Annotated in this window: 162 protein-coding genes, 1 tRNA gene, 1 rRNA gene, 1 pseudogene and 1 riboswitch (2 of these 166 running past the window's edge); of the genes and pseudogenes, 47 read left to right on the top strand and 118 right to left on the bottom strand. The window is 33.8% G+C overall.

Annotated features, from left to right (window positions below; genetic code table 11):
- The 16 genes and pseudogenes from O1A01_RS07375 to O1A01_RS07300 form a co-directional block, all read right to left on the bottom strand.
- Positions 1-423: the 5' portion of an NUMOD4 domain-containing protein gene (locus tag O1A01_RS07375; RefSeq protein ID WP_270065929.1), read on the bottom strand. It extends 159 nt beyond the left edge of the window; only the first 423 of its 582 coding nucleotides appear in the window; it begins with the start codon at positions 421-423; its stop codon lies off the left edge, out of view.
- A 136-nt stretch (positions 424-559) separates the two neighbouring features.
- A pseudogene (locus O1A01_RS07370) lies at positions 560-910 on the bottom strand (capsid protein); the annotation flags it as partial.
- 23 nt (positions 911-933) lie between these two features.
- A complete protein-coding gene (locus O1A01_RS07365; RefSeq protein ID WP_270065928.1) occupies positions 934-1644 on the bottom strand; it encodes a hypothetical protein in 711 nt (236 codons plus the stop codon).
- Between the two features lie 78 nt (positions 1645-1722).
- Positions 1723-2103 (bottom strand): hypothetical protein, encoded by a 381-nt coding sequence (locus O1A01_RS07360; RefSeq protein ID WP_270065927.1) that lies wholly within the window; start codon positions 2101-2103, stop codon positions 1723-1725.
- Positions 2104-2201: 98 nt separating this feature from the next.
- Positions 2202-3353 (bottom strand): phage minor capsid protein, encoded by a 1152-nt coding sequence (locus O1A01_RS07355; RefSeq protein ID WP_270065926.1) that lies wholly within the window; start codon positions 3351-3353, stop codon positions 2202-2204.
- Positions 3350-4840 carry a phage portal protein gene (locus O1A01_RS07350; RefSeq protein WP_270065925.1) on the bottom strand — a complete coding sequence of 497 codons (1491 nt, stop codon included), beginning with the start codon at positions 4838-4840 and terminating at the stop codon, positions 3350-3352. The genes O1A01_RS07355 and O1A01_RS07350 overlap by 4 nt, the downstream gene beginning before the upstream one ends.
- 26 nt (positions 4841-4866) lie before the next feature.
- A complete protein-coding gene (locus tag O1A01_RS07345) occupies positions 4867-6162 on the bottom strand; it encodes a PBSX family phage terminase large subunit (RefSeq protein ID WP_270066384.1) in 1296 nt (431 codons plus the stop codon).
- Positions 6155-7087, bottom strand: a complete 933-nt coding sequence (locus O1A01_RS07340) for a terminase small subunit (RefSeq protein WP_270065924.1) — start codon at positions 7085-7087, stop codon at positions 6155-6157. The genes O1A01_RS07345 and O1A01_RS07340 overlap by 8 nt, the downstream gene beginning before the upstream one ends.
- A 104-nt stretch (positions 7088-7191) precedes the next feature.
- On the bottom strand, positions 7192-7752 hold the full coding sequence (locus O1A01_RS07335; RefSeq protein WP_270065923.1) for a YfbU family protein: 561 nt from the start codon (positions 7750-7752) through the stop codon (positions 7192-7194).
- 56 nt (positions 7753-7808) lie between these two features.
- Positions 7809-8015 (bottom strand): hypothetical protein, encoded by a 207-nt coding sequence (locus O1A01_RS07330; protein ID WP_270065922.1) that lies wholly within the window; start codon positions 8013-8015, stop codon positions 7809-7811.
- A 184-nt stretch (positions 8016-8199) separates the two neighbouring features.
- Positions 8200-8907 (bottom strand): DUF4145 domain-containing protein, encoded by a 708-nt coding sequence (locus O1A01_RS07325; protein ID WP_270065921.1) that lies wholly within the window; start codon positions 8905-8907, stop codon positions 8200-8202.
- 108 nt (positions 8908-9015) lie between these two features.
- On the bottom strand, positions 9016-9459 hold the full coding sequence (locus tag O1A01_RS07320) for a helix-turn-helix transcriptional regulator (protein WP_270065920.1): 444 nt from the start codon (positions 9457-9459) through the stop codon (positions 9016-9018).
- A gap of 15 nt (positions 9460-9474) precedes the next feature.
- Entirely contained in the window at positions 9475-9675 is a 201-nt protein-coding gene (locus O1A01_RS07315) for a hypothetical protein (RefSeq protein WP_270065919.1), read from the bottom strand.
- An 89-nt stretch (positions 9676-9764) separates the two neighbouring features.
- Positions 9765-10556, bottom strand: coding sequence for a DUF5677 domain-containing protein (locus O1A01_RS07310; protein ID WP_270065918.1), 792 nt, complete (start codon positions 10554-10556; stop codon positions 9765-9767).
- Positions 10557-10601: 45 nt separating this feature from the next.
- Positions 10602-11306 carry a hypothetical protein gene (locus tag O1A01_RS07305; protein ID WP_270065917.1) on the bottom strand — a complete coding sequence of 235 codons (705 nt, stop codon included), beginning with the start codon at positions 11304-11306 and terminating at the stop codon, positions 10602-10604.
- Positions 11303-11503 (bottom strand): XtrA/YqaO family protein, encoded by a 201-nt coding sequence (locus O1A01_RS07300; protein ID WP_270065916.1) that lies wholly within the window; start codon positions 11501-11503, stop codon positions 11303-11305. The genes O1A01_RS07305 and O1A01_RS07300 overlap by 4 nt, the downstream gene beginning before the upstream one ends.
- 223 nt (positions 11504-11726) lie before the next feature.
- Here O1A01_RS07300 and O1A01_RS25340 point away from each other — a divergent pair, with 223 nt between their 5' ends.
- Entirely contained in the window at positions 11727-11894 is a 168-nt protein-coding gene (locus O1A01_RS25340) for an aspartyl-phosphate phosphatase Spo0E family protein (protein WP_333482927.1), read from the top strand.
- Between the two features lie 7 nt (positions 11895-11901).
- On the opposite strand, the gene O1A01_RS07290 is transcribed toward O1A01_RS25340, so the two are convergent.
- The 3 genes from O1A01_RS07290 to O1A01_RS07280 are packed head-to-tail and all read right to left on the bottom strand — an operon-like array spanning position 11902 to position 12516.
- A complete protein-coding gene (locus O1A01_RS07290) occupies positions 11902-12072 on the bottom strand; it encodes a DUF3954 domain-containing protein (RefSeq protein WP_270065915.1) in 171 nt (56 codons plus the stop codon).
- Positions 12073-12130: 58 nt separating this feature from the next.
- A complete protein-coding gene (locus tag O1A01_RS07285; RefSeq protein ID WP_270065914.1) occupies positions 12131-12298 on the bottom strand; it encodes a hypothetical protein in 168 nt (55 codons plus the stop codon).
- A gap of 41 nt (positions 12299-12339) precedes the next feature.
- A complete protein-coding gene (locus tag O1A01_RS07280; RefSeq protein ID WP_157076590.1) occupies positions 12340-12516 on the bottom strand; it encodes a hypothetical protein in 177 nt (58 codons plus the stop codon).
- A gap of 783 nt (positions 12517-13299) precedes the next feature.
- Positions 13300-13386: riboswitch (cyclic di-GMP riboswitch) on the top strand.
- Between the two features lie 62 nt (positions 13387-13448).
- Between O1A01_RS07280 and O1A01_RS07275 the strand changes: the two genes are divergently transcribed.
- Positions 13449-13805 carry a response regulator gene (locus O1A01_RS07275; RefSeq protein WP_270065913.1) on the top strand — a complete coding sequence of 119 codons (357 nt, stop codon included), beginning with the start codon at positions 13449-13451 and terminating at the stop codon, positions 13803-13805.
- 27 nt (positions 13806-13832) lie between these two features.
- Here O1A01_RS07275 and O1A01_RS07270 read toward each other — a convergent pair whose 3' ends face one another.
- The 22 genes from O1A01_RS07270 to O1A01_RS07165 all read right to left on the bottom strand — a co-directional run bounded on the left by O1A01_RS07270 (position 13833) and on the right by O1A01_RS07165 (position 25001).
- Positions 13833-14063: a hypothetical protein gene (locus O1A01_RS07270; RefSeq protein WP_270065912.1), complete on the bottom strand. Its 231-nt coding sequence runs from the start codon at positions 14061-14063 to the stop codon at positions 13833-13835.
- Positions 14060-14407, bottom strand: a complete 348-nt coding sequence (locus tag O1A01_RS07265) for an IDEAL domain-containing protein (protein ID WP_270065911.1) — start codon at positions 14405-14407, stop codon at positions 14060-14062. Before O1A01_RS07265 ends, O1A01_RS07270 begins: the two co-directional genes overlap by 4 nt.
- A gap of 27 nt (positions 14408-14434) precedes the next feature.
- On the bottom strand, positions 14435-14611 hold the full coding sequence (locus tag O1A01_RS07260) for a hypothetical protein (RefSeq protein ID WP_270065910.1): 177 nt from the start codon (positions 14609-14611) through the stop codon (positions 14435-14437).
- Between the two features lie 14 nt (positions 14612-14625).
- Entirely contained in the window at positions 14626-15090 is a 465-nt protein-coding gene (locus tag O1A01_RS07255) for a hypothetical protein (protein WP_270065909.1), read from the bottom strand.
- A gap of 171 nt (positions 15091-15261) precedes the next feature.
- A complete protein-coding gene (locus tag O1A01_RS07250; RefSeq protein WP_270065908.1) occupies positions 15262-15672 on the bottom strand; it encodes a RusA family crossover junction endodeoxyribonuclease in 411 nt (136 codons plus the stop codon).
- Positions 15662-16333 carry a dUTP diphosphatase gene (locus tag O1A01_RS07245; protein ID WP_270065907.1) on the bottom strand — a complete coding sequence of 224 codons (672 nt, stop codon included), beginning with the start codon at positions 16331-16333 and terminating at the stop codon, positions 15662-15664. The genes O1A01_RS07250 and O1A01_RS07245 overlap by 11 nt, the downstream gene beginning before the upstream one ends.
- Before the next feature lie 20 nt (positions 16334-16353).
- Positions 16354-16509, bottom strand: coding sequence for a DUF6011 domain-containing protein (locus O1A01_RS07240; protein WP_270065906.1), 156 nt, complete (start codon positions 16507-16509; stop codon positions 16354-16356).
- Positions 16510-16698, bottom strand: coding sequence for a Fur-regulated basic protein FbpA (gene fbpA, locus O1A01_RS07235; protein WP_270065905.1), 189 nt, complete (start codon positions 16696-16698; stop codon positions 16510-16512). It abuts the gene before it with no gap.
- Positions 16699-16708: 10 nt separating this feature from the next.
- A complete protein-coding gene (locus O1A01_RS07230) occupies positions 16709-17512 on the bottom strand; it encodes an ATP-binding protein (RefSeq protein ID WP_270065904.1) in 804 nt (267 codons plus the stop codon).
- Complete coding sequence (locus O1A01_RS07225; protein WP_270065903.1) at positions 17412-18350, bottom strand: hypothetical protein; 939 nt, start codon at positions 18348-18350, stop codon at positions 17412-17414. Before O1A01_RS07225 ends, O1A01_RS07230 begins: the two co-directional genes overlap by 101 nt.
- A gap of 15 nt (positions 18351-18365) precedes the next feature.
- Complete coding sequence (locus O1A01_RS07220) at positions 18366-18551, bottom strand: hypothetical protein (RefSeq protein WP_270065902.1); 186 nt, start codon at positions 18549-18551, stop codon at positions 18366-18368.
- Positions 18541-19242 carry an MBL fold metallo-hydrolase gene (locus tag O1A01_RS07215; RefSeq protein ID WP_270065901.1) on the bottom strand — a complete coding sequence of 234 codons (702 nt, stop codon included), beginning with the start codon at positions 19240-19242 and terminating at the stop codon, positions 18541-18543. Before O1A01_RS07215 ends, O1A01_RS07220 begins: the two co-directional genes overlap by 11 nt.
- Positions 19242-20168 (bottom strand): recombinase RecT, encoded by a 927-nt coding sequence (locus tag O1A01_RS07210; protein WP_270065900.1) that lies wholly within the window; start codon positions 20166-20168, stop codon positions 19242-19244. Before O1A01_RS07210 ends, O1A01_RS07215 begins: the two co-directional genes overlap by 1 nt.
- A gap of 5 nt (positions 20169-20173) precedes the next feature.
- Complete coding sequence (locus O1A01_RS07205; protein WP_270065899.1) at positions 20174-20377, bottom strand: hypothetical protein; 204 nt, start codon at positions 20375-20377, stop codon at positions 20174-20176.
- Entirely contained in the window at positions 20368-22353 is a 1986-nt protein-coding gene (locus O1A01_RS07200; protein WP_270065898.1) for an AAA family ATPase, read from the bottom strand. The genes O1A01_RS07205 and O1A01_RS07200 overlap by 10 nt, the downstream gene beginning before the upstream one ends.
- Positions 22353-22520, bottom strand: a complete 168-nt coding sequence (locus tag O1A01_RS07195) for a hypothetical protein (RefSeq protein WP_270065897.1) — start codon at positions 22518-22520, stop codon at positions 22353-22355. The genes O1A01_RS07200 and O1A01_RS07195 overlap by 1 nt, the downstream gene beginning before the upstream one ends.
- A gap of 418 nt (positions 22521-22938) precedes the next feature.
- On the bottom strand, positions 22939-23214 hold the full coding sequence (locus tag O1A01_RS07190) for a YqaH family protein (RefSeq protein ID WP_270065896.1): 276 nt from the start codon (positions 23212-23214) through the stop codon (positions 22939-22941).
- Positions 23205-23468 carry a helix-turn-helix domain-containing protein gene (locus O1A01_RS07185; RefSeq protein WP_270065895.1) on the bottom strand — a complete coding sequence of 88 codons (264 nt, stop codon included), beginning with the start codon at positions 23466-23468 and terminating at the stop codon, positions 23205-23207. Before O1A01_RS07185 ends, O1A01_RS07190 begins: the two co-directional genes overlap by 10 nt.
- A gap of 131 nt (positions 23469-23599) precedes the next feature.
- Positions 23600-24301, bottom strand: coding sequence for an ORF6N domain-containing protein (locus O1A01_RS07180; RefSeq protein WP_270065894.1), 702 nt, complete (start codon positions 24299-24301; stop codon positions 23600-23602).
- Between the two features lie 47 nt (positions 24302-24348).
- Complete coding sequence (locus tag O1A01_RS07175; protein ID WP_270065893.1) at positions 24349-24654, bottom strand: hypothetical protein; 306 nt, start codon at positions 24652-24654, stop codon at positions 24349-24351.
- A complete protein-coding gene (locus tag O1A01_RS07170; protein ID WP_066412363.1) occupies positions 24654-24845 on the bottom strand; it encodes a helix-turn-helix domain-containing protein in 192 nt (63 codons plus the stop codon). The genes O1A01_RS07175 and O1A01_RS07170 overlap by 1 nt, the downstream gene beginning before the upstream one ends.
- Positions 24846-24857: 12 nt before the next feature.
- Positions 24858-25001, bottom strand: coding sequence for a hypothetical protein (locus tag O1A01_RS07165; protein WP_270065892.1), 144 nt, complete (start codon positions 24999-25001; stop codon positions 24858-24860).
- Between the two features lie 67 nt (positions 25002-25068).
- On the opposite strand from O1A01_RS07165, the gene O1A01_RS07160 reads away from it, so the two are divergent.
- Positions 25069-25338, top strand: a complete 270-nt coding sequence (locus O1A01_RS07160) for a hypothetical protein (protein ID WP_270065891.1) — start codon at positions 25069-25071, stop codon at positions 25336-25338.
- Here the strand turns inward: O1A01_RS07160 and O1A01_RS07155 are convergent.
- Entirely contained in the window at positions 25335-25556 is a 222-nt protein-coding gene (locus O1A01_RS07155) for a hypothetical protein (RefSeq protein WP_270065890.1), read from the bottom strand. The genes O1A01_RS07160 and O1A01_RS07155 overlap by 4 nt on opposite strands.
- Positions 25557-25606: 50 nt before the next feature.
- Between O1A01_RS07155 and O1A01_RS07150 the strand changes: the two genes are divergently transcribed.
- Positions 25607-25885, top strand: coding sequence for a hypothetical protein (locus O1A01_RS07150; protein ID WP_270065889.1), 279 nt, complete (start codon positions 25607-25609; stop codon positions 25883-25885).
- Here the strand turns inward: O1A01_RS07150 and O1A01_RS07145 are convergent.
- Positions 25878-26138, bottom strand: coding sequence for a helix-turn-helix transcriptional regulator (locus O1A01_RS07145; protein ID WP_270065888.1), 261 nt, complete (start codon positions 26136-26138; stop codon positions 25878-25880). The genes O1A01_RS07150 and O1A01_RS07145 overlap by 8 nt on opposite strands.
- Before the next feature lie 170 nt (positions 26139-26308).
- On the opposite strand from O1A01_RS07145, the gene O1A01_RS25415 reads away from it, so the two are divergent.
- From O1A01_RS25415 to O1A01_RS07120, 5 genes are all read left to right on the top strand, one after another.
- On the top strand, positions 26309-26761 hold the full coding sequence (locus tag O1A01_RS25415) for a helix-turn-helix domain-containing protein (protein ID WP_443081799.1): 453 nt from the start codon (positions 26309-26311) through the stop codon (positions 26759-26761).
- Between the two features lie 52 nt (positions 26762-26813).
- A complete protein-coding gene (locus O1A01_RS07135; protein WP_270065887.1) occupies positions 26814-27395 on the top strand; it encodes an ImmA/IrrE family metallo-endopeptidase in 582 nt (193 codons plus the stop codon).
- Positions 27396-27527: 132 nt separating this feature from the next.
- The gene (locus tag O1A01_RS07130) at positions 27528-29174 is read left to right on the top strand and encodes an AAA family ATPase (RefSeq protein WP_270065886.1); all 1647 of its coding nucleotides are present in this window, start codon (positions 27528-27530) and stop codon (positions 29172-29174) included.
- Between the two features lie 79 nt (positions 29175-29253).
- A complete protein-coding gene (locus O1A01_RS07125; RefSeq protein WP_270065885.1) occupies positions 29254-30105 on the top strand; it encodes a DNA adenine methylase in 852 nt (283 codons plus the stop codon).
- Positions 30106-30256: 151 nt separating this feature from the next.
- Positions 30257-31453, top strand: a complete 1197-nt coding sequence (locus tag O1A01_RS07120; RefSeq protein WP_270065884.1) for a tyrosine-type recombinase/integrase — start codon at positions 30257-30259, stop codon at positions 31451-31453.
- Between the two features lie 276 nt (positions 31454-31729).
- On the opposite strand, the gene O1A01_RS07115 is transcribed toward O1A01_RS07120, so the two are convergent.
- The 3 genes from O1A01_RS07115 to O1A01_RS07105 are packed head-to-tail and all read right to left on the bottom strand — an operon-like array spanning position 31730 to position 32501.
- Positions 31730-31972: a hypothetical protein gene (locus tag O1A01_RS07115; protein ID WP_270065883.1), complete on the bottom strand. Its 243-nt coding sequence runs from the start codon at positions 31970-31972 to the stop codon at positions 31730-31732.
- 23 nt (positions 31973-31995) lie between these two features.
- Entirely contained in the window at positions 31996-32331 is a 336-nt protein-coding gene (locus O1A01_RS07110; protein WP_270065882.1) for a hypothetical protein, read from the bottom strand.
- Complete coding sequence (locus tag O1A01_RS07105; RefSeq protein WP_270065881.1) at positions 32328-32501, bottom strand: hypothetical protein; 174 nt, start codon at positions 32499-32501, stop codon at positions 32328-32330. The genes O1A01_RS07110 and O1A01_RS07105 overlap by 4 nt, the downstream gene beginning before the upstream one ends.
- A gap of 158 nt (positions 32502-32659) precedes the next feature.
- Here O1A01_RS07105 and O1A01_RS07100 point away from each other — a divergent pair, with 158 nt between their 5' ends.
- On the top strand, positions 32660-32875 hold the full coding sequence (locus O1A01_RS07100) for a helix-turn-helix domain-containing protein (protein WP_270065880.1): 216 nt from the start codon (positions 32660-32662) through the stop codon (positions 32873-32875).
- Between the two features lie 15 nt (positions 32876-32890).
- On the opposite strand, the gene O1A01_RS07095 is transcribed toward O1A01_RS07100, so the two are convergent.
- The 6 genes from O1A01_RS07095 to O1A01_RS07070 form a co-directional block, all read right to left on the bottom strand.
- Positions 32891-33127, bottom strand: coding sequence for a hypothetical protein (locus tag O1A01_RS07095; protein WP_270065879.1), 237 nt, complete (start codon positions 33125-33127; stop codon positions 32891-32893).
- Entirely contained in the window at positions 33114-33281 is a 168-nt protein-coding gene (locus tag O1A01_RS07090; protein ID WP_270065878.1) for a hypothetical protein, read from the bottom strand. Before O1A01_RS07090 ends, O1A01_RS07095 begins: the two co-directional genes overlap by 14 nt.
- Positions 33282-33302: 21 nt before the next feature.
- On the bottom strand, positions 33303-36017 hold the full coding sequence (locus O1A01_RS07085) for a type IV secretory system conjugative DNA transfer family protein (protein WP_270065877.1): 2715 nt from the start codon (positions 36015-36017) through the stop codon (positions 33303-33305).
- Between the two features lie 11 nt (positions 36018-36028).
- Complete coding sequence (locus O1A01_RS07080; RefSeq protein WP_270065876.1) at positions 36029-36739, bottom strand: M23 family metallopeptidase; 711 nt, start codon at positions 36737-36739, stop codon at positions 36029-36031.
- A gap of 12 nt (positions 36740-36751) precedes the next feature.
- Positions 36752-37120 carry a glycosyltransferase gene (locus O1A01_RS07075; protein WP_270065875.1) on the bottom strand — a complete coding sequence of 123 codons (369 nt, stop codon included), beginning with the start codon at positions 37118-37120 and terminating at the stop codon, positions 36752-36754.
- Between the two features lie 141 nt (positions 37121-37261).
- Positions 37262-37582, bottom strand: coding sequence for a hypothetical protein (locus O1A01_RS07070; RefSeq protein ID WP_270065874.1), 321 nt, complete (start codon positions 37580-37582; stop codon positions 37262-37264).
- A 177-nt stretch (positions 37583-37759) separates the two neighbouring features.
- Between O1A01_RS07070 and O1A01_RS07065 the strand changes: the two genes are divergently transcribed.
- Entirely contained in the window at positions 37760-37984 is a 225-nt protein-coding gene (locus O1A01_RS07065; RefSeq protein WP_270065873.1) for a helix-turn-helix transcriptional regulator, read from the top strand.
- A 140-nt stretch (positions 37985-38124) separates the two neighbouring features.
- Here the strand turns inward: O1A01_RS07065 and O1A01_RS07060 are convergent, their stop codons facing one another.
- Entirely contained in the window at positions 38125-38316 is a 192-nt protein-coding gene (locus O1A01_RS07060; protein WP_270065872.1) for a hypothetical protein, read from the bottom strand.
- A gap of 158 nt (positions 38317-38474) precedes the next feature.
- Here O1A01_RS07060 and O1A01_RS07055 point away from each other — a divergent pair, with 158 nt between their 5' ends.
- The 3 genes from O1A01_RS07055 (at position 38475) to O1A01_RS07045 (ending at position 39729) form a co-directional block, all read left to right on the top strand.
- Positions 38475-38810 (top strand): hypothetical protein, encoded by a 336-nt coding sequence (locus O1A01_RS07055; RefSeq protein ID WP_270065871.1) that lies wholly within the window; start codon positions 38475-38477, stop codon positions 38808-38810.
- Positions 38811-38975: 165 nt separating this feature from the next.
- Positions 38976-39128, top strand: coding sequence for a hypothetical protein (locus O1A01_RS07050; protein ID WP_270065870.1), 153 nt, complete (start codon positions 38976-38978; stop codon positions 39126-39128).
- A gap of 34 nt (positions 39129-39162) precedes the next feature.
- Positions 39163-39729: a hypothetical protein gene (locus tag O1A01_RS07045; RefSeq protein ID WP_270065869.1), complete on the top strand. Its 567-nt coding sequence runs from the start codon at positions 39163-39165 to the stop codon at positions 39727-39729.
- Between the two features lie 77 nt (positions 39730-39806).
- Here the strand turns inward: O1A01_RS07045 and O1A01_RS07040 are convergent, their stop codons facing one another.
- The 15 genes from O1A01_RS07040 to O1A01_RS06970 all read right to left on the bottom strand — a co-directional run bounded on the left by O1A01_RS07040 (position 39807) and on the right by O1A01_RS06970 (position 50212).
- Complete coding sequence (locus O1A01_RS07040) at positions 39807-40016, bottom strand: hypothetical protein (RefSeq protein ID WP_270065868.1); 210 nt, start codon at positions 40014-40016, stop codon at positions 39807-39809.
- A 47-nt stretch (positions 40017-40063) separates the two neighbouring features.
- Positions 40064-42145 carry a phage tail tape measure protein gene (locus O1A01_RS07035; RefSeq protein WP_270065867.1) on the bottom strand — a complete coding sequence of 694 codons (2082 nt, stop codon included), beginning with the start codon at positions 42143-42145 and terminating at the stop codon, positions 40064-40066.
- Between the two features lie 3 nt (positions 42146-42148).
- On the bottom strand, positions 42149-42460 hold the full coding sequence (locus O1A01_RS07030) for a hypothetical protein (protein WP_270065866.1): 312 nt from the start codon (positions 42458-42460) through the stop codon (positions 42149-42151).
- A gap of 2 nt (positions 42461-42462) precedes the next feature.
- Positions 42463-42789: a hypothetical protein gene (locus O1A01_RS07025; protein ID WP_270065865.1), complete on the bottom strand. Its 327-nt coding sequence runs from the start codon at positions 42787-42789 to the stop codon at positions 42463-42465.
- Positions 42790-42912: 123 nt separating this feature from the next.
- On the bottom strand, positions 42913-43467 hold the full coding sequence (locus O1A01_RS07020; protein ID WP_270065864.1) for a hypothetical protein: 555 nt from the start codon (positions 43465-43467) through the stop codon (positions 42913-42915).
- 7 nt (positions 43468-43474) lie between these two features.
- On the bottom strand, positions 43475-43924 hold the full coding sequence (locus O1A01_RS07015; protein ID WP_270065863.1) for a hypothetical protein: 450 nt from the start codon (positions 43922-43924) through the stop codon (positions 43475-43477).
- Positions 43921-44253: an HK97 gp10 family phage protein gene (locus O1A01_RS07010; protein WP_270065862.1), complete on the bottom strand. Its 333-nt coding sequence runs from the start codon at positions 44251-44253 to the stop codon at positions 43921-43923. Before O1A01_RS07010 ends, O1A01_RS07015 begins: the two co-directional genes overlap by 4 nt.
- Positions 44253-44576, bottom strand: a complete 324-nt coding sequence (locus tag O1A01_RS07005; RefSeq protein ID WP_270065861.1) for a hypothetical protein — start codon at positions 44574-44576, stop codon at positions 44253-44255. Before O1A01_RS07005 ends, O1A01_RS07010 begins: the two co-directional genes overlap by 1 nt.
- The gene (locus tag O1A01_RS07000; protein ID WP_270065860.1) at positions 44573-44863 is read right to left on the bottom strand and encodes a phage head-tail connector protein; all 291 of its coding nucleotides are present in this window, start codon (positions 44861-44863) and stop codon (positions 44573-44575) included. Before O1A01_RS07000 ends, O1A01_RS07005 begins: the two co-directional genes overlap by 4 nt.
- Complete coding sequence (locus O1A01_RS06995) at positions 44863-45066, bottom strand: hypothetical protein (protein WP_270065859.1); 204 nt, start codon at positions 45064-45066, stop codon at positions 44863-44865. The genes O1A01_RS07000 and O1A01_RS06995 overlap by 1 nt, the downstream gene beginning before the upstream one ends.
- A gap of 62 nt (positions 45067-45128) precedes the next feature.
- On the bottom strand, positions 45129-45941 hold the full coding sequence (locus O1A01_RS06990) for a phage major capsid protein (protein ID WP_270065858.1): 813 nt from the start codon (positions 45939-45941) through the stop codon (positions 45129-45131).
- A 92-nt stretch (positions 45942-46033) separates the two neighbouring features.
- Entirely contained in the window at positions 46034-46681 is a 648-nt protein-coding gene (locus O1A01_RS06985) for a DUF4355 domain-containing protein (RefSeq protein ID WP_270065857.1), read from the bottom strand.
- Positions 46682-46800: 119 nt separating this feature from the next.
- A complete protein-coding gene (locus O1A01_RS06980; RefSeq protein ID WP_270065856.1) occupies positions 46801-47667 on the bottom strand; it encodes a minor capsid protein in 867 nt (288 codons plus the stop codon).
- The gene (locus O1A01_RS06975; RefSeq protein ID WP_270065855.1) at positions 47660-48931 is read right to left on the bottom strand and encodes a phage portal protein; all 1272 of its coding nucleotides are present in this window, start codon (positions 48929-48931) and stop codon (positions 47660-47662) included. Before O1A01_RS06975 ends, O1A01_RS06980 begins: the two co-directional genes overlap by 8 nt.
- 66 nt (positions 48932-48997) lie before the next feature.
- Complete coding sequence (locus O1A01_RS06970) at positions 48998-50212, bottom strand: hypothetical protein (RefSeq protein WP_270065854.1); 1215 nt, start codon at positions 50210-50212, stop codon at positions 48998-49000.
- 111 nt (positions 50213-50323) lie between these two features.
- Between O1A01_RS06970 and O1A01_RS06965 the strand changes: the two genes are divergently transcribed.
- The 4 genes from O1A01_RS06965 (at position 50324) to O1A01_RS06950 (ending at position 53291) form a co-directional block, all read left to right on the top strand.
- Positions 50324-50854, top strand: coding sequence for a transposase (locus O1A01_RS06965; protein ID WP_270064414.1), 531 nt, complete (start codon positions 50324-50326; stop codon positions 50852-50854).
- 133 nt (positions 50855-50987) lie between these two features.
- On the top strand, positions 50988-52241 hold the full coding sequence (locus O1A01_RS06960; RefSeq protein WP_270064413.1) for a DDE-type integrase/transposase/recombinase: 1254 nt from the start codon (positions 50988-50990) through the stop codon (positions 52239-52241).
- Complete coding sequence (locus O1A01_RS06955; protein ID WP_270064412.1) at positions 52234-53034, top strand: ExeA family protein; 801 nt, start codon at positions 52234-52236, stop codon at positions 53032-53034. The genes O1A01_RS06960 and O1A01_RS06955 overlap by 8 nt, the downstream gene beginning before the upstream one ends.
- The gene (locus O1A01_RS06950; RefSeq protein WP_270064411.1) at positions 53031-53291 is read left to right on the top strand and encodes a DUF5348 domain-containing protein; all 261 of its coding nucleotides are present in this window, start codon (positions 53031-53033) and stop codon (positions 53289-53291) included. The genes O1A01_RS06955 and O1A01_RS06950 overlap by 4 nt, the downstream gene beginning before the upstream one ends.
- A gap of 81 nt (positions 53292-53372) precedes the next feature.
- Here the strand turns inward: O1A01_RS06950 and O1A01_RS06945 are convergent, their stop codons facing one another.
- The 8 genes from O1A01_RS06945 to O1A01_RS06910 all read right to left on the bottom strand — a co-directional run bounded on the left by O1A01_RS06945 (position 53373) and on the right by O1A01_RS06910 (position 57095).
- Complete coding sequence (locus O1A01_RS06945; protein WP_270065853.1) at positions 53373-53975, bottom strand: DEAD/DEAH box helicase family protein; 603 nt, start codon at positions 53973-53975, stop codon at positions 53373-53375.
- A 58-nt stretch (positions 53976-54033) separates the two neighbouring features.
- Entirely contained in the window at positions 54034-54351 is a 318-nt protein-coding gene (locus O1A01_RS06940) for a hypothetical protein (RefSeq protein ID WP_270065852.1), read from the bottom strand.
- A gap of 61 nt (positions 54352-54412) precedes the next feature.
- The gene (locus O1A01_RS06935) at positions 54413-54601 is read right to left on the bottom strand and encodes a hypothetical protein (RefSeq protein WP_270065851.1); all 189 of its coding nucleotides are present in this window, start codon (positions 54599-54601) and stop codon (positions 54413-54415) included.
- A gap of 411 nt (positions 54602-55012) precedes the next feature.
- Positions 55013-55423, bottom strand: coding sequence for a phBC6A51 family helix-turn-helix protein (locus O1A01_RS06930; RefSeq protein WP_270065850.1), 411 nt, complete (start codon positions 55421-55423; stop codon positions 55013-55015).
- A 37-nt stretch (positions 55424-55460) separates the two neighbouring features.
- Positions 55461-55751, bottom strand: coding sequence for a hypothetical protein (locus O1A01_RS06925; protein WP_270065849.1), 291 nt, complete (start codon positions 55749-55751; stop codon positions 55461-55463).
- The gene (locus tag O1A01_RS06920; protein WP_270065848.1) at positions 55748-56026 is read right to left on the bottom strand and encodes a hypothetical protein; all 279 of its coding nucleotides are present in this window, start codon (positions 56024-56026) and stop codon (positions 55748-55750) included. The genes O1A01_RS06925 and O1A01_RS06920 overlap by 4 nt, the downstream gene beginning before the upstream one ends.
- A 92-nt stretch (positions 56027-56118) precedes the next feature.
- On the bottom strand, positions 56119-56709 hold the full coding sequence (locus tag O1A01_RS06915; protein ID WP_270065847.1) for a hypothetical protein: 591 nt from the start codon (positions 56707-56709) through the stop codon (positions 56119-56121).
- A gap of 59 nt (positions 56710-56768) precedes the next feature.
- Complete coding sequence (locus O1A01_RS06910; RefSeq protein ID WP_270065846.1) at positions 56769-57095, bottom strand: hypothetical protein; 327 nt, start codon at positions 57093-57095, stop codon at positions 56769-56771.
- 428 nt (positions 57096-57523) lie between these two features.
- Here O1A01_RS06910 and rrf point away from each other — a divergent pair.
- A 5S ribosomal RNA gene (gene rrf / locus O1A01_RS06905) occupies positions 57524-57640 on the top strand.
- A 234-nt stretch (positions 57641-57874) separates the two neighbouring features.
- Here rrf and O1A01_RS06900 read toward each other — a convergent pair.
- The 10 genes from O1A01_RS06900 to O1A01_RS06855 form a co-directional block, all read right to left on the bottom strand.
- Positions 57875-58042 (bottom strand): hypothetical protein, encoded by a 168-nt coding sequence (locus O1A01_RS06900; protein WP_270065845.1) that lies wholly within the window; start codon positions 58040-58042, stop codon positions 57875-57877.
- Positions 58043-58098: 56 nt separating this feature from the next.
- A complete protein-coding gene (locus tag O1A01_RS06895; RefSeq protein ID WP_270065844.1) occupies positions 58099-58290 on the bottom strand; it encodes a hypothetical protein in 192 nt (63 codons plus the stop codon).
- Between the two features lie 4 nt (positions 58291-58294).
- A complete protein-coding gene (locus O1A01_RS06890) occupies positions 58295-58579 on the bottom strand; it encodes a hypothetical protein (protein WP_270065843.1) in 285 nt (94 codons plus the stop codon).
- 108 nt (positions 58580-58687) lie between these two features.
- The gene (locus O1A01_RS06885) at positions 58688-59329 is read right to left on the bottom strand and encodes a hypothetical protein (protein WP_270065842.1); all 642 of its coding nucleotides are present in this window, start codon (positions 59327-59329) and stop codon (positions 58688-58690) included.
- 118 nt (positions 59330-59447) lie between these two features.
- Positions 59448-59771, bottom strand: a complete 324-nt coding sequence (locus O1A01_RS06880) for a hypothetical protein (protein WP_270065841.1) — start codon at positions 59769-59771, stop codon at positions 59448-59450.
- A gap of 14 nt (positions 59772-59785) precedes the next feature.
- On the bottom strand, positions 59786-60181 hold the full coding sequence (locus O1A01_RS06875; RefSeq protein WP_270065840.1) for a hypothetical protein: 396 nt from the start codon (positions 60179-60181) through the stop codon (positions 59786-59788).
- 221 nt (positions 60182-60402) lie between these two features.
- The gene (locus O1A01_RS06870; RefSeq protein WP_270065839.1) at positions 60403-60615 is read right to left on the bottom strand and encodes a helix-turn-helix domain-containing protein; all 213 of its coding nucleotides are present in this window, start codon (positions 60613-60615) and stop codon (positions 60403-60405) included.
- Between the two features lie 281 nt (positions 60616-60896).
- Positions 60897-62297 (bottom strand): hypothetical protein, encoded by a 1401-nt coding sequence (locus tag O1A01_RS06865; protein ID WP_270065838.1) that lies wholly within the window; start codon positions 62295-62297, stop codon positions 60897-60899.
- Between the two features lie 35 nt (positions 62298-62332).
- On the bottom strand, positions 62333-64273 hold the full coding sequence (locus tag O1A01_RS06860) for a hypothetical protein (protein WP_270065837.1): 1941 nt from the start codon (positions 64271-64273) through the stop codon (positions 62333-62335).
- Positions 64274-64286: 13 nt separating this feature from the next.
- Positions 64287-64634 carry a hypothetical protein gene (locus O1A01_RS06855; protein WP_270065836.1) on the bottom strand — a complete coding sequence of 116 codons (348 nt, stop codon included), beginning with the start codon at positions 64632-64634 and terminating at the stop codon, positions 64287-64289.
- Between the two features lie 232 nt (positions 64635-64866).
- Here O1A01_RS06855 and O1A01_RS06850 point away from each other — a divergent pair, with 232 nt between their 5' ends.
- Entirely contained in the window at positions 64867-65043 is a 177-nt protein-coding gene (locus tag O1A01_RS06850) for a hypothetical protein (RefSeq protein ID WP_270065835.1), read from the top strand.
- An 18-nt stretch (positions 65044-65061) separates the two neighbouring features.
- Here the strand turns inward: O1A01_RS06850 and O1A01_RS06845 are convergent, their stop codons facing one another.
- From O1A01_RS06845 to O1A01_RS06835, 3 genes are all read right to left on the bottom strand, one after another.
- Positions 65062-65367, bottom strand: coding sequence for a hypothetical protein (locus tag O1A01_RS06845; RefSeq protein ID WP_270065834.1), 306 nt, complete (start codon positions 65365-65367; stop codon positions 65062-65064).
- Positions 65368-65380: 13 nt separating this feature from the next.
- Positions 65381-65611 carry a hypothetical protein gene (locus O1A01_RS06840; protein ID WP_270065833.1) on the bottom strand — a complete coding sequence of 77 codons (231 nt, stop codon included), beginning with the start codon at positions 65609-65611 and terminating at the stop codon, positions 65381-65383.
- Between the two features lie 61 nt (positions 65612-65672).
- Positions 65673-65855 (bottom strand): helix-turn-helix domain-containing protein, encoded by a 183-nt coding sequence (locus O1A01_RS06835; RefSeq protein WP_270065832.1) that lies wholly within the window; start codon positions 65853-65855, stop codon positions 65673-65675.
- A gap of 294 nt (positions 65856-66149) precedes the next feature.
- Between O1A01_RS06835 and O1A01_RS06830 the strand changes: the two genes are divergently transcribed.
- Positions 66150-66893 carry a helix-turn-helix domain-containing protein gene (locus O1A01_RS06830; RefSeq protein ID WP_270065831.1) on the top strand — a complete coding sequence of 248 codons (744 nt, stop codon included), beginning with the start codon at positions 66150-66152 and terminating at the stop codon, positions 66891-66893.
- A gap of 19 nt (positions 66894-66912) precedes the next feature.
- A complete protein-coding gene (locus O1A01_RS06825) occupies positions 66913-68040 on the top strand; it encodes a site-specific integrase (protein ID WP_270065830.1) in 1128 nt (375 codons plus the stop codon).
- A gap of 129 nt (positions 68041-68169) precedes the next feature.
- Here the strand turns inward: O1A01_RS06825 and O1A01_RS06820 are convergent.
- Positions 68170-68241, bottom strand: a tRNA-Val gene (locus tag O1A01_RS06820).
- 118 nt (positions 68242-68359) lie between these two features.
- A complete protein-coding gene (locus O1A01_RS06815; RefSeq protein WP_270065829.1) occupies positions 68360-68872 on the bottom strand; it encodes a hypothetical protein in 513 nt (170 codons plus the stop codon).
- Between the two features lie 122 nt (positions 68873-68994).
- Between O1A01_RS06815 and O1A01_RS06810 the strand changes: the two genes are divergently transcribed.
- Both O1A01_RS06810 and O1A01_RS06805 read left to right on the top strand, forming a co-directional pair.
- Complete coding sequence (locus O1A01_RS06810) at positions 68995-69213, top strand: WYL domain-containing protein (protein WP_270065828.1); 219 nt, start codon at positions 68995-68997, stop codon at positions 69211-69213.
- An 84-nt stretch (positions 69214-69297) separates the two neighbouring features.
- Positions 69298-69837, top strand: a complete 540-nt coding sequence (locus tag O1A01_RS06805) for an HD domain-containing protein (protein ID WP_270065827.1) — start codon at positions 69298-69300, stop codon at positions 69835-69837.
- Between the two features lie 20 nt (positions 69838-69857).
- On the opposite strand, the gene O1A01_RS06800 is transcribed toward O1A01_RS06805, so the two are convergent.
- The 5 genes from O1A01_RS06800 to O1A01_RS06780 form a co-directional block, all read right to left on the bottom strand.
- Positions 69858-70733 carry a GNAT family N-acetyltransferase gene (locus tag O1A01_RS06800; RefSeq protein ID WP_270065826.1) on the bottom strand — a complete coding sequence of 292 codons (876 nt, stop codon included), beginning with the start codon at positions 70731-70733 and terminating at the stop codon, positions 69858-69860.
- Positions 70734-70817: 84 nt separating this feature from the next.
- Positions 70818-71408, bottom strand: a complete 591-nt coding sequence (locus O1A01_RS06795) for an SCO family protein (RefSeq protein WP_270065825.1) — start codon at positions 71406-71408, stop codon at positions 70818-70820.
- A 60-nt stretch (positions 71409-71468) separates the two neighbouring features.
- Complete coding sequence (locus O1A01_RS06790; RefSeq protein WP_270065824.1) at positions 71469-72458, bottom strand: aliphatic sulfonate ABC transporter substrate-binding protein; 990 nt, start codon at positions 72456-72458, stop codon at positions 71469-71471.
- A gap of 12 nt (positions 72459-72470) precedes the next feature.
- The gene (locus O1A01_RS06785) at positions 72471-73232 is read right to left on the bottom strand and encodes an ABC transporter permease (protein ID WP_066414645.1); all 762 of its coding nucleotides are present in this window, start codon (positions 73230-73232) and stop codon (positions 72471-72473) included.
- Positions 73229-74002, bottom strand: coding sequence for an ABC transporter ATP-binding protein (locus O1A01_RS06780; protein ID WP_270065823.1), 774 nt, complete (start codon positions 74000-74002; stop codon positions 73229-73231). Before O1A01_RS06780 ends, O1A01_RS06785 begins: the two co-directional genes overlap by 4 nt.
- A gap of 208 nt (positions 74003-74210) precedes the next feature.
- Here O1A01_RS06780 and O1A01_RS06775 point away from each other — a divergent pair, with 208 nt between their 5' ends.
- The 7 genes from O1A01_RS06775 (at position 74211) to O1A01_RS06745 (ending at position 78490) form a co-directional block, all read left to right on the top strand.
- Positions 74211-74933: an alpha/beta hydrolase gene (locus O1A01_RS06775; protein ID WP_270065822.1), complete on the top strand. Its 723-nt coding sequence runs from the start codon at positions 74211-74213 to the stop codon at positions 74931-74933.
- 240 nt (positions 74934-75173) lie between these two features.
- Complete coding sequence (locus tag O1A01_RS06770; RefSeq protein WP_270065821.1) at positions 75174-75695, top strand: YjcG family protein; 522 nt, start codon at positions 75174-75176, stop codon at positions 75693-75695.
- Positions 75696-75700: 5 nt separating this feature from the next.
- The gene (locus O1A01_RS06765; protein WP_066414655.1) at positions 75701-76129 is read left to right on the top strand and encodes a GNAT family N-acetyltransferase; all 429 of its coding nucleotides are present in this window, start codon (positions 75701-75703) and stop codon (positions 76127-76129) included.
- Between the two features lie 275 nt (positions 76130-76404).
- Positions 76405-76620, top strand: coding sequence for a DUF4372 domain-containing protein (locus tag O1A01_RS06760; RefSeq protein WP_066414658.1), 216 nt, complete (start codon positions 76405-76407; stop codon positions 76618-76620).
- 116 nt (positions 76621-76736) lie between these two features.
- Entirely contained in the window at positions 76737-77183 is a 447-nt protein-coding gene (locus tag O1A01_RS06755) for a transposase (RefSeq protein WP_270065820.1), read from the top strand.
- 46 nt (positions 77184-77229) lie between these two features.
- Positions 77230-77568, top strand: a complete 339-nt coding sequence (locus O1A01_RS06750) for a hypothetical protein (protein ID WP_268874264.1) — start codon at positions 77230-77232, stop codon at positions 77566-77568.
- A 232-nt stretch (positions 77569-77800) separates the two neighbouring features.
- Complete coding sequence (locus tag O1A01_RS06745; protein WP_066414662.1) at positions 77801-78490, top strand: DUF421 domain-containing protein; 690 nt, start codon at positions 77801-77803, stop codon at positions 78488-78490.
- A gap of 116 nt (positions 78491-78606) precedes the next feature.
- On the opposite strand, the gene O1A01_RS06740 is transcribed toward O1A01_RS06745, so the two are convergent.
- A complete protein-coding gene (locus O1A01_RS06740) occupies positions 78607-78888 on the bottom strand; it encodes a hypothetical protein (RefSeq protein WP_066414664.1) in 282 nt (93 codons plus the stop codon).
- Between the two features lie 117 nt (positions 78889-79005).
- On the opposite strand from O1A01_RS06740, the gene O1A01_RS06735 reads away from it, so the two are divergent.
- Together O1A01_RS06735 and sda are read left to right on the top strand one after the other, a co-directional pair.
- Positions 79006-81306 carry an ATP-dependent helicase gene (locus tag O1A01_RS06735; RefSeq protein WP_066414666.1) on the top strand — a complete coding sequence of 767 codons (2301 nt, stop codon included), beginning with the start codon at positions 79006-79008 and terminating at the stop codon, positions 81304-81306.
- Positions 81307-81395: 89 nt separating this feature from the next.
- A complete protein-coding gene (gene sda, locus O1A01_RS06730) occupies positions 81396-81578 on the top strand; it encodes a sporulation histidine kinase inhibitor Sda (protein ID WP_066414669.1) in 183 nt (60 codons plus the stop codon).
- Between the two features lie 31 nt (positions 81579-81609).
- On the opposite strand, the gene O1A01_RS06725 is transcribed toward sda, so the two are convergent.
- Together O1A01_RS06725 and O1A01_RS06720 are read right to left on the bottom strand one after the other, a co-directional pair.
- Positions 81610-81870 carry a sporulation-specific transcription regulator SpoVIF gene (locus O1A01_RS06725; RefSeq protein WP_066414672.1) on the bottom strand — a complete coding sequence of 87 codons (261 nt, stop codon included), beginning with the start codon at positions 81868-81870 and terminating at the stop codon, positions 81610-81612.
- A 218-nt stretch (positions 81871-82088) separates the two neighbouring features.
- Positions 82089-82193 carry a YjcZ family sporulation protein gene (locus O1A01_RS06720; protein ID WP_084380328.1) on the bottom strand — a complete coding sequence of 35 codons (105 nt, stop codon included), beginning with the start codon at positions 82191-82193 and terminating at the stop codon, positions 82089-82091.
- 268 nt (positions 82194-82461) lie between these two features.
- Between O1A01_RS06720 and O1A01_RS06715 the strand changes: the two genes are divergently transcribed.
- Complete coding sequence (locus tag O1A01_RS06715) at positions 82462-82974, top strand: hypothetical protein (RefSeq protein ID WP_270065819.1); 513 nt, start codon at positions 82462-82464, stop codon at positions 82972-82974.
- An 83-nt stretch (positions 82975-83057) separates the two neighbouring features.
- Here O1A01_RS06715 and O1A01_RS06710 read toward each other — a convergent pair whose 3' ends face one another.
- Positions 83058-83195 (bottom strand): YjcZ family sporulation protein, encoded by a 138-nt coding sequence (locus tag O1A01_RS06710; RefSeq protein WP_084380330.1) that lies wholly within the window; start codon positions 83193-83195, stop codon positions 83058-83060.
- Positions 83196-83520: 325 nt separating this feature from the next.
- Here O1A01_RS06710 and O1A01_RS06705 point away from each other — a divergent pair, with 325 nt between their 5' ends.
- On the top strand, positions 83521-84672 hold the full coding sequence (locus tag O1A01_RS06705) for a PstS family phosphate ABC transporter substrate-binding protein (protein ID WP_066414683.1): 1152 nt from the start codon (positions 83521-83523) through the stop codon (positions 84670-84672).
- Positions 84673-84701: 29 nt separating this feature from the next.
- Here O1A01_RS06705 and O1A01_RS06700 read toward each other — a convergent pair whose 3' ends face one another.
- The 10 genes from O1A01_RS06700 to O1A01_RS06655 form a co-directional block, all read right to left on the bottom strand.
- Positions 84702-84938, bottom strand: coding sequence for a hypothetical protein (locus O1A01_RS06700; protein WP_066414685.1), 237 nt, complete (start codon positions 84936-84938; stop codon positions 84702-84704).
- A 54-nt stretch (positions 84939-84992) separates the two neighbouring features.
- Entirely contained in the window at positions 84993-85856 is an 864-nt protein-coding gene (locus O1A01_RS06695; RefSeq protein WP_066414687.1) for a DUF421 domain-containing protein, read from the bottom strand.
- Positions 85857-85871: 15 nt separating this feature from the next.
- Positions 85872-86054, bottom strand: coding sequence for a hypothetical protein (locus tag O1A01_RS06690; RefSeq protein ID WP_066414689.1), 183 nt, complete (start codon positions 86052-86054; stop codon positions 85872-85874).
- 5 nt (positions 86055-86059) lie between these two features.
- Complete coding sequence (spoVAE, locus tag O1A01_RS06685; RefSeq protein WP_066414691.1) at positions 86060-86416, bottom strand: stage V sporulation protein AE; 357 nt, start codon at positions 86414-86416, stop codon at positions 86060-86062.
- Positions 86413-87429 (bottom strand): stage V sporulation protein AD, encoded by a 1017-nt coding sequence (gene spoVAD, locus O1A01_RS06680; protein ID WP_066414693.1) that lies wholly within the window; start codon positions 87427-87429, stop codon positions 86413-86415. Before spoVAD ends, spoVAE begins: the two co-directional genes overlap by 4 nt.
- The gene (gene spoVAC, locus O1A01_RS06675; RefSeq protein WP_270065818.1) at positions 87429-87905 is read right to left on the bottom strand and encodes a stage V sporulation protein AC; all 477 of its coding nucleotides are present in this window, start codon (positions 87903-87905) and stop codon (positions 87429-87431) included. The genes spoVAD and spoVAC overlap by 1 nt, the downstream gene beginning before the upstream one ends.
- Positions 87906-87919: 14 nt before the next feature.
- Positions 87920-88405, bottom strand: coding sequence for a YhcN/YlaJ family sporulation lipoprotein (locus O1A01_RS06670; protein WP_066414698.1), 486 nt, complete (start codon positions 88403-88405; stop codon positions 87920-87922).
- Positions 88406-88564: 159 nt separating this feature from the next.
- The gene (locus O1A01_RS06665; RefSeq protein WP_066414700.1) at positions 88565-88921 is read right to left on the bottom strand and encodes a DUF1360 domain-containing protein; all 357 of its coding nucleotides are present in this window, start codon (positions 88919-88921) and stop codon (positions 88565-88567) included.
- An 86-nt stretch (positions 88922-89007) separates the two neighbouring features.
- Complete coding sequence (locus O1A01_RS06660) at positions 89008-89139, bottom strand: hypothetical protein (protein ID WP_268874265.1); 132 nt, start codon at positions 89137-89139, stop codon at positions 89008-89010.
- An 80-nt stretch (positions 89140-89219) separates the two neighbouring features.
- Positions 89220-89792 carry a hypothetical protein gene (locus tag O1A01_RS06655; protein WP_066414703.1) on the bottom strand — a complete coding sequence of 191 codons (573 nt, stop codon included), beginning with the start codon at positions 89790-89792 and terminating at the stop codon, positions 89220-89222.
- Between the two features lie 145 nt (positions 89793-89937).
- On the opposite strand from O1A01_RS06655, the gene O1A01_RS06650 reads away from it, so the two are divergent.
- The 3 genes from O1A01_RS06650 (at position 89938) to O1A01_RS06640 (ending at position 92042) form a co-directional block, all read left to right on the top strand.
- Positions 89938-90648: a BMQ_0737 family morphogenetic spore coat protein gene (locus O1A01_RS06650; RefSeq protein ID WP_066414704.1), complete on the top strand. Its 711-nt coding sequence runs from the start codon at positions 89938-89940 to the stop codon at positions 90646-90648.
- 131 nt (positions 90649-90779) lie between these two features.
- Positions 90780-91586: a hypothetical protein gene (locus O1A01_RS06645; protein ID WP_066414707.1), complete on the top strand. Its 807-nt coding sequence runs from the start codon at positions 90780-90782 to the stop codon at positions 91584-91586.
- A gap of 141 nt (positions 91587-91727) precedes the next feature.
- A complete protein-coding gene (locus tag O1A01_RS06640) occupies positions 91728-92042 on the top strand; it encodes a hypothetical protein (protein WP_066414708.1) in 315 nt (104 codons plus the stop codon).
- 40 nt (positions 92043-92082) lie between these two features.
- Here the strand turns inward: O1A01_RS06640 and O1A01_RS06635 are convergent, their stop codons facing one another.
- The gene (locus O1A01_RS06635; RefSeq protein WP_270065817.1) at positions 92083-92793 is read right to left on the bottom strand and encodes a glycosyltransferase family 2 protein; all 711 of its coding nucleotides are present in this window, start codon (positions 92791-92793) and stop codon (positions 92083-92085) included.
- 126 nt (positions 92794-92919) lie between these two features.
- Between O1A01_RS06635 and O1A01_RS06630 the strand changes: the two genes are divergently transcribed.
- Positions 92920-94098 (top strand): glycosyltransferase family 2 protein, encoded by a 1179-nt coding sequence (locus O1A01_RS06630; RefSeq protein ID WP_066414713.1) that lies wholly within the window; start codon positions 92920-92922, stop codon positions 94096-94098.
- A 40-nt stretch (positions 94099-94138) separates the two neighbouring features.
- Here the strand turns inward: O1A01_RS06630 and O1A01_RS06625 are convergent, their stop codons facing one another.
- From O1A01_RS06625 to rfbC, 4 genes are read right to left on the bottom strand one after another with little or no spacing between them, the layout of a single operon-like run.
- Positions 94139-95416 (bottom strand): UDP-glucose dehydrogenase family protein, encoded by a 1278-nt coding sequence (locus O1A01_RS06625; RefSeq protein WP_270065816.1) that lies wholly within the window; start codon positions 95414-95416, stop codon positions 94139-94141.
- Positions 95413-96519: an NAD-dependent epimerase/dehydratase family protein gene (locus O1A01_RS06620; RefSeq protein ID WP_066414718.1), complete on the bottom strand. Its 1107-nt coding sequence runs from the start codon at positions 96517-96519 to the stop codon at positions 95413-95415. The genes O1A01_RS06625 and O1A01_RS06620 overlap by 4 nt, the downstream gene beginning before the upstream one ends.
- Positions 96506-97423, bottom strand: a complete 918-nt coding sequence (locus O1A01_RS06615; RefSeq protein ID WP_066414721.1) for an NAD-dependent epimerase/dehydratase family protein — start codon at positions 97421-97423, stop codon at positions 96506-96508. The genes O1A01_RS06620 and O1A01_RS06615 overlap by 14 nt, the downstream gene beginning before the upstream one ends.
- Before the next feature lie 28 nt (positions 97424-97451).
- Complete coding sequence (gene rfbC, locus O1A01_RS06610) at positions 97452-98015, bottom strand: dTDP-4-dehydrorhamnose 3,5-epimerase (RefSeq protein ID WP_066414724.1); 564 nt, start codon at positions 98013-98015, stop codon at positions 97452-97454.
- A 148-nt stretch (positions 98016-98163) separates the two neighbouring features.
- On the opposite strand from rfbC, the gene O1A01_RS06605 reads away from it, so the two are divergent.
- The 5 genes from O1A01_RS06605 to O1A01_RS06585 all read left to right on the top strand — a co-directional run bounded on the left by O1A01_RS06605 (position 98164) and on the right by O1A01_RS06585 (position 102071).
- Positions 98164-99423, top strand: a complete 1260-nt coding sequence (locus tag O1A01_RS06605) for a hypothetical protein (protein ID WP_157076624.1) — start codon at positions 98164-98166, stop codon at positions 99421-99423.
- Positions 99424-99439: 16 nt separating this feature from the next.
- Positions 99440-100318, top strand: a complete 879-nt coding sequence (locus O1A01_RS06600) for a glycosyltransferase family protein (RefSeq protein ID WP_270065815.1) — start codon at positions 99440-99442, stop codon at positions 100316-100318.
- A gap of 93 nt (positions 100319-100411) precedes the next feature.
- The gene (gene rfbF, locus O1A01_RS06595) at positions 100412-101185 is read left to right on the top strand and encodes a glucose-1-phosphate cytidylyltransferase (RefSeq protein ID WP_066414729.1); all 774 of its coding nucleotides are present in this window, start codon (positions 100412-100414) and stop codon (positions 101183-101185) included.
- 285 nt (positions 101186-101470) lie between these two features.
- Positions 101471-101842, top strand: a complete 372-nt coding sequence (locus O1A01_RS06590; RefSeq protein ID WP_066414730.1) for a hypothetical protein — start codon at positions 101471-101473, stop codon at positions 101840-101842.
- 22 nt (positions 101843-101864) lie between these two features.
- On the top strand, positions 101865-102071 hold the full coding sequence (locus O1A01_RS06585) for a hypothetical protein (protein ID WP_066414732.1): 207 nt from the start codon (positions 101865-101867) through the stop codon (positions 102069-102071).
- Positions 102072-102117: 46 nt separating this feature from the next.
- Here O1A01_RS06585 and O1A01_RS06580 read toward each other — a convergent pair whose 3' ends face one another.
- Complete coding sequence (locus tag O1A01_RS06580; RefSeq protein WP_157729275.1) at positions 102118-102999, bottom strand: glycosyltransferase family 2 protein; 882 nt, start codon at positions 102997-102999, stop codon at positions 102118-102120.
- A gap of 442 nt (positions 103000-103441) precedes the next feature.
- Between O1A01_RS06580 and O1A01_RS06575 the strand changes: the two genes are divergently transcribed.
- Genes O1A01_RS06575 through O1A01_RS06565 form a run of 3 tightly spaced genes read left to right on the top strand, consistent with a single transcriptional unit; the run spans position 103442 to position 106577 of the window.
- Positions 103442-104431, top strand: a complete 990-nt coding sequence (locus O1A01_RS06575; RefSeq protein ID WP_270065814.1) for a glycosyltransferase — start codon at positions 103442-103444, stop codon at positions 104429-104431.
- Positions 104432-104453: 22 nt separating this feature from the next.
- Entirely contained in the window at positions 104454-105536 is a 1083-nt protein-coding gene (gene wecB, locus O1A01_RS06570) for a non-hydrolyzing UDP-N-acetylglucosamine 2-epimerase (RefSeq protein ID WP_270065813.1), read from the top strand.
- A gap of 36 nt (positions 105537-105572) precedes the next feature.
- Positions 105573-106577, top strand: coding sequence for a polysaccharide pyruvyl transferase family protein (locus tag O1A01_RS06565; protein WP_270065812.1), 1005 nt, complete (start codon positions 105573-105575; stop codon positions 106575-106577).
- A gap of 36 nt (positions 106578-106613) precedes the next feature.
- Here O1A01_RS06565 and O1A01_RS06560 read toward each other — a convergent pair whose 3' ends face one another.
- A complete protein-coding gene (locus O1A01_RS06560) occupies positions 106614-106973 on the bottom strand; it encodes a CotO family spore coat protein (RefSeq protein ID WP_270065811.1) in 360 nt (119 codons plus the stop codon).
- 123 nt (positions 106974-107096) lie between these two features.
- On the bottom strand, positions 107097-108144 hold the 3' portion of the coding sequence (locus tag O1A01_RS06555) for an N-acetylmuramoyl-L-alanine amidase (protein ID WP_270065810.1). The gene runs 341 nt beyond the window's last position; 1048 of the gene's 1389 nt are visible here — the last part of the coding sequence; its start codon lies off the right edge, out of view — the gene reads right to left on this strand; its stop codon occupies positions 107097-107099.

Here is a 108144-nt window from a genome sequence, read left to right as displayed (position 1 = left end):
AACAATTCCTGTTTCAACACATAGGAGGCGTTTATTCTGATACTGTCCAAGATTGTCTCTAAGCCCAATTTCTGATGCATGATGGTGATTAGCAATGTGAGTTGCCCACTCAAGGTTCTCTACTCTGTTGTCTGTTTTAATTCCGTTTTTATGATTAACTACAGGCAGTGATTTAGGATTAGGGATAAATGTAATTGCCACTAATCTGTGAACTGAAACAGTTTTAACTTTTCCCTTATATGATAAGTCAACAGCGTAATAACCATTTCTTTTGAGCGCTCTTTTAAGAACCTTACCTTTAAGTAGCCTTTCTTTCACATTCCTGATATTAGTTTTTACTAGCCTGTCTTTGCTCCGAACATCACCTTTATTAGAAACCTCATAAACCTCATCGTAACCAGGTATACTTTTCCACATTTCCATTGAAAGAAAGCCTCCATTTCCTGTTTTCCTTCATCATAACATAGCTTGGCTGCTGATTGTCCTAGAGCCGACAAATCTTTAGGAGTTCCCAGCAATTAGAGCGGATTCAGTTCGCTTATTACTAAGCGACTGCCCAAATTTTAGGAATTTTTTGCTCCTGGTTAAATACACGAGTAATATTGGCAATAGATAACACAGTGTTTGTTTCGTCAATATCTTGAGGATCAACAAACATCGGAAACTCACGGTCATGAGTTAATGTCTTTGGCTCCCAATCATTATCAGCACGTCGAGCAAAGCTACTAGCAACATCACGATCCACATCAATAAATCCACCAACAGTGATACGTGGGATGTGTATTGTTTTAGCACCTACCCATTTAATAATTTGGTTATTAGGTGTTTCATATAATGCTCGGAAATAAAGACCTCCGAAGTAAGCTTGTTGTACTGCTTGTTGATATTGTTCAGCGTAATTTACTGGCATTCAAAATCACTCCATTTATGTTTTTATTTTTTTACTCCAAACGCTTCAAACCATACATCCATTTCAGAAGGTTGCTTTTTCTGATGCTGGCCTGTTGAAAAAGAAGGTTTCTTTTCTTCATCCTGTTGTTGCTCTTGTTGAGCTTTAAAATGCGGGTACTTTTCCACTACTTTGGCAATAGCTGCATCCATATCCAGCTCGTCATTTATCATTGTTTTTGCTAGAGTCACAACATCCTCCACAGATTCAGCGCTTACTCCGGCTTTCATTGCGCTAATTTGTGCTTTTAGAGACGTATTCTCTTCACTGGTTGTAGTAAAGTTTGTCTCTAACTCTTTCAATCTTTCAGCTTGCTTCTCAGCTTCTGTTTTCTGCGACTCTTGCCATTGTTTAAACTTAGCAAGACCATCCTTAGCACTATCGAAATCTTCAATGCCTAATTGCTTAAGAAGCTTTTCTTGTGCTTTTTTCGCCTCTTTAGCAGCAATACTATTCACATCTTCTTGTGTAAACGTCTGGGGTTGGTCTGCTGGTGGAGGGTCAGTACTCGGTGGTTCAGTTCCTCCTACTGGGTCTGCTTGCGGTGGATCTCCCTCTCCGCCTCCATCGGCAAAAAACTGTAATTGCAACGGTAATAACTTTCCTTCAGTTCTTTTTGGCGACTGATTAACCTTCTTGCTTGGAACTAATAAAGTCCAAAGTAATACAATTTTCATCCATAATTTTTTTAACACGATAATTCCTCCCTATTGGGTAATTCCTTCTGTTTCTTTAAGGCCTGTACAGATAAAAGGCAAAATAAAAAGCACCCTCTACGGATGCTTAATAGTGATCAAATTATTGTAGTACTTCTGAAAATAGTATCTCACTTTCTGAAGTTTTGAATTTATGTTGTTGTAACTATTAGGATTTACTTTACCTACACTAACTTCCCTAAGGAATCCATGGGCTATACTTACAGCGGGTAGTAAAAAGTTTTGACTATATTCGTTAGAATCGTATAGTGTAAATAGTTTTAAAGATATCGAAACCTCTGATTTGTATTGTCTGAGTTTCTCTTTTATTATTTGTAACTCGTGTGAGTTCTCGAAATTATTTTCTTTCAAACTTTTCATTAACTCTAAAAGCTCATTCATTTTATCTATATAATTACCTAGAATTTCAACTGCATCATAATAGCCTATATAGTCCATTTCTCAACTTCCTTTAGTGATTTAATAAAGCTATTTTACTACATGGAAGATCAGAAAAAACCTATTATTCCTATAAGAATAACCAAAATATATTTGCTTTATTTATCTTTTTTAGAGCGAAATTCTCCACCTCCAACATTAGGATTATTAATACCTAACTGCTCTCGATCACGCCTTCTAGTCCTTCCAGTCTCTTGAATAAACGCTCTCATCCTATCATGTCTTTCTCTTACTCTCTGTTTTGCAATTTCGATACCTTCTTCATCCCCTAAAATACTCATCATATTTAACTCTCTTTTAGCATGCCTTATTTGACGTTCTAGGTATCTTTGTTTTTGCGATCGTTTGTATGCTTCATTGTTTTCTTCAACTGCGAATGGCTCATTACGTTTAATAGATATTCCTTCGACATATGCATAGAAAACATGGCCACAGTTAACTCCTCTTAGTCCGGCTATTTCTCCATAACTAGTTTCGGATAATGGAGAATACTTTTTACTTGTACCACTGCGACTATAAATTCTCCCTTGAAATGGTGCACAACGTGGTCTTGCACCTAAATGGCTTGAAACCTCTATCAAATCCACTCCGTACTCATCCATACGAGAAAACTGCATTTCATTTGAAACTTTGTTGGTCATTGACCTAGTAACTAAACTAATGTACGCCTCGGTTGACCACTCTTTCCCTGCCCTATCCACCAATGCTGGAATACCTTTTTCAGTCCATTTTAATAACGCTTCTCTAAGTGCTTGTTGTGGTGTTTTGGTACCGGTTAGTACCTTTCCAACAGTTTGGTTTAAAATATCTATATAAGATTGTTGGGATTGTTGTAACATTGTTGAATTTATAAGGTTAAATGTTTCGTTTGCTTGATTTTGATAGGTCAACAATATATTTTGAAACACACCACTTGGTTCTCCTGGTGGGATAACAACCGCCCCGTTTTTAACTGCTTCTTCAAGAGTTTGATCTACATAAGCTATAGATTTATAACCCACATCTTCTAGTAACCTAGAAACCTCATCAATTGCTAGTCCGCTTCTTTTAGCAATTGTAATGATATTCTGTTGTGTTAATGAACCTATTTCAGATAAGTGTAATAGACGCCAACCTTCAATATCCTGAGAGTTTAATAAACTTCTATGTTTTTTTAGGTGTTTAGCAATATTAGTCAATATTTGATCTTCAATCTCGAGAAACACTTGAACGGTCGGCATTGCTAGTTGCTGATTCTCAGATGGCTTCATTCAGTACCAGCTCTAGTCATTCCAAAAAAGTCTATCGATTCTGCTGTTGCAGTCTTATTTTCCTCCATAATCTCCTGGAGCAATATTATAGCCTCTTCTTCTGAAAGTCCGTGAATCTTCATAATGGCTTTCTTTTTAGAAGTAAGCTGATTTGAAACTAATTGAATTTGCTTGTTTATTTCTGCAGTTTGATCATCTGCAATAGAATCGTCAAAGGCTACTGTTACTTCCCAACCATCTTTCGAACTACTAAACAATTCGTAGAGCTCTGCCAGCTGCACAATTACATCGATTAATTCTGTTAGCCCAGCTTCAATCACGTTCTCATGAGATTGTTTTGTTCTAAAGGTCTTACTATTCTCAGAAACAACTTCTGTTGCAGTCTTCACGCTCTTACCATCAAAACTAAAGGAACCGCTACTGAAACCTGTTTGCATCGACAATAGGTTCAACAAGGCATTAATAGCAGCTATATGCTCTTCAACCCGAAGTTCAACCGTATTGTCTTGAATCTTACTGTCATCTATATCTCCAGTGTTCAATGCCTGGTAAACTTCATCGTCTGCATCAAAATAACGTTGCATATTCCCGCTTTCATCAACCACCATCTTAACTGCATTTGCCGGAACTATTATTCTTCGCTTTCCTAACGCAAACTCTCTCTGAAAGCTATCATAAGCAATGTCCAACGTTTTAAGCGTATCTAATGCAGCTGAAAATATAGAAATTCCTAATGGACTCTGCATATCAATGTGATTAGCTAGGTTAGGCTTAAAGTAAACAAATCCGGACCGTTTAAAATTGTTAATCCGTACCTCTTCCTCCAGATCAGGGAATAGCGTTGAAAGAGGAACTTTCTTACCTAAATCAGATGTTGTCTTTTCAGCAACATAGAGCTCATTTTTTATGACATACTCTTTACCTTCCCACAAATGCCATTCCAGGTGAGTGTATTTCCTATCACCTTTACGTATCTCGTTAGGAAACACAGCCTCGTGAATCCCTTGATTGTCCCAACCCACAGGGATGAAGCAATCTGCGGTAACGTATGATAGCTTGATCTTGTTATCTTCTACATACGGCTTAATCACCATTCCACCTAGAGCGAATTGGAATTCTAGGTAATCCTGAAACTTTGAAATGAATTTGTTTTTCTTGAAAATGCTCTCGATATGCTTGGATAAGTCTGTATCCGATATATTAATCTCACATCGCTCATTAAAGATTAATGTGGCCATTTCCTGCGACAGCACTTTTGGCATGTTTAACGTGGCTCTACGACGTTTTTTCCTCCCGTTAATAGTTTGGTAATGAACATCGTGCCATTCGCTAAAATAGCCCTGATAGAGTGCCTTCCAAATATCGATATTTGTATAGAATTGGTCATCGACTGGAATGCTCTTTGTATCTGATAACGATTTAATGTTTTTTACTAAGCCCAATTTCTGCAACACCCCCTTTATTTTACTAATGAGTGATTGAAACATTTCATCACCGCCTTTTCATTCTCTATCTATAACACGTATCTTTTATAAAAATAGTTATTGCTGTATCTACATTCATCGAGTGAATGGTTGTCGGAATCAACGGGTTTGCCATTAGCATCCCTCGTATACATTCCTACTTCTTTCAAAAAGTTATAATGGTCATATTCGTTTTTCTCTTGTTCTACTAAAACAAAGTATTCACTCGTCATCGCATTTTGAAGACGCTCAATACCAACTTCAATTCCTTTAGACCTACCGTTTACGTCATGAGCATTGTTATTTGCTGGTTGTGTTTGAATACCTAACAAATGCAATTCCTCTCTAAGCGACTTACACGCTGGATCAATAAACACTTCCGTTCTGCGCATGCTATATGTCCTTTCACACCAAAGAATAAATTCCTTAATTTCTTTAGCGTAAATACTCATTGCTTTTACTTGTCCTGTATCACTACCAGAATGATAATAATGGGCTACACGATTAAGCTTATAATCATAAGCTCGCTTTTTCCCTTTATGTCTAGTGACAATATTACAAGCAATACTCGTAGCATCTCCTTGTCCTCCATCACCTGAGAAGAACATTTCAATTTTGGTACCTTCTAATTTAGGAATAACATTTTTTCTTAAATCAAACATGCTATAGATAACTCCTGCAGGAATAACTCTTTTCCCAAACCAGTCACGTTGCAAAAGATATGGATTCTTACTTAAGATTTCATATATTTCTTGTTTTCTTTCCTCAGTGATAATCGGATTGTCCTGAATAGTCCAATGTGTCCACCTAGTGTTTTGTACTTCAAAAACTTCTTTGATTACAGGATGATGAGGGGCTGGTGGATTTAGGTCCGCCAAATGGTATCGATCTTGTGCTGCGAATGTACGCCTAAAACATTCTTGGATCATATCCATATGAAGTAAATTGATTTCTCCGAATGCTACACTACCAAGTGACATACCTGTGATAGCACCCACGCTGTTACTTTTCCCACCGCCTTTGTAATATATCTTTTTAATGCCTGTTGGAGTATGCAGTTGTAAATGGGAACCGTGTTCATCATGTTTGATATCGTATAACCCATCAAAGATATGCATTAGACCTGTACCGTCACCATCAATGAACAATCGATAAGCTTGCTCTTGGTTATACGCAACCAGTAAATGGTTTGTGTCTCTACACCAACTATAGTAATCAGCTAACCGGAAGTGAGCAGCTGTTGTCTTTCCACTCCTAGGAGTACCTTCTAATACATCAAATGTGTAATCATAAGGTCTATAAATTACTTCTAGTTGTTTTGGACTGAAAATAATGTTTTTAGCCATCATTCTCACGTTCCTTTATCATTTCTTCATACTTCTTACGCCCTTCAATTAGCGACTCAAGCATTGATGTATCTTTTCTATCACCACGAAGTTTAGAAGCACGCATTTTAGCAAACTCAGTATCAGCTTGCGTTTTAGCAATTTCTGTTTTAATCTTTTCATCTTGCAATTTCTTACGATCCTCTTCATTAAGAAGGTCTGTATATTTAGCAAGGAAGTCTAAAGCTTTCATCTTATCCGCTAGTTTTACGGAGACACCGTCCTTACCTTTCTTCACTTCAGTTACAATAGTGCCGTCTATTTCTGTAGAATCCATGAAGTCCACGTAATTAATTTCAACCATCATTATGTTTCCATCTTCATCCTTCATAGGACCAAATGGGCCCATAGCTTCTACTTCTTTTTTACCAAAGGTTGCATAATCGGTAATATCAGCAAAGGCAATGTCGATGTACTTTTGAAGAACATGTTTCGCATCCAGTTTCAACTCATTCGTTTGCTCTTCCTTCTGTCTCTCGATTTCTTGGCTAATCTTAGGATTTCTTAGGTGTCTATGTCCTTCAACCATAGCTGTAGAATATGCACACCCATATGCTTTTTGATATGCCTTTGTAGCATTAAAGTACTTTAAGTAATACATGCAAAAAAGCCTTTGTTTATCGGTTAAATTGTCCGACTCCACAAAGACTTCCTCACTATCAATATTCTTTTCCTTTTTAGGTACCTTTTTATTAGTAACGTTACTTTTAGATTTAGTAACGTTACCTTTCAATTGCTCGTCCCATTTGTCTTGATTTTTCCACTTGCGAATCTGGGAATCCTTAACTCTTAACTCAGCCGCAATATCTTTGAGCAGTAACTTTCCACCACTCTCTTTCCACATCTCAAATGCTTTGTCACGGTTCGGACTTCTCGCTCGAGCCATCTACACATCACCCACCTCCAAGTGGTATTTGTTTGTTTTGGTCATAGAAAAAAGCACCCTAAGGATGGATGCTTATTATTAGCACTATTGAATTATTTATCATGTTATTTAACACTTAATACTTCTAAAACTTCTTCCATGTTTAAGTTATAATCATGTCTGTCTCTAGATCGTTTTTTGACTTTTTTATAAACTTCAACCATTTCGACTAACTTGCGAGCACTTGGGCCAAATCCATGTGAATTTAAACTTTCTATTACCCCAGATTCAAGTAGCTCCCTGTATTCGCGATAGCGCCCTAAATCCTCAATAAGAAATTTTGCAAACCCATAGTATTTTGATTCTACAGAATCATTTAAATCGAAACCTTTAAATATAACATCTTTTGCATCAACCTCAGCTTTAATATTTTCATCCTTTTCTCTTGCATAGTACAAGTCACTATACATATCAAGAACGTTGCAAACAAATTTACACTCTTGGCCAGACAACTCTTCCAATAATGGTTCTGTAACTAACCCATAGCCCCATTCGTATCCACACCTAAATATTTCGCTGTAATTTTCAAAACTCTTCTTTTCGTATTCGTCTGAAGTTAATTTTGCCATAATATCATATTGATTCATTAGGATTAATCTTTCCTTTAATGAGAATTCTACACTCATTACTATCACTCCCTTCTGAATTATTCATTCGACAAAAGGAGATATTTTCCTCTTTTTTACGCAAGGAAAATCATTAACATAATAACAACAATAACGATAAAAATGATTAATCCAACTGCTTTAGCTAACCACTCAGGTAACTTCAAAGCTAAAATCATATTACCTATCACTATTGAAATAATAAACGGTACAAATAATATAATAGCTAGTTTTAGAGCTAGTTCATTTAACGGCCCTTGTAATGGACTAAAATCAATATCCATTATTTTCACCTCCGAATCTATTATCGGAAGTAAAAATATTTTTTAAAGAACAAAAAACGCCACCGAAAGGTGACGATAGATTATTACAAATAGAGCAACTATCTGCCGCTCCGTCCTGCCTCCCATTTTAGCAAGCAGATTTTTGTTTTTGCAATTTTGTTTCGTTTGGAACATTTGGAACATTTTAATCAACTATATGATCTAGTACCTCATTATTTTGCTGGTGTCGCTTTTCCTCCCTTTTTTTACCTAGTTTATCTTGAATTAAATCGATTCTCTTTGGGAGATTGTATACGTAATCTAAAATAATTTGGGTAAATTCTAATAACGAGGGTATTAAATCAAGACTAATTTCTTCTTCGTCTGCATGTGCCGCAGCATTACCAAATTCTCTTAGTACACTAGCCATATCGTTTAATATTGGTGGTAAAATTCCTTTTTCTGATAGTGATTTTAACATTAAGTAAAGATTTTTACCTTCTTCACCTTTGTCTTTACACATCATTTCTAATGTTCTTCGAATGGCAATCGCACATATATGACCATCTATCAGCCTAATTTTTAGTGCAGCTTCATAGGCTCTAGCCACTTTTTCGGGTATGAAGTTCTCTTCTATAGTCTTGTAAGGATAGAGTAGCTCTTTATGAATAATTGGACTACCGTCGTAATCTATTTCCTCACTGAAACTACTCTTACATTCCAACGTAACATTTATACATACTGGACATAAGTATAAATGCCACTCTTTTATAGTAGTTATTACATAAGTATGGACATACTTACCACCTTGAAAAAGTTCTTCGTTTTCTACATTTTTATGATTCGCTACTTCCTTCATTAAAGTCTTATTGCCGCAATGGTGGCAGGTAATTACTTTTTCTTTTGCTGTCATTTTAATCCCCCCTATCTAAAGGAATTCTTTATAAAAATGATTTCTCCTTCAAGATTAGTAAAGGGTAATATCACATCTTATACTTAACTTTCATTATATAATTCCTCTTTAGCACACTGTTTTTTGTTTTGGATCTTTCGTTTTAGAGGGCATATATGCTCCAACTAATTGTTCAACTATACTTTCTCTTATCCTTCTAATATGAGAATGTGATAATCCCATGTGCAACGCAACCCATCGATAACTCTTCCCCTCAAGCAACCAGTGAAGCACTTCTAATTCCCTATCATCCTTTATCAAATGCAACCTATCCTGAATAACTGATATTTTCGCTTTATATTTACGAATGACCTGGTAACGTTTTTCTCTTCTAACAGCTTCACGGTAGACCGGATCTCCTGTCATTCCTTTGATTTTTGGCATTCCAGCATCATCCCCATATTGAGCTGTTAAACCTTCGCCAGCATCGATTAAGGATGAATTTAATATTTTTATTGAGTTAATCATCCAATGGTAATCCTTTAAAATGTTTTCAATTTCTTTTTTATTCATAGTATTTCTCCCCCTTTATTTTTGTCTATAAGCTCCACCACGACCTCGAGCATATGTTGGTCTATTGGTACCCATTAACTCCCGTAAGTCCCTATCCGACAACTTTTCTTCCTTCTTTTTCGAGAGAGTTACATTTATCATTTTATATTTAATTTGCCTTTCAAACCCGTGCTGCTTCTTCCATTCCTTTAATTGATCCCGTAAACTTTTATTCATCTTCATGTCCCCTTTGTAACAAAATAAAAAGGACACCAAACAAAACAGTAAAAACTGCTTGTCCAGTGTCCTCCAGTTAGCTGGTAGAACTACATATATTTATAATTTATTTTCAGTAATGTTTGAAATTTTTTCAGATCCTTCGTCAATTTGTAATATTTATAAACGTTTTCAATTGAGTCCATTAAGTAAAGTCCACTTATAGACGAATAAAATTCTATACTTTTTATATTTTTTATTAAACTTACGTGATCATCCTTAAATTCAAATTTCGCCATGGCATCTTTACCGTGAGTTTCAGCAGAAAGAATAGAGTATATGATATCATATTCAACCGATAGATCCAGTTTATTACATAATGATTTAAAATTTCTAGTTTTACCGTCTATATTATACCATTTCTGCTCTACTCTCTTCATACCAATTTCATTTAAGTACACGCTCAACACTCTATTTTTGTAGTCTTGATTCATTCCTTCAAAAATATAATTATCAACTTTATGTTTAGGAGTATTTAGAAAATTCCTTATCTTATTCCCAGTTAAGCTATCCTCTATTAGGCTATTATGAAGTCTTATTTCATTTATTTTACAAGAATAAACATAAGACTTTGCTCGTAAATCAGTGTTTGTTTCTAATATGTATCTAAGATAGACATAATTTTCAAAAACAGTTCTTAAAATTATATCCAGAGAATCATAATGCTTTTTTTCAATCAGCACTATAAGTGTTTTCGTATGATTAATTAGGTTTTCCAGTAACCCCAAAATTGATGCATCTGCATAACCAAATTCCACAGTTCCTGATTTTTGAAAATAACCATTAACAACATTATCAAAAACTTTATCCGCTTCACTTTGAATTTTTTTCAGTCGTCTCAACCTCTCCCACGCTCCTCAACACACTTAAAGTTATACAACAAACTCCTATTTAATTTTCACTTTAATATCTCTTCTATCCTTGTCTCTTAGGGATTCTTCCATTTCTTCTTTTATACATTCATTAACTAATTTTAATAACAATTTAAATTTATCCATTTCCTTGCTTATTGAAGCCATGAAAAATAACAATAGGATCCAGACAATACCAACAATGCACAAGTACAAATAAAACTTTAAATCTCCAATACTACTGATATTAACAAGCCCAACTAACGATGAGGTAATTAGTGCAATCAATATTGTTTGAATAGACGAATTTAAAGTAACTAATTTGGGACTTTCCACTTTCACTTCTAAATATAATTGTAATGATTTTAGTCTATCAATAGTATGATATTCTTTTCTTATCTCTTTTTTTATTCTCTCAAAATTATTATGGATTGTATTCTTATCAAAGTCTTTTATATTCTTTAAATTTCCGAATAACCCAATCCAATTCAACTCACCCATCCATTTGAATAAATTATAATTTTCCATTACTCTCTTTTCATACCTTCTAAACAAGTAAGATAATAGACGGTCAAGTACCTTTTCTAACAAAAAAACAATTAGGTTAGGCACAACAATCATAATACCTAAAACGATTACTATATAACGATAGTAAATACCAGTATTAATCCAGTGATAAATTAAAGTACCAGAAATAAGAAATATATAGAAATTAGTCACTACATAAATAAAAACCCTCAAAATTCTTCCCCCTCATCAAACTTGACCCGCTTAACCTTCCCCTGGTGGGTTATTATCTTTGTCTCTCCATGCACGGGTAAATTTGTTATCTTCGCCTTACCATCGCAAACTACAATGGCGAAACTTCCTTTTAGTTCCATTATATCAACTTCTAGTTTGTTTGTACTACGGTTAATCTCAATGTTTTCCAGTCTCATGATTACAACCTCCAATAATAAAATAAAGAGCACCAAACAAACGCTAATGCGCTCATTTAGTGCCCTCGGTTTTTCCGTTAGGCAAAAAATATCTATTCTTGTAATAAAAAGGCTATAAATAACTAGTTTTGTCGAATACCTATCGTTATCCTAGGAGTTATGCAATAATACTTTTGAACTATTCCCACCATTACTTTTGTATATTTTAAGGAGTATAATTATTATGCAAAATAGCGATAATTTAAACGATTTAATGAAAAAAATATATTACGTAAGAAAGAATATGTTAACCTTAGCATCACAATTCGGTTTGGGTGACAACAGAACCATTTCATGTAGTCAAGAACTTGATAAATTAATAATTAAATATCAGAAGCAAAGAGTGAGCTAGTAATAAATCAAATCTTTCTCTTGTTTGTCGTTTCTAAACGATCAACCTTCCCGCCAAGTACAATAACAGATATTTCACCATATTCAGGTAGGTCATGCTCTATTAATCTACCGTCTTTTATCACATACATTTTTTTATTATTTGTTAGATCTATTTCTGCCTTTAATTTTCCGTTCACCAGGACCCCTCCTAATGTTATAATTGAGTTGGTTGGGTCAGGAGAAATCCTGGCTTTTTTATTTTGGTACTGTAGGTTCGTTAGCTTCTATTATTGCTACCAGTTTTATTAAATCCTCTTTAAGTTGTGCTGGATGCTCTTCATAATGCCCATCTTCTTTGTTTAGTATCATATTGATTACCTTGACTTTAATTTCTGTTAATTCTAATTTGTTAACCCAATCCATGTTTATCACCTCGTTTACAGTTTGGTGAGTAATGGATTTATTTATGCTCTTCTCTTTTTTCGATTCCCAGCATGCCTTATTCTGGTTCTTTCACTGTAGGAATTCAAATCAGAGTATGACGTCCCCTTTGGTCTTTCGGTTGGCTTAATTGGATGCTTTTTTATATATTCAAGTCGTTGTTCTTCTGTCATATACCAAACCTTAACCTTGCCAATCACTTAGTATTACTCCTTCACCTTTTTCTAGAACTGCGCATTAATTAATTTTTTTTGCTCCTACTTAATCTGTATTTATATTCCGATATTGGAAATAATTCAATTGTAGGAGGTTATAAAATGTTTGAACAATTACAAGAGCTTAACAAGCAAGCAAATAGAATTGAAACAGAATACTGGGTAAACCACGATTTATTCTCATGACAGTGGTGGTTTATAGTAATAATAAATTTGTTATTTTTAGTTTTATTAATACTTTTCATGGATAAGCAAAGAATTCAAATTATCACCATTGCTTTCCTATTCTCATTTATCTTGGTTGGAATAGTAAACGAACTTGGAAGCTTTTATGGATGGTGGAGTTATCCACACCAATTCATCACGGCTCTAAAAACAATGAATGCAGTAGATTTTTTGACTGTACCTGTAATAATTACTTTGTTTTATCAGACATTTGGAAAGTGGAAAATTTATTTGATAACAACAACTGTATTTTTTTAAATTCTATCTTTTGTAGGAATACCGATATTCGTTTATTTTGACTTCTACAAACTCCATAACTGGAATTACTTTTACTCTTTTCTTACTTTACTACTGGTTTCAATACTAGTTAAATTATTTACTAATTTTTTAATTACGAAATCAAAATCTCAATAAATGTCCATCTTTTTCGGTGGTCTTTTTATGTCGTAATTTTTGTCTAAGGTTTCTCAAATCACTTAATCCCTTATAACCAATGAATATTATTTCTACATTTTTCTACATATTTCTACATTTATGTCGATAGATTATTAAGGGCAAATTTTACGAAAGTAAAAGACGCAAAGCTACGGGCCTAAAACAATTACTTGTCATGGTGGCCGAGTTGCCAGGATTTCATGTCCTGTATTTTATTTACCTTTTCTAATTTGCCTAATTTAGTAAAGGTGGTACTTATGAAGAAAGTTCTTATAGTTGATGACTCCAAATTTATGCGCAAATTACTTAAAAGGCTAGTCGAAAAAGGTGATTATCAAGTAATTGCTGAAGCTTCTAACGGTCAGGAAGCTATTGAAAAGCTTCAAGAATTTAGTCCTGATATTACTTTGTTGGATATTACTTTACCTTGTATGAGTGGACTAGAAATTCTAAAAAAGATAAAAGAACAAGATCCAAATTCTAAAGTCGTTATTTGCTCTTCACTAAGCTACGAATCACTTGTTGATGAATCAAAAGGTCTTGGTGCGAATGCTTTTATAGTGAAACCAAATTTTGATGATTTATTATCAACAATTGATCAGATTAGCTCTTAATTTCGAGAGAGCGCACACTCTCTCGAATCATATCTTTAGACCAAAATCAGCTTTTATCAAGTTGCCCTGAACTTCGTAAGATAGGTCTCTATCTTTAACACTAGTAAGCAATTTTTCTACCTTTTTATCAGTTTCAAATTTCTCCGCGCATCCTTTAGCAAGTGCTGTTATTTCAGTAACACTCATACCTTCGCGTAATAGTCCTCCAACCGCTAACGCCATATATTGTTCAGCTTTTAACTCCGCTTTTATCTTCACCAGCCAACCAACTCCTTTGGTAAGCGTTCCGTTAGTTCCATGAACCACTCTTGGTCGTTCATAGCAAGTGCTATATCGATTAGAACGTGTAAATCGACTTCTTCCAGTGAAGGTTCTGCTTTGGAGAGGTTTTCTATATCAACCCATTCCACTCTTCTAATTCTTGATCCATTTCCATGCTTTAGAAAAACGACCTTTGCAATATTTTCATCTTCCTTAACAATTGAAACAAAACCTACTGAACCCTTAGCTTTTGGATTATAACCAAAGCTAATATGTGAAAGTTCTACCCAATCACCTTTTTGAAATTGACCGTCTTCCAGTTTGATAGTCTCGGTGTTCATTACGATTCCCTCCCCATTTTAGGAAAATCATTTTCCCAACGTCTTTTCCATTCTTGCAACGCCTCTTCGTTTCCGTTTTGGCATAGTTTGACTAACTCTATCAGTGATACTTTTTCTAAGCTCATTGAAACTCTCCGATTCTACTAATTCTTCTCGTAACACTTGCTTCTGCCATTCTAGTTGTGAGTTGTTATCCTGAGACATGTACTCACTTCCTTTCAAAATAGGCTTAGTTGTTCATATTCCGTTGGCTCTGGTTCCACAAACATTTCTTCAAGATCAACTTCTTTTATGCTTAAAACCTCATAGGAAGAATCATCTAAGGTAACTTCTTCAAAGTTTGAAAACCAATCCAATGGGAAACAACCTCTTAATCTACTAAGCTCTGAATCCTTGTAAAAATTAGCATGTGTTCCTTTTACCTTGAGGAAATATTCCCCTAGCTCCACTCCTTTGTAACCCTGCTCACGATACACTAGCTGTGCTTTATAGAGCTTTTCTTTATGTAGTTCGTGATTAGCAACAATTTCAAACCGTTCAGCATGGTAACAACCTCTGTGAGCATCTTTATTAGGGAAACTTGATACGTAATAATGTTCAGGGCCATTCGGAAAGAGGTAATACCTCTCTCCATCCTTCAAGAGCTCCGAACTATCCGCCTTTACGCAAACACCCTGTAGCATACCAATACCTTCTTTCTTGCCTTATTTTCGGTATCTCCGAGCCACCTAGCTTTTTGCAATCAGTACCGAAACGACTCGAGCAGTGATTATAAAGTGAGCATCTGTTCATACATGTCATTATCCTGTCCTCTTTTTTCATCCAATCAGTTCGAATATCTGATATGATTACATTCATGTTCCTTTCAACTCCTGGACAGTAATATCAATTCCGGGAATTTCACCGTATAGTTTGATTGCAGTCACTTTTGATACCTGATTGTCATCATGCCAAGCAAGTTTGTTTAGTGCATCGAAAACACCTTTTACTAAATTGTCTGCATCAGGCTTCTTGATGTGATATTCCCCTAATGCTGCAGCCTGCCTCTTCTTGCTCCAACTTTTCGGTATTGGCATCGTAAACCATATTTCTACTGCTATTGGACCATCCAGTAGTGTTTTCTCCTTCAACTGCTGTTTGGCATTCCACTGGATAAAGCTTTTGTAAGCTAGATACCTTTGGGCATTGGGTTTAACAAACTTTCCTCTTCCCGTCATTCTTACGGCTCCCATTGGCTCAATAGGAATTGATAGTTTAATAGCCATTGTCCTGTCTCTCATGATTCATTTTGTTTTTGGCGAAGTATGCTTCCTCAATCTGTTCGAATGTAAAGCCAAATTGAATCATTCCGATTGCAATAAAGAGAAACCATGCTGTTCTAAAACAAAACTCATGTTTCGAATATGTTAGAAAGAAGTTAGGTTCGTTTTTATCATGTGACATTTTGGCGATGAAGGACTTGAGTTCTAAATAAACACCATTAATACCCCCATCAAAGCCTTTTTCCTCAAGTTCGAGTATTGCTTCCTCGTGAAGATATAAATGTTCTTTCCATCCTTTTTGATTTGCGATTGATAAAAAGAAATGTACTGCATCGACATATTCTTCAAGGAGTGGGTTATGAAAATGAACTCCACACCCGTCACAATCCTCACATTGTCCAACTATTTTTTTATTTTCTATGAAGATTGGTTCAACTTTACACGAATCACATACATCCCTTTCATTCGGAAACCATGTTCTTGGCTCTTGATCATCGCTCCAAACCTTAAACCAGCAACCCTCGTTTGCAAATTCAGAAATCTCTACATCCAATGCAACTAATGTATTTCGGAATCTCTCTTCATCAGTCCACACGATTCCTCTTTCAGCTATAATGCGATTATCTAGCTGCTCTTGTGTTGCTAACATTTTTTCTAGACTCATAGTTTCCAACCTTTCGTGGTTTATTTAATAACTAGTACCGTCTCCTCAACGAAGGAAAGTTGCCCTTCAGGAGGCTCGTTTTCGCGTTCCTTAGCCTTCTTTTCGCAAACAGGACCAATACCCCTCTCAATGCTCTTTTGACTTTTCAGTGGTCTATTACACACTGGACAGTTCATTTATTTTCCCTCCCTTGTCATTTCTTTTCCGAATCTGCATTTAACGTTTATATGAATTTGCTCTAACTCTGATAGATTTAATTCATAGAGTTGCTTTCCAACAGGTGTTTTAAAATAACCGTATCTCATTAGTTCGTTAACTAAATAATCTCTTCTCTCTTGTCGTTTCTGTCTAAGCAATGTACTCATGTTTTCCTCCCTAGCTTGGTGCTCCTACTAATCTATGGTTTAGCTGTTTACGATCTCCTTTAATAACAACTGTGTAGTCCTGGCACATTTGATAAATTCGTGTACCTAATGCCTCATCGATGTCACATAGTTCATCAACTGAAAGTTCAGAGGAAACTAATATTGGTAAGTGATTCAAATACCGATAGTTTATAACTGCATACATCTGTTCAATCTGCCAATCGGTTGCTCTCGGTTTTCCTCTAGCTGGCTTAAATAAATCATCGATAAACAAGACATCTACCTTTTTCATTCGTTCCAGTTTTTCCTCGAGTGCATTAAAATCATCTTTCAGGTCTCCAAACCCTTCAACGAAAGGAAAATACAAGACAGGGACGTGTTTTTTCTGTATGAAATTGTTTGCTATCGCCATTAATAAGTGAGTTTTTCCTGCACCTGGTTGACCCAATAAGGCTATACTGTTATGACGACTTTTCCTGATAGATTCAAAGTTTTTATAATACATACGTGAACATTCATAAGCGTCCTTGATAACGTCTGGCTTATCATCGGTATGAAAATTTTGAAAGCCAAGTCGCTTAAATTCGTTGGTTATTTCACTGGACTTCATCAAGCGATTAGCTTTTCTCCAAGTAATGCAAGTGCAACGTACCCAAACTTCTACTCCATCCACTTGGCCAATATAACCTGTTTCATCTTTGCATTTTGGGCAGTCATACTTGTGTTTTACGGATCCATCCGACTCTTCCGCCTGTAATTGACTCGTTTTTAGTTGGAGCCTCTTGAGTATTTCCTCCATGCTTTGCGTTGCCATGTTCTTGTATCCTCCTTTTCGCTAGTTTTTGAGAATCTAATTTTTGTTGATGCTTGTCCAAGATGTATCCCACACAGTATGAAAGGCTATTTATCCTGTCTCTTGAGTGTTTTGGTTTATAAGTGTCAAAGCGTTCTTTTAGGTATAGCAAGGCATCTTCTATCGGGACGTTCGCGTTTAATATTTCATAGGCAGCTCGCTCATCCGCTGGGGAGAAGTCAAAGCCGTAAGCTCTAAGTTGTATAAAACGATCAAGAAGAACTTTAATTGCTTGCTCAGAAGTATGTGATATTTCTCCAGACGGCACTGGATCACCACGCAATGGGTCGGTCGTAGGCACCCCGTCACTGTCTTCTGTCGCATGAGCGTTAGTGGCAGCAGCAATATCTTTATCATTTTTAATACATTCTTTATCATTCTTGTTTATATCCACGAGGTGTTCCCTGTCTGTTACCTCACTGTTACCCTCAACGCTATTTGACTGGTAAGATTCCCAATTTATCAACGTTATTAGTGTGTATTGCCTGTTACCCTTACCCCTATCTATGCTAATCATGGACTGTTTCTCTAACCAAGATAATATAGTCGAGACTGTCTTTGGGTTAGGCTCTTGCCATTTCACCCCCTCATACCAACCGATATTTTTTGCAATATCCCTTACCGATGTAAGGTGCTGACCAGCTTTTATGGTTAAAAAGGTACCGTCTCGCATTGGAATTTTATTATCTTGATGATTTACTTTGTATTTGAGATATTGCCATGTCCTATGATAGAGAGGGGGCATCATCCATACGGAGCTTTCTAGTTCTTTCCTAAAGTCCTTGATGTACCCTTGCAAGGAAAAACCTCCTAACTATCTTGGGTCGTTTTTAGGTTTAATAATTGCTTGCATACCTGATATTTTTACTAATTCGTAATCTGGATAGTATCTATTAACGTAGCCATTAACATACCGTTTAAATAGTTCTGGTCTATTTGTGTTACCTTCCGTAAGCCATAAATAACAACTAGGTATTGAGACTTTTAACTCATGGAACATAAACCATCTTCCCTGTTAACTCCATGATTTCTTTTTTAAATAATGCTTCATCGCTGTTACTATCACTTAAATGTAAGAGCCATATTTCTTGTACTTTAGATAGATCATTTGCTTTTAAGAATTCTTTTAAGTTTTCTAAACTGAAATGTGACCGTAATAACCGCTCTTTCATTACAGATGGAACAGATCCATCCAATATGTTTTGATTAAGTATTTCCAAGGAGTAATTACACTCCACTAGGATGTGAGTAAGCTCTTGAAACTTGTATTTGATGTAATAGGTATCTGTTGCAAATAAAAGCTTTTCGCCCTCTTGATTAGCTAGCAGAAAGCCCAGAGGCTCGCTGACATCGTGTTGAACATCGAACGGAAGTACGGACCATGTCCCAAGCTCAAATTGCTCCATTGGCTTCACACGCTTGATTCTGTGGTGACTTATACCTAATGCTTCCACCGTTCCAGAAGACGTATAAACGTCTATTCCAGCCTTTAAAACATCCTTAATACTTTTACAATGATCATCGTGTTCGTGTGTGATTAAGCACCCAGCGACTTCGGACATTCGGAAACCGAATCCTTTTTGTATTTCCCTGTAGTTGATACCGCATTCTAGAAGAAGGGGCGTATAACCGTCTGTAACACGGTAGCAATTCCCCTTACTACTAGAAGCTAATGCTGTAATTTCAATCATTACCAATTCGGCCCATCTGCTTTTGAATTAACAAGATCCTCTTGTTGCATTTCTTTATTTCGTTGCTGAGTACTTGCCTGATTTCCTTCTGTGACATCTATAATTTCGGGTTGCTTTCTCAATGGCTCATTTCTTTTAATGTCGATTACTTCTTGATTTGCCTTTTGCTCAATTTCCTTTTGTGCTTCATATTCTGGATTAACTTCTTTACGCTCGTTTTCATACTCATTTTCTGTCGATCTATTAATGGCATCTACCAATAAGTCACTATCGTCGGATGTGTTTATATAGGCTTTAGCAGCTCTATTAATTACCGTACGCTTTGCCATTTCTTGAGGGAATTTCTTGTGAACACCTTGGCTAGTCTTTGATTGCCCCCATGCTATATCGATTTCCTTACGTGTCATTACAGTGAGTATTTCTTCATCATCATTTGTTTTAACCACGGCATAAGCGCCAAGAATATCTTTGTCCCTGTTTAAAAAATTTGTTTCATGCTTCAATAATTTTTCACGTCCGCCATCAATTTCGTAATCAAATACGTCACCTTCAAAAATGACATTGGCCCAAATATCTTTAACGTTCGTAAGCCTTTTAAGAACTGCTTGTGTGCCAAAATAGGAACGTTCCATTTTCAACTGCGTTCCGTATACAACAAAGTAACACTGCGTCTTTGCTGGACTTAAACCTTGCACGACCATATCGAGTAAAGAATTTGCAATAGACTCTTTCGTACATACTTCCAATGCAGGTCGGCCACTTTTATCCTTCGTTTCCTGTAACTTAAAGAACGCTGATTTTAGTGCATTACTCGCGTTGTATTTAGGAGGGATTACTAATCCCTCTTTTTGTAAATCATTTAACTTATGGTTGACACTATCTGTAATATCTTTTTGAATAATTGCTAGTTGATTTTGATTACTCACTTGATTCACTCCTTGTCTTTCAACTTATAAATCTTTTTAACTTGTGCAATAGGGTAAATATTTTCATCAGCAAACTGATCATAGATGTAGCCTTGAGGAAACATATCCCTTATAGCCTTTTCAATTTCGTCATCCGTTGGGTAGGTATCAAATAGTTTCCTCCCCTTAAGACCATTTACTTCAATAGTGAAAAAAGTGTCTAGTGGCACAAAATTTCCTCCTTGTGTTTCGGATACTCTACTCGAAGAACTTTATCTGGCTCCGACACTATCAACTGAATTACTTGCGAATGTACATCTATCAATCTCGTTACAGCCTCACTGTTGTCTACAAATATAGGAGCAGACACACCGAAATGTTCTGATAGCGTATTGATGATATCTAGCCCGACGTTTATTCTTGCAGCGTTGTTTAAACCGCTACCATAAGGAACACCGTCGTATAACGTTTCACATGTTTCTAATAGACCACCATTAATTTGTTGTTCGAATAGCTTAAAGCGTGCATATTTGAATTTAGAGTTGATTTTCTCCTCGAGCAAATTCACTTTAGTACGAATAAACTCTTCTGTTAGGTAAAGCTCTTGTTCTAATTTTTCAAATTCAGTTGCTAAATCCTTTTCTCGTTGCAGTAACTCCTCTATTCGACTTTGTGATTGATCTACGGTTGAAAACTTAGCAAGGTCTCCTTGTAAGGTCACTCTTTTATTCCGAAGTGTCATGATTTCTTCTTCTACACTTTGGATTGCTGTTTGAGCAGATTCACGAAGTTCTTCCAATTCCTTTGCTTTAGTTGCTTTCTCTTGGAGCTTGGATGTATAAGCAGGGTTATCCATGATATCTACAACTGAGCTATCTAATTCTTTCAGTTTAGCGTTTAATAGTGTTAGACGTTCCTGTTTGTCAGTAATCTGCTTTCCAATAAGTTCGTTATCTTTCGCTAGTTTTTCATTTTTTTCTTGGAATCCTTCCTTTGTAGCCTTTTCCCGTTTACCAGCTGCATCGATTTCTTCAAGCTTTTTACTCTTGTTTAAATTGAATTGAGCTAAAGCCTTCTCCCTTGTAGCTGATACTTGTTCCTCTGGAAGTTCTTGACCACAAGTTGGACATTCGCAATTATCGTTGTGCACAAACTCCTGGTTATTTATTTCAAACCATTCATCACGTAACTTTTGAAGTTTAGTATCAATAGAAACAATACTCTCATCGTTAAATCGCTTTTGGTGCCTTAAGTTCGATTGTTTAGATTCTAGTAAAGAGATATTAGAAGTCTCCTCCTGGATCTGAGCTTTCAATTTGTACAAGTCGTCTTTCGAACCTGCTTCATGTACTTGTTTAATTTGTAGTAGCTCTAACTCAATCTCTTGAATTTCACGTTGTTTTAACGAAATTGCATTTCCGTTACGAATGTTACTAATTAAGTCCTGTTTCTCATCTATTTCGGCATTTAATTTTTCAATGCTACTCTCTAACTCTTGTTTATTTAAACCTTCGATACTTGGCAAATTATGCTCTATTTCATCAATACGAACAGGAATTTTTTCAAGTTCTTTATTGATTTCAGCACGTAGAGCAGCTATTATTTTTCGATGATTTTCGATTGTCCGACCTTGTAAAATAGTAGGTAACTTAGCAAGGTCCTTGTTCGATGCAATCACTTCTTCTTCGGTTATGTCACCACATATTTCTAACAATGTCGCTCTCCGCTTCTGCCAGTGTAGCTGCTCGTTAAAGTACATTGGGCTAGTTAGTAGTTTAAAAATCTCCTCATCAACAATCGAGGCTACTTGATCAGTAAATTCTTTTTTCTTTGATGGAACACCATCTATAAAATAATCTGTAGTGTGACCAGAGAATTGTTTTTCTGCACTCCCGCGCTTTTTAGTCCATTTTTCCGAGTACACTTTGCGAAGCGTTAATTTTGTACCGTTTACTATAAAAGTCGCTTCTACTTCGTGTTCAAGCCCATGTACTTCTTCCCCGTTCATTAACGTTTTAATAGAGAAGTCCTTTTTGTTTTGACTATCTTTATCAAAAAGCAACCAAACAAAAGCATCGAATAAAGTTGTCTTTCCAGTTGCGTTATCACCAAATACTTTTGCGTTTTCTCCATTAACCTCTAGGGAAAATGACCTTACGCCTTTAAAATTCTTTAAATCCAAACGGTGTAGGATAATTGTTTTCATTATGCTGAAACCCCCTCTTTCTTCCCTAACTGAACGTATTTCATAAACTGTTCCTTCGTTTTAAACTGAAAAACTGGAGTTCCATTAGGTTTAATAGAAATTTGTCCACCTGATCGTGATAATCTTTTTTGGTCAAATTTGGTTCCACTAAAAGTCAATTCAATCATTTGTTAATCTCCTCTCATTGAAAATTGGAGGCAATTACGATAAAATGAATTAATAGCTTTTATTTCGTAATTACCGATGACTCGTGTTCCAGCACGGGTCATTTTTTATTTGATTTAACATATATCCTCCTTTCTAGTGTGCTTTGTCACACTGTCTTAACCAGGAATGAAGAGAACAAGATCATAAAAGGGGGGATGGAATTACTTCCTCAACATTCCTAGTCAAGACGGCAAGACAAAACTTGCCGAACATATTTTCTTATGTTAGTATTTAATTACACCTAATATCTGCGCAGTGAGTTAAAGCTCGAATCTTTAGCTCACTGCTTTTTTTGTGCAACTTTTTAATATAACTTGCTTCTCAAAACTAGTAAGTGATAGCCAATGCTTAACTTTGATTACCAATGCTTGTCCCTCCTTATGAAACAACTCTATTAACTATGGATAAATCTATTCCGCGCTTAGCGAACTCTTCTACCGTTTCACATAATCGATCATGATGTTCTTTTCTGCTATGTAACTTCTCGATTTCTCGAACGGAATTTATTAAATCAACACAAGTAAGTTTTACTTCTTTCAAATCTCCAGAAGTTAATTTTTCTTCTATACGACTGATACAAGACCAAGCAGCTCTATATTCTGATATAGCTTGCTGTACATCTTTTTCTAAAAAATCATTCTTATTTAAACCCATAAAATCATTCCTCCTACCAACATAGTTAAAGCTTGAGCTAATGCATTTACATCCACTCCACACAACATTGCTGCAACTGCCTCCGGTGCCCGTGTTACTTGAAACCACCTAATCGCATCAGCTAATTTCAATTCAAGTTTGTCATTTTCAAGCCTAGACACTGCGCTTCGAGATAAATATATCTTCTCGGCCAATTCCTCTTGACTTAATCCCGCTTTAATCCTTACTTGGCGGAGGATTTTTCCGAATGTCATCGAAATCACCTCCCTTTTGTGCAGTATCTGCACATGTGCAAAAACTGGACAGACTTTCCTACTAAAAGCTCTTAAAATTTTTATATGAAGAAACTAGTATTTTTCATGTACAGGCAGCAGTGATTTGCCGCCTATGACACTTTCCTTGGAATCCAGTTTTCTATGTATCTCAATGCTGTCTGGAGTTCCTTTCGTTTTAAATCTTTATAACTAGCAACACCAAATCTATCTTTTATTTCACGGTGCAACTCACGAAATAGTTGTGGTCTGTTTTGTGGGTTATCGCAAAGTTCGTACACTTTTGTTGCTATACCTTTTTGCAGACGACGTTGTTCACCGTGATCTAAAGTAATTTGTTCTTCTACTTTGTAATTAACATCTGTAATTAACTTTCTAAGTTCATGCTGCTCTTTGACAATGGACTCATGGCCTTCAACTAGGTCAGCTGTCGTCCTCAATACAGTTACAAGTGCTTGGTCTTTTGATAGTGGAACTACCTTTTCTTTAATGTGATAGTATTCATCTACTAATCTTTCATAAGCATCCCATGCTAAATCTGTATTTAGTGACTTTGCATGTAACCATGCACCTTTTTCTGTCCAGAGGTACAAAACGGATGCGAATTTTAGGCTGTCGTCAATTTGACGTGACCCTTTAAATGCTTTTAACTCTTCACCAGTTAAAGCGTAATAATGCTTTCCTTGAATGTATCTATCTGCATTTCTTTGAAAGTTTCTATTAATGATCTTGCTATCTGTTCCAAAGGATTCTGCAAGTTGTGACGTGCTTAATACACGCTGACCATTTTTCTCAATAATTTGTAAATGTTTCATCCTTTAGCCTCCCATAATGCTTGTCTATTTATTAAAGGGCGAAGCAATTACATGTAGCGCAATTTAATTGCTTCAATTGCTAGTTTCTTAATGGAATCGTCTAGATAGTCCATATCACCAAGATTCACTTTGTTTCTTTCATTGAATAAATGAAGTGCTAGTTTCAACATGAATTTCTCACTCTCAGACCACGGGCCTGATACTTTTCTAAGGAGACCAATTTTTATGGTCCCTTCCGATAAATCAAAGTATTTTGTAGTAAAAACTTGCTGTAGTTTGTAATGATTTTTAAATAAGTGAATTACACTACGCCAGTACCGGTCATTTAATAAGGACGAAGGTATTTTATTCATTAAATTGCTTCCTCCAATACTTTTTGTTCTTGGTCCCTAATCCAAGCATCAATTGCTTCAATAGAGAAAAGGATTCGTCTCCTTACACGAAAGTGTGGAATTTGTTTTTGTCTAACCATTGTGTAAATAGTGTCAGAGTGAACACCTAAATATTCAGCAACATCCTGAACGTTCAGAGTTTTCTTAGGCATAGCTTTCACCTCCTATAAATCGTGTTTATCGATTATTTTTAATAAATCGTTTATTGCAGCTGATGTTTTGTATGTTTCGTCTTTGCTTAGGCTGTAAACAATTTGCAAGATGTCAGTTTTAATGGATGACTGTAGAAGCTCATCGATGTTGTCCATTTTGGACCTCCTGTGCAGGTATTCCCTTCCTATTTGTCGAATATTGACAATGGAAGGAGGTGGAATAATGGCTGTCTATTTTATAACCTACGATTTGAATAAAACAGGGCAAAATTATGATGACCTTTACGAGAAAATAAAAGAATTTGGTGATTGGTATCACTTTATGAAATCGTGTTGGTTTGTAAGTGTTAACTATGAAACTTGTGAATCCATTAGAGAAAAACTAATATCTGTCATGGATAACAACGATTACTTATTCGTAGATCAAGTTACTTCAAATCGAGACGGCTGGTTACCTCAAGATGTTTGGGATTGGTTAAGACAAAGACTCTAATCTTTATATGGGTTAGCTATATTTACTTCTTCTTTATTAGGAGAGAACTCTATAGCCGCCGTTGGCGCGGTGGCTTCCCTTACATGTAACTTCTTAATTAATTCAATCGCTTTCAATAGCTCAACATCTGTCATTCCTTCAAGCTTTGCTAGTTCGATAATTGATGTTGCATTAATTAAAGTAGTTTGAATTTGTTTTCTTTGGTTGGATAGATTCAAAATTGTCACCTCCAGTTAGTGTATAAAGAATAGAAAGGTACCGAAATTAAATGCCAATATATCTAATTGCTTACGATTTGAATGCACCAGAAACTGAAAATATTTCGATGCTAGCTTTTTTAAATACAATCGGAACCGCCATTCCTGTATTAAAAAATGCTGCTTTTGTTGCTACTGAATTAACCACTCAAGAGATTCATGTCCAAATTCACGAACACTCCGAATACAAAGAAGAGTGGGTTATTACCAAATTAGATAAGGAATTTACGGGTTCAGCTAAAAATGTTGATGCGCTGAATAATTTTCTTAGAGCAAATTACTTTAGCTGATTTTCCAAGCAGATTTTTTGTTGGCATCCTCTCTGATACATTTCGTATCAAGCGAGACCTGGAAAAGGTCAGGAAAAAGTATTCTATCAGAAACTCCATAGAATGCTTCGAATTTCAACATCGTTTCTCTTCCTGGATTCCTTAAACCTTTTTCAATTTTTCTAACATACACTGTTGATATACCAATCGCTTTAGCGACTTGTTCTTGTGTAAGGTCTTTCTTTTGTCTTTCAAGAACTAGCCTATCTCTCAAAATGTTCACCTCGTTTTTTTGATACGTTTTGTATCACTTGTTATATCGATTATAAATGATACGTTTTGTATCGTCAACTATTTTTGATACATTTTTTATCAATACTTTATTTCGATACAAATTGTATCTATAATGTAATTAAGAAAAGTTTTCTGAAAGGAATAAGATATATGATTGGGAATAGATTAAAGCAACTGAGAGGGGATAAATCCCAAGAAGAAGTTGCAAAAAAAATTGGTATCTCAAGAGCCCGCCTTTCCCATTACGAAACTGGACGAAGCGAACCGGATACTGAAATAATTCAAAAGTTAGCGACTTATTATAATGTCAGCACTGATTATTTGCTGGGTATCTCTTATTACAATAATAGTAATGGTAGTCACGACAGACTTAATGTAGGAGAAGAAAGAGAACCATACGGAACTCAATATCATACTAAACCAGAACAATTACTAACTCCCGAAGATCTAAAAGTCCTCGAAGAAATAAAAAAACATCCAGTCCTTTTCCACGATCTAGCAAACGCACCTGAGAAAAAAATTAAGCAACTTATTAAGATGTGGGAATTCATCAAGAAGGACCTAGAAGAAGATGACGACCACGACGAAATTATTGAAGATTAATAAGCTACCCGTAAAATAGGTAGTTTTTATTACACCAAGGAATGAGAAATTTATGCAGATAAGTAATATCTTACAAACAACAACCAGTGATTGGTGGGAAGATAGAGCGAATAAAGTACTATCCCATTTCAATTTTTCCAATCCGGATGAAATAGATATGTACGATATATGCTGGAAGTATGGGGTAAAGATTAAACCATTGGACAAGCATTTCTATTACGGAGAAATTAGGGATGGAATTAAGGCTATGTCGTTCCCAAAAGAAAGTGGCCGACGTGGTGTTATTTATCTAAAGCCTGACTTAGATCCAATCGAGAAAAAGATAATATTAGCTGAAGAGTTTAGCCATTGCTACTCCCACCACATTTCACAAGTTTCAATGAATAGTAGCTTAATAGCAAAGACCGAAGCACAGGCAAAAAGAATGGCAGCATACTTACTTATGCCTTTTAAGTTTCTAAAGAATGTTTTTGCTGCAGCTGCAGATGAGGCTATAATGATTTCTGATATTGCAGACTACTTTCTCGTTACAGAGGAATTAGCTAGGTACCGTTTAGAACTTATTTATAACCGTCGTGTTGATGGGTTTGGGACAACTGTTAATGGTAAGTTAGGTAGTATTAAGTGGATTTAATAGATTAATATTTTTTTTTGCCATAAACATAGTTCTATTTGCTTATTTCGTTAGAAAATAGACTTTGTTCTAATGTTTGGCATTCTAGTACATTGGAAAAATTTATTTATTCTTTACTACGGAGGATCCAAAATGATTCAAACAGATGAAAAAAGTTTAATAACACCAAAAGAACTCGGTATCTCTAATAAAGATATTATTGTGAAGAAAGTATGTGGGATTAATGTAAAAAAATTTAGAAACATGTCTGAAACACATATAGATTTATCTGACAGAATTACTCTAATTTCGGGTCATAATGGGACTATGAAATCAACCTTAATTGGATTATTCGTACAAAGCTTTAATTCTGATGTAGAAGATCTTTTTGGTGCTGACCTAAAGACAAAATTCGGTGAGATTTTTAAGTTATCTACTATATATGACAAAGATAAATATGAATATGACTTAATTATTCAGGACAATAACGGGTTAAACATTAAAGTACCAGTTTACACAAAACCTAGAAGTAAAGCAGATCCAAGTCCAAGGATAGTAACTGGGGGAAACACAGGGAAGGACGGCAATTTAATATACAATACAAATTTCTTGAATCTGAATAGATTATATTCAATCCATACAACAAATTCCAAACCATATCCTTTAACCTTATCTGAAGATGAACAAAATTTTGTCGCTAAATTTTATAATATTGTCTTACAAAAAGAGTCATATAAAAAAATGGAAACAGTTAGTGATAAACAAATAAAAAAAACATTTGCTCCAGCTGACAGTACATATAATTATGAATCAATTTCTTCTGGAGAAGACAATTTAGGTAGAATAGCTAACAGTTTAATATCCTTCATGAGATTCAGTAGACTTAAAAAAGAAAATCAGCAATGTTTTAATGGTATATTTTGTATAGATGAGATGGAAGTAAGTTTACATCCTGTTGCCCAAAAGAACTTATTTGATTTCTTGTACAAATGGGCAAATCAGTACAAAGTCCAAATAATTGCCACAACTCACTCTTTACCGTTGATTAGACATTCTATCGAAGGAGAAAACCATGGGAAAGAAATAAAAAATTATTATTTATCAACACTTTATACTGATCATATTGATGTTATCAAAAAGCCATCTTATGAAAATATATACAAAGAACTTACCTTCGATTTTAACCATACAAAAAAAGTTGAAATGCCTAAGATAGATATATTATGCGAAGACGAGTTGGCTAAAAAATTCATTAGATATATGATTTCAAAACAAGATATTCTTAATAGAATTAATTTTATACCTTTTGATGATACAAATGGTTTTCCATTCACTTTTTTAACAAAACTTTGTAATACTGCTAGCTCCTTTGTAAAAAACACTATTATTGTATTTGATGCAGATATTACTGAAAGTGATTTAAAAAAAATAAAAAAAAGGGAGAACATATTACGACTTCCTGACCATTCAAAACAATTACCTATTGAGCAACTATTTATTAGGTATATATACAATAAAGATAAGAATGATGAAGTTTTTTTAAAAACGCTTAAGATGCCCAAGGCAGCATTCATAAAGACACTAACCGATGACAATATTTATATAACAGATGAGGATTCATTTAAAATTATTGAGTCGAGGCATTTTAAGAAATGGTTTAAAAACAATGATTGGATTGTAAAAAAACTATTTAATTCATTTGCTAAAAGTGTTAATGGCAGAGAAGAATTTGTTGAGGAATTAGTTGATAAATTAAATAAAATTAACATTAGAAACGGATATCCTGAAATAAAATTTTAATCACTTTCGCTAGACTTCATTTAATTAATTCGCTAGTATATAAAACATTAGATAAACAGGAAATGAAAGAAGTGATTTTATGGCCACATTATCCCCCTTACGATACCCGGGTGGCAAAGATAAAACCTACAATTACGTAAGGTACTTAGTTCGTAATAATAATATTTCTACTTATATTGAACCATTTGCAGGGGGAGCTTCCGTTGCGCTTCGTCTATTACTTAACGGTGATGTTCAAAAAATCATTATTAACGACTATGATAGAAGTATTTACGCTCTTTGGAATACTATCATAACGAGGCCACAAGAGTTAATTTATCTTATTGAAAATACGCCCATTTCAATGGAAGAATGGTATTTCCAAAAAGAAATACAGCAACAAAAGGAAATTGCAGACGAACTTTCTCTTGCTTTTTCAACTCTTTTTTTAAATCGAACAAATCGTTCTGGGATAATTAAAGCCGGGGTTATTGGTGGTAAGGCCCAAAATGGGCAGTACAAATTAGATTGTAGATTTAATAAAAAGAAAATAATAAAACGTGTAAGAGATATTTCTGCAAAGTCTGATTGCATACAAGTTTATAAAATGGATGCAAAAGACTTTATTCCTAAAGTAATTAAATACACTAGGAATTCTCTTACGTTCTTTGATCCTCCTTATTTTGAAAAAGGACCAGAATTGTATACAAATTTTTATACACATTTAGATCATTTAGAATTAGCACAAGTAATAAAAAAGCATATGTCAAATAGATATTGGATATTAACATATGATATTGCGGAGCAAATCGAGAAACTATATATGAATTTTGAACATGAAAAATATTATTTAAATTATTCAATATCAACTCCTTCAAAAGGGCAGGAATTTATTTTTTTCTCAAAAAAAATTAATAAAGGTGATATTAATAGCTTTCTTAATGTAGTTTAATTAGCATGTTTAGGTTTATTTCTAGATAAGTTTAAATAACAAAAAATGTCCTTGTCACTTGTGTAACGACAAGGATTTCTTTTACTAATAAAACAGAACATATATTCTTTTTTTATTATACTTTACCGTTTAATTTAAAGGAGGTTGTTCCATGGCAAGTTTCCAACAGAGAGGAAAAAATTCGTTCTTATTAACTGTTGAAGCAGGATACAATTCAAAGGGTAAACGTTTGAGACGGACTAAAACTATTAAAATAGAAGATGAATCACTTCTAAAAACAAAAAAGAAACTAAAAGACTACTTAAACCAGGAATTATTGAAATTTAAAATGGAAGTTGAGGCTGGCGAATATATAGCACCTGAAAAGACAATACTGGCAGAGTTTATAAATGACTGGGAAAAGAAATACGCTGAAAAAGAACTAGGCGAGCAAACTCTTGATGTTTATAGTAGGCATATTAAAAATCACATACTTCCCAATTTAGGACATATGAAACTAGATCAAATTAAACCAATTCATATTGTAAACTTTTTAGATCAATTAAAAAAGGTAAATGGAGATCCTTTGGAAGTAAGTACAGTTCAGTATATTTATAGAGTATTAAGAAATATACTACAAAGAGCAATGGATTGGAAAATAATAAAAGAAAATCCGGTTGCTAATGTAAAAAAACCTAAAAATAATGCAATAGATAAAGAAGTTAATGTCTATAATGAAAGCGAAGTACAACTATTGTTTAATGCTGTTCAAAATGAACCATTACACTGGAGGGTATTCACTTCTTTAGCTTTAGCAGCTGGCCTTCGCCGAGGTGAGTTATTAGGACTAGAATGGTCAAATATTAATTTCGAGGAAGGTACAATTAGAATAAAACAAGTTGTAGGATTCGGAAGAAATGGAAAAGCAATTCTTAAAAAACCAAAGTCAAAAACTTCTAATCGTATCATTTCCCTTCCCCCTTCTATTGTATTAGAGCTTAAAGATTTTCATAGAGAGTGGAAAAAAGAGAAAATGAGAATGAGAGATCAATGGATAGAGGAATTTCATGAATTTGTTTTTTGTAATGAAAATGGGAAACACTTTTATCCTTCCACACCGTCAACCTGGTGGAGAAGATTTATTAGTAGAACCAATATAAGATATATCCGTCTACACGATTTACGGCATACCTCAGCTACACTTCTCATTAACCAAGGAGTGCACGCAAAAATAATATCTGCCCGATTAGGTCACGCAGATATCCGAATTACTATGGACACATATGGACACGCTTTACACACAGCTGATCAAGAAGCAGCAAACAAATTGGATGGTATTTTTTCAAAGCAAAAAACTGCAGAAAAATGATTCCGTCAACAATTCGTCAACAAACCTGGTTTACTCTATTTTTTAGCTATAAAGCAAAATGCCTAGAACCGTTGTGGCTCTAGGCATTACGAGTATGATCTGAGAGGGATTCGAACCCCCGACCCCTACCCTGTCAAGGTAGACAAGCAGTATCCTCACATAATCATCAAGTCCTTCAAGTACTGATAAATCAACATTCCGATACTCCCTAATATCCTATAGATTCTTGACATTATTTTTATTTCGTTACTTTTTTGTTACCTTTTTCGACTTTAATCACTCGTCCTCTCCAAAGAAATTCTCGATTATTAATTCAGCATTATGTACCTTCATAGTTGCTACGATTTCCCCAGTTACTGGATCAACTACATTTAAAATCCTACCTTGCTCTTCAACCTTATCCATTTTCATTTCTGCTTCTAACTTAGCCATATGTTCCTTATTAGATTCTACCTCAATAGAAACATCTAATTTTAATGTACCGTATACCTCATTTTTCGCTTTAACATTTTTCATCATTATACCTCTCCCTTTTTGTTTTATTATTTGTACTTCTTTACTTCACTTTCGCCTACTTTTACAAGACCGAAATTATATTGGTTTATATTTGTGCAAACTTTAGTTAGATAATCAGCTAAACTCATGTTAATAAGCATTTCTTTAACGTCATTCAATAATTTTTCTGTGTTTTTAAATTCAACATGCTCAGCCAATGTGTAGAAAACATATGGATTATCAGCTTCTATAAAGTAGTTTGCTTTGTCAGTCTTTTTTACTTTAATCATATAGACTGATTTGTTTTCCCTATAAATTGCATGGTCATCATTTATCAATAAACCATCGAATACTTCTTCAAAGTGTACTTCAACTTTAATCATTGTTTATATCCTTCCTTTTCAATTTGTTGGAGCCTCAAAGCTTTATACACTTTCAAGCGTTGATTGCGATATTTATAAGCTCTAGGTTGCCTCTTTGCTGGATGAATACTTATTCTTTCAGCTACTTTTTTAAGATAGTAAGCAATACGATGCGTTACTTCCTTATTCACCTCTTCACCTCCGTTTATTTTTATAAACTTATCTTTAACTTTCTAAAGTTATTATACAACTAACTAAAAGTTAAAGTCAACTACTTATTTTCATTTTTTTAAACATCTGCTACAATAAAGTAAAGATAACTTTAGAAAAGGGTAGGGGAGTGTATTAAATGATTTCTTATGCACCATTGATGGCGACATTACATAAAAAGAAAATAACTAAGACTGATTTACAAAAAATGATTGAGGTTTCTTCTGCAACATTAGCTAAAATAAGTAAAGATGAGTATGTATCAATGAAAGTTATAGACGAAATATGCGAAAAGTTAGAATGCAAAATTGAAGATGTTATAGTCCATGTAAAAGAAGAAGACCACCAATCATAATTGATCAGTGGTCTTTTAATTATTTTTTAGTGTCATTTTAATAAATTTCTCTACGTTCAATTTTCCTTTGAGTAGCACGATCTCACCATTGTCTCCAATATTTATTTTATCTATATCATCAATTGTTTCGCCTTGCATATTTAACATCTTTACTATTAATTGAAAAGATTCATCCTCAATATTATCAGCATCCAACTTACTCAACACTTTCTTTTTGATTTCATCTAGCTCTTCTATTTCATTTTTCTTCATTTCCATTCTCATCCTTATTAATCTTTAACCTAACTACAGTTTTACCTTCTTTTTTATTTACATACTCTACAAACCATTCCGCAAGAATATCAGCTGGATCTTCTTCTCCATACTTAATATTATTTACTTTAATTTTTTTTGGTTCTCGCTTCATTTCTTCCTCCATTTAGTTTAATTATGCTCCTTCTAACAAGCTTTCGATTTCTTCCCAATGTCTACCGTACATTCTGGAATGCCTCTGAGTTAAAAATGAATTATTATATGGCTCATACCTTTTATAAGAAGGTTTTAGCATCTGTACCATAAAAGCAGGCTTTCTTTCTCCTCCAAAATTTAAAATACAAATTGCATGTCTTGTATCTTTTGTGTTAGGGATATTTAACGCTGTTTCTACATCAATTGGTTTTAATTCCTTTTCTAATTTCTTAAACGTTTCCTCATTGTCGCTTTTAAATAGCATCCAGTGTACACCACCAGAAATAAGATCCTTCTCTATTTCTTTTATTTGTCCTAAATAATGACATGCAAATATACTTCCTAGTCGTTCTTTTCTCCCCTGTACTGCTATTCTAGCCAATAATTTAGCTAAACCATCATTACCGGATAAATAAGTTTGAGGCTCATTAAAAATCATAAATGCACCGTTAGATTGATCTTCTGTTTGCATTAATAATCTAGTCATTAAAACCTTTAATGTTATCCAATGTACCAACGTCCTTACTGCAACCGTTGACAAGATTCTATCAGGAACACGGAAGATAACAACTTTCCCCTCCTTCATCCACTTTTCAAAATTTAATTCCTCTTTAGGTGGTTGTGCAAAGATTTCAAACAGAGTATTATCACCAAAGAATTCATCCAAGCGATTTAAAATAGGCTGCGCTTTACTATCTATTGCTTTTTGACCGTCCCTAGTACACTTATACTCTCTTGACTTTTCATTCCCATCTTTATCTCTCTTTATAACTAACTCATATTGACTGATAAACTTTTCAATCTCTTCTGCTAACCTAATTTTCTTTTCTTCTCGTAGCCTTTTAGCTGTTTCTTCTCTAAAATCCTCATCTTCAATTAATCGTTTGATATTATATAGATTTCCATTAGATGCTTTAGCAAAATCTCTTAGTATCTTTCTACTTTGTCCCATTCCTTCTATATCTCCAAAGAAGTCAATTAATTCATTTGCAAATCTATCCTCACCTTTACGACCTAACTTCTTCATTACTTCAGTTAAATCAAGTGGTGGTAAGTAATTCTCATCTGATAAGTCAATATCAATTATTTTATCTGGTGGTAATGTATCGCGAATACCGTTGGCCATTCCTTGAAGACCTTCTTTATTTACTTGATCTATTACAAAAAATGATAAGCCATGATTTAACGAACCTTCAGTTACAAAGTTTTGTATAGCTGTATCTTTGCCTCCACCCATTCCACCTAGATAAACATATCCTTTATAAAATTCTTCTGGATTGGTAACAGGTATAGATATAGGGAAATTATTAGCCTTATGTTCACTATGTCCAATTAAAATGCCATTTTGTTTTGCACTAGTTTTCCTTTTCTTCTTACCATTAGACTTGATGTTATTACTTCCTATACTAACTTTAATACCATCAATCTTCACATGTTCTTCCGTGTTCTTATGAATAAAGATACTCGGTATATCTGTTTCTACTTTCTTGTTTGTCTTAATGTAGTCATCAAACCTTCTTTGTAAATCCGCAGTAGGAAGTTGTATGAACCTACCTAATTCATCACAAGATATAAGGTTAGGGTTAATATCGGTTTTAGTTCTTTTGGATAATTGAAAGGTATTTAACTCTTCAATTATTTCGTGCTTACGACCTTTAATTTTTATATCTTTTCCTCTTATATTCGTTTCAAAACCACCAAATTTTAATTTAGATACTTTCAACTCGTTATTTTCATTTAATTCACTGTAAGCACTTGTCAAAGCATTACCGATATTATCACGATTAAATTTTCTTTCACTACTGACCGCAACTCTAATATGCGATCTCCAGACACTTGCATTTGCTTTTTCTTTTGTTCGTTCGGATATTTTTAGAGTTTGTATATCTTCTTGCAATTCATTTTTATGTTGAATTTCCTTATTATCAAACGCTTTACTATTAGGGGAAAATACATTATTGAATGCGTTTAGTACATCTTTTAACAAATGTAAAACTTCATTAGCTATAGCAACAAATGCTTTACTGATTGCCCCCATTAAACGCTTCCCACCAGCATTAGGTCTTTTGGGGATATAGCCTTTAGATATTTTCTTTAATGCCCAAGAGGAGTTACCTAACCATTTTTCTCGACTTTCCCTTTCATTGCATATACTGATCCTTGCAAAGTCTCCTTCCTCCATTTCATCTATCGTATTGAGTAATGTACCAATTGGAGTATTTTGTAATTGGTGGTTAGTATTTAAAGAAAATATATCATGATGAGCGTATTTCATTTCATAAACATCTGTATTTTTAAAGTTAACATGTAAAGAATCACTACTAACCTCTTCCACTGTAGTTCGCCATCTATTCTCAACTATCCCCTTCATCTTATCTGCCATCGTTTCAGTGGTAGTAAAGTAAAATTCTATCTTCTTACCTTCATTTGTATTTTTCATAATCATGTCAAACCAAATGTAATCCTTTGGCCTAAATGTTACTTTCATTCCGTCCTTTTGTACCCACTCTAATCTACTTTGGAAGCTGTGATACAGTTCATATGCTTTGTGTAACGCATTCCACATATGTCTATTTTGTGAGTTAGACATGTTTAAATGTGGAATTAGTCGATATGTCTTATAATTGTTGGGGGTTACTTCAAAGAAATCGCTCCACTTTATTGTGCTTATCTTTTTGTTTTTCCACATTTTCATACCAACTCCTTCTAACTATTTGCATTAGCCAACCATGCAACAGCACCAACTAAACCAAAAGTATAAAAAGTTAATGTTTTAGGTAATTTGATTCCAAGACAAATTAACAAGCCAGTCAATACGGTAACAATCATAAACATGTCAGGAAGATACAATGTAAACATAGTTAATAATTCATTAGTTCCGTTCGCAATAGCTTCTCCTATTGGTTTTAAAATGAAATTAACTTCACTTTCGATAACTTTATCAGCGAAATCATTGTATCCTTGTAATAATTTTTCACCAATCCCCATATCTTTATTGGTCATACTGATAAGATCATCTGCGTAGTGAGTAGGGTTGATATATTCGCCAGTTGACCCATCTTTCAATGCAAAGTGTAAATGATACCCTCCATTCTGACCGACTACATTACCAGTATTACCACTTAGTCCTAGCAAATCGCCTTTTTGAATTAACTGCCCTTTTTCAACTGAAATTGATGACATATGTGCATAAATCCCTGTTGTATCATCAGAAAACTTCACAAATACAGCATTACCGATACTATCATGGTTATAAACAACATTCTCTACTACACCATCTGCTATACTTTGTAACTCAGTACCATTTGGAAAGTTAATATCTATTCCAGTATGAGGATTGTTTCTAAAACTCTCCTTTGCTCCAAATTCGCTTGTTATTTTGAATTTCATTGTATTACCAACCGTTACCGCCTCCATAAACCCTCCTCCTTATATTGTTTTAAGGAAATCTCTTATGTCTGTAGCATGTCGAGCAAGAATATAACCCGCAGCTATATAAATAATTCTTTCTATTGCTTGTGTCCTCCAACCAAAAGCCCATGTTCCACCACAAATAACTAAAGCTAACACGACTCCACCATCAAAAATATTCATAAATACTTGATAAAGCTCATCAAACGCACCTGTTCCAACAGCAGCAGTAGTTGATGCCAAAACTAACTTAGGTGTACCTATAACACAGTACATCGTTGTTGCTTTAGATATTTTTTTATAAACCTCCCTATCCTTCTTTTTAATATAGTCCCCCTCATTACAAAAACGTCTGAAATCTAATGTCTCTTGACGTTTATTTAACATTTTGGTCACTCCTCGATGTATAAGTTTTTTCTAACGGAACAAACTAATAGTAAAACGAAAGGACGTGTTTTTAATGCCTGCATTTGCAATTGGTGTTCTTTTAGGGTTAATCGTTAATGGTATTGAAAAACTTATCGGTGGTTAATTTCTTTTTGGAATAAATGGTCTAGCTGGTTTAACTTTAGACTCTTCAGCTCTCTTTTGAATAAGAGGGCTATTTATCTCTTCTTTTTTGATTTGTGCTACATCATAAATTGATTTCTTTGACATTGTTATTACTTCTTTTTCGATTTCTTCTGTCATAACTTCACTTTTGACCGGTTCTTTCCTCTCTATGTCAGCTAAAATTAACTTTTTCACATAACCACTAAAATTTCTTCTTGCTATGTGCTTTAATATTTTTTTATCTTTTTCATTTTTCTTGTTAAAGGAAACTGATTTGATTTTTTTATTCTCACTCATTTGATTTCCTCCCTTTTCCCTTATTGCTATATACTATTACCGGTAATAAACCATTTTGCATGTACAATTAAAAAAATAGTTAAAATTTTATCATTATAGTTGAAATCGCATAAAATAAAGGGAATTTTATAAGTGAAATTGAATTTATTAATAAAGATATAAATAGGGGAAATGTATATGGAATTAAAATGTAATCTAAAGTGGTTAATAATTAAAGCTGGTTTAACACAAACTGAAGTTGCAGAAAAAATGGGGATCACACCTCAACAACTTAACACATGGGTTTCTATGAAGAAGTTTCCAAGAATAGATAAAGCAATGGAGTTATGTAGGATTATAGGATGTACCTTAAATGATTTATACGAGGTAATTGGTAATAGTGGTACTTTCGAGGACAAATAAAAACTACCCCTTCTTTGGAGTAGTTTGAGTTGAAAAAGCTATTCGCACACGCTGTTTGTGCTACTAGCTTATGCCGGTGTCGTGATAAAAATGCAAGTACATTATTAAATTTAGAAACCTCCCACTTAAAGTGGGAGATTTTACTTCTGTTCCCTAACTTCTTCAAAGAACCAGTATTTGTTTATTATCTGTTCGTATGTACCAATATCAGTAATTTTTTCTGTAGGTTGTTGATAACAATTCATGTGAGTTAGAGTGTTAATCCAGTTCAAAACAACAACATCATCATCTTGTAGTGGAATTCTACAATTACCACAGTGAACCCTACGCATGAATAAATCACCTTTCCTTATAACAAAATATACAATTATAATTTAAGAGTTGTCTGAATATTTGTCAATATGCTTTTTTAAAGTAAATAATTGAAACTAAAATATAGATGAACCGTATAATAAAGTACAAGCTAATAAATCTTTTTGAGGTGTAATTTATGAGTATCATATCAGAGTTTCTAAACTCAACAGAAATGAGAGCATTAGATGTAATAATTATTACAGTAATAAGTTCTTTAATTTTTTGGCTAATGACTGGTTTGTTAAGCAAGCTTGGAAGATTAATCCGTAGTTTTATCACCAGGATATATAAACACTTAAATTACTTATTTAGAAAATATGTTTTATTTAAAATAAGCACTGAAGATCTCTTTGCTTACTCCAAAAGGATAAGTAATGGAGAAAATCTGAAATGGTATGAAAAAAGAGCTTTTGATAAATTCAATAATCGCTTTAAAGAAGAGACAAAGCGTATAAAAACATTTGAAAAATAAAAATAGCGTGTAATTGGTACGTTTTAAAGCAATACGCTTCAATTTAAGGGATATTTTTTAAACGTAATATAAATACACTCGAAGCTAAAATAGTTCTTAAAAACTCCTGAAACTTTATAAAAAGCTACACGTATTTATATTAATTATTTTGGGGAGGACGAATACATGAGTATTAATAAAACAAGGGGATGGCTTTATCTAATTGCCAAAATATTAGGAGATGTAAACGCAGTAAAAAAGGGGAAAGTCGGAAAGAGGATTGCAAGGAGAGCAGCCGGTAAAGCTACTGGTAGAGCGTTGGGGAGATTATTTAAATAGTTCTTGATAATACAAGAAATTTGGGGAGATACTAGTGGACTTAAACTTTTTATTACCATTTATGGCGCTAATAGGTGTTATTGTAGGATTCATCTTAAACTGGTTTAAAGAATTTATTCAAAATAAACCAAGAATTAAAGTTAGTCTAAACGATTCGGGAGGCAAATTTAATTATTATAAAACAGTGAAAAATAACATAGGAGGCGTTTGGCATGAGCGCTCAATACCCGAAGAAGCACGCTTCTTAAAATTATACAACTTAATTAATGTATATAATATTGGGAAATTAAGCAGTGGGATAAAAGGAGTAGATGTTGAAGTATGCGTTAATGATTATTGTAGATACTTTACTCCCGAATTAAAGATTGACGGAAAAGTTAATAAGGATTTTACCTTTAATGTTCCTACAGGGAGTATTTGCACTTTAGAAATTAATTTAGAAATAAAAAAAGATGAAAACACACAATTTTTATTCAATGAAGATGTAATTATTGATGTTGATAGTAAGAACCGGTTAATTTTTATTCTTATCCTTACAGATATTTACAACAAGAAACACAAGGTAACAATAGAACCACTTGCATTTGCTACTGCTGAATAAATAAGTGTGTATTTAGCTCATTCCAAAGCCTAACAGTACAAATAAGAAGAGATAAAAGCCTAGTCTTTATAATTAGTCTAGGCTATTTTTGATAGTCTGAGAGCACTTCTTTTTCGTTTAATCGGTACTCTATATTGCTTCCCTTTCAATTTACCTTTTGAATTGTAATACTCACCCATTTGTGCAAAGTCAGGATAGTAACGTTTTATTCTTTTCATAACTTCCTTTGATTCTGTATATAAAGCATAGTGTTCATTATCTAATTTCCAAAAGTTTTCATTTTGCATATTAATTCCTCCTTTAAATAAAAAATACCCCTCCAATTAAGGAGAGGTTAAATTCTCGTTGTTACCATACCCATGTTTTCCATTTTATTGATAAGCCTTCCAAACGAATTTTTTGAAATTCTAGCTAGTTCTCGCTCATCTAAGTTAGTCTTGGAGTTAATTGTAATCGGCATTTCAATATGTATTTCTTGGTTGTTGGTACGATTATTATTGGTAGTTGTTCCACCACCTAATAATCTATCTTTTAGTCTGTTATAAACAGCGTCAGCAAACGGATCCATTTGTTTACCTACAAGTGGGACAATAGCCTCTTTCCCTGCTTCACCAAGTCCAGCAATAGTTGGTTGGTCAAAGAATCCACCGTATTTATGCCATTTAATATCAAACTTTGGAATAGGTATTCCCCAACCGTTTTTCTCCATATTTACAGATACTTTCGGCAGTTTTAACTTTGGTAATTCCCATTTAAAATTAAAGGCTTCCTTTATTTTCCCTATCATTTCACGTACTTTATCAACTGCATTTTCAACAGGCGAAATAATCGCATCTTTAATTTTATTAAAAATTCGCTTAATATTTGAATAAGCAGAATCTATGGTATTACCTACTTTTTCGAAGGATGAAGAAAAGAATTCACGGACAAAATCAAGTCCTGTTGAAATTGTCGTTTTTACTGTTTCAATCGCTTGAGAAATAATTCCAGTCAGGATTTTTTTAACTCCTTCAGTTATTTTTTGTATTCCTGACCATGCTTTATCCCAGTCCCCGGTAAGTATACCTAGTACCGTATTTACGACTCCGAGTATAACATCTAAGGTTCCAGAAATTACCTTTTTAATATTTCCAAAGGTTTTAGAAATATAGCTGAGGTATTTTTCACCGTATTTTTCCCATAAACGAGAAATAAAAGTGACCGTAGTATCTATGATTTTACCTATAGAAGACATTATAGAGCTTATCGTTTCTCCCATTTCAGAAAAAGTACCATCTGAATCACCTTGCATTATTGAAATCTTATCTCGGAAGAAATCAATAATTCCAGTTACAATTTCAAACGTTTTATCAAATGCAGTTTCTAGAATTGGTAGTACCTTTTCAGCAATATTTAAAATAAACTCACCTACAGGAATTAAAGCAACCATTGCTTTATCTTTAAACATTTGAAATCGTTCACCAAAAGTAAGTGTGTCTTCACCAGCTTTATCAATGGTTTCACTACTACTCGCTATAATACCTTCAAGCTCTTCAATAGAAAATGCACCACTACGAATCATTTCAGCCATTTCAGAACCAGCTTTTGTTCCGAAGACTTCCATAGCCTTTCCTGTTGCTTCACCTGCATCTTCCATGTTTTGAATCTCTTTAATAACTTGAGGCAATACTTCAGCTGGATTTTTACCTTCCTTTGCAATGTTTGCGATTCCCTTAGAAAATGCTCCCATCGCTTTATCAGCATCATAACCAGCAGCTTCTAAGTTACCCATTAAAAGAGCAGCTTCATCATATGAAAGTCCGGCATTCCTCATAGTCGCACCATGTTTATCCATTTGAGACATTAAATCTCCAACACCAGCACCAGTAGTTTGAGCAATCTTCCATAAGTTGTCCATTTTCCCCATTGATTCTTCTGCACCAATTCCCCATGCTTCAAAACCACGAGATCCACTTTCAACTAAATCTGCACTTGCTTCACCACTAATACGTGATAAATCTAAATATTTCTTAGATAGGGTTTCTAATGTCTCACCTGTTTCACCAGTACGAGTATTTAAGTCTGCTAGAACAGTTGCAACTTCTTCTGATCCTTGAGGAACAGATTTAAATACTTCTTTATAACTGTTCTCCAAGTCTTTTAAAGCATCACCTGTCGCACCTGTACCAAGTCTTATGATGTTACTAGCTTGTTCAAATTCTTTAGCAGCATTAAATCCAGCAGTTCCAATACCAACTAAGGCTGTACCAAGTCCAGCTATTGCACCCATAGCTAAACCTCCAATGACTTTACCCATCTTAGAGGTTTTCTTTTCGCTATTTTGCATAGCCTTATCAGCATCTTTTAAACCTTTTTCTAGTCCCGAACTATCAACTGTAATCTCTGCTTTATAACCGCCTAAATCATATGTAGACATTTATCATTCACCCCCTATCTCCATGGAGGTATACCCAGTTAATGAACGTATAGCAGATAAATCTGCATCTCTACGTGGGTTAGTGTAACGGTATGCTTTCTTGAGGTACTCTCTACCTTCTTCTGATTTCTTCAACTCGCTTACATATGCTTGTTTCCTATAGGCTAAAAAGAAACTGTGAGGTAATTTCATGATGTCCCAATGTGAAAAATGATAATAATGAGCTAATAATGCGAAATCGCTAAACAACTCATGATTTTGTTCTTCACCATATGAAGATGCCGCACTACCATTATTTTCAGGATAGTACGGCACTTTTAGTTTGGGTTTTCTGCGTTTTCAGCAACCTTATCTTTATATAACTCAACAATTTTTCTCATTTGAGTCAGGCTTACTTTTTTCGTTACAAATTCCTCTGTAACATCTCTTGATTCATCTTGATTGAGAATCATAGTAGCCATTTTTACAAATAATCCAAACTGCTCTTTATTAGACTTTGCCTTTAATGCCTTATCTTCAAAATCAAGTAAATGATTTACTAATTCAACACTTGGTTCTGCTGGTATAGTAAACATATCTTCTTCTGAAAACTTTAATGTTAATGGTTCTGCTGTTAAAATTGATAAATCAATAATATTTGCCATAATACACACTCCTTAAAATTTAATAAATAAAAAAGAAGAGGAATATAATATCCTCTTCTTTCAAAGGTCGGCCGTCTTGTAATAGGCTACCAAGTTACATAATATGTGCCATAGACGGCCATCTTAGGGAGAAACTTCCTCCGTAATACGTACAATGTTTCCATTATTTCGTTTTGGATCAGCTAATAACTTGAATTCAAAGTTAAACACTGACTCTGATTCAGGATTAAATGTCATCTGTAATCCACTTCTATTTTGAGCACGGAACATATCTAAGTATAATTTCATGCCGTCAGTACGTTTAGTGTGCACAAAACGTAAATGATTGATTGGAACAGTTTGTTGTCCACCTAACCCCAATACTCTTTTCTCATCCGTTTCAGAATAATAAGCAGATGAAATCGCAGAAATTTTTTGTAAATCGAAAGTTACAATACCAGCATTAAAGGTTGCTTCTTCACTTGTCATAAAACTAGCAATCTCTTGGTTTAATGCTCCACCTCGTACATCTACAAAGTTTTGAGTGAAGTTAAGTGTCGATTCTCCGCTGGACTCTCCAATCTTGATTAGAGATGCTTCAATCTCTTCCTCAGTTGCACTATCTACATCTATTTGAGAAGGAACAATGTAAATATCTCCAGCTCCAAATAGAATTTCTTGTTTTTCTTGATTTGACATTATGTAATCATCCTTTCACTTTAACTAAAAAGTCTTGTGTTTGTTCGAACAGTTTTTCTTCTTCATGAAAAAGAAAATTCCCACCTGCTAATAGTTGGGATTGCAAAATAATCGTATCTTTAATTTTATTAGATGGACGATATACTTCACGTTTCGTAAAGTCTAATAACTCCACTAAACGTTTTGTTATTTTCTTTAGTTCAAATTCATCTTGTACAACTAATGTTAGTCTCACTCTATACTCGGATGTAACAACATTTGAAACTAGTGGAACTACATTATATACAAGATAGGGGAAATCTATAAATGTCCCTTTGTCGTTAACCAACTTAGGATTATTATAGATATTTTGAGGACGACCAAAGAAGATTTTATGACTTTTTAGATGAGGTTGATGATTTAATAAATCACATAATATTGTATCTGAAGCTAAATATTGATAAGTTTCAGTTATCATGTTGTTTTCATCCCCTCTCTAATCATTTTCTTCATTGTGTCGATATTTTGCTCAATTGAATCTCTTATGTATGGTTGACCTTCTATATTTTTAACTACAGACCCTTCATGAACCACTTGAGCATATTCAACATTATTAGCACCAGCAATAATTACTGACTTATCTTCTTGATGTTTTACTTCTGCACCACTATTTCGCCTCAAGTTACCAGTTTCACCAACGGGCGCACGGAACTTTATTTCCCTTTCCAATAACATACTAATATCACTTGCTACCTTCTCACGTTTTGACCTAACATCATTAAGAGCCTGATTAATCTTGAGAGCCATTAGTTACTTCCTCCCTTTCTAATCAACACTTCATAATGCTTATCATAACGTAAACATTCAGTAACAGTGTATTCTTCATTGTTGTAACGAATCTTTACACCAATTAGTATGTTTTCATTAGGATAACAAAACACCCTATTAGTAACTTGGACAATTAATCCATAAGTAGTTTCAGCTAACTTTGAAGAATATGGTTCAAGTTCTCCTTTAAAGGCTCTATAGTCGATAGAAGGAGGACTATAAACAGGACGACCTAATGGATCATACCCAATTAATTCACCCTCAGTTTCATGAATAGTATAAAGTGTCTTTGTGAGTTTCATACAAAACGCATCCTTCTATGTTGGTTCAACCTACGAATCAAGTCAGGTGGTAAATCGTTTCTATACGATTCACTTAAACTACCTTTACCTTCAGAAACTATATTTTCAACACCTTTATTACGGTAATTGAAAATAGCTATATCTTCTGCAATTTCTTGTTGAGTTTCATTTAACTCTGATAAATTACAATATGACTTTACATGATTTTGAGCTCTACCAAGATAAATCTCTAACATCTCAAAATCATCTTCATCTAGCAACTTGCTTAATTTAGCTAATGAATCCATTACTTATCACCTTGCTTTGCTTTTGACTTAGCAGGTGTTTTACGCTTAGGTTTAGTTTCAACTTTAACTTGTTTAGGCTCTTCTTTTGGTTTTTCAACCTTATTCACCACTAACTCATATTTATCATCTTTTTGACAACGTTTTATATGATCAGGATGAACGACTTCCCAAACAATTCCAGTTGATTTATTTTTGAATAGCATTTGAACACCTCCATACTAAAAAAAGAGTATGGAGAATATCCCCATACTCAATTAATTGTTAATTATCCAATAGTAGCTGTAAGAACTGCTAATGCTTCAGGGCGAATAACTTCTCCACCATAAACCATTAGACCTTTTACACCATCAGCAAAAGAATCTTGAAGTCTTGTCGCTTCAGTCTTTTCTAGTTGCTTACCATGTCCAATAGCCGACTTATGCAACGCTAAGAATTTATATTTACCTTCAATGTTATGTACTTCTTCAGATACTACAACTTGCATACCATTAATTTTTTGACCTTCTACAACTCCATTTTCAAGTACATTAGGATTTACAGTGAATCTACTATCTTTTGATAATAGCCCTAATACCTCATAGTTAACGACTACGAAACGATCTGCTTTAGGCACTTTCTTTTTAGATAATGTTGTTCCTAAATCAACAATTGTGTCGTAGACATTTTCTGTTGTTAATGTAGTAGGACTAGCATCTGAACCAATAGTATTATCAGTATGAGCACCTGTATATAAACCTAAAACAAAAGAGTCCACTGTTTCTTGAGTCGCTGTAGAAGCCTCTCCAACATGAGCATCAACTAAATCCCCTGCTGCTTGAATAGCATCAACATCATCCACTTGGAAAGCCCAATATTTCTTTTGATCCATGTTTAACTCGACAGGAGTAGTATTTACTTCATCCCACTCAATTTTACCATTGTAATCTTTTACTGCAACCGCACCAGTACGGTTAAAAATAATTTTGTTACCTTCAATTTTCACTGGTTTTGTAGTGATTAACTCAGAGATTGAAGCTTTCTTGAAATTTGCTAATAAACGACTTTCCCATACTGCTGGAATAAATGATTGTACTGACATAATAATATCACCTTTACCTTTTCTAATTTTTGTATAGTGCTTTTTGGATGGAAGCCCGAAACCATAAAAAATAGACTAACAAATTGCTAGTCTTACTTCCCTTGTCTTAAAGCCTCATTTACTAAACTTTGGTCTAATTTTGAAACTTCTTCAGTTGACATTGTTCTCAATTGTTCAATTGTAATTGTCTTAGGTTTATCTCCATCTTTAGGATTGAAACCATTTGACTTTAATTTTTCATTTACCACTTTCTGCAAATGATTAGACCAAACTTCTTTTAAACTTGCTAAATTCGCTTCCGTTGCTTCCTTACTTTTTGTCCCCTTATCATCATCTTCACTTTCAATCTTGATAAAGTAATCAACTAGGTCTGTAGGCAATGAATTTTCACTAGCAAATTTGTATGAAGAATTTCGAAGGCTCTCACGTAACTTCTCACGTTTGATATTCTCAATCTCTTGTCGAAGTTGATCCATTTCTAAATCTTTAGAGTCCTTATTACTTGTACGTTTCGTAACTTCATCAGTAATAAGTTTTTCAAGGTGGTTACTTTTCCAAGTATCTAAACCTTTCGTAAAATAACTATCTAGTTTAGGTTGCAAAAGTTTCTTCCCATCCTCACTATCAAGAAAAGTTTGAACTCCTTCAGGTGTCACTTGAGATAACCCCTGTAAGTATGCTTTCACTTCTTCTTGCTCTTTGTTTTCCTCTAAAAACTTCTTAATATCTTCTAATTTCATAATATTTGACCTCCTACCCTTTATGTACGAGCCATAAAGTGTATTATTTTGTTTTCACATTGCTCTTTAACGTCTACAACATGAAAAAAGACATAATAAAAACACCTTCACCGAAGATGTTAGATACTGTTTGCTTTCTCCCATTCCTCATAAGTGGCATATGGAATATATTCTTTTGTTTCATTGTCTTTCCTAATGTTTGTTCCACCTTCAATTACTGGCACAGTGTCACATTTACAATTAGGATGTAACGGAACTTTTGGCCTCATAGGATCATTTCTATCAAATATCTGACCATCCAAGTCTGCACAATCTGAACATGTACCAGTTTCTAATGTAGCCAACCATTGTACTTGTTCTATTCCGTTTTCCTCATACACTTGATCTCTTGCTTCAGAAATAATACGTGCTGTTTCAGTTCTTACTAGCCTTTGTGATTGATATGCTTTACTATTAAACTCTTCATCAAACACTTTAGCTATTTTATCGAGCTTATGACCTTCTCTAATCCCTCTTTCAAGGTTATTAGATAAAGACTCTCTTAAAGCGTTCTGATTAAGCCATATACGCTCTGAGAAGTGCCTACCTGACCAGTTCTGATTGATAAATTCATTTAAAATAAAATCATTTACATGATTAAAATTAACATTTACACCAATTGCTTGTTCCAAAACAAAAGCAGACTTATAGTATGACTTTTGATATGTAGTTTGCAGAATAGCAGTGGTTGTTAAAAGTTCAATCGCACTAATTTTATTTAATTCAGTATTTACACTTTCATTGAAATTATCAATAATAGTAGTCATGTAGACTGTATTATAATCAAGCACACCGTCGTCACCGTGATTCATAAATAGATTAGCAATGAGTTGTTTCACATTGTTTCTACTATCCTTATATTGCTTTAAAACAGTGTCAAAATCATTATCTGATTCATTCAATAACTCTTCTAAGAGTGATAAGAATGTTTTGTTGAGTTTACTCATTAGCAGCACCTAAAATTTGTTGATTCCTCTTTTGTAAATCTTCATCTAAACCACTTGAATCAAGACCACTTTTGAGTTTCTTGATTTCCGTATCAGGCTCTTTAATTTTCGGATGCCATGAAATGAGAGTTTCAAGAGGAAGGATATTAATTAACTTTGTTATTTGATCAGTAATTCCTGCTTCATCTGCTGGTATATTACGAACAAAGTTAAAACGAATATCAGAAGCTTGATATTCTTTACCTTGCTTGTTCAACATAGTAACGATAAAGTTAATACGTTTCCTTAAAGCACGTTCCATTTTTCTTTCTTTCACACTTGATTTAGTTTCTAAACCAAACAACTTAAATCCTAATGCTTGACCGCTTAAATTAGATGCAAATGCTTCAGATGTTAATTTAGGAGTAGCAGATTTTTCATGAATTAAGCTATCTATCGTTTCAAAGAAATTCTGTTGGAATTCAGTTTTAGTTTCCTTAGTTAAAAACTTAGCTTGACCAACATCATCTAACAGAAGTACTCCATCTTGCTTCATTTTTTGAATATCTTCATATTCAGTTCCTTTGTAACCAGCTAATACTAAATAAGCATTAACCCACGACTCTAATTCATTAGAACTATCAGATAGCATTAAATCTAATGAATCAATCATCGGAATAAAGGTTTCAAAATCACCAATCTCTTCTTCATTGTTGTAATAAATAACAATTGGAACGTCATCATAAAAATGTTCCTTTTGATTATCTTCTTCAGATGAATCCAATATAAAGGTATTCCCATTGTCAGTAGAAACTAACCGATACATACCTTCATGATCGTATGCTTCCACCTTTATTAATTTTGTATTTTCATCCTTCTTTTCTTCCCAATAGCGAATACCAAATTTGATATTATCTCGACTATCCTTTTCTACATACATTTCTAGTGGAGAATAATATTGAAAGCGAATATGTCCGTTTTTATCCGTGTAATGTAATTCATAACATTTACCGAAAATAGAGAAATTCTTGACTATCTCAGCATTTGCATCCTCTTCATTATTCAAATAATTTATCAGTTTAATGTCACTTAGAAACCTTTCGTTATTTGACTTAGATATGTAGGAGAGTGGATGCGCTGCAAAGTAACCAACCACAGTATCAATGATACTTTTAGGATAACCAGTAACTATTTTATTGTTTGGTTTTTGAGGATCAGGTAACTTACGATTCAAAATATCATGTTTACCAACGTAGTAATTATATAACTTCTGTAATCGAGGCAATTCTAGCTTATGTTTCTTAATAGCTTCTTTAATTTGTTCTGACTTAATCAACTTCTCACCATCTTTCTATATTCCTAGTAACCTTCTATCGAGTGTTTGAATGCGTTTATTTTTCACTTCAATTTCATCAATTCGGTTAGCAAATTCTGCAACAGTATCAACAGCATCATCATGCAAAGTAAACTTTTGTCCTGCAAAGTCCATAAGTTCTTCTAAAAAGTCCTTTTCTACTCTTTCTGAGCAAAAAATAATTCTACCGTTGTTTACATCAGAAACAATAGTAGAAATCTTCTCATCCTTATTTTTTCTTTGCATTTCATTAATGAATATAATACCTCTCGATGTCAGTTTTTTATGTTCTTCCTTTGCCATCTCCTGTTGTATACGTTCTACATCTAAGCCGTTATAGGTGTTCTTTTCTACGTATATATGCGTTATATCCTCAAAGCTATAAAGTAGCTTTATGACATGATTTATGTATTCATCGAACTCATTAAACTTCCTTAATTGACCACTACGAACATATTTAAAATTATTAGTCGCAGTTGAACCAACAGTAAAAGCAAAGGAGTCAGAACGTTTTCTATCCTTATTTTTGACACCAGCAGTATCAATTGTAAGCATAGTTTTCGTAAACGTATTTTCTTCTATTTCTTCCCTAGACTTAACAATATTAGATTTAAACCATTTATCGCCTATGTTCTCCACGTTACACATTAACTCTTGCATGAATGCGATACGTTTACCGAAATACTTGATAGCTAGTTTAAAACAATTGTACTTTTCCCATATTGTAGTAAAGTCCATTTGTTCTTTATGAGACTTATAATACTGTTCTGCATCATATAAAGAATCTTCACGTTTATCATCGAAAAGGATATTTCTAAATTCCTTCCAATGCTCATGATTATCAAAATATTCATCTACATCAAAGTCCACCACTGAACGTTGGAAGACCTTATATTCTGGATTCTTAGATATTTGGTCAATGAAATCACCTTGAGCAAGTGGAGTACCTAATACTAAAAACTTAGTAGCTGGTTTGATTAGCTTACCATCACGATAAACCGCTTCGTCCCCACCTTCTTCAACCTCTTTTAACCACTTTTGATACTTCTTTTGTTTACCTTCATTTGTTAATATATCCGCTTCAGCAATATAATCATCTGCTATGTAGCAAGTTGGACGAAATATACCTTTAGGGGATATATAAGAAGCACCACGAACGGAAGAACCAGAAGAATAGGCTTGTATTTTCGTATCATTATTGTAAACAGTCACTTTTTCTCCTCCAATATACAACTAAATTTTGCAAATTTCTCCGGAGTAACATCTATACTTCTCTAAAATAATGTGCTAAATTTTTTGCATATTACAAGGGGAGGTTTTTTTATGATCATTTCTTATGATTTTGGCATTGGATTAGTGGAATATGGTGAAAGAGGGATAGAGAACGAGTTTCCTTTATTGGATGAATGCTCAAATTGCCATTGCCCTGCACATGGAAATCTTCATCGTAACGGATATTATTGGCGTTATGGGATAACCGACGATGTTACATTACGAATCCCTATTTGTCGCATTAAATGTTTACAATGTAAAGTGAATATTTCTATTCTACCAGACTTTCTCCTACCATATTTTCAACATACTGTTCATACGGTTTTAGATAGGGTAAAACATGTGCTTCAAAAGAAAAAAGCAAAGGGCAGTCGTCAACTAGTAAGTTTTTACTACAAGCGTTATCTTAAGGGGATAAATTGGATACATAGCTTCTTTATCGATATCGGGCTGGTTAGCGCAATGTCAGGAAACATTATAAAAGAAGCCACAAAATATATGAAAATGATCTCTGATTTTGGCGAATCACCTTTCTTGCGAAGGTCACAAGGTCATTTATCAACATACTTTATGGCAAATTAATTCTATCATATTTGAGTGATTTAGAAAATATTGTTTATCCCACATACCTTTTTCATAGTCAGAAAATATCGAAAAAAGTAGAATAAGAATCATGGATGACCGGTCGTCCTTCTATAAAAAGGAGGAAGATTCCATGAATGAAAAAGAACGTGAACAGGTGGCCTTATTTCGATATGGGTTGATTTCCCCATTATTTAATGAACAAGTTGATCCGAAGGAATATTTTAAAGGCTTGGAGGGTAAGCTTCATTCCATTCCTTATTATGGGGAAAGGAAAGTGGCAGAAAAAACAATAAAAGAGTGGCTGCTTCATTATCGCCGACATGGGTTCGAGGCATTAAAGCCAAAGAAACGGGCAGACCAGGGGAATTCTAGAAGATTATCTCCTGATGATCAAGATCAAATTCTTGAAATACGAAAAAAATTTCTCCATATGCCAGTGAGTGTTTTCTACGAACATCTCATCGAGCTAGGAGAAATCAACAAAAATCAAATATCTTACTCTACTATAAACCGATTACTGAAAAAACACAACTTAGTAGGGAAAAATATTTTGGCTACTCCTGAACGGAAAAGGTTTGCCCATGAACGAGTCAATGTTTTGTGGCAGGCAGATTTGTCTCATGGCCCCTATATACCAATAGATGGCAAGAAGAAAAAGACATTTCTCATTGCCTATATAGATGACTGTTCACGCCTCGTTCCCCACGGTCAATTTTTCTCGTCAGAAAAGTTTGATGGGTTAAGAGTCGTGACAAAAGAGGCACTCCTCAGGAGAGGAAACCCCACCATCATTTATGCGGATAACGGGAAAATTTATCGTTCGGAAACACTTCAATATGCGTGTGCACAATTAGGAATTACGTTAGCCCATACGCAACCGTACGATCCTAGGGCGAAAGGAAAAATAGAAAGGCTTTTCAAAACGATTCAAACAAGGTTTTATCCCCTACTTCAGGCAAAGCCAGTTCATTCCTTAGAAGAACTGAATGAAAGGTTTTGGAGATGGTTAGAGGTAGATTATCACCGAAGAGTTCACGCTTCCCTGGATGGAAAAACGCCACATGAAGTCTATCAATCTCAATTAGAAAATGTGAAATTCCTAGACAACACGTCTATTTTGGACTCCATCTTTTTGAAACGGGAACATCGAAAAGTAAAAGCAGATAGTACCATTACATTAAATAAACAACTTTATGAAGTACCTCCTCGTTTCATTGGTCAATCAATTGATGTCCGATTCGATGAAAAAGGAATATTTATTTTTGAAGATGATAAAAAGGTAGCTGAAGCTATACCAGTATCTATGAGTGATAATGCCCATGTCAAACGGGTTCGGTCTCCTTTTACGTTATCAGCAGGAAAGGGGGAAGTCATAGATGTATAAGTCTTTTTATTCCTTATCCCAAGCTCCCTTTTCAAAGGAATTACGTTCAACAGATGCCTTCGCTTCCACAGACTATCAAGGTGCCATAGGGGCCCTAGATTATCTTAAAAAGTCAAAAGGAATGGGTATTCTCATTGGAGATCCAGGTGCAGGAAAAACTTTTACATTGCGCACCTTTAAAGAATCTTTAAATCCCTCGTTATATCATGTAGTCTATTTTCCACTCTCTACAGGGGGAGTAATGGATTTTTATCGAGGCTTAGTTTATGGCTTAGGAGAAGAACCAAAGTTTCGTAAGGTGGATTTATTTAGGCAAATACAACAAGGTATTGAACGAATGGCTCAAGAGCGTAAAATCACTCCCGTCTTTATATTAGATGAAATGCATATGGCGAAAGATGCCTTTCTACAAGATTTAGCGATTCTCTTTAACTTCCAGATGGATTCAACGAATCCTTATATTCTAGTTTTAGCTGGACTGCCACACTTAAAAACACGAATCGCCCTTAATCATCATCGACCTCTAGCACAACGAATGATTATGAAATACGAGATACAGCCTTTATCAAAAGAAGAAGTAAGAGAGTATATTCAACACCATATGAAGTTAGCAGGAGCGAAAATGCCGATTTTCACGGACGAAGCCATTGAGGCTATCGCTTCCCGTTCACAGGGGTGGCCACGAGTAATTAATTCATTATCGATAAATAGCTTATTATTCGGGTCACAACTAAAAAAAGAACAAGTAGATGAAGAAGTTGTACGTCTGGCAATTGAGGATAGTGGCTTATGATGAAAAAAGGGATACTAATCTATGATCATGAGGTACAGGAATGGAGATTGTGGATTGAACATAAAGCCTATTGGTTACAGCAAGGTGATTCTTTTGAGTTACTCGTTCAAAATCAATATTTTCAAGCATACCTTGAGAAGGACTTTGATTGGTTTGTCACCTTAGAGGGAGAAGTAATGTTTGTATTACATGTTCAACATATATATAAGGTACAAGTGAATCCACAAAATTATTTGGAAGTCGAGGACCCGTTTTAGGGTCTTTTCTTTATCAATAAAATCTGAAATAAAATGAATAAGATTTTGCACATTCCGAAATATAATGGAAAAACGAGCACATTATCTCAGATTATGTTCTGAATTAATTTGAAAAAGAGGTGCTGAAACAATGTGCTCGTTTACATCATTATCTAACTCTAATTCTAGTTTGTTTACTGTACGTCTTCTTTCATTCACTAATTGTCCAAACGTATGAACAATATAGGGAGTTTTTAATGCTTTTTTAGTTTGATCTACAAAGTTGACTGCATCTAATTCCCTGTTTGCTAGGACAATTGTAAATGGAGAAATACCGTAACAATGAAGATAGCAACTTAGAGCCATATCAATAATGGTTGTTTTAGCACATCCACGAGGGAGAATAAACTCTTGCTTATCATGTGTATTATGTATGAATATATTTTCTAACTCTCGCCAAATATCATAATGAACGGGTGCTAACGGACGAGTTAAATTATTATCTTTAGGAACAAAGAAGTCTTGAAGAAAATGCAAACAGAAATATTCAATGGAACGTTTACCAGTAGCATAAGCTAAACCATTTTTACCAAATAAGTTGTTTTTATGTTTCTTCATTAATTCCTTTGCTTTATCTGAACCATATAGCTTAGCTAGATATTTGAAGAGTAATGCTCGATTCTCTTTAGTATTGATAATGTCCATTCAATAGTTTCCACCTCCAAAATAAAAAACACCCATTGAATGAGTGTTTGAAAAGTGTTTATTTAAAATTAGACCAGTCATATGTGTTTTCTTTTTTATTTCGTTCCTTTTCTTTCCGTTTACTTTCAACTTGCTTTTCCTTGTTAAAGCTCATAATGAAACCACAATCTTGACAAACATAGGTATATAACTCTGTAAAGTCTGAAAGCTTTGATGTGATATAACTTTCTTCTTCAGAATCTAGCGAAAGAGTAACTTCACTTTCTTTAGATTCGTTGTAATGTTCGTATTCACAATATCTTTCATATTCACTCTCAAAGCGACCTATTCTAAAATACTTACCTTTACATACTAAACAATTAATTTCACTAGTCATATTGTCACCCCCATTTAACTATATGAGACAAAGGATAACTCAAGACTATAATGCAGTCATTTTATGTTGTTTTTAAGTGCTCTTCTTTTCTAACTTTTAATTCAGCAGAATAGATTGTAGTACTTTTACTCCAACTTTTCAAAGTAGAATTACAAACTGAGCACCATTCACTATCTGTATCTCTCATTGGTATCTTCATTTTCTTTAATACGTACTCAGATTTACATTTCGGACAAGTAATATTCTCCATTTTATTCCACCCCCTACTCGATTACTATTCAACTATTAGGTGGAATACTCCTTTAAAGACTAGAAAAATTTTATAAAAAATTGTAGAGACTGCTACGGGGATATTTCAATTTTCCAATTTAGAATGCCCCTACCCCTTTTAATTCTTATGCATTAACTTGTATACTCCGATTGCATAAATGTGTATATCTTATGCAATTTTAGTTTACATAATACTAATTTAAGGAAGTTGATTAACTTTAAAACATTGATAGATCAACGTTTCTCAACTACCCTTTTTTATACAATATACATTATTTTATACATCGTTGTTATATCAAAGCTTATCGCACCTAAGTAAAATTATTTCCCTACATTTTATGTATATATCTCAACTTCAAGATATAAGTTTTAATGTATAAATTTTTGCATATTATTCATCCTGTTCCCACTCTTCAAACTCAGCGTCTAACACATCTTCGTTTACATTATTACTATCGTTCAGGGACGTTTCTATCTGGTGTTTAGATACTGGTTTCCCTAGTCCACGATCAATAATATACTGTAATACTTGGGCTTTTACACGAGCGTTCTCAGTAGTCTCAGCTAAATGTATCAATTCATCAACAGCAGATTCTAGTTTGCTATCAATAAACTTCTCTACAAAGACTTTTCGTGACGTAAGACGAGCGTCTAGTGCAGCCTTAAACTCAGGTAACTCTAACCAGTCATATATTGTTTGTCTTACAACTCCACACTTCTTAGCAATATCAGTCTTCTTCTCGATTCCTTCAGCTAGTAATTCAATAGCTAATCGCTTTCTATCATCTAGTTTTTCGTACATATTTTCACCCCTTACACACTACAGTTTCCTTACACACCTATAACATTAATTCCGGCTCTTTATAGGCATAAAACCCTTTTATTTCGTCCAGTTTAAAGTAGCCAATTGTATACTCATTTTCATCATAAAATGTAATGTCTGTTTCAGTTTTGTCAAAATCTGATACTTTCTCTAAAATGACCATTGCCCCACCTTTAATTAACACAATATAATCATCTAATCTTGTTTCAGTCTCATTTAATTCTTGTTGTACTGCCGACTTAAACATTTTTCTAATTTCCTCTAATTTTTCCTGATCCCAATTCACATTAAATTTAGGTGTATTCATTTTCCTATCCCCTTCTTCCTCATATCTTCTTCAACCTCTTCCAACGTTTCCTTTAATTCATTGCTCCATACTCTCAACACAAACTCTCTACTATCCTCATCCCATTTACTTAAATCTCTATTCAATGCACGATAAATTCTATATAGCAGGATAACCTTCCTGAAATGTATCTGTTTCACATACTCAATTGATTTCCCCATCTTATCAGCAACATATTGATACTTTTCATGCATCGGAACATTATAATACTTAGGATTCTTCCATCTTTTATACATTTATCCTCCTTGAAATAGAAAAAGCACCCTAATTGGATGCTCTAAATATTACTTCTCATAATCTTTAACTTTTAAGAAATACTTAAGATTATTTACTTCCCCAATCTATTCTCTAGGTCTTCGAGTATTTTTCTTTTGTTTCTTTCGTGCTGATGTGCATATGTATTTTCTTGTTCAACAGCTTGGTTTATCCAATCATTATATGTAGAATATTTAGGGTTTAATTTGGAAATTACTTTAACAGGCTTCATCAATTTTGTTAAATGTTCATTATTTCTTGAAAACTCCAGTTTAGAAACATGTATATTCTCAAAAAAATCAAGTGAAATTATATAAATATCTGCTTTATCTATATCTAAAGCATTTTCTATTAAAATCTCAATATTTCTATCAGATTCTTCCCTTGGATAAATTAAGTTTTCAGGTTTCGATAAATGGGCTTCAATATTATAATCATAATAATCCTTTATTCTAACTAATAAATAAGTTTGTAAAGCAACGCCATTACCAGCATTAGTTACTTTGCATGAAATCACTGAAGGTTTATCTTTGTTTTTATTAAAATTGGTTTTCTTGACCACAATTCGAGGCGCATCATTAATTATTGTTTGTCTTTTATTATAATATAAAGTTATGAAACCAATTAAGACCAGTACTATATTAACATAAGTTGTGACATCCATTTGTTCACCCTCTACCACAAAATTATAAAGCACCCTTAAAAGGATGCTTAAAATAATTATTAATCTTTTTCTAGTTTACCAAGTAATTTTTCCATTTTGGAAACATGTAGAAAAGGTAAATCTAAGTTATCTCTACTAACACCAGGAGTAAGAATTCTCTCTTGATAAAGCAAGTCGTAAATTACTTCATTGATATATAAAGCTATATCATTATCAATCCGTACGGTTCTTGTATATATGGCACCACCTTGATGTTCACTTATTCTTCCAATTATCCCTTTTTGTCTTAAGATTTCTTCAACATGACCCTTAATTGCGTCTAGATGAGTTTTTGGGTTACGCTCCAAAAAGGATAATATTTCATATTTAATTTCCTCTCGATTCATCTCATCACCTCCTATCTATCTATTAATTTCGATAAATAGTTGGTAATCCCTTGTAACATTTGGTAGAAATTCAAATTAATTTGTAGTATTATAGTACTGTAAAACATAAAAAACGGTTTACAGATATTAATGCAAATTTACATATACCTTGACTACAGGTTCGAACTCTTCCGTAGAGAGGAAGTCCGTCCACTCGTCTAATTTAATTTGTTAAGTTGGACGAGTTGGCGGACTTCAATCGACCTAGTCAGTCGGTTGAATATGCCGATTCTATAAAGGAGGTAATTTGCATGAAGTGTTATGTATCTGTTAAATCTAACGCTTGCTCTGATTGTGGAACTTGGAGTAAAGATGGCAAACCTGTCACGCCCGACAGTTGTACATTTTGCTCTGAAATGAAATAATCTTACAAGTAATTAATGTTTTCTGCTGGTGATAAAGGCGAAGAGGTCACACCCGTTCCCATACCGAACACGGAAGTTAAGCTCTTCAGCGCCGATGGTAGTTGGGGGCTGTCCCCCTGCGAGAGTAGGACGTTGCCAGTAAAACTCTCAGTAAAATTAACTTGATTTTTTATTATCTGTATATTATAATTCAATTAACAGATGCATAACAAATCATGCAAAAACGGATTTTGAAAATAACTCTTGACTGACTATCAAGGGTTCTTTTCTATTTTATCTATTTTTATCTTTTTTATTCGGTCTAGAAGATTAATGGAATTGCACCATTACTAGGCTACTTGCATCTTCAAAAAAGCGTTACATCAGTAACGACAACTATTCTTTCTTCACATATTTCACACTAGCTTGTTTTACTTCAACAGGTGTCCGTTCCCCAGTAGTAAAAAACTGTACGGAAATTGGTTGAAATTGTTCTCCAAACTCATCTTGAATATATTTCTCCATCAGTTTTACAAAATCTTTTCTTTTTAATACTATTTCCATTGTTTGACCCTCCAAAATAACTGTTTGGCCATCCTTTTTAATTACATGTTTCTTTTTCACCAATCCTTAAACCCTTTAAATACTTCTCTTTGAGTCTTAGCTACAAATACAATTGAAACAATAAACCAAGTAACATAAATACACACTGCAATAATCGCTGGTAACAACACTAAGAACCAACTCCAAGCAATAATACCCATTAACTTTAATACTACAAATACAATCGTTAATAGTTCTAAGAATCCCATTTTATCAATCTCCTTTACTTTCTTCTAATGCAATTAATCCATTAACCCATTCTTGATTATTCTCATACTCTGCTAATATCTCTTTCACCATTAATCCTACACAACGTCTTGCTACATCAATATCAAGTCCTAATTCATCCTCAAGCACATCAGCAATTAACAAATTAGTTCTAAAAATTTCAATCGGATGTTCATATCTATCTAGCATCATCCTAGTAGTCTCTAATAATGGCTCAGTAAATTCTCTTATGTATTCATCAATCACATTTATTTTCTTTTTTTCTTTCATCAACTAACCTCCACTCATTAGCATCACATCTATAAGCACATTCCCACTCTAGAGCCTTGTTATATTCAATCATGCACCTACATCTCTTACACTCAATATATACTTTACTCAAACTACTTCAACCTTCTTATATGTGTATTTTTCCCAATAGTCGCTCTTAATGCTTTTTAAAGCTATGTATCGATAAAATTCCTCACTCAAAATAAGCTCACTATCTAATTCACTTTTTAAATATTCCATGTACTCATCTTTAAACACCGGATTATCAAAGTAGTTATCTATATTTTGAATAGCTAATACATCTGCATATTCCATCTCTGTCATTGACTCTTCTTTTGCTTTTAGTGCTAAATCTTCTTTTAGTCGTAATGGTGGAGTATTTTGAAAGAACCAATTTTTATTGTCATGATAGAAATGTGCTAGTAGACCACAATCCACTGATCTATCTTCAATGTGCTCTCGAAAATTTTCATTCTTACTTAATGTAATAGCAAAGTTGTCTACTACATTTTCACCTTCATTAACTTGAAATAAGAATGGGTCATCTTCATCACTTATAAACTGAGGATATGCTACAAATAATTCTGTTGGATTATCAAACTCTAATTCTTTTAAAGTCCAATCCTTACACACTACATGATTAAAATATAACCTTGCTAATTGTTCAAAGTCTCTTTTAGCAAACCAGTAGTTGGCTTCAGCTTCAAACATTTTTGTTTCTTCTATGAACTCTTCTACGGTTAATTCCAACAAGTACTCCTTATAGTCCTTAACCTGCTGCTCACAGATGTATTTAAGCGCATTCTCTTCACTGTTAGCAAATACAAATAAAATGTCTTTCTCATCGTTTATATACTTAAAAACGGCTTTATATAGCTTCATATTCTGCTCTCCATAAATCGACTTTCTCCTGAAAGTTCCTAACATAATCTTCATGTGAAGGAAAATATGGAGGATCTAATTCCATTAAATAGATGTTATCATCTTTAGGATTAACTCTATCTCTATACCCCATAGCATAAATGACCGCTTCTTTTTGTGAGTTAAATTCATTTTCTTCGATAATAGAATAAGTTTCATCTGTTACAATAAACACAAAAACGTCATCATTTTTTTGTACAACATGTAATGCATTAACTTTTAAATCATTTTGAAGGTATTCTATATAGTCTTCATGTACGTCAAGATCCATTTTTTTCTCTCCTTTTATCCCTGTTTAAGTTGGTTATTTCTCATGGCTTCTTGCAGCTCTAATGCAGAAATTTCTTTCGGTTTACGTCTAGGAGTTTTCTTTTTCTTAGTTTTTTCCTCTGCAAATTCAGCATCTTCATCTATAAGTTTGTTAATGTTCTTTTTAGGCTTTTCTGCAACCTCAGTTACAATATTCTTTTCCTTTTCCTCTTTCAAACTTAATAACCTTTTTATGAATTCCACTTCTTCTTGTACTTCTGTTAACTGATCAGTAATCTGGTTTAAATATGTTAACATTCCACCGAATAACTCAGTCGAAGCTCTCCTAGATGCCCTGTACGCAGTAAAATATATTAAATCGTCTAATTCTTTCTTTGTCATCGTCACAATTAAACCATTATCTTTTGACATCTCTCATCCCTCTTCCTTTCTAAATCCTGTACGATCAAAAGCTACAGTCTTAAACTCAAGGCAGCTGTAGCTCCTCATACAGGTTATAAACTAAAATTATCTTGGAGGAATTATAACAGGGCTTAATAAAAAGCCTCGTATAAAACAGTTTCCCATTTATTTAATGTCGCTGGTCAACCAAAGGCACTCATCTTTTAAGTGGTGAGCGATAACGACTTATATTATGCAATAGGTACTTGAACCCATTTATAAATTCTTTTCGTTTCAACGTAATGCTTCATTTTCGCTAAGTTATGCTCACTGGTAGTTGCTTTGTAATTAAATACCTTACTTATCATACTTTCGGATAATCCAACCACCTCAGCTAACTCACGATTAGTAATATTCTTACTCTTAGCTTCTACTTTTAACTTTCTCAGTTCTTCACGTTCCACTTCAACTCCCTCCCTTTATTCAATTTCTTATGAAAGTTTCTATATATAAAACTTGAATTACTGGCAAAAAAATAAGCACTAGGTCACAACTCCTAATGCTTAAATCAAGTCTACGGTAATGTAAGATTTAAAGTTATCAATTTAACACAAATAGTAGAGAGGACTCTCTTTTCTATTTCTATCTAAATTTTGAGGACACCTCTATCCTCATATACTTATAGAGAAATATGTACATTTTTTACATCAAAATCATTGACTTTATATTTTAATTTATGTTATATTTAAATTTTATTCATTTTTATAACACCAGCAACCGATTTGCTAATTTGTTCGAGTTTACGTTTAACATCTCTATTCTCAAGTGCGATTCCATGTTCATCATTAACATATTCAGCAGCCCTTCTATAAGGATGCTTATCGTACCCTTCAGTAACTGCTTTATTCTGTAACACTACCTCTACAATATCTCTCTGCACACTATCTAACTTAACGGCCTTCAAAGCCTCTTCAAACTGCTTCAGAAGGTCACACACATGATTCCCAGCCCAATTCCCGTAAGTGTCTTTAAGAAGTAAATATAATGGGATATAGTTCTTAAAACGCTTCTGCTTACCATCACCATCATTAACCTTTATTGTATCTGTATCAAACTTAAACAAAGCGAAAACATGACTCGGATCACTTAGTGTTATATGTTGAAACTGAGGATTAGGAATAAAGTTCGGATTAGCTACTCTAGGTTTATATCCACCATTTCTAACTGGTTTTCTTAATTGTTCTTTCACTATGTACATCTCATAATTCACTTCATTAATAATCTTTCTGAGTTTTTTATATGCAACCTTTCCACTTGAAGGAATTCCGTAAAAATGCAATAGTTTAGCAAACTTCTTTTCTAACACATCACCATTCACAATCGGAACAGAAACAGACTCTAACTTTACCACCTCTTTCTTCAACGGATTGTCATAGTAGTTGAATAAATCTATTCTTGGTTGACCATTCATCCATTTACTAAACGCTTCTCGCTTCATTTCATCAATATATTTATCAAACTGCATTATGTATTCTCTTCTAACCACACCCTCAGCATCAGTGCCAATCCACAAATCATTCTGAAGTAAAAATACTGTAGATTGCATCGAAATTAACTCAGGATAGTTTTGTAAATCTTTACTAGTAATTCGTCTGTTCTTCCTTTTCGCTTCCTCACTAAAACGTTTATTTAAATAATTCTTTTGTTCTTGATTAAAACGAGCAATATCTAAGGCTTCTTCACTGATTCCATTCCCATAATTCCAATCATCATCTTGATAATTTATGTATACTTCCCTATTTGCATTTTGTTCCTTTGCATACTTTGACAACCAACTATGTTCATTATGTACCTTTCCATTTTCAGGAGTTAATATGTAGTCTGCTAGAGCATCTAATTTCATACAGAACGGATCATGTTCAGACAAAAAGGATTTCTTATTCTCTTTTGCATGTTGTATTTTATATTGCTTAGAATTAATCATTGTATCAATCTCATCTATGTACCTATACAACCCCTCATCATCCTTATACGCTATAAGCAAATCCTTAACTAATTCATTTCGTTCTTCACATGATTGTAATGAGTTATCTAATCGACTGTTCACTTGTGCAAATGAATGTATATTTTTCTCAATTGTTGTCATTTATTAACCTCCAATAATATTGTTTAATTTATGTATTAACTGACCTTTTTTCTTATTAATTTAGGAAAACTTGCTACTGGTAGAACATCATCAGTAATATTCATTTCCTTTTTCACATTCTTATTTGTGGCTATACGTTCTAAATCATACTTATCTAACATTTCACCGATACAACGCTTCATTAAGCTCTCTTTGAGCCTCTTTTGACCCTTAAAGTACAACTTTACATTTTCTAATATTTCCTTCTCAGTAGCCCAACCACGCTTATTGACAAGTTTCATCGTTTCACGTTCAATCATTGAAACTATATCTTCATGTAATTCTGAAACTTCTTTTCCTTTATCTTGAGGGAATACTCTATCTGCTTCTTCACGACCAAAATTACGCAATATCCCCTCATAATTCATGGATTTTGTAGTTAATCCTTTTGCTAACCACTCATCACACAACCCATCCAACTCAAAGAAGAAGTCATAATTATATGTTTTAAGCTCGTATGTAGAATTCATGTACCTATGTTTATTGTTCTTTTTATTTACTAACTGCATATGTAATAGTTTTTCCGGTACCTCACTCTCATCAAGTTTATAAATCATTTTGAAGAAAGTGAGAAAATTCATTCTTATACCAGTATTCGTTGAACTACGCATTAAACGTTTAGCTAACGTATTAATAGAGTGATAAAATAATAGTCTTGGATCATCACTGTCAGCTGGTAAATTTTCTTTAATTAAATCAAGCAATATGTATAAATCTTCAAAGAAACCGTACCTTTTAAATAACTTGTATGTATTCGGAAACATATCAGGAAACTCTTCAGACTGTAGAACGTACTTATACGAATCAATTTCTTCACGCAACCTCTTTTGAGTTTCGTTTTCTTGAATGGTAATCCTATACACATCCATCAAGAAATTACGTACATCTACAAATGAATTACCTGTTAGTTTCTCAGTAATTTGAAATATCGTACCTGCAAAATTCGAACTCGTAGAATGACAACGATACAACCAATGACCATTACCACTTTGAGACTGAAATACACTTCCACTAGGAACTGTTTCTTCATGGAATATGTCATATATAGAATTAGAATTAACTCCTAGAAACAACTTTAAATCTTGTTTTTTCAAATAATTATAGACATCATGATAGTTGTACAGTATAATAGGTTTAGGTTTAATTACTGATACTAAAGATTGGACATCCCACTGTCTAATCAATTGTACATTTGATGCTAACTTGTCATTGTTTAATATTGATACTGACTCGTTACTGTTGCTTACTTTATTGTTATTACTAATTTGAATACTATTACTATTGTTAAGTTTAGAAGTATTGTCTAAGCTTATTCTTGCATACCCTTTGGGAGGACATATAGGTTTAATACCCTTTATATCCCCCCAAAGGGTTGTTTCATTTGGTAGGCGATTATTATAGTTGATAACGTGTAGATTATTACCTCCAAAGAAAAGTCTAGTACCATCCTTACAAGCTTTATCACTCATAGGAAATAAATCATGTAAATTGATTATCGTATTCTTACAATCTCGCAAACTATAAAATGGTTTATCGAAGATAAATACTACTCTAAACTTAGGATGATCAGGTTTATTAGAAAATGTCTCATAAACAAACGCAGCATACTTTTTAACAAATTCATTATGTAGTACATCGTCTATAGTTGCTTCGATATGCTTAATTTTCACCTTTTTACCTTCTGCATCCTTAACTTCAATTTCATTATCAAAATCTAACGCTACAAATTGTTGATGCTTCCAGTGAGTTTCACGCCTATGTATATAACCTTCTCCATCCTTTTCAAAATAACCACTAACAACCGTTTGACCTTTAGATAATGCCTTTGCTAATTCATGAATAGCTATATGTACCGGATTTTTAATAATCTCTTTATTTATGTTAAATCTAATATCATCAACAGTTGGTTTAGTTTGATATTTCTTGGGATGGAGCATTAGTTTAATCCTTTCAGTCATTCAAATCCTCCATTTGATGTGTGCTATAAACAAACGCAACTGTTGGTATTTTTTTAATTAACTCCTCAATATACTCTCTTAAATCGTCAAATCTACCATCTAATAAAAATGTTAATATTATTTCTTTTTCACTATTATTTAATAAGTGTTTTGTTATTATATAAGTCGCAATTTCTCTAATGCTACTTTTAACCTCTTCCAAGGTTACAGCTTTATTAACATGATCTATAATCCAATCTAAATATTGCCCAACATAGCATTCGCACACGTACAGCACTTTCTCATGTTCACTCATCTTTGAGATTTTTAATTTTTGCTCAAAATCTATAACATTATCCATTTATTTTTCCCCCATAAATAAAATTTATTTTTCAAACAACATGAATCTTCCGACAACAATATGTACATTTAACCCACTAACCGTAATCCGTAATTACACTTGTAACCACATCGTTTCACCTCCTCAAATTTTTCGTATTTATATTAACACGCATTGCAGAGTTGTCTAGCAATTATTGGCATTGTTTTTATCCAAATTAGAAGGTAGTATATCCAAAAAGAGGTGAAACACAATGGATAAAAACATAGAAGAACCAAAAATAATTAAAAAAGTAACAAAGGGAAATTGCACCGTTGTTTTTGTAGAACAAACAAACACTGCCGAACCAGACTATTGGGATAAACTTCATGAAACAATTGCAAGGTTATTAGTAAAAAATTATCATAGGACGAAAGATGTCACGAACTAACTCGTGGCTTCTTTTTAATTAAGAATTTCGAATTCCTTTTCTAATTGCAAAATCATTATTAAATTCCTCAATAATTCTTTCCCTCGCACTGAAAATCTGACCGTTTGCAACCATTTTCACTAATTCGTCTTGTGGCTTGTTTTGTAACATAGCAGCTAAAATTTGGTCTGTAAAAGTTGCAATAATAAACTCAGATGTAAATTGCCCATTTAAATTCTTAACTGCACTAACCACACTTTCCCTATTAAGTGCGACACACTCTGCGATAAACTCTAATACTTCATTTTGTTTCGCTTGGACGGCTACTAGATCAACTGTTTTCATTATTTTTTTCCTCCTAAACGATAAATAGTTGCTTCATTGTTTGCTGTATCTCGGTGTCGGTTATTTCGTACTGGTTGATTAATGATGTTATTTCTTCATTCATTCCTATAAAATCCGGATGGTATTGAAGCTCCTTTAGGAATAAAACAAAGCTATCTTCGTGATTGTTGCTAAGTATAAACTCGGTCATGATGTGCAATTTCTTATATGTAGATAATTCGTTAGTTTTTACTTGTGTAGTCAATCTAGTAACCTCCTAATATTTGAATCTATAAGTATGTAAAACTGGTAAAGCTTAATATGTATTAATTGTTTGTTCCATTTAACCATTCAATAAATACTTCACGAGCAACTTTAATGCGATTTCCAATTCTTACACAATGAAATGCCCCCGAGTTAACTAACTCATATGCTTGTCGTCTACCAATCCCCAAGTAACGTTGTATATCAACCACATCCAATACAGGTTTTTGCAAAATGTCATTCACTCCAATTCCCTCCTTTCACTTATGGTGTACCCAAAATATATCATGGTATATAATGTAAGTCAATAGTATTTATGATATTTATTTAATAGTTTGATGGTTTTTTACAAATATATGATAATTATATAATTTTATTCTGTGTTTAATCTTAGTTTTATTATTTTATACGTATTGAATGTATAGCTCCTATTATATTATTATCATATTTTACTAACGTGTACTCCTCTTGACTAATTTTATATAATGATTCATGATATTATTAGTTATATTAACGTTAATATAGAGGTGGTTTCTTTAATGAATAAATACGGGCTTTACTTTGATGGAGACATCGGAGAATTTTTACACTCAACAAGAAGATCAAAACGAATAAACTCAACTGACTTATCCAAAGCTGTAGGAAAAAGTCCTGCCTACATAAGTCAGATAGAGAACGGGAGAAACAAAAACCCAGATTATGAAACTATGTATAAAGTTTTTAAACATTTAGGTATCGAAGAAGAAAAAATTGAAGATTATTTATTACATTTTCAAATTAAATCTCCCGAACGTGAGGCTTGGGAAGAAGAACAGGCTATCAAAGCCTCAATGGAGCCAACTGATGAAGACATAACATACATGGAGCGACAAGCAGACTTTTATCGTCAAGAGGATATGAGAGAATTTCATGAACGAAAAGTAGATGCAGTATTTAATAAGTATATTGATGAATCTTCCGAGGATGATTTGGTTTACGACATGATTAAAGAGAACATTAAGACTATTGTATATGTAATGGATAATATAATCGAACATGATATCAATAATGCTTTCAATTTAATTACTGGACTAGGAAAAACTTTTGATGAAATTACGACAAATGAAAAATTCTATAAATTTATCGTGAAACTCTTCTCTGATAAAGAAACACGATTACATTCGCTAGATGAAGAAGGAATGTTAAAAGTATTAAATACCCTATATGAAGAATTAAATCGAATAGACAGAGAAAAAACGGCATTCGGTAAACCACGTCAAAGAAACATAATAAATAAATTATAAGGAAAGGTGAGTAGAATTAATGGCTGGTTCAGTCCATAAATACGAAACTAAATCCGGTGAGACAAAATGGATGTATATGCTTGATCTCGGAAAAGATGAGAAAGGTAGAAGGAAACAAAAAAAGAAGAGTGGTTTTAAAACAGAAAGGGAAGCAAAAAAAGAGCTAAGGTTGGCTGAAGCTGAGTTAATCAAAGGAACTTATGTAGAGCCTTCAAAAATGCTATACGAGAAGTATCTTGATGATTGGTTTAAAACAAAAAGAAAAAGTTTAGGGATTCAGACAATAGAGGTTTATGAGAGCCACCTAAAAAATTACATCAAGCCTTTCTTAGGTAGTACACCTTTACTATCACTAAAAACAATTCATGTTGATAATTTTATAAACCACATGCATGAAAAAGGATATACGCCTTCAACAATAAAAAAATCAATAAATATAATAAAAAGTTCGCTTGAACATGCAATAGATACTGAGTTACTTAGTAAAAACGTTGCAAAAAAAGCTACACTTCCAAAAGAGAAGAAAAAAGAAATGGAAGTTTGGTCTAAACAAGAAGTTCAAACTTTCCTAAAAGTTGCAAAAGGTGACAGATTATATGCGCTTTTTTACCTAGCTCTTACTACAGGGATGAGGCAAGGTGAACTATTAGGACTTCGCTGGAAGGATATAGATTTAGATAATCAACTACTAAGAGTTAATCAAGTGCTTGCACATAACGGAAAAGATATAATCAGTGAAGCAAAAACAGAAAAAAGTAACCGAACAGTTGAATTAGGTGAATCAACAATAAGTGTTTTAAAAGCCCATAGAAAACAATTACTACAAGAAAAGTTATTACAAGGTAAAGGTTATCAAGATAATGATCTTGTGTTCTGCACACCATTAGGGACTCCTTTGAACAGTTCAAACATTAGAAGTAGAAACTTTAATGGATTAATTAAACAAGCTGGACTTAAAAAGATTCGTTTTCACGATTTAAGACACACATGCGCTACCCTTTTACTATCTGAAGGTGTGAACGTAAAAATTATAAGCGAAATGTTGGGTCATAGTAATATAAAAATCACTTTAGACACCTACAGTCACGTTTTACCAACAATGCAAAAAGAAGCAGTAAATAAACTTGAAAATATGATTAATAGTTAAGGTCACTTTATGTGGCCTTTTTTGTTACTTCTTGTTACTTTTTCTACACGAAATTGTTTTCGTTACTTTTTCGTTACTTTTTTGACAAAGAAAATACCAAACCTCTTTAGAAATGGCTTGGTATCAGTATGATCTGAGAGGGATTCGAACCCCCGACCCCTACCCTGTCAAGGTAGTGTTCTCCCACTGAACTATCAGATCGCAATATTAAGTTAGTTTTAAGAATATATTAAATTATAGTATATAGAAGGTAGGCTTGGCAATCCTTTTTTGAAAAACTCTATTTACAATTAGTATAGCCACCATAACAGGTGGCATTTTATTTTTTATGCTTTTCTTTCAGCCATTCATTTAACTCGTCTGTTAGTAGGTTAAATGGTACCTCTTTTGGAGTAAAGTATCCTACTTCTAAAATTTTGTATGCATTGTTCTCTAATTCGACGTAAACTATATCTTGAAATGGAGTTTCCGTAATAGCCAGTATTTTGCCGTTAAACATGTTACGAATGCTATTTTCTTCCTCCATAGATAATGACCATTCAGTTTGTCGGTACTTAGGGTTCGTATCATTAAAAACTGGTATGTTACTTTCATTTTCTTTTCCTAAAGCGAGCCCAACTTTTTCATGTATCTTATGTAAAAGCTCAATTACTTCTGCAAAGCCGATGAACAAAATCCCCGTGACAAAGCTAACTACCCACCATTTTAGCGCCATTAACAAGTCAAATTCAAAATGAGATGCGCCAATTACAATACCGAAAAGAAAACCAAATGCAATGATTCCTACGCCAATACGTACGATTATTTCCGCAATTCTATTTTCTCTACTCACCCCTACTCCCCCTTTATCACAATTTTAGCAAATATTACCGTTACTTAACATATAAAAATAATTTCTTTTTTATTGTATAAGAAACGTATGTTCGCATATAATAGTGAGAGGAGGTGACTTCGGTGCACAGGTTATTACAGCGACTTCACGAAGAAAATAAACTCGTTGACATCATTTATGTAGCGTATAACGGGACGATTACTCAACGAACTATTCAAATCATTAAAATAGAAGCAACATATATAACTGCCTTTTGTTATTTACGAAATACAAATCGAACGTTTAAAATAGAGAACATGTTATCGGTTTTTCCTCATAAAAAAATAAGGAAAATTAGTTAATATAACCATTGCCATCCTGCTTGTCTCTATGCTATTCTGTAAAGAAACACTTTTCGGACTTACTGCAGAAGGAGGCAAAAATAGATGAAAAACGTAACATTAGCAGAAATATTTTTACACCCGATTACACAAAAATATTTACAACGATCTGGCATTGCGCACGCAGTAAAGGTTACGGAGCATGCGTTTCATTTAGCCTTTAAATATAATGTGGATCTTGATTTAGCGACAAAGGCTGCTCTTTTACATGATATTGGTCATTATGAATGGTATCGTAACGGCAAGTGGGACTATGAGTTATATCGCGAAAACGACATTCACGCCATTAAAGGTGCAGAGCGCGCTCATAAACTATTAATTCGTTTAGGGGAAGAACCGCAAAGAGCGAAGCAAATAAGTGTTGCCATTTTATTGCACACCGATTCTTATTTACCAGAAGCGCAAATTAAAAGAAGCCCACTACAAAAAGTAGTGAAGCTTGCGGATGAGATGGATGAAGAAAAAGGTGGAAATCATCATTATAAAGTAATGGATAAAGAAACGGCCTTACAAAGATTACAACGTTTAGATACGTTAATAGAAACGTATCATCCTCTACCAGCGTACAAAGAAAATTTGAGGTAGCCTTAATAGCGACCTCAAAACTACATATTTAAGTAATAATCATAACCGCTTATCGTGCGAAATCCTACACCTTCATATAAACTTAAAGCATTTTCATTACTTACATCCACATCAAGTCTTATTGGTTTAGATTGATCCTTTTTACGGATAAGCTCAACCGCTGCCTGCAATATTTTTTTACCGTATCCTTTCCCTCTTTCTTCAAATGAGACGGTAAAGGCACTTATGTACATAGAAGTACCTTCATTGGAAATGGTTAAAGTAGCAAACACTTTCTCATCTTTTTTTACAATATAAACTTCATATCCGTCTTGCGTAATGTTTCTAGTTAACAGGGGTTCCACTTGCTTCGGATCCTCACCAAAGCCAAAGCCGTCTAACAACAATTGAGTAATTGTCGGTACGTCACTGGATGTTGCTTTCTCTAAACGTAAAGATTCCAATTGTTTCTTGTTGTAACTATCATCATATTCCATCGTATATTCCGAAAAGGAATAAACAGCTCCAAGCTTTTTCATTAGCCCTTTCGCTTCCACTGACTTTTCTGGACAAACGAATAGTATTTCGTCCACTTTTCGTTCTGCACAAACGGTTAGTGCTTTTTCAAGCAAAGTGGAAAAAATGCCTTTTCTTCTATAGGCTGGTGCAACCATTCCTGCAATCTCTACTTTCGTTACATCCACAAATGTATATAGACCGACAAATCCTACTAACTCTGTACGATCATAGGCCATAATAAAAAATAAATGTGGTTCATCTGCTTTAGAAATCATCGACACGTTAATACTAGATGCTATTTCTAGTTTGTCATGATTCTCACATTTTTTTAGCAATTGTACAACTTCGAGATATTGATCTTCAGACAAACTTTTCATTGATTCATAGTGAATGGTCATAGGCTTCTTCTCTTTCCATTAAAATAACACTTTCGCTTCATGGCAGGAGAGCAACCTTCACTCCCCTACTTCTTTAGTTATAAATTATTCACCATTTGCTTTTAATATTTCCACATCTTCCTTAATCTTTTCAAAATCAACATCAATTCCGCTATATTCACCGCGTACGAACCCTTGTTGGTCAATTAAGAAAATAGCTGTACTATGCTGATATTGATTTCCGCCCTCAATTTTGTAAGCAGGTACCATAAAGGAAATATTGGCAAAACTTTCAATCTCTCGTTGACTATAACCTGTTACGAAATCCCAAGTAGAAAAGTCAGCATCAACTCTTTCTCCATATTCCTTCAGTGCTGCGGGGTTATCATATTCTGGATCAATACTAAAAGAAACAATTGGAGTAGTTACATCATTTTCTGCTAAGTATTGTTGTACTTTTGACATATTCGCCGTCATTGGCGGACAAACCGTCTCACAATTTGTAAAAATAAAATTAGCTAACCAAACGTCTCCTTTACGGTCTTCCATTTGGAATGCTTGCTCATCTTGATTTATTGCTTCTAATTCTTTTACTTCTAATTTCATCGGAAAATACTCATCTATGTTCACACTATTTCCAGCACCACATGCTGTTAAAAAGAAAAGTACAAACAATAAGGACATTCTTTTAGTCATAATTTCCTCCTTGCGAATAAAGGTGTCGAACTTATTATAGCTCGACACCTCTTGTTTTTGCTAGTTTTGGAAACTAGTATCGATAAAGTTTGTAAAGTCTGGTTTCTCCGTTAGGAATTTTAAATCAAACGAGGAGTTCGCGAATTCTTGAATTACTTCTGCATCTACATCACTAGTCCAACGAATTCTTTCCCACGCACTATCAATAATATCTTTTGTTAATTCTTGGTTTGTCGCTTCTTTAATTTGATTAATCGCAATTAGTTTTGCATCTTCAGGGTTTTCATCTATATATTGAACAGATTTTGCATGTGCATCCATTAACGCTTGCACTACCTCATTCTTCTCTTCAATATATTTACCACTCGTTACGAAAATAGTGTTCGGTAATGTTTCACCAAAAGATATTTCATCACTATTCACAATAATATTTGCACCATATTCTACAGCTAAAACAGATGCCCACGGTTCTGGAACAGCAGCTGCGTCAACACGACCCGCTTCAAACATTTGCCCGTATTGAGCTGGATTCCCTGTAACGTGGTTCATCGTTCCACCAATACGAGACGATGTTAAGCCGAAATCTTTTAAGAAAGTTTCCATTTGAACGTCATGTGTACAACCAATACCAGGTGTAATAAAAGTTGCTCCGTCAAGACCTTCTATGGAAGTAATTCCACTTTGCTTACTAGCGATAATTACTGTTCCACCAGAAGATGCTCCAGCAATAACCTTAACATCTGCACCACTTGCATAGTTGTTCATCGCAGGTCCTGGTCCTACTAAACCACCGTCAATTTCTCCTGTTTTTAAAGCTGTCATGAAAGCACCACCATCAGGGAATGTGCGGTATTCTACTTCGTACTCTTCTCCAAGTGCTTCTTCATACATTGCTTTTTCTTTTGCAACCATCGCTGGCGTATGGTCAATGTTCGGGAAGTATCCAATCACTACCTTTTCTTTACCTGTTGAAGCTCCTGCACTACATCCTGCTAAAATTCCACTAACTAATAATAGTAAAACAGCAAATAAAGCGAACGTTTTTTTCATCTTAAATTCCTCCTAATTTGATTCCTCTAAGCCCCAACGACGAGCTACACTTTTCTCCATACGTTGGAAAATTAAAAAGTCTACCACTGTACCAATCACACAAATAATGATAATAATTCCGAAGACGATATCCATTTTCGCAAATTCAGAAGCCCATTTTAACGAATATCCTAAACCTGGTCCCATACTTAAAAGTTCTGCAGCCATTAAAGCACGCCATGCAAATGCCCACGCAAGCCTTACACCTGTAACAGCATAAGGAATGGACGCTGGTAATATTATTTTCCAAAACATTTCAAAACCTGATGCTCCCATTGTGGAAGCGGCTTTTATATAAAGTGGCGGAACGTTTTTTATCCCCATCCTCATATTAATCGTCATAACAAGCGTGCCACCTAACGTTACGATAAAAATAATGGCGGTTTCTGAATAACCAAACCAGACGATCGCTAGTGGCAACCAAACGATACTCGGGACACTTTGTAGTGCTAAAACTAACGAGCCAACTGTGTCATCAGCTGTTTTCGATTTTGCTAGCCAAATTCCAAGTCCTGTCCCTATTAAGAGGGATAGTCCAAGCCCGATTGCTAACCTTTGAAAACTAGCTAACAATGCATAGACAAGCGTCATATCAGTAAATCCTGTCCACATGGCAGGAAAAACATCTGTCGGCTTCGGCATTACAACTGGTGGCCAACCGATTAGACGGACGATTACCTCCCAAAATAAAAACAAGCCGACAAAAAAGATGATTCTATTTCTCCACGTTTTCATCGCCCTAACTCCTCATACATTACTTTTTCAATTTCTTTTTCAAGTAGGTTACTAATTTCTGATTCCAGCCTAGTAACTTGTTCATCCGTACGTAATCTCGGACGTTCGATATCTACTGTAATATCGGCAATAATTTCTCCCGGTCTCGTTCCCATTACTAATATTCGATCCGAAAGTTTTATAGATTCATAAATACTATGCGTGACAAAAAGAACGGTTTTCTTCGTTTCTAACCATATTTTCTCCAACTCTTTTTGTAGAAGCATTCTCGTTTGTTCATCTAAAGCACCAAACGGTTCATCCATTAATAAAACGGTAGGATTCATCGCTAACGCTCTTGCAATCGATACCCTTTGCTGCATTCCACCAGAAAGTTCATGCGGGTGTAAGTGTAAACTACTGCTTAGCTGCACCATCTTTAAAAAATGATGGGCCTTTTCTAATTGTTCCTTCTTATCTTTTATATCTCTAATTGCAAACAACACATTTTCTTCCACCGTCATCCAAGGAAAAAGTGCCGCTTGTTGAAAAACCATACCGCGATCTTTCCCTGGCCCCTTAATAACCGAGTCTTTCAATCGGATTTCTCCAGTAGTTGGCTTCGTTAATCCAGCTACAATCGATAATAAGGTCGATTTCCCACAACCTGAAGGACCTAGTATGGAAACGAATTCTCCTTCTTGAATATTTACATTTATAGAAGATAAAACAGTTTGCACCGTTTGTTGGTTCATATAGTCTTTCGAAATGTCATTGATTGTTAAAAACATTGATACACCAACTTTCTGATAATTCATATAAAGTTAATCGGAATAATATGTTTTATTATATACAGTATGCTTCTTCTGTCAATAGATTGACTGTAAATATTCGTACCCGTCTAAACTTTCATTATAAAAAAATTATGGTATTATATTGTGTAAAGCGCTAACAATCATAAATAGACTTGACACACGTGCACACTAGGGGGAATTTTTAATGGAACAGAAAAAAGGAACGATGTTAGAGCGTACCCTATACAGTAAGGAGCTCGAAGAAGAAGTAAAGTTGATGATTTATACTCCAGCTAACTTCTCTCCTTTATATAAATATCACCTGTTAATTGCTCAAGATGGGCAAGACTATTTTTCATTAGGGAGAATCGGGAGAATTGCCGATGAATTGTTAGAAGGAAAAGAAATTCAAAACTTGATTATCGTAGGCATCCCTTATCTTGACGTCCAAGATCGTCGTGAAAAATACCATCCAAATGGTTCGAAAAACGCTAGTTACATACGATTTTTAGGCCAAGAACTAGTGCCTTTCTTAGATAAGGAATTTCCTTCTTATCAAATGGGAATGGGACGAGGCTTAATTGGAGATTCTTTAGCTGGAACGGTATCATTGATGACTGCACTATCTTACCCAAATACGTTTGGAAAAGTGATCATTCAATCACCTTTCGTAAACGAAGACGTTTTACAAAAAGTGGAACAGTTTGAAACTCCACATTTACTTACCGTTTATCATGTTGTTGGAACGGAGGAACGTAAAGTCCCGACAACTGACGGCAAAACAAAAGACTTTGTTGAACCGAATCTAAAACTTCATGAACTGATGAAACAAAAGCAGTTTCCGCATCATTTCGAACAGTTTAACGGTGATCACACATGGACACATTGGCAGCCGAATTTAAAAACAGCTTTACGCTCCATGTATTAATATAGAATGTTCTGAATATAACACTATGATTTTTTCCTATTGTAGGCTAAAATAATACTACTAGAACTTATTTAACTAAATAATGTTGATTTACATTTTCGCTATGGCAATAAGTAAACCTTATGTGAGGAACTGCTTTTTTCTTGCAGGAATCGCATACCTACCGCTACAATCAATAGATAATTACTCATCATTGCCATAACAAAGCTTTAAAATTAAACCAATTAGGAGGGCTTTATTATGAAATACGGTATTGTCGTTTTTCCATCAAAGAAATTACAAGATCTTGCTAATTCTTATCGTAAAAGATACGACCCTCATCATGCATTAATTCCACCACATATTACGTTGAAAAATGCATTTGAATTAAAAGATGAAGATGTGAAATCAGTTTCAGATGAATTACATGCGATTGCTAAAGATTCATCCCCATTTACGTTAAATATTCGTAAGGTCAGCACTTTTTCTCCTGTAAACAATACCATTTATTTAAAAGTAGACCCTGTCGAAGAATTAGTATCATTACATGACAAATTACACGCGGGTAACGGATTTTTATCGGACAATCGTGAATATAACTTTGTTCCTCATATTACAATTGGACAAAAGCTATCAGACGATGAGCATTCGGACGTGTTAGGGTCCATCAAAATGTTAAATGTAGCACATGAAGAAAGTGTGGATCGCTTCCACCTTTTATATCAACTAGAAGACGGTATGTGGACTGTTTACGAAACATTCCGTTTAGGAAAGGAATGCTAATATAATTGCACGTAAAAATAGTACAATCAGAACGAGAAAAACAAGATGCATTTGAAGTACGTAAAACAGTCTTTGTCGAGGAACAAAACGTTCCGTTAGAAGAAGAGATAGATGAGTACGATAATACAGCAACTCATTTTGTCTTATACGACGGGGATTCCCCAGTAGGAGCAGGACGCTTTCGTGAAGTAGATGGCTATGGAAAAGTAGAACGAATTTGTGTTCTTTCTACCTACCGTAAAAGTAAAGGTGCTGGTCGCATCATTATGGATCAAATTGAACAACATGCGAAAGAAGAAGGTTTTACAAAGTTAAAACTAAATGCCCAAACACATGCGGAAGGTTTCTATTCGAAGCTTGGGTATGCAACAGTTTCGGACATTTTTATGGACGCAGGCATCCCTCACGTAACAATGATTAAATCAATAGCATAGAAAAAGCTGTCCTTTTAGTCGGACAGCTTTTTCTTTTTACCATTATCTTTTATATTTAACCACTAGCGTTGCATTAAATAAAATCTAATTTGTCAAGTATTTATCAATAAAAATATTTATTGGTTTTTTTGTAATAATTTGTATTTTTTAGTCCGCAAGGGTATAAAAAAACCTTATAATTAGGTGGAAGGTAAAGGTAGTCCTGTCCAAATCCCAATTATAAGGAGTCGCTATGGACAACCATAAATACAGTTTTTAAGGAATACATCCACCCTATGGATGAAAAAGTTATTTTGAAAATGATTGATCAGATGAAGCTTGATAAGTATACGAAAAAGCTTGATAGTCTAACCTTCACGAAACTTTTTATATATGCTCAGCTAATGAAGCTTGGCAGCTTAAAAAAAATTAGTCTCAAGGTAAAAAACAAAAAGAAATTACAAAAAGAACTTGGCTTAAAATGCATTAAGACAATCTCAATTATCCCGTGAACTCTCTGACCTTCCGCCCGAGATTTTCAAGGCTATTTTGCATCACTTAGTTGAGCAAATCCATCGGGAATTTGGAAAAGATAAAGGTGACGATTTATTAGGGAAAATCCATCTTATTGATTCTACAACAATCTCACTTTGCCTTAGCCAGTACCGTTGGGCCCGTTTTAGAAATACATACTAGAGTTGTATTTTATGATGGCGAAACTTCGCCGGATAAAATCATCATTACTCCTGCAAAACCGGCAGACGTTACCCAGTTGGATGGCTTGATGGTTATTGATCATGATGCACTACATGTGTTCGACCGTGGCTATTTTGATTTCAAAAAGTTCGATGAATACTGTTGTAATAATATTCGATTCTGTACGCGCATTAAGGACAACACCATCATCCACGTTATCGAGGAACTGTCAGTAGATCCGTCGACTGGTATCTCACGTGAGGCAATCGTAAAACTAGGAAAAATGAAATATCCTGTCAGGCTGATAGAAACAAAAGATAGTCAAGGAAATACCCTAGCCATCATCATCAATGATGCGAAGATGAGCACAAGAAATTAGTAATCTTTATCGAAATCGCTGGCAAATTGAACTTTTCTTCAAGTGGATGAAGCAGCATTTGGTCATCAAAAAATGTTATGGAAAGAGTGAAAACGCTGTTTTCAACCAAATTTACATAGCAATGATTACTTTTTGTTTAACCTTACTGATGAAGAAAAAGGTTAGTTATCAGGGAACACTTCTTGATATGCTTGATTATATCGAAGACTTTTGGTCAAGATGCTTCTTTGAATTTATAAAGGAACTATTTAAGACACCTGATCGATCATCTTACGGCCGGAGGCCACTGAAACATGAGCAAATTTTCACGGAAACCCTTGCACAGTTTGAAAAAGGAGATGTTCAGCACTTAGATGATTTAATTTACGATCCAACTCATCTGTAAAAATATGGATAAAGGCTACCTTCGAATAGGTCCCCTTTTCCTTTTTTCTTTAATACTCAAGAAATGGAAATCAGAATATTCAATATAGTTATATTTTGGAATAATATTCAAAATAAACCTATTTTTATGAGTTTGACTTTTTCTTAACTTTTTTTTGCAACGCTAGTGATATTTAACCAACTTTTGCACAAACTAATCGTAAATTTGTAGAAAAGATAAGGATTGAAAACACATGGACTTTATCCGAATAGCTGTTGAGTTATCTGTTGGTTTTATTTCACTATTTATCGTAACGCAATTATTAGGGAAAACTCAAATCACTCAAATTACACCATTTGATTTTATCTCTGCACTAGTACTAGGAGAACTTGTCGGTAATGCACTTTATGATCCGGAAGTAGGTGTAGATAAAATCCTCTACTCCTTAACCTTATGGGGAATATTAATTTATTTATTAGAACTAATTACACAAAAGTGGCGAAGGTCAAGAAAGATACTTGAAGGACGACCTTCACTTGTAATTTATGAAGGGAAAATAAATAGGAAGGAATTAAAAAGGAGTAAATTAGACATAAACCAATTACAGCATTTATTACGAGCAAAAGGTGCTTTTTCTATTCGCGAAGTAGAATATGCCGTTTTAGAAACAGATGGGTCTGTTAGTGTATTAAAGAAACATGGATTCGCTAACCCTACTAATGCTGACCTTTCTATTCCTTATTCAAAACCTCAGCTTGCTGTTACACTCATTTCAGATGGAGACGTAATTTATGAAAACTTAGAAGAATTTCATTTAACTGTACAGTGGCTATTACTAGAAATAAAAAAACAGGGCTTTCATAACCCATCTGACATTCTTTTAGCGGAGTACCAACAAGGTAAATCTTTATACATATTGCCATTTACAGAGGAAAAATTGTAACTAATATAGGAACTTTCATGTTGAAGCGATTGAAATTCGTGGGCTGCTTAGATGGGATAATATTTTTTTAGTTTCCATCTACTTCAACGAAAGTTCCTTTTCATGGGTATCTTCTACTAGATCGTCTCATTAAACAACTGACCTTTTCCTGTTATATCAGCAATAATCTCACAATTAACTCTCTTTTTCGTTGGAACGGCTTGAGCTTCCTTAGACCATTTATCTTTGTTTTGTCTACGCTGTTTTTGTAATTCCTCCCAGTTGTATTGTGGATTTACTTTATAAAAAATAGCTTTTCTAACTGGGTCTACCATTGTATTCGTTTTTTCGTTAACCGCATTTGTTCGATTAGCATATTGATGGTACGTATTTTGATTAATTGGTAAGACATAACCCATCTTAAGCCCCTCCTTATTGATTATTTTCCCTATTATTGATTGTTCCAAACTTATACCGCACACTATAGTTTATGTGTTAGAATGAGAAAGATTGACTTTTAAAGGGGAATTACGTATATGAAACTAGCAATCTGGAAGAGTCAACCTATTTCTCTTAATAAAATTGCGAGAGAACGGTATCAGCAAATATATGAACTTGGACAACGTTATGAACTAACATGTTCAATTTGTTCAACACGAGTAAAAATGTATTTAGGTATTTATGAAGAGCCTCATTTTTACCCAGTCGACAAATCCATTAATCATGAAGAGTGTGAACGAAAAGCGGCTACTATGGAGTCGCCGATAGTCGAAATAGAAGAAAGCGCATCGTATTTAGAACAGAATGGGTTTCGAATTCCGAAATCACGTTCTATTTCTACTCAACCCTCCATCGATCAAACATCGTGGAAAGCACCTAAATACATTTCCAATTTACCAATATATTTACAAAATATTACGAACACTCCAGCGCCAGAAAGTCCGTTCTGGGAGCAACTATTGAAAAAAAATATTGTTCTAGACTTTTCCCAGCGTGAAGCAGTAAAACATGTTGACGGGCCGTTGCTCGTTTTAGCAGGTGCTGGTAGTGGAAAGACAAGAGTTTTAACTACAAGAGTCGCTTATATGATTGGAGAACAGAAAATAGACCCTCGTTCGATTATGCTTGTTACGTTTACAGCGAAAGCAGCTCAAGAAATGAAAGAGCGGTTATCACTATATACGAACCGTGCTTCCATGAATGGCGTAGTAGCTGGCACATTTCATAGCATTTTTTACCGAATCGTAAGCCACCATGAACCAAGCCGCTGGAACCATGAAAAGCTATTAAAATGGGAATGGCAAAAGGAGCAATTTTTAAAGCAAACTGGTCGCAGTCTCGGCCTAGACGAAAAGGAATTCCCTTGGGACGAAGCAATCCAGATGATCAGTTATTGGAAAAACAATTTACAATTTCCAAACGACATTAAAGCTTCTAACAAAACGGAGGAAGACTACCTTCATTTATATAAGGAATATGAACAGTGGAAAAAAACAAACGAGTTCTTCGACTTTGATGATATGCTGATTGGCTGTTACGAATTATTCACTCGAGATGAAAACCTACTACAAAAATATCAGCAACGCTTTCAATATTTTTTAATAGATGAATTTCAAGATATTAATAAAGTTCAATATGAAACGATTAAATTATTAGCTAAAAGTAAAAATTTATGTGTGGTCGGTGACGATGACCAATCCATCTATGCGTTTAGAGGAAGCGACCCGTCCTATATCGTAAATTTCGATCGAGATTTTCCAACTACAAAAGTAGTTACACTGTCTGAAAACTATCGATCCACACATGCGATTGTTGCCTCTGCTAATAAAGTAATCGCTCATAATAAAAAGAGAAAGCAAAAAAGTATGAATGCGCAAGTAGATAATAAAAAGTCTCCCCTTCTTTTCTTTCCTCACGATGAGGAAGAGGAAGCGACAATGATCGTGCAAGATATGAAAGAACGAATAGAAAATGGAGACAATCCTAACGATTTTGCTATTCTATACAGAACTCATAGTGCAGCCCGTGCTATTTTCGAACGACTTACACAATCTGGCTTACCATTTTCAATTGACCAAGACTATGATAGTTTTTATAATCGTCGCATTGTGAAAAGTATGATTGCTTTTTTAAGACTCAGTCACGATAAAAATGATGTAAAGGCGTTAACAGATATTTTGCCAGCTCTATTTTTAAAGCAGTCTAGTTTACAAGATGCGAAAGCTATATCGATACTAGAAGATTGTGATTTAGCTGTCGCATTATCGAAAATATCTAATATTGCACCATTTCAAGCGAAAAAGTTAAAAAAGCTCGTCCCACTTTTCTCCTCGTTACAAGCTGTGACTCCAACGGTTGCACTTGAAATAATTGAGAAGGACATGGGATTTTCCGATTATGTTAAAAAGCGCGGCAACGAAGGGAATATGGTTGAAAAAGGATCTGACGATGTACGTGATTTGAAGGTTGTCGCTAAAAAGTTTTCGACAGTTGAAGATTTCCTTGCACATATTGATGATATGATTGCCAAAACAACGGAAATGAAAAAACTAAGCAAACAGTTTAAAGATGCAATACGCCTTTCCACTATTCATCGTGCAAAAGGACTTGAATATAAGAAAGTATATATTTTAAGTGTTGTCGACGGTGGTATTCCCCATGACTTTGCTTTAGAGGACGTTCGTAACGGTGACTATCATTCATTAGAAGAAGAGCGAAGACTTTTATACGTTGCGATGACTCGTGCAAAGGAAGAGTTGTTTCTTTCCGTCCCACAAAATAGACGTGGAAAAAAAGCGTATTTATCGAGGTTCATCAAACAAATACTGCCAAATTAATTTATTAATTGGAAATTATTATCATATAAAATACGTTTATACTTTCTCTTTTCGTGGTAAATAAAGAGAAAGTGAGGTGCTGCTTTTATATGAAAAATAAAAAGTCCCAATATGAAGTGTATTCGATTTTTCATTTATCGGATGACATGCTGCTTACAACGCTACATAAAGCAATGAAGCTGCAATTGGATGAAAGCTTTATCGAAATTTTAATGAAAGAAGTTAACAGACGACAATTATCACTTTCTATAGAAAAGATGAAAAACCACTGAACTTATGATCAGTGGCTTTTTTCTAATGCTCTTACTTCTTTTTTTCGTTTAGCATTTTAGATATTGTTCCCATATCTACTGGTTTGTCACCATTGATTAATGTATTGACAATTTTATCTTCAAGCTCTTGAGGGACGTTTCGATTTGCTAATTTAGCAACACGCTTCACAAGCCCTCTTACAGTAGCTTCATCTTTAAAATTTGCATTTTGCATTGAGTTAGCAAGTTCAAATACATCTTTCATATTTACACCTGTTTTTTGTTCAATTCCTTTAAAGAAGTTGTTATTCATTTAAATGGTCCTCCTTCCTTTCATATGGCATTGTATGATTTAGGCTAGGCGGTGGTTACAACTGTTTTGTCTAAAACATTAAATGTAAAAAAATGAACACTATCTTTTTCCATGATTTATTAGAAAAAGGCTGACTCAAAAAGTCATTTTTCAATGAACTTTTGGACAGCCCTTTAGTTAAAGATTATTAAAAATTTTTCCTTAAACTAGCTTGGAAATTAACGAGGTCCACCGTACCAAACAGCCCCAATAATTACTAATAAAATAAACAACACTACAATTAACGTATATCCTCCGCCGTAGCTATTTTGAAAGCCTGGCATTTTTCTTCCTCCCTTCGAAGTCTAATTAAGATGCGCACCTTACATTAATACTTTATGTAGGAATTAATAGTTTGAATAGTTAAAGTAGCTCAGAGAAAATGCGCATTTTAATAGAATTAGGTGAAATTAATAGATTAATCATCGGGTCATTATTTCTACTAATTTAAACTATTAAACTAGCAGCTTTGTCTATACATTTATTATTAATAATCATAATATATTTTGAACCGAAGTTATTTAACTAACATATAAGAAAGGAAGGTATCTAGTGGCCTATAAAAGACAGCTAACTTACTCTTTAGAAGAACAATTGAATAGACAATATTTGTGGCTGACGGAACAAGTAAAATATTTAAAAAAGAACGAACGGAAATTAGAACAAGAACTGAATAGTTTAAGAGAAAAGGTCGACAAACTTATTACGGTAGTTCCATCCCAGCAAAATAATGACCCTAACTTTAGTAATGGTACTTGGAACCTCCAATTAACTCAACCAGTCAATAATGTCACAAACTCCAAAGCAGAAAATAATTTGCAATTAGAAAATGATGAACCGACCGCAAATGGATTTACTAATATGTTGAATTTTCTCAATGGATTAAATCTTGATTTTGAAAAATTATCATACGTCCTTCTTATCATCGCAAAAATGTATGATCAAAATTCTATCAAAGTATTTAATTATGAAATCGAAGTGGAAAAATTAGCTCAAGCTTTACTACTTCTCTCACAGCTAAATAAAGGAGAGCTGAACGAAATGAAGGATTTATTAACAGAATAATATATAAGTTTAAGCGTTATGTCCTAATAAAATAAGGAAGGCTATCCCTGTTTTCAGGAATAGCCTCTCCATTACCTTTTACATTAATATAATTTAGATGCACCAACGATAATTAAAAGGATAAACAATACTACGATCAATACGAATGTTCCGCCGCCGTAACCAGCGCCACCAACACCGTAACCGTATCCAGGGTAACCGCAACCTCCATAGTAACCCATTACAAGCACCTCCTTCGTGACTTTTCCTTAATAATATATGTATAAATGCCAGTGATGTATGGGCTCTTCTCCTAGGAGGAATGCGGATATTTATATGTTTTCACTAAGCCTATTTGAAAAAAAGAGTTATATTAACATTTATTCCATTCCACTTCAACTCTGCTTCAGAAATTGAAATCAGATCCACCAATTAATTTGTATTTAACACTTCTTTATAAATATATTTTCCATAGCTAGCAACTTTTTCTTTACAATACGAAGGGATTTATACTTTTTTGTCGAATGTTTAAGTCGTCTTATTCTAAAATTTTTAGGGGCTGAACTTATGAAATTTATTGGAGCACTCATTCTAAGCTTTATTATTGGGTTTGTTGGTTTCATTGTAATGTTTATTACTCTACTCTCTTCAGGAAAAACAATACATGGGCTTTTTGTCATTGCGATTTTTCTTGGACTTATTATTTTTGCAAACTTGTTAATATATGGTCAATTTAAAAAAAGATGGACTAAAATTTCTTTTATTTCCTATATTGGTGTACTGCTACTGTTATTCGCAATTAATATGGGACATGGTTATTATGTTAACAGCTTAAAAATAATGAGTACACAAGATGTTAATCTGGAGGATTATGAACCATTTAAAAACAACAACAAATTAGCAGTTTTAGATGAAGGTGCATCTTTTCAACTTACCGATAACTTACCTAAACTAGATGGTTCAACTGCACTCTATCCTATTTATGCTTCTTTTGCTCAAGCAGTTTACCCCAAAAAAGAATACCGTTTTAATGGCGGTGAAGTTGTTTCTACGCAAACGAGCGGCGCTTGGGCAGCATTACTCAAAGGTTCAAGAGACATTATTTTTGCACCGGAAGCACCCGAAAGAGTATTAAAGGAAGCAGCACGAAAAGATATTACATTAATACACACTCCAATTGGTAAAGAAGCGTTTATATTTTTCGTACATAAAAACAATCCTGTTGATAATATATCGCTTGAACAAATTCAGAAAATTTATGCTGGTGAAATTACGAACTGGAAAGAACTAGGCGGGGAAAATGAAGAAATCGTTGCCTTTCAACGTCCTGAAGATAGTGGTAGTCAACAAGCATTACAAAAATTAATGGGTACAAAACGGTTAATGAACCCACCTTCAGAGCAAATAGCGTCAGGTATGGGGGGCATTATCGAATTAACTGCAGATTATGAAAATCGATCTAACGCACTAGGTTTTTCATTCCGCTTTTTCTCACAGGAAATGGTGCAAAACGGAAAAATTAAACATTTGGCAATTGACGGCATCGAGCCAACTTTAGAAAATATTCAAAATGGAACGTACCCAATTGTAAGTGAGTTTTATGCAATAACAACTGAGCAAAATACTAATCCTAATATTCAACCATTTATAAAATGGATGATATCTACGGAGGGGCAAGAACTTATAAAAAAGACAGGTTATACTCCATATCATAATTAATTGCAATTTTAAGAGGGCTGCATATTCAATCAGCCCTCTTGTTTAAATATATTTTCTAACTCCATTTCTTTTCCTTCTGCCCAATTTTCTAGTTTTTCCATATAATTGTGGAGTCTTCCTTCTAGCCATTCTATTTTCTCGATATTTCCTTCAGCATTTTCATCTGTTTCCCGTTCAATCTTTTGTGTATCAGCTAATTGTTCGTTTATTTTCCAACGATCAAAAATAAATTTCAATTGTTCTTCACCGAAATCATACTTACCCATATGTTATTCACCTCTTTCAAGTACAGTATGCCATGAAAGGAGGAGAAGTTCTTATTAACTACTGGATAAGTAATTCGAGATTTGTTTCTCCACATTACTTATCTCATTAGAAATATGTTCATAAAAGTTTTCAAATTCTTTATATTTCGTAACTATTGCTAAATACTCCATATCCGTATGGCATTTTTTTAGTGCCGTCAAAACTATTTCTCGCTCTCTATTATTTCGAATATGTACTTGATCATCGAACAAATCTAACGTTACATTTCCATATGTATCTACTTGAGCTAAAAACACATTAGCAAGAAGAACATCCCTTTTTTCTAACTCAGAATACAGCCAGCGACGATTTAAACCTGCCCGTGTTAAAGGTTCATCTAAAACTCGACCGTCCATTATAACGGTTTGAGGCTCTTGTGTATGGGGAGCATCAGTAAATAAGTCTCCGTAAACGATCGGTTGTTTTTCCCGCTTTAATAAAACGTTCAGCTCACCATTAGATTCTAATGTGGCAAACTGAACGTCCGAAACTTGAAACACATTCTTTTTTCTTAATTGTTCTAAAAACTCATCAATGCTATATTTTTCTTTGCGCAAATTGCCTTCTAATATTTTTCCGTCTCGAATGAACACTGTCGCATTTCCTTCCATGAAATCTCGGAAGACTTTGCTTTTTAAACCAAGTTTTGAAGCTAGCAGTGGGAATAGCAACCATATTAATATACTTGTAACCCCATGTTTCACTTCCAAATTATGGTCCATTGAAAGTGTACCTGCAATATCTCCAATCGTGATGCCTGCTATATATTCAAATGATGAAAGTCTAGACAGCTGTTTTTTGCCTAATAGCTTCGTTACTAAAAAGAGTCCGATAATGATGGACACAGAACGAATAACAATCTCTAGCCATTGCGACATAAAACAACTCTCCTTTTATGATGGATATTGTTGAAGGTGTTCTTGTAGCTCTTTTCGTAAATTTTCAAGCTTTATATATGCTGTATGGAAAGTATTAGCTTCTGTTTCTTCTTTTGCGACCGATGCGAAATACTGCAAGCTTTCATAAACCATTTTCATGTTAGAAGACACCGTCTGTAACAATTGTTTCTCTTGCACATTCTTCACCCTTTCGGCTTAAACAGTAACGCTCCGATAAACCCAAAAATAATAGCAGCCGATATACCAGAACTTGTTACTTCAAACATTCCTGTTAGCACTCCTACGACACCATGCTTTTCACCTTCTGAAATGGCACCATGCACAAGTGAATTACCGAAACTTGTAATTGGAATAGTTGCACCGGCACCAGCGAACGAAATGAGAGGTTCGTACAAACCAAAACCGTCTAAAATAGCGCCTATGACAACTAGTGTACTTAACGTATGGGCGGGTGTTAACTTAAACACATCAAACATAATTTGACCAACGACACAAATAAGCCCTCCTACGACAAATGCCCAGAAAAACGATTCAATCATTGCTGTCCCTCCTCGTATTCAATTGACACCGCATGAGCAATACAAGGAATCGTTTCACTTTGTTGAAAAGATAGCGGTGATAGTAATGCCCCTGTTGCAACGACTAACATTCGTTTTATTTCTCCTTTTTTCATACGGTTTAGTAAATGTCCATAAACGACAGTTGCAGAACAACCAGCCCCACTAGCACCCGATAAAACGGGTTGATCGTCTCTATATATCATTAATCCGCAATCTTGGTATTGATTATCTTCAATCTTTACTCCTTGTTGCTTTAATAAATCAAGCGAAACTGTACGACCTATTTCACCTAAGTCTCCTGTTACGATTAAATCGTAATAGGAAGGCTCTCTATTTAAATCATGGAGATGCGCTTTTATCGTGTCTACTGCCGCCGGAGCCATCGCACCCCCCATGTTAAATGGGTCTGTTAATCCCATATTAATTACTTTGCCAATTGTTGCAGAAGTAACCTTTGGACCAACACCTTTATTAGCTACTACCGCTACACCAGCACCTGTTACAGTCCACTGCGCGGTCGGTGGCTTTTGCCCTCCATACTCTGTTGGATAGCGAAATTGCTTTTCAACAGCGGCATTATGACTGGATGCACCTGTTAAACAATAATGCGCTCCCCCATAGTTAACTAAGAAGCTCGATAACGCTAATCCTTCCATAGATGTCGAGCATGCACCAAAAACCCCGAAGTATGGAATCGCTAATTTTTCAGCAGCAAAATTTGTTGGTGTCATTTGATTAATTAAATCTCCAGCAAGAAAAAACTGAATTTCATCCTTTTTTAAATTCACCTTTTGTAACGCTTGTTGACTAGCTTCCTCTAACAAGAGCTTATGTGCTTTTTCATACGAATCTTGCTCCAGCCATAAGTCTGTATGTAGTAAATCAAAGTCGTTTGCTAAGAGTCCATTTGCTTCAAATGGACCACCAACTGTCCCTGTTGATAATATAACCGGTTTATTCGAAAATTCCCATGATTGTTTTCCTTTGAGCATTACAATCCGCCCCATTGCATTAATATCGTTTTAATTAAGCCCACTACAAATGCTGAAAATACACCGAATAAAAGTACAGAACCGGCTAGTTTGAACATATTCGAGCCAACTCCAAGGACAAAGCCTTCTGTACGGTGTTCAATACACGCTGAAATTACTGCGTTTCCGAACCCCGTTACTGGTACTGCACTTCCTGCTCCAGCTACTTGCCCAATTCTGTCATACACACCAAATCCTGTTAGTAACATCGCAATAAATATCATCGTTGCAACGGTAGGATTACCGGCAGTTTGCTCCGTAAAATTAAAAAAATAGATGTAACTAAGCTGAATTGCTTGTCCAACTAGACAAAACACCCCCCCAAAGAAAAAGGCTTTTAAGCAATTTTTAACTACTGGCCGCTTTGTTTCTCGTTGCTGTTCAAATTGTTGGTATTTTGCTTGTTCTGGTGTCACATTTTTCTTATTATTTGCCATCCAACTATTCCTTTCTACGCTTTATCCTGACGAAGCTTGTCTAGTTTTTTAAAACGTTTTTCTACTTCCTTTGTTGATAGATTTTCATCCTTTATTGCCTTTTTCAGCTTGTTTACCTCCAACCATATTTTTAAATCATGGGATACGATAATTTTTTCCTTTTCCCCTTCAAATTCTTTCTTTAATGCTTTTTTCACTTTTTTCTCAATGGATTCTGTAAAAAACTTTTGCATTTGCTTTACTTGAATCGCGATTAGTAACTGGCCATCCGATGAAATGGCATTGGCAGACTTAACTTCTGGAAATGACTTTGCAACCCGCTCTGCTCTTTCTTGTTTTTGTTTAATTTCCTCTGCCTCATTACCCGTATTCATACTTTGAGGGGTTCCAGTTATATTTGATCCCTCCTGCTTTCCTTGCTGCCCTTCTACTCCACAGGCTGCTAGGAATATACTTAACCCTAAACTGATAAGTATAAATTTTTTAAAAGACACACTCATTAAACTTCACCCTTCTTTTTGTTAACTATTTTTAATATTAGTTTTTCTGCAAAATATATGTATAATTTATCCGCTAATTTTTCCTTTCTGAAATTTTTTACATAGTAAAGAGCAAAAAGCCAAGAGTCTCCATAATGTATTCGGAGCTTGGCTTTTCTACTATCTTAAAATTCTTTGTAAAACAGCTTCGAGTATTCCAGCTAAACCAGCAACACCTAGAATGAATAGAACTGGCTCTCCCACTATGGGAAACATGATGAGCAGAACATACAGTAATGTTGAAACCCATATCCCTGTACACCAATAACAACTTAATAATTCTCCAAACCAAGCACTTATCCCCTTTCCTTTGATAATAATGTATTCCTCTACTTCACCTTTTTCATTTAATTCTTCGACTTGGTCTAGGAAGGGTTTACGCAAAAAAGAAGTAATTCTATCAAAAACTATTAAGCGAGTAAGTCTGAATGATGCTAAAGCTAAAAGAAGCAAAAAAAACGTATTTACTACATTCATAAAAAATTCCCCTCCATTTTTTAAAAAACTTACATATATTACAAAATAAAAGCTGTCGACGATCGACAGCATCATTTCAACAACATTTATACCCTTCTTACTTTTCTACAACCACAATCAGAAGTTTGTTTCTTAGCTACTTTTTTTACGGAATACGTTCCATTTGCTCTTTTTTTATCGCCAATTACGTTATTCGGTTGGTAATAATACTTTTTCATATTGAATTCACACCTTTTCTTCATTTTACTGTAGTTTATGTGATAATTTTAAAAATTGCTTTCCACGAAATCACTATATATTACCGTTTATTTTTTCGATTTATATTCGATACATTTTGATAAAACCACTCATTGTTCTTATTCACTTCAACTTTTTCCTCTTTTTTACTCTCATGTTCTTTTAATAATGAACTTTTTTCTTTAAGTAAAATGTCTATTCTCTCGTTATAATCCTTTACCAATCTTTCTTTTTCCGTCTGTAATACATGATTTTCCTCACCTAGATCAATAATTGCTTCTTCCTTTATGGATACTAATTGCTTTAAGTTATCTATTCTTTCTGTATAATCCTTCAGCACTTGTTTTAATTCTTGATTCTCTGTTTGCAGAGCATGCTTTTCAGTATTTATTTCAATAATGGCTTTCTCCTTTACAGATTCTACTTTGTGCAAATCGTCTTGTAATACATTTATTTTCGTTTCTTTCTCCTTTATTTCATCTTTTAACCGTGTAAGTTCCTCTAACAATTGCTGCAATTTTTCTATTTCGCTTAGTTGTTTAAGTTTCACCATCTCTTGCTTATATCGGTGCAATTCTGATTGCAAATGTATAATATGTTGTTTTAATACAACAGGATCGTTTGAATTTTTCATATTCCATTCTCCTTCCAAAATTACGTACTCTTTTTTTATATATGCAAAAAATCCGCTTATGTCACAGCACACATACCTATAGAGTCTACATAATATACAGTAGTCCCAGGTGCTGAATGGGAAATAAACAATAGGAGGAATTCAAGTGAGTCATAAAGGGAAAGAAACAGTTTGTATTAGGACTAAAAAAGTATATGACTGGGTTACACGTCAAGTGGATGTCCCTTTAATTAGTCTTAATAACGGCGAACTCGATGAGGCATTTGTTTGTAAGCTAAGAGGTACAGGTAATTTTTGTGATTTATTAGCAGAAAATGATATCGATGTCGATACGTTATCAGTAAATTGCTTTTTATCTGATGCCCATGGTAATCGAATTGACCCAAAAGTTGACCATAAAGCGTTGTTATGTCAAGAAATTAAACAACCTGGAGGTCGACATGATGTAGATGTCACTCTTCCAAACGGTGATGAGATAACTCTACAAAAAGTAAAAGTTTTAGTTAAAGGCCATGTTGTAGTGGAACTAGTTGATGCGGTAGGAAATGTGGTATGTCGTACATGTCCTATCCAATGGGCAACTGCACAAACATTTATACTTTGTGCTCCAGAAGGTACGAAATTAAGCTGCCATATTTCATTCTTTGAGTGTGACGCAAGCTTAATTTGCACAGATGAATTTAATCAATTAGATGTTTCCATCGTATTATGTTTAGAAGTTCAAATGGAAGCAAATGTGAAATTAGAAATTGAAGCAAGAATTTGTCGCCCAAGAGAAGAAATTCTAGAAGCAGTACTATGTCCAGTTGAAAAATTTCCGCCACAATGTCCAGAAATTTTTCCCAGTACACATTAAGACTCAAAATAAAGGCTGTTGAACCACAGCCTTTCAGCTTGTAGACTTATTGATTATTAGTCTACAAGCTTTTTTAATTGTGTAAAAATAGTTCTAGATACATATAATGCTTAGAAAGGAGGGAGCTTACCGTGAATAAGCTAGATAAACATAACCAAGAGCTACTTATGCTTAAGCAAAAGGACATTCATTATCGTTCTGAAATTTCTAGACTTAGCAACGCCATTGTTGAGTTAGAGAATTTGATAAAGAAAGAACAAATTAGAAATCAATACCTTCAGAAAAAATTGATAGAGGTCGAAAATAATAAATTACTTGAGTATAAAAAACAAATACAAAAATATAAAAACGCTCTTTTAGAAAAAGAAGTTGCATTAGAGGAAGAACAAAAAAAAGTTGAAACCATTATGAGTGAAATCATTACGAGGGAAATACAACCACCTCCCCAACAAAAGGAGAATAATGATTTTGCATTAGACTCTTTTTTTAATTATTCCACCATCCTTTCAACATACGAGGTCGATCAGGATATCGTCATTATTGGTGATTATGTTATTAAAAATACTGGTTCAACTAAAATACAGGACATTATAATTTGTATAAAACTAGCTCCTCATAATAATTGTAACTTCAGTGGAAAAATCACCATGAATCCGGAGTTGGATCAAGACGAAGATATGCTAAATAGTAAAGCTGCGACTAACTGGACATATGCAGTAAAGGACTGGAAAATGAAAATAAGAAAAGATGGGGAATATTGGATTAGACCCATTAATGATTCCACCCTTGAACCTGGCGAGCAATTAATATTTCCACAGTTTGAACTTCGAATTCATAAAGAATCGAATATTAAGAAAAACGTTATACAAGGATTCACTTACTCAAATGAATTCCGAAAAGGCACTCCCTCGAATAATCAAATTATTATTAGTTATTAATAACATTTAAAGGTTTTTCAGGTAATCATTAAAAATAGGAAAAAGGGCAAATATATTGAGTTATTCGCCCTTACATGTTTGTGGTAATTGAATAGTCTAATATAGGAATCTATTCCAAAACTAAAAAAGGAGGCTTTCTTAATGGGCTTTGTACACTTTGAGCGAAATATAGATTTCGAAGACTTATATGCAGAAAGATGCGGTTTCAAGAAAAAGAAAAAACGTGATTGTATTTGTTCCATTATCTGTGACTTCGTAGGTGAGACTGTAACAGCAGTAACAAAATCTGGTGACATGATCACTGGTGTAGTAGAACATTTTGACCCACGTACTGGTTGTGTAACATTCCTTATTCCTGCACCAATGACACCACCAATGCAACCGGCAACTCAAACAATTATTGGTTGCGATGATATTGAGAGCATTTCTCAAGAGATTCCTAGAACTAGACGTTAGTAAATATAGTGACTGTCGCATTTATTAGCGACAGTCTTTTTTATAGTATATTTAAATAAGATAAACAGTCTAAGCCTTTATATATAGGAATACTTCTCTTATATAAATCAGAATTATTTACTGTAGAAGTATGATTATTTTTATCTTTACTTCTACAATAAACATAATTATTGGCAGATGTTGAATATAAAGTATAATGTTGGTTTAAAATGTCGTATTGGAAATAATAATCCTCACCAACATTTAAATGCCTAAACGGCACTTTACTTAATAACTCTTTTTCCATTACAAAAGTAGAACCTGCTAAAAAATTTGTTCTTTCACTAATACTTGAAACAGCTGTATTTTCTTTACCACTATTATATAGCCTTAATTCTCTTTTTCCTTCAAAAAATATATAAATACTCGACTTTCCCACTAAAGGTACATTTTGGCCTTTTAACGCTTCTAGTGCTTCCTGTATATAATTAGGGCCGTAGTAATCATCATCATCAAATTTTGCAATGTAGTCATACTTAGCAAACTTTACTGCTTTGTTTAAGCATTCTCCTAAAGTTAATTGCTCATCGAGTTGAACTATCGTTACATCATCATGCTGATTTGCTTTCCTTTTATATTCACCAACTACTAATGAGTTACGATTCAGTACAATTATTAACTCCATTTTACCAGGGGATTGTTGTCTTTTATAATTCTGAAATATATTTTCCATATTAACACTTCTATTTGTACAACAAATTATTGAAATCATCCTTTTCTCCTCATTAATATAATTTTAAAAACAAAAACAATATTTATTCATACAATATAATGAATGAATTACTTTTTAGTTTTATTACTCTAAATAATAATTACTTTCGAAGAGGTGAATACTCTATTGCCAGATGTAAGTATAATTATTAGTTCGTATAACATATATTATCAAACACTTTTTACTCTAGAGTCTTTATCCAATCAAACTTTCGATTTATCAAAAGTAGAAGTAATACTAATTGATAACGGTTCAACTGATAATACGTACAAACTAAAGGATTTTAAAAGCACCTTCCAATTCAAATATATTCGATGTAAAGAAAATCTAGAAAGAGCTGGTGCCAAAAATAAAGGCCTTGAACATGCAGAGGGATCTATCATTATTTTTCTAAATGGGGAAATGCTTGTAGAGAAAGATTTTATTTCGAAACATGTTAGTTATCATTTAATTAACAAAAACATTATTGTGTCTACTAATTTTTCTCAACAAGAAATTTTTACTGTCTATCATCCGGACTTTAATGAAAACCAGATGAGGAAATTTTACGAACAGAAACAAAAGTATGTAAGCCATGATATTCTGTCAAAAGAAACCCAAAGTATTACTGAATTAATAACTAGGGATGAAATTATTTCTAACAACTTTAATAGTTATTCCTATAATTCACCATACTTTACTGAGGTATATAAAAATTATGGATTTAATTTAAAGCAGTTCCTCTTACCTTGGGTTATATGCGTTACTCGTTGTATATCAATAAGAAAGGATTTAATAGAGAAGGCTGGTTATTTTGATGAGTGCTTTAAGGGATGGGGCAGTGAAGATAGCGAGTGGGCATATCGAATGTATAAAAAAGGGGCGATATTCGTAGAAGCACCCGAAATTAAAGTTTATCATCAAGAACATCCTTTTAATGAGCAGGAACGAAGCTTGGAGACTATTCAAAACTTAATTAAACTACAAACGATTCATAAAGAAATTGATACAGCTATTCTCTCTTTAGGCTTTTTTCAACGTTTTGATTTAATACTGTTAAATAATATTCTCAGAGAATATATAACTCTAACGTACATTTACAAAACTGAATTTAATATAATACTTGAGTATTTATATGAATCCTTAATTATAGCTCCAAAAATACACATGAAAAATACCTCTCTAAAGAAAGGATCGTTAAACAAACAAGTTAGTTTGGAACTAAAACATTATAATCGTAATGAACTATTAAAACAGTATAAAGCTTTAAACGCTTTAAATGATTATCCTCTATTAACAAAATTAATAAAATATATCATAAAGTAAAAAGGCCTCAAAAATATTTGTGGCCTTTTATTGTTTGATCTCAATATCCTAAACAATATCGAAAATCGAATAGTTTTTTCTCTTTCAATCTATCTTTTTGTAAAATAAACTCTTCCCATTGACACAGAACTATTAAAGTTGACGACTTTTCTATCGTATCATGCAATGATTTCGCATATTTTATGTTGTAATTAAAATTCGACTTAAAATTATTAATAGCCAATGGGTCATAAGCAATAATATTTCGATATCCTTCATCATAGAGTTTTTCGATAAATTCTTTTGAAGGTGATTCTCTAACATCATCAGAATTCGGTTTAAACGCTAAGCCCAATATACCTATTACCTCTTCTTTATCCACTTCTTTTTTAATTTTCTCCAATAAAAACGTCTTAATTTTTTGATTAGTTAATACAACACCTTCTAAAATGGAAGGAGTCAATTGTAACTCCTTATTCAATGTCAACAAAGCTTGCGTATCCTTCGGAAGACAATACCCCCCAAAACCACACCCTGGATATACATACTTTGCCATATTAACTGGTTTTGATTTATCGGTAGTAAACCATCTTTTATCTAATTGTAATACTTCAAATGCTTTAGCAATTTCAATATTTCCTAGAGTATGAGCTAGCATTGATTGTTCATTAGAGAAACTAATTAATGTAGATAATAATGTGTTTGAGAGGTACTTTATAAATTCTGCTGTATTAGGTGTCACAGAAAAAATAGGGGAATGAAATGGTTTATAATACTTATTAATAAGAGTAAATCCTTTTTTATCTTCTTCATCTATTCCGATAACAATTCTGTCAGGATTGATAAAATCATCCCATGCATTGCCCTCACGTAAGAACTCGGGATTACTCGCAATCCCAATTTCCTTGCCTATCTTTACATTAAAAGATTCGACAAAAGGCTTAATTTTTGTTTCTAGTGTAGAAGGTGGTACTGTGGACTTTATTAATAACAAACGATATTTATCTTTAAGTTCTTGTAAAGATAATGTTTGTTCAAGTGAATGAAAGATATAGGAAAGGTCAACTTTTCCATTTTTGTCATTTGGAGTCCCAACACAATAAATAATTAACTCACTAGTAGACCATGCATGTTGTAAATCGTCGGTAATAAAAAAATTATTATTTAAATGATATTTTAACTTTTCTGCTAGGTGTGGCTCATGAAAAGGCAATTCGCCTTCTATCAATTGATTTACCTTTTTCTCATCTATATCTATCCCATAAACAGTAAATCCCTTTTCTGCAAAACCTAACGCTGTAGTTAAGCCAACAAAACCTAACCCGATGACTGTTATCATTCTATATGCCAACCCTCTTTCATAAACTTTAAAAAGCGAAGTACACCATCATTTACATCAATGTTAGGTTTGTAGCTTAATAATTTTTTCGCCTTTTCTATATTGGGACATCTTCTATTTGGATTATGTGTTAAATAATCTTTTTCTTTTGTTTCAACATATTCTATTTTATATTCAACATTAAAGAGCTTTCTTCCATGTTTAACGTAAATATCAGCTAATTCTTTCACTGATATTTCTGGATTATCAATACCTATGTTAAAGTAATCGAATTTACCATATAGCAGAGCCTTTAAATACCCTAGAATAGCATCTGAAACATAGCAGAATGTTCGAGTCGGGTTCCCAGAGGAATATATTGCAATATTTCTCTTATTAACTATTGATTTCGCAAAATCAGCTGGAACCCTTCTATCATTCATTTTCATTCCAGGTCCGTAATTGTTAAATGGCCTTACAATTGTGATTGGCATATTAAACGATTCAGCATACACATAGCATAATGTTTCACCAAATCTTTTCGCTTCATCATAACAAGCTCTAGGTCCTATACAACTAACATTACCTCTATATTCTTCCTTTGTGGGGATACTTTCCTCACTAGGATCCCCGTAAATTTCACTGCTAGAAAAAAACAAAATTCCCTTTACTTGCTGTGAGTCTTTATAGAAATCTAATAAATTTCTTAACCCCCATATATTAGCATCAATTGTTTCAACTGGGTATTTCCGATAAAACACAGGTGATGCTATTGATGCCATGTGAATTACAAAATTAATATCTTCCGCCAATTTTATTTCTTCAATTTTATCTTTTGAAATATCAAATTGCACTAGTTGAAACAAATCTTTATATTGATTTTCTAGTTTTTCCAACCATTTCGGTTTACCTAATAAAAAATTGTCTAAACCGATAACTTTTTTAATTCCTAGTTTCTCTTGATACTTTAACAGATAATGTACAAAATAAAATCCGAGAAAACCTGCACATCCTGTTATAAGTATATGCGAATTATTAAATTTCTCCTTATGATCTAAGTTGTAATGAATATATTCTAAGTCCTCTTGTAATATTTTGCTCCATTCTTCATTACGTTCTATCATAACTTATTCCCTCCTTTTTAGCCCACCATTCAATAGATTTATGCAATCCTTTCTCTAAACTAGTTTTTGGTTCCCAGCCAGTATTTTTTTTTATTTTTTCGTTATCTGCTACATACATTTCCGTGAACGGTACATCATCCTTGTAATCTTGTAATGAGATAAGCTCTGTTTTGTTTATCATATTCCCGATCTTATATATAAGATCTTTCAATAATATTGGTTTTCCAGATCCGATATTTACTTCTCCGCTTACATCCTTTTCTAAAATGTGACTAAACGCTTCTGCTACGTCCTCAACATATAAATAATCTAACAATTGCATACCACTAGAGCATTTAGCAACCTTTTCTTTTAACAAAGAACAGATTACATATGGAACTAGTCTTTTCTCATGCTCACCTGGTCCGTAAACATAAAATACTCTCCCCCAAACAAATTCAATATCCTCTTGTTTGCAATACTCTTCTGCTAGTATTCGTAAAGCACACTTCGTTTTAGCATATAAATTGTTTGGCTCCAACAAAGTAACTTCCTCTTTACAATATCCCGCTGTCGACTTATATTCCGAACAAGATCCACTTATAATTACCTTTTTCCCTCCATACTTTTTAAACATTCTTAATAAGTGAAGACTTGCTTCCAACCATCTTAAATTTTCTATTGAAGATTTATAAATTCCCGGAGTAACTACCCAAGCTAAATGAATTAAATGAGTTGGTTGTATAATTTTCATTACTTTTTCAAGTTGTGTTTTGTCTAACAAATTTACCCTATGCCACGATATTTGATCATCCTTTAAATTTCTAGTAGTGATTACATGAATTTCATACCCTTTTTGCTGGAAGATATTAATAACGTGCTTTCCTATAAATCCGCTCCCACCAGTAATTAATAGCTTCTTCATATTTATCTACTTCCTATCTTCTTCTAAATTAGACATTTAAATAATTATGCTTTTCAACGAAACTTTGAAAAGTATCTAGCTTTTTATCCTTTTCAGATAAAATAGGATTCTTAATTGGCCAATCAACTTTTAAAAATCGGTCGTCCCACCTTATTCCACCTTCACTTTCTGGATTATATGGTGCGTCTACTTTATAAACTACTTCGGTATTAGGCTTCAACGTGCAATATGCATGTGCAAAACCTTTAGGTATTAACAATATTTTTTGATTCGATTTAGATAGTTTTACTCCTCCCCATTTTCCAAAAGTAGGGGAGTCTTTTCTTAAATCTATAAACACATCGTATATTTCACCGCTTATTACGCGAACCATCTTGGCCTCAGAATATGGTGGGAATTGAAAGTGAAATCCCCTAATTACTCCTTCTTTTTTTGTATAGGCATGATTTTCCTGAACCCACCGGTTTTTTATTCTATATTTTTCCAACAACTGCTCGTCATAGCAACGGTAAAAACAACCTCTATTATCCATTATTGGTTGAGTAACAATTTCGAACACACCATTGAATTTAGGATTACTTTTAACATTCATTTTTTTCCCACCTTATGTCAAATATTTCAAAGGCGCTATTAGTTTATGTATCCGCTAAATAAATGTGAGTTGTTAGCCCGAAATCTAATTGATTGGTTCCTAAAATTTTTAAAATGCATACCATTAAGTAAATAAACTAGGATGGGATGTGACTTTAATGATTATTTGTACTGTAACCTGTGCTGATTATCTGTACAAAGCATTGGTTTTAGCCAAATCCTCAAAAGAGCAAATGCCTGATGTCAAAATCGCTCTTTGTCTTCTTGAAAAAGAAGTTCCTGAATCTCTCCATAAATATGGTTTAATTGATCATATTTTTTTAGCAAAGGATATCGGAATACCAAACTTTGAAGCGTTTATATCGAAATACTCTAATTATGAAGCTAGCACAGCTATAAAAGGATATTTCTTTACGTATTTATTAAATCATTTTTATGAAGAAAATAACTTTATATTTTTAGACCCAGATATTTATGTTTTGCAGCCCTTTAATGAAGTAAAAGATGCACTAGATACACACCCCATTATTCTAACACCACAAGTAAATTCACCAATGAAATCTATTGAGACTATAGATGATATCGAGTTAACTCATCTTACTTATGGAGTATTTAACATGGGCTTCTTTGCATTTAGAAGAGATGGTGAATCTACTAAATTTATTAACTGGTACACAGATAGATTAGATTATGCTTGCTATAATGATGTTGAATATGGTGTTTTTGTAGATCAAAAGTGGGTAAATTTAGCCCCTGCATTTTTTAATTTATATATTTTGAAGCATAAAGGATATAACGTTGCACAGTGGAATTTACCTGAGCGTGAAATAACAAAAGACGATACGGGTAGTTATATCGTTGATAATGTCCCACTTGTTTTTTACCATTTTTCTGGTTTAGGAACTCATGCTGAAGAGAGAGAAAAGAAATATATCAAGAGTGGAAATAATGCATTTTTTGAATTGAAACATGAGTATATTAACTTATTAAACATGATGGGAAAGAGTGAATTCGAAAATATTCCATGGAGTTATGATAGCCCAATAAAATTAGGAAGAAATCTATTTTACCGAAGGGTTATTAATGAAGTTTTCAATTCTCAGCGGACAGACCATACATCTATACAAGAATTAAACTCTTTATCTAGTCTTTATAAACATATAGCGATAATTGGACCAACAAATTCCTGCAAGATGTTAAAAAGAAGTCTGCTTCATAAAAATAATAATTTAAAAATCAAAATTATTCCACAAAATAATCACTATCTTACTTCTGCAAAAGAAATTTTAGAAAAAAGACATGTTGATTTACTAATCTTTGTAAATACCAACAACGAATATTCAATTACTGAATACTTTAATTACTACAATAAAAATCTAATTAACTCCATAACATTTATTAATATTTGAAAGGAGGATTTATATTATGCTTTTCGGTACTATTTCTTGTTCGGACCACTTACATTTAGCAATAAATATGGCAAAATCGGCCAAGAAACATCATCCTAATAGTAGAATTGTATTGTGCCTAGTTGAAAAGAGTATACATCCAATACTTTGGAGTCAAAACATTTTTGATAAAATTGTTTTAGTTGAAGAGCTAAACATCCCCGAATGGAATAATCTAATAAAAAAATACAATAGATATGAAACAGCTATTTCAGTAAGAGGTCATTTTTTTGAGTATTTATTAAACACCTTTCCTAATGAAAAAAAATATATTTATCTTGATCCCGACACAAAAGTATATAGCCCATTTACAGAAGTTGACTCGATACTAGATAATTTTAATCTAGTTTTGACACCTCATATTTTAACTCCTGCACCGAAGAATAAAATTTCAGAATTTGAGCTCCTTCTGTTTCATTACGGAGTATATAATCTTGGTTTTTTCGCATTTACTAATTCAGAAGAAAGCTTCGAATATATTGAATTCCTAAAAGTTAGGTTAACAAACTATTGTTACGTTGATATGAAAAAAGGGTTATACGCTGATCAAAAGTGGATTGATGCTGTACCTTGCTTCTTTAACACGTATATATTAAAACACCCTGGCTATAATGTTGCTATTTGGAACTTTCCTGAAAGGTTGTTTTCAATGAACAATAATGGACAAATATTGGTGAATGAAGAACCTTTGCGTTTCATTCACTTTTCTGGACTAATAAAAGATGGATTAGCAGAGTATTTTAATAGATTTGGTTCAAGCAAACCAATTATTGTAGCTTTACAAAATGAATATTTAACCGAAATAGAAAATCTTGGAAAAGTGGATATTGAAAAAATACCGTGGAGTTTCAAATAAAGGAATCTTATTAAATATAGGCGTGGCTTAAGAGAACAGTAAATCATTTAAGTGAATAACCTATTGTAAGCGATTATAAAGGAGATGTCTACATTGAAGGTTGTTCTTTTAGCTGGGGGGTATGGGACCAGGCTAAGTGAGGAAACTATAAAAAAACCTAAACCTTTAGTCGAAATCGGTGACAAACCAATATTATGGCATATTATGAAGATTTATTCCCATTTTGGCTATAGCGATTTTATTGTATGTTTAGGATACAAAGGTCATTTAATTAAACAGTATTTTACGGATTACTTTTTAAATAATTCAAATGTAACTGTTAATCTAGAAACAAATGATATTAGCTATTTAAATAAAGTAAAAGAAAATTGGAAAATTACTTTAGTAGATACAGGGTCTAATACGCTTACGGGCGGACGCTTGAAAAGGATTGAATCATATTTAAATAATGAACCTTTCATGGTGACATATGGTGATGGTGTATCCGATTTAAATATACAGGAACTAATAAGTTTCCATAAAAGCCATAATAAAATTGCTACGTTAACAGCAGTTCAACCGGAGGGTAGGTTTGGCTCTCTTTCCATTGGCAAAGAAAATATAATAACAAAATTCTTTGAAAAGCCTAAAGGGGATAATAATTGGATTAACGGTGGATTTTTTGTTTTCGAACCTGAAATATTTCAATATTTGTCTAACGATCAAACTATACTTGAAAAAGAACCTCTTATGAACTTAAGTGAAGACGGAGAATTGATGGCATATAAGCATCATGGTTTTTGGCACCCTATGGATACCCTTAAAGATAAAAAGGCATTAACTTCCCTGTGGTATAGTGGAAATGCACCTTGGAAGCAGTGGGAATAATAGTTATAAATACTAGAGTTATTAGTACGTTCCTCATTTTCAATGGAACGTCTTTTTCTATTTGTAGCATATTTAGTATTGAAAAATCACCCCTAACACATAGTGTAAATTCACTCCTAAGCAATTATTACATAAAACAATAACCTAATTTTTGATACTTGTTCACTAAAAAGGCTCTTACACTCTATCAAAAGCCCTATCATTTCAAAATGATTTGAATATATTATGGTAGTTGCTATATATATTACTTTTAATAGCAACAATATTTTATAGGAGGTTTTACTATTGCATAGTCGACATCATGTGAAAGGTTGTTGTTCTACTGTAGCAAGTTTACGTGGTTGTGATCCTGATACAGTTAATAGAAAATTCAGAAGAAGAGTTTTACTAGCAGAAATGGATATGCGTGGATATGCAGCACGTCTTGCTCGATTAGAACAAGCAATTGGACCAATTATTCCAGGTCCTACACCACCTGCACCAGGGGCTACACTGCGTCAATATTTCTTAAACAATTTAGGGTCAACTGTTTCTATTACTGCTACGATAGGACCGGTTTCTGGGGTTGTTACACGAGTTGGAGTTGATTCAGTAGAAATTATTTCAGCAACGGGTGATGTATTTATCATTCCATTTACTAGTGTACTTGCAGTCTAATTTAGAAAGGAGGAAATAAAAGGTGGCAGAATTACTAAGTAGTTATATCGGTAGGCAAATTGAAGTTTATTTACCAAACCAGTTTCTAGAAGGCACATTATTATCAGTTGGAGACAACTCATTCCTACTTGCAGTACGAAACGGCTCATACGTTGATCCAGCAGAAACACTAACTATTTTTTACGAAAACGTAGAAGCGGTTCGCGTATTAAGTCTTGCAACTGCCTAATTGAAAAAGAAGCGGCGGAAATAATATCTGCCGCTTTTTTTATAATTTAAAGATTTAAATGCTTCCTTAACCAGTTCCTCCACTTTGTAAATGGTATAGCGGATTGATTTGTCACACTTTTAACCCTTAGTCTGCGATGGTAAAGCAATCTATTTATCTTTATAACTTTGAATTTTTTTTGCAACGAACATATCATATACACGTCCTCGAACATTTTTCCTTGTGAGGGATCGTTAACGTTCCACCCTCCAACTTGTTTTAACAGTTCTACATTATAAATTCTTGGCGCAAGTGCGAAAGGTTTATTCAAATATTCTTCGGAATGAAAGACGTCTGGTCCATTTATTTCTTTTGAGTAAAATAACTTTTGATCCCTTGTTCTCTCTTTCCATTCTACATAATTCCCATAAAATAATGCATCTGTTCCCTTATTAGCATTCCCTAAAATAGGATCAATAATCTCCAAACAATTTTCTGCTAACCAATCATCTGCATCTAGTTCTATTATCCATCCACCTGTTATTAGCTGTAATGCTTGATTTAAACAGGATGCTTTTCCTCTATTCTGCATGGAGTGTATTATCCTTATACTTGGATAACCGTTATATCGATCTAATATTTCCTTAGTTTGATCAGAGGACCCATCATTAATAATTACTAATTCCCAATTACCGACAGTTTGTGATAGTACACTATATATAGACCAATCTAAATAGTCAGCATTATTATAAGTACACATTACTATAGATATTTGTTCGGTCATCTTTTTCTTTATATTTATATGCCTATATTGAATAATTGGACTAATATGTTTCTCTTCCATAATTAATTGGCGATCCAACGATAAGTAGCGTTGGTTGCTTCGAACACGGTTCAGCGTTCTAAATTTCAACTTACAGTTTTGATATAAATATAAGTATATATCCATTAGAACGTACCTCTGAAAAGCTATGTTAGTACTACCATTACAGTATTCAACCAGTTTCTTATTTCTAATACAAATAATGTTAAAGTTGTTACCTTTATCCCCTACTACAATTCCACACTCTTCATCTCTCAATCTATTGATATTTTCATAGCAATTTTTGAAATCATTAATATGAAAGGGCTGGTGTACATTAACTAAAAAAACAAAATTATTATGAGAAGTATCTCGATATTCCCTCAATTTATTAAATGGTAACATGTTAATTTTCAATTGCAGGTTCAAACCCTCAATACTAAGTTTAATTTGCTGAAATGTTTTAGTTTTTTCATGACTTAATATAAATACTAACATTCGTCCACACCTACCAGTTTTTTTCTCATAATATAGAGTATGTCAGTTGGGATAAAGAATAGTATAAAAATAGAAAAAGGAGCGACTAATTTTGGATATCATTATTTACCCTCCCACTATTAATTGGACATTTATGAAACAAAGACCACAACAACTTATGAAAAAATTTGCTGACAGTGGATATAAAGTATTTTATTGTAATCAAACACAGACCGAGAAAGATATAGAGGAAATATCACCAAATTTGTTTATCGTTCACAATCATGATCAATGGCTGAAAGAAATATTACCTAAAGCTCGAAAAAATAAGAAGGTTGGTATATGGTGCTCTTGGGCAAAGCTTGCTAGCACACTAAAAAAATATGAGCCAAATTGGATTATATACGACTGTGTAGATGAATTTGCTGACTGGATAAAATATGAACCGGAAATGGTAAAGATTGCGGATGCCATTGTTTGCACAGCAGAAAGGTTGAAAAAGAAATTACAAAACAATTACCCGACCAAACGAACAGAATTAATTAGAAATGCATATGACCCAGAAATGATGCTACACGAGAACTCAAAAGATATAATTATTCCAAAGAAAAAAATTGGTTATATAGGAGCTTGGGCGCCTTGGATTGATGAGGAGCTAATTTCGAGGTTAGCTAGGACTTTAAATTACGTAGAAATAGAAATTATCGGTATCGAATTTGGAAAAAAGTTTAACCTTCACCATATTCCCAACATCAAATTTTTAGGTCATAAACCTCACTCCGAACTTCCAAACTTCTTGAAAAATTACTCACTTTGTATTATTCCCTTTCGAATTAATCCGATTACCCTCGCTACCAACCCTGTAAAAATGTACGAATATTTGGCAACAGGACACCCTGTTGTATCTACTAACCTACCAGAATGCTATTTAGCTCAACCTTATGTTGATGTGGCTAATAACCATGTTGACTTTATAAATAAAGTAAGAAATAGATTACAAAACCCTGGGAACTCTCTTGAAAGAAAACAATTCGCGCTTAATAATACTTGGTCGCACAGAGTGAACCAAGCTATTCACTTAATACGGGAGATTTCTAAGTAATCAGTTGAAAGGAGCGGCTTTAATGAAAATTGCAATTGTTGTAGGTACAAGGCCCGAACTCATAAAGATGGCACCTCTTATTAAGGAAATGAAAAAAAGAGATAACAAGCACCTCTTTATCCACTCAGGCCAACATTACGACTATTATATGGATGGAATGGTATTAGATATTTTCGAACTCGCAAAACCTGATTACAACTTACAAGTAGGTTCGGGTTCTCATAGTATGATGACAGCAAACATGATGATGCAGCTGGAGAAAATAATTTTAAAAGAGAATGTTGATAAAATTGTAGTACATGGTGACACAAATACGACACTAGCAGGAGGACTTACTGCTGCCAAAATGAACATACCAGTTGCTCATGTAGAGGCTGGTTTAAGAAGCAAAGATAAATCTATGCCGGAAGAAATAAATAGAATAATTGTCGATCATCTTTCGTCTTATTTATTAAGCCCTACTGCAGATGCAATAAATAATTTAAAAAAGGAAAACATCTCCTCTGGTATACACCTTGTTGGTCAAACGATTGTGGATTCAATTGACTGGTTAAATCACATTAATCATTACGATGTATTAACAAAGTTCAATTTGAAACATAAGGGCTATTTTTTTATAACTGTACATCGTCAAGAAAATACGAATGATTTAATGAAGTTGCAATCTATAATAAGAGCTATCAAACAAATGACATTGTTAGAAAACTATCAAGTCGTACTCTCATTACATCCTCGAACAAAAAAAATAATTCAGGAGAACAACATGTTACAACAACTAAGTATAGATAAATTACTCATTTTAGACCCTCCCCCAAATTTCTATGAAACAATCCAACTACAAAAGCATGCAAAGGTTGTCGTGACAGATAGTGGTGGTCTTCAAGAAGAATCGTGTATCGTTAATACACCTTGTGTTACTTTGCGCGAGAACACGGAAAGACCAGAGACGGTAAAGTGTGGTGCAAATATTATTGCAGGCTATCAAGTAGAAAATATAATGAAAGCCATCAATGATAGTTTATTAAAAAGTACTAACTGGAAAAGTCCTTACGGCGAACCAGGAGTAGGTTCTAACATTATGGATATTATTACAGAACGAAAATAAACAAACAATGAGATAAGAAAAGGTGGGATAAATAATATGAAAATTGGCATTAGAGGCTATTATGGTTTTGGCAACTTTGGTGATGAGCTATTTTTAGAGACGTTTAAACAAGTATTTCATTCTCACAAAGTTTTTCCTTTAATTGACCCAATTAATAGATTTGATTGTGATCGGGTTATCGTTGGTGGAGGAGACTTGATTATTCCTTACTCCTTTAATCCTTCCTACTTTCCTAATGAATTGTTACAAGTAAAAAACTGGGTTTATGGAGTCGGCATCGTTGACTTTTATCCCGAACATACTTGGCCAAAGGAAGAAGTAAACAAATATAGAAATATCATTTCACAATCTGAAGGGTTATATGTCAGAGATGCTAATTCTAAAAAACTAGCTACTAACATGAAACTACACAGCGGTATTATTGAACAAGTACCAGATATTGCATTTAGTTACAAACAGCCTAGCTTCCCTATTGTAAAAAATCCACTCGAGACAAATGTTGGTTTCTGTCCTTTCGCCTACAAGGATTTCCCTTTAACTAAAATGACAAATATTTTAGCAACTATATCTAAAAAGAAGAATTATCGCATTTCAATCATTTCGGTAGTAGATAATAAAAACAAATACTCTGATCTTTCTGTTTGCAATACATTAATGGAAAGAATACTAAAGATTAATCCTAATGCTCGTATTTCTGTCATTGAATACAAATATCTAGATGTAACTTACAGCTTTATACAATCGTTAGATTTCTTAATTTCATTTAAATTACACCCTTCCTTAGTTGCAATTAGAAATTCTATTCCAACCTTTTGTTTCAGCAAATTAAGTAAAGTTACTAGTCTTTTAAGTGATTTCAATATTAGTGAGTTTTATAGTGATTACGAAGCACCACAGCAACAAATTCAAACTAAAATTGAAGACTTTTTGAAAATCGGTCCTAATAAAATGAGTACATTAGGAACCAAAATTAAAATTGTAGAAAAGCTAAGCGACGAAAAAATTCAAAAGTTAAAAACGGAAGTACTAAAAGCAAATTAAAGGGAAAGGAATACCTAATTAGGTATTCCTTTCCCTTTATATACCAATTACTATTAACTCCTGTATATCTTTTATGTTTACATAGATTGTTGTGTTTTTATTAGGCTGTTGTATTTCCACTCTTTCCTCATGGTTGCTCACTATTTTTCCGATAACAATTTCATCTTTTAATTTAATTTCACACATTTTTTTATTTTGATCTTCACCTATAAAAAACTTTACCTTTTCTATTATTGTAAGTTTATTAAAGTTTTTGTGTTTGTAATGTTTATTTCTTTGTTGAAGATTTTCTGTGTATATATTTTGCATGTTTTTTTGCTTACTATTTACAGTTACAGCATGTAGATACATTCGTGGGTGACACTGTTGACGCCCAAATGACTCCTGATTCTTCATTAATACCCCTCCATTTATTTCTGCTTTATTTATATTTATGCTGCAAGCTCTTCCGAATTTCTTTCTATTACTCCTCATAACAGAAAGAAAAAACTATTCCGTTAAACGAAATAGTCTAGCTAGTTAATAATCTTTCAATTCATTTTTTAATAGTTCTTTCTTTTTTTCTAACTTTACCCATTCGGTCAGCACTTCTTCTTCTAATATCCTTTTATAAATAGACAAAATTTGTTGCCCGTAGTTGGTTCCAGGAACAGCCCATTTTCCATTTAAATCTATCCATTGTGTTACACTACCTCTTGTAACATAATTAAATCTAGGATCTACTAATTTATCGTTAGGTGGCAACTTATCTTTAGATGCATAGGCGAATAAATGTTGAATATGTGCTCGGACTCCTTCTCTCTCAGTTTTAAAACTTGCACCACTTACTCCGCCTCCAGTAGCACCAATACCTGCGAAATTGTTTTGGTCCGCTTTAACCACACCTGTAAATCGGAAATAATTCGTCTCATGAATTGCTTGTGCAAAAGCAACATCACCTCGAACTCCATATTCATTCCCAATATTTACATATAGCGTTCCCAACGAAGGTGCATTTTTATTTACCTTTTTTACAAATTGATCGAGATAGGCTGGGTTTACAAGGTATTCGCCCAAAATAGAATAATCGTTTGTATTCGGTGAAGGTTGAGGATTAGATGGTTGAGGTGGTGTACTTACGCTTCCAACATAGATAAAGGAATCTATTCCTAGTTGCTTTAAATCATTTATTAATTTTTCCGCATTAGTTCTCTGATGAAAAGCTCCTGCTTGTACTCGATATAAAGTGTTTCCATTACGAGTTATAGACGTTAATATTGCATTTTTTCCTTTTTCCTTTAACAGATTCACACGAGCTTCAGCATTTTCCCTTTTAGAAAATGAGCCTGCTATTACCCTGAATAGTTGATTAGTTATTTTTTTTTGTAAATTGAGGCCTTTTGCTAATGCATCCGCTATGGCTTTTGCTACATCGTCTATAAATGAGTCCTTCCTCAAAAGTCTTAGATCTGCATCATTGTCAATAAATAAGATTTCTAGCAAAACAGCTGGCATTTTTGTTTCCCTTAATACATGGAAATTTGCTGTTTTTATTCCGCGGTCTCTTATCTTGTATTTCGTATTTAAT

The sequence above is a fragment of the Sutcliffiella sp. NC1 genome (assembly GCF_027594365.1).
In the GTDB taxonomy this organism is placed as follows: domain Bacteria; phylum Bacillota; class Bacilli; order Bacillales; family Bacillaceae_I; genus Sutcliffiella; species Sutcliffiella cohnii.
This window is presented reverse-complemented; position numbering and strand designations above follow the sequence as displayed.

Bases quoted from the DNA above. Each gene is read 5' to 3' on its own strand.
- O1A01_RS07075 (WP_270065875.1), bottom strand. From the start codon at position 37,120: ATGTTAAATAAACGTCAAGAGACATTAGATTTCAGACGTTTTTGTAAT.
- O1A01_RS06875 (WP_270065840.1), bottom strand. From the start codon at position 60,181: ATGTCAAAAGATAATGGTTTAATTGTGACGATGACAAAGAAAGAATTA.
- O1A01_RS07215 (WP_270065901.1), bottom strand. From the start codon at position 19,242: ATGATTGAAATTACAGCATTAGCTTCTAGTAGTAAGGGGAATTGCTAC.
- spoVAC (WP_270065818.1), bottom strand. From the start codon at position 87,905: ATGGCAAATAATAAGAAAAATGTGACACCAGAACAAGCAAAATACCAA.
- O1A01_RS07285 (WP_270065914.1), bottom strand. From the start codon at position 12,298: ATGGATTGGGTTAACAAATTAGAATTAACAGAAATTAAAGTCAAGGTA.
- O1A01_RS07275 (WP_270065913.1), top strand. From the start codon at position 13,449: ATGAAGAAAGTTCTTATAGTTGATGACTCCAAATTTATGCGCAAATTA.
- sda (WP_066414669.1), top strand. From the start codon at position 81,396: ATGAAAAATAAAAAGTCCCAATATGAAGTGTATTCGATTTTTCATTTA.
- O1A01_RS07260 (WP_270065910.1), bottom strand. From the start codon at position 14,611: ATGTCTCAGGATAACAACTCACAACTAGAATGGCAGAAGCAAGTGTTA.
- O1A01_RS07135 (WP_270065887.1), top strand. From the start codon at position 26,814: ATGCAGATAAGTAATATCTTACAAACAACAACCAGTGATTGGTGGGAA.
- O1A01_RS06910 (WP_270065846.1), bottom strand. From the start codon at position 57,095: ATGAATCGAGAGGAAATTAAATATGAAATATTATCCTTTTTGGAGCGT.
- O1A01_RS06740 (WP_066414664.1), bottom strand. From the start codon at position 78,888: ATGGGTTATGTCTTACCAATTAATCAAAATACGTACCATCAATATGCT.
- O1A01_RS06950 (WP_270064411.1), top strand. From the start codon at position 53,031: ATGATGAAAAAAGGGATACTAATCTATGATCATGAGGTACAGGAATGG.
- O1A01_RS07300 (WP_270065916.1), bottom strand. From the start codon at position 11,503: ATGAGACTGGAAAACATTGAGATTAACCGTAGTACAAACAAACTAGAA.
- O1A01_RS06600 (WP_270065815.1), top strand. From the start codon at position 99,440: ATGCTTTTCGGTACTATTTCTTGTTCGGACCACTTACATTTAGCAATA.
- O1A01_RS07100 (WP_270065880.1), top strand. From the start codon at position 32,660: ATGATTTCTTATGCACCATTGATGGCGACATTACATAAAAAGAAAATA.
- O1A01_RS06955 (WP_270064412.1), top strand. From the start codon at position 52,234: ATGTATAAGTCTTTTTATTCCTTATCCCAAGCTCCCTTTTCAAAGGAA.
- O1A01_RS06615 (WP_066414721.1), bottom strand. From the start codon at position 97,423: ATGAAGAAGCTATTAATTACTGGTGGGAGCGGATTTATAGGAAAGCAC.
- O1A01_RS06940 (WP_270065852.1), bottom strand. From the start codon at position 54,351: ATGACTAGTGAAATTAATTGTTTAGTATGTAAAGGTAAGTATTTTAGA.
- O1A01_RS07340 (WP_270065924.1), bottom strand. From the start codon at position 7,087: ATGGCTCGAGCGAGAAGTCCGAACCGTGACAAAGCATTTGAGATGTGG.
- O1A01_RS07170 (WP_066412363.1), bottom strand. From the start codon at position 24,845: ATGCCTAAGAAAACTCTGAACGTTCAGGATGTTGCTGAATATTTAGGT.
- O1A01_RS06855 (WP_270065836.1), bottom strand. From the start codon at position 64,634: ATGGATAATGTTATAGATTTTGAGCAAAAATTAAAAATCTCAAAGATG.
- O1A01_RS06565 (WP_270065812.1), top strand. From the start codon at position 105,573: ATGAAAATTGGCATTAGAGGCTATTATGGTTTTGGCAACTTTGGTGAT.
- O1A01_RS06705 (WP_066414683.1), top strand. From the start codon at position 83,521: ATGAAATTTATTGGAGCACTCATTCTAAGCTTTATTATTGGGTTTGTT.
- rfbC (WP_066414724.1), bottom strand. From the start codon at position 98,015: ATGAATGTTAAAAGTAATCCTAAATTCAATGGTGTGTTCGAAATTGTT.
- O1A01_RS06805 (WP_270065827.1), top strand. From the start codon at position 69,298: ATGAAAAACGTAACATTAGCAGAAATATTTTTACACCCGATTACACAA.
- O1A01_RS06990 (WP_270065858.1), bottom strand. From the start codon at position 45,941: ATGTCAGTACAATCATTTATTCCAGCAGTATGGGAAAGTCGTTTATTA.
- O1A01_RS06830 (WP_270065831.1), top strand. From the start codon at position 66,150: ATGAATAAATACGGGCTTTACTTTGATGGAGACATCGGAGAATTTTTA.
- O1A01_RS07110 (WP_270065882.1), bottom strand. From the start codon at position 32,331: ATGATTAAAGTTGAAGTACACTTTGAAGAAGTATTCGATGGTTTATTG.
- O1A01_RS06985 (WP_270065857.1), bottom strand. From the start codon at position 46,681: ATGAAATTAGAAGATATTAAGAAGTTTTTAGAGGAAAACAAAGAGCAA.
- O1A01_RS06915 (WP_270065847.1), bottom strand. From the start codon at position 56,709: ATGGATGTCACAACTTATGTTAATATAGTACTGGTCTTAATTGGTTTC.
- O1A01_RS07190 (WP_270065896.1), bottom strand. From the start codon at position 23,214: ATGGGTTTAAATAAGAATGATTTTTTAGAAAAAGATGTACAGCAAGCT.
- spoVAE (WP_066414691.1), bottom strand. From the start codon at position 86,416: ATGATTGAATCGTTTTTCTGGGCATTTGTCGTAGGAGGGCTTATTTGT.
- O1A01_RS25340 (WP_333482927.1), top strand. From the start codon at position 11,727: ATGCAAAATAGCGATAATTTAAACGATTTAATGAAAAAAATATATTAC.
- O1A01_RS07000 (WP_270065860.1), bottom strand. From the start codon at position 44,863: ATGGATTCATTAGCTAAATTAAGCAAGTTGCTAGATGAAGATGATTTT.
- O1A01_RS06665 (WP_066414700.1), bottom strand. From the start codon at position 88,921: ATGAATGTAGTAAATACGTTTTTTTTGCTTCTTTTAGCTTTAGCATCA.
- O1A01_RS07350 (WP_270065925.1), bottom strand. From the start codon at position 4,840: ATGTTTCAATCACTCATTAGTAAAATAAAGGGGGTGTTGCAGAAATTG.
- O1A01_RS06625 (WP_270065816.1), bottom strand. From the start codon at position 95,416: ATGATAACAGTCATCGGGTTAGGTTTTGTTGGCTTAACTACAGCGTTA.
- O1A01_RS07180 (WP_270065894.1), bottom strand. From the start codon at position 24,301: ATGAAACATTTACAAATTATTGAGAAAAATGGTCAGCGTGTATTAAGC.
- O1A01_RS06935 (WP_270065851.1), bottom strand. From the start codon at position 54,601: ATGGAGAATATTACTTGTCCGAAATGTAAATCTGAGTACGTATTAAAG.
- O1A01_RS06850 (WP_270065835.1), top strand. From the start codon at position 64,867: ATGGATAAAAACATAGAAGAACCAAAAATAATTAAAAAAGTAACAAAG.
- O1A01_RS06775 (WP_270065822.1), top strand. From the start codon at position 74,211: ATGGAACAGAAAAAAGGAACGATGTTAGAGCGTACCCTATACAGTAAG.
- O1A01_RS06580 (WP_157729275.1), bottom strand. From the start codon at position 102,999: ATGGATATATACTTATATTTATATCAAAACTGTAAGTTGAAATTTAGA.
- O1A01_RS07345 (WP_270066384.1), bottom strand. From the start codon at position 6,162: ATGGCTAAAAACATTATTTTCAGTCCAAAACAACTAGAAGTAATTTAT.
- O1A01_RS07120 (WP_270065884.1), top strand. From the start codon at position 30,257: ATGGCAAGTTTCCAACAGAGAGGAAAAAATTCGTTCTTATTAACTGTT.
- O1A01_RS07025 (WP_270065865.1), bottom strand. From the start codon at position 42,789: ATGGCAAATATTATTGATTTATCAATTTTAACAGCAGAACCATTAACA.
- O1A01_RS07080 (WP_270065876.1), bottom strand. From the start codon at position 36,739: ATGGAGGCGGTAACGGTTGGTAATACAATGAAATTCAAAATAACAAGC.
- O1A01_RS07035 (WP_270065867.1), bottom strand. From the start codon at position 42,145: ATGTCTACATATGATTTAGGCGGTTATAAAGCAGAGATTACAGTTGAT.
- O1A01_RS07255 (WP_270065909.1), bottom strand. From the start codon at position 15,090: ATGCTACAGGGTGTTTGCGTAAAGGCGGATAGTTCGGAGCTCTTGAAG.
- O1A01_RS06560 (WP_270065811.1), bottom strand. From the start codon at position 106,973: ATGAAGAATCAGGAGTCATTTGGGCGTCAACAGTGTCACCCACGAATG.
- O1A01_RS07335 (WP_270065923.1), bottom strand. From the start codon at position 7,752: ATGAGTGTAGAATTCTCATTAAAGGAAAGATTAATCCTAATGAATCAA.
- O1A01_RS07325 (WP_270065921.1), bottom strand. From the start codon at position 8,907: ATGACAGCAAAAGAAAAAGTAATTACCTGCCACCATTGCGGCAATAAG.
- O1A01_RS07060 (WP_270065872.1), bottom strand. From the start codon at position 38,316: ATGCGTAGGGTTCACTGTGGTAATTGTAGAATTCCACTACAAGATGAT.
- spoVAD (WP_066414693.1), bottom strand. From the start codon at position 87,429: ATGCTCAAAGGAAAACAATCATGGGAATTTTCGAATAAACCGGTTATA.
- O1A01_RS06695 (WP_066414687.1), bottom strand. From the start codon at position 85,856: ATGTCGCAATGGCTAGAGATTGTTATTCGTTCTGTGTCCATCATTATC.
- O1A01_RS06900 (WP_270065845.1), bottom strand. From the start codon at position 58,042: ATGGAAATAGTATTAAAAAGAAAAGATTTTGTAAAACTGATGGAGAAA.
- O1A01_RS06865 (WP_270065838.1), bottom strand. From the start codon at position 62,297: ATGACAACAATTGAGAAAAATATACATTCATTTGCACAAGTGAACAGT.
- O1A01_RS07050 (WP_270065870.1), top strand. From the start codon at position 38,976: ATGAGTATTAATAAAACAAGGGGATGGCTTTATCTAATTGCCAAAATA.
- O1A01_RS06620 (WP_066414718.1), bottom strand. From the start codon at position 96,519: ATGATAGAACGTAATGAAGAATGGAGCAAAATATTACAAGAGGACTTA.
- O1A01_RS06670 (WP_066414698.1), bottom strand. From the start codon at position 88,405: ATGAGTGTGTCTTTTAAAAAATTTATACTTATCAGTTTAGGGTTAAGT.
- O1A01_RS06770 (WP_270065821.1), top strand. From the start codon at position 75,174: ATGAAATACGGTATTGTCGTTTTTCCATCAAAGAAATTACAAGATCTT.
- O1A01_RS07130 (WP_270065886.1), top strand. From the start codon at position 27,528: ATGATTCAAACAGATGAAAAAAGTTTAATAACACCAAAAGAACTCGGT.
- O1A01_RS06930 (WP_270065850.1), bottom strand. From the start codon at position 55,423: ATGTACGAAAAACTAGATGATAGAAAGCGATTAGCTATTGAATTACTA.
- O1A01_RS06920 (WP_270065848.1), bottom strand. From the start codon at position 56,026: ATGTATAAAAGATGGAAGAATCCTAAGTATTATAATGTTCCGATGCAT.
- O1A01_RS06995 (WP_270065859.1), bottom strand. From the start codon at position 45,066: ATGCTATTCAAAAATAAATCAACTGGAATTGTTTGGGAAGTCGTTCAT.
- O1A01_RS07200 (WP_270065898.1), bottom strand. From the start codon at position 22,353: ATGAAAACAATTATCCTACACCGTTTGGATTTAAAGAATTTTAAAGGC.
- O1A01_RS07115 (WP_270065883.1), bottom strand. From the start codon at position 31,972: ATGATGAAAAATGTTAAAGCGAAAAATGAGGTATACGGTACATTAAAA.
- O1A01_RS06760 (WP_066414658.1), top strand. From the start codon at position 76,405: ATGGATGAAAAAGTTATTTTGAAAATGATTGATCAGATGAAGCTTGAT.
- O1A01_RS07195 (WP_270065897.1), bottom strand. From the start codon at position 22,520: ATGATTGAATTGACTTTTAGTGGAACCAAATTTGACCAAAAAAGATTA.
- O1A01_RS07160 (WP_270065891.1), top strand. From the start codon at position 25,069: ATGGCTGTCTATTTTATAACCTACGATTTGAATAAAACAGGGCAAAAT.
- O1A01_RS06980 (WP_270065856.1), bottom strand. From the start codon at position 47,667: ATGAGTAAACTCAACAAAACATTCTTATCACTCTTAGAAGAGTTATTG.
- O1A01_RS07320 (WP_270065920.1), bottom strand. From the start codon at position 9,459: ATGAATAAAAAAGAAATTGAAAACATTTTAAAGGATTACCATTGGATG.
- O1A01_RS06845 (WP_270065834.1), bottom strand. From the start codon at position 65,367: ATGAAAACAGTTGATCTAGTAGCCGTCCAAGCGAAACAAAATGAAGTA.
- O1A01_RS07185 (WP_270065895.1), bottom strand. From the start codon at position 23,468: ATGACATTCGGAAAAATCCTCCGCCAAGTAAGGATTAAAGCGGGATTA.
- O1A01_RS07005 (WP_270065861.1), bottom strand. From the start codon at position 44,576: ATGAAACTCACAAAGACACTTTATACTATTCATGAAACTGAGGGTGAA.
- O1A01_RS06825 (WP_270065830.1), top strand. From the start codon at position 66,913: ATGGCTGGTTCAGTCCATAAATACGAAACTAAATCCGGTGAGACAAAA.
- O1A01_RS07040 (WP_270065868.1), bottom strand. From the start codon at position 40,016: ATGCAAAATGAAAACTTTTGGAAATTAGATAATGAACACTATGCTTTA.
- O1A01_RS07220 (WP_270065902.1), bottom strand. From the start codon at position 18,551: ATGTTCCATGAGTTAAAAGTCTCAATACCTAGTTGTTATTTATGGCTT.
- O1A01_RS07355 (WP_270065926.1), bottom strand. From the start codon at position 3,353: ATGAAGCCATCTGAGAATCAGCAACTAGCAATGCCGACCGTTCAAGTG.
- O1A01_RS06785 (WP_066414645.1), bottom strand. From the start codon at position 73,232: ATGAAAACGTGGAGAAATAGAATCATCTTTTTTGTCGGCTTGTTTTTA.
- O1A01_RS06925 (WP_270065849.1), bottom strand. From the start codon at position 55,751: ATGAATACACCTAAATTTAATGTGAATTGGGATCAGGAAAAATTAGAG.
- O1A01_RS06780 (WP_270065823.1), bottom strand. From the start codon at position 74,002: ATGTTTTTAACAATCAATGACATTTCGAAAGACTATATGAACCAACAA.
- O1A01_RS06660 (WP_268874265.1), bottom strand. From the start codon at position 89,139: ATGAAAAAGTATTATTACCAACCGAATAACGTAATTGGCGATAAAAAA.
- O1A01_RS07065 (WP_270065873.1), top strand. From the start codon at position 37,760: ATGGAATTAAAATGTAATCTAAAGTGGTTAATAATTAAAGCTGGTTTA.
- O1A01_RS07150 (WP_270065889.1), top strand. From the start codon at position 25,607: ATGCCAATATATCTAATTGCTTACGATTTGAATGCACCAGAAACTGAA.
- O1A01_RS07265 (WP_270065911.1), bottom strand. From the start codon at position 14,407: ATGAACACCGAGACTATCAAACTGGAAGACGGTCAATTTCAAAAAGGT.
- O1A01_RS06735 (WP_066414666.1), top strand. From the start codon at position 79,006: ATGAAACTAGCAATCTGGAAGAGTCAACCTATTTCTCTTAATAAAATT.
- O1A01_RS07055 (WP_270065871.1), top strand. From the start codon at position 38,475: ATGAGTATCATATCAGAGTTTCTAAACTCAACAGAAATGAGAGCATTA.
- O1A01_RS06790 (WP_270065824.1), bottom strand. From the start codon at position 72,458: ATGAAAAAAACGTTCGCTTTATTTGCTGTTTTACTATTATTAGTTAGT.
- O1A01_RS06720 (WP_084380328.1), bottom strand. From the start codon at position 82,193: ATGCCAGGCTTTCAAAATAGCTACGGCGGAGGATATACGTTAATTGTA.
- O1A01_RS06700 (WP_066414685.1), bottom strand. From the start codon at position 84,938: ATGGGTAAGTATGATTTCGGTGAAGAACAATTGAAATTTATTTTTGAT.
- O1A01_RS07250 (WP_270065908.1), bottom strand. From the start codon at position 15,672: ATGGCTATTAAACTATCAATTCCTATTGAGCCAATGGGAGCCGTAAGA.
- O1A01_RS06860 (WP_270065837.1), bottom strand. From the start codon at position 64,273: ATGCTCCATCCCAAGAAATATCAAACTAAACCAACTGTTGATGATATT.
- O1A01_RS07330 (WP_270065922.1), bottom strand. From the start codon at position 8,015: ATGGATATTGATTTTAGTCCATTACAAGGGCCGTTAAATGAACTAGCT.
- O1A01_RS07240 (WP_270065906.1), bottom strand. From the start codon at position 16,509: ATGAACTGTCCAGTGTGTAATAGACCACTGAAAAGTCAAAAGAGCATT.
- O1A01_RS06890 (WP_270065843.1), bottom strand. From the start codon at position 58,579: ATGAAAGAAAAAAAGAAAATAAATGTGATTGATGAATACATAAGAGAA.
- wecB (WP_270065813.1), top strand. From the start codon at position 104,454: ATGAAAATTGCAATTGTTGTAGGTACAAGGCCCGAACTCATAAAGATG.
- O1A01_RS06960 (WP_270064413.1), top strand. From the start codon at position 50,988: ATGAATGAAAAAGAACGTGAACAGGTGGCCTTATTTCGATATGGGTTG.
- O1A01_RS07085 (WP_270065877.1), bottom strand. From the start codon at position 36,017: ATGAAAATGTGGAAAAACAAAAAGATAAGCACAATAAAGTGGAGCGAT.
- O1A01_RS06750 (WP_268874264.1), top strand. From the start codon at position 77,230: ATGAAGCAGCATTTGGTCATCAAAAAATGTTATGGAAAGAGTGAAAAC.
- O1A01_RS07015 (WP_270065863.1), bottom strand. From the start codon at position 43,924: ATGATAACTGAAACTTATCAATATTTAGCTTCAGATACAATATTATGT.
- O1A01_RS07315 (WP_270065919.1), bottom strand. From the start codon at position 9,675: ATGAATAAAAGTTTACGGGATCAATTAAAGGAATGGAAGAAGCAGCAC.
- O1A01_RS07245 (WP_270065907.1), bottom strand. From the start codon at position 16,333: ATGAGTCTAGAAAAAATGTTAGCAACACAAGAGCAGCTAGATAATCGC.
- O1A01_RS06945 (WP_270065853.1), bottom strand. From the start codon at position 53,975: ATGGACATTATCAATACTAAAGAGAATCGAGCATTACTCTTCAAATAT.
- O1A01_RS06965 (WP_270064414.1), top strand. From the start codon at position 50,324: ATGATCATTTCTTATGATTTTGGCATTGGATTAGTGGAATATGGTGAA.
- O1A01_RS25415 (WP_443081799.1), top strand. From the start codon at position 26,309: ATGATTGGGAATAGATTAAAGCAACTGAGAGGGGATAAATCCCAAGAA.
- O1A01_RS07020 (WP_270065864.1), bottom strand. From the start codon at position 43,467: ATGTCAAATCAAGAAAAACAAGAAATTCTATTTGGAGCTGGAGATATT.
- O1A01_RS07165 (WP_270065892.1), bottom strand. From the start codon at position 25,001: ATGGACAACATCGATGAGCTTCTACAGTCATCCATTAAAACTGACATC.
- O1A01_RS07175 (WP_270065893.1), bottom strand. From the start codon at position 24,654: ATGAATAAAATACCTTCGTCCTTATTAAATGACCGGTACTGGCGTAGT.
- O1A01_RS07070 (WP_270065874.1), bottom strand. From the start codon at position 37,582: ATGAGTGAGAATAAAAAAATCAAATCAGTTTCCTTTAACAAGAAAAAT.
- O1A01_RS06655 (WP_066414703.1), bottom strand. From the start codon at position 89,792: ATGAAAAATTCAAACGATCCTGTTGTATTAAAACAACATATTATACAT.
- O1A01_RS06635 (WP_270065817.1), bottom strand. From the start codon at position 92,793: ATGATTTCAATAATTTGTTGTACAAATAGAAGTGTTAATATGGAAAAT.
- O1A01_RS07360 (WP_270065927.1), bottom strand. From the start codon at position 2,103: ATGGACTATATAGGCTATTATGATGCAGTTGAAATTCTAGGTAATTAT.
- O1A01_RS06640 (WP_066414708.1), top strand. From the start codon at position 91,728: ATGGGCTTTGTACACTTTGAGCGAAATATAGATTTCGAAGACTTATAT.
- fbpA (WP_270065905.1), bottom strand. From the start codon at position 16,698: ATGAGTACATTGCTTAGACAGAAACGACAAGAGAGAAGAGATTATTTA.
- O1A01_RS06895 (WP_270065844.1), bottom strand. From the start codon at position 58,290: ATGGGATTCTTAGAACTATTAACGATTGTATTTGTAGTATTAAAGTTA.
- O1A01_RS06710 (WP_084380330.1), bottom strand. From the start codon at position 83,195: ATGGGTTACTATGGAGGTTGCGGTTACCCTGGATACGGTTACGGTGTT.
- O1A01_RS07010 (WP_270065862.1), bottom strand. From the start codon at position 44,253: ATGGCTCTCAAGATTAATCAGGCTCTTAATGATGTTAGGTCAAAACGT.
- O1A01_RS07095 (WP_270065879.1), bottom strand. From the start codon at position 33,127: ATGAAGAAAAATGAAATAGAAGAGCTAGATGAAATCAAAAAGAAAGTG.
- O1A01_RS07090 (WP_270065878.1), bottom strand. From the start codon at position 33,281: ATGAAGCGAGAACCAAAAAAAATTAAAGTAAATAATATTAAGTATGGA.
- O1A01_RS07230 (WP_270065904.1), bottom strand. From the start codon at position 17,512: ATGGCAACGCAAAGCATGGAGGAAATACTCAAGAGGCTCCAACTAAAA.
- O1A01_RS06725 (WP_066414672.1), bottom strand. From the start codon at position 81,870: ATGAATAACAACTTCTTTAAAGGAATTGAACAAAAAACAGGTGTAAAT.
- O1A01_RS06880 (WP_270065841.1), bottom strand. From the start codon at position 59,771: ATGGATCTTGACGTACATGAAGACTATATAGAATACCTTCAAAATGAT.
- O1A01_RS06745 (WP_066414662.1), top strand. From the start codon at position 77,801: ATGGACTTTATCCGAATAGCTGTTGAGTTATCTGTTGGTTTTATTTCA.
- O1A01_RS07125 (WP_270065885.1), top strand. From the start codon at position 29,254: ATGGCCACATTATCCCCCTTACGATACCCGGGTGGCAAAGATAAAACC.
- O1A01_RS06795 (WP_270065825.1), bottom strand. From the start codon at position 71,408: ATGACTAAAAGAATGTCCTTATTGTTTGTACTTTTCTTTTTAACAGCA.
- O1A01_RS06800 (WP_270065826.1), bottom strand. From the start codon at position 70,733: ATGACCATTCACTATGAATCAATGAAAAGTTTGTCTGAAGATCAATAT.